This window comes from Yoonia sp. MH D7 (assembly GCF_054439475.1).
Genome location: NZ_JBTJCF010000001.1, coordinates 3,078,616 through 3,193,958, shown reverse-complemented (window position 1 = coordinate 3,193,958; position 115,343 = coordinate 3,078,616). Strand labels below are relative to the sequence as shown.

Here is a 115,343-nt window from a genome sequence, read left to right as displayed (position 1 = left end):
TTACATCGATAACGTGCTTGGCCTTGAAGTCGCCACCATGAACGAGATCATCGCGATCCTGCGCCGCACTTATTGCGGCACTTTTGCGCTGCAATATATGCATATTTCCAACCCCGAAGAAGCGGCCTGGCTGAAAGAACGCATCGAGGGTTACGGCAAGGAAATCACCTTTACCCAAAACGGGCGCAAGGCGATCCTGAACAGTCTCGTGCAGGCCGAAGGCTACGAGAAATTCCTGCATGTGAAATACATGGGCACCAAGCGGTTCGGCCTTGATGGCGGCGAGTCGCTGATCCCTGCGATGGAGCAAATTATCAAACGCGGCGGCCAGCTGGGCGTCGAGGATATTGTGATCGGTATGCCACACCGTGGCCGCCTGTCGGTGCTCGCCAACGTCATGCAGAAACCCTACCGCGCGATTTTCAACGAATTCCAAGGCGGATCGTTCAAACCCGAAGATGTCGACGGCTCTGGCGATGTGAAATACCACCTTGGCGCGTCCAGTGACCGCCAGTTTGACGACAACACGGTTCACCTTTCGCTGACCGCCAACCCGTCCCACCTCGAGGCAGTGAACCCCGTTGTCTTGGGCAAAGTGCGCGCGAAACAGGATCAAAAAGGCGATACTGACCGCACTAAGGTTCTGGCGATCCTGCTGCACGGCGACGCGGCCTTTGCAGGTCAAGGCGTTGTCGCCGAAGGCTTTGGCCTCTCGGGTTTGAAAGGTCACCGCACCGGCGGGACCATGCATATCGTCGTGAATAACCAGATCGGCTTTACCACCGCGCCGCATTTCTCGCGCTCTAGCCCCTATCCGACCGACATCGCCTTGATGGTCGAAGCACCGATTTTCCATGTGAACGGCGACGACCCCGAAGCGGTGGTTCATGCCGCCCGCGTCGCGACAGAATTCCGCCAGAAATTCCACAAAGATGTGGTTCTGGACATCATCTGTTATCGCCGCTTTGGACATAACGAGGGCGACGAGCCCATGTTCACCAATCCGGTCATGTATAAAAAGATCAAAAAACAAAAGACCACTCTGACGCTTTATACCGAGCGATTGATCAAGGACGGCCTTATTCCAGAGGGCGAAATCGAAGACATGAAAACTGCGTTTCAGGCTCACCTGAACGAAGAATTCGAAGCTGGCAAAGACTATAAACCGAACAAGGCCGACTGGCTTGACGGGAAATGGTCGCATCTGGACCGCCGGAACGAAAAGAAATACCAGCGCGGCAAGACCGCAATTGCGCCCGAAACAATGGCGCAAATCGGCCGTGCGCTGACCACACCACCCGCTGATTTCCCGCTGCACAAAACCATCAGCCGCTTGATGGAAGCCAAGGCGCAGATGTTCGAAACCGGCGAAGGTTTTGACTGGGCCACCGGCGAAGCACTGGCGTTCGGATCGCTACAGACCGAAGGCTACGGCGTGCGTTTATCGGGTCAGGATTGCACACGCGGTACGTTCAGCCACCGCCATTCGGCCTTCATTAACCAAGATAACGAAGACCGCTATTACCCGCTGAACCATATCCGCGAGGGTCAGGCGCAGTATGAAGTCATCGATTCGATGCTGTCAGAATATGCTGTTCTAGGGTTCGAATACGGCTATTCGCTGGCCGAGCCTAACGCATTGACCCTGTGGGAAGCCCAGTTTGGCGATTTTGCCAACGGCGCGCAGATCATGTTTGACCAGTTCATCTCGTCTGGTGAAAGCAAATGGTTGCGCATGTCAGGCCTCGTTTGCCTGTTGCCACACGGTTATGAAGGCCAAGGCCCAGAGCATTCCTCTGCCCGTCTCGAGCGTTTTTTAACCATGTGCGGCGGCGACAACTGGATCGTGGCAAACTGCACCACACCGGCCAACTACTTCCACATTCTGCGCCGCCAGTTGCACCGCAGCTACCGCAAGCCGCTGATCATGATGACGCCAAAATCGCTGCTTCGGCACAAGCTGGCGGTTTCAAAAACCGAAGAGTTCACCACAGGTTCCTCGTTCCACCGCGTGTTGTGGGACGATGCACAGCACGGCAACTCCGACACAAAACTCGCGCCTGACGACAAAATCAAACGCGTCGTCATGTGTTCGGGCAAAGTCTACTTCGACCTACTGGAAGAGCGTGACGCGCGCGGCATCGATGACGTCTACATCCTGCGCTATGAACAATTCTACCCGTTCCCCGCGCAATCGGCCGTGAAAGAACTCGAACGGTTCAAGAACGCCGAAATGGTCTGGTGTCAGGAAGAACCCAAAAACCAAGGCGCTTGGTCGTTCATGGAACCAAACATCGAATGGGTTCTGACACGTATCAAAGCCAAAAACACACGGCCCGTCTATGCAGGACGCGCGGCATCTGCCTCGCCTGCAACAGGTCTTGCCAGCAAACATAAAGCCGAACAAGCAGCCCTCGTGAATGATGCGCTGACAGTCGAAGGATCAAAATAATGAGCACTGAAGTCCGCGTCCCAACCCTGGGCGAGAGCGTTTCCGAGGCTACTGTAGCCACATGGTTCAAAAAGCCCGGCGATGCTGTTGCTGTTGATGAAATGCTTTGCGAGCTGGAAACCGATAAGGTCACCGTCGAAGTGCCGTCCCCCGTGGCTGGCACCCTTTCCGAAATCGTTGCTGCCGAGGGTGAAACCGTTGGCGTTGACGCACTTTTGGCGCAAATCTCGGAAGGCGGCGCCGCTGCGGTGAAAGCATCCGCACCTGCCAAAACAGTGACCGACCCCGGCAAAGTGAACGAAACGCCTGCCGCTGGTCCCGATCCGGTGAAACCGCGCGGTGACATCGAGGATGCCCCATCCGCCAAAAAACTGATGGCAGAGAATAACCTGTCGGACGTTACAGGCACTGGCAAAGATGGCCGCGTGATGAAAGAAGATGTGCTCAGCGCGCTGAAATCCCCTGCGCCTGCCGCATCCGGTTCTTCAAATAAACCCGCCGCCTCTGATGATCCCCGTGAAGAGCGCGTCAAGATGACCCGCCTGCGCCAGACCATCGCCAAGCGTCTGAAAGACAGCCAGAACACCGCCGCCATGCTCACCACCTACAACGAGGTCGACATGACCGAGGTGATGGACCTGCGCAACGAATACAAAGATCTGTTCTTCAAGAAACATGGCGTGAAACTCGGCTTTATGTCATTCTTTACCAAGGCCTGTATCCACGCCCTGAAAGAAATTCCCGAAGTGAACGCCGAAATCGACGGCACAGATGTGGTTTACAAAAACTACGTCAACATGGGCATCGCGGCTGGCACGCCAACAGGCCTCGTGGTGCCAGTGTTGAACGACGCCGACCAAATGTCTTTCGCCGAAATCGAAAAAGCGATCGGCGTAATGGGCGCAAAAGCACGTGATGGCAAACTGTCGATGGACGACATGTCAGGCGGCACATTCACCATCTCCAACGGTGGCGTCTACGGCTCGCTGATGTCCTCGCCCATCCTGAACCCGCCACAATCCGGCATCCTCGGCATGCACAAAATCCAGGACCGCCCAATGGCGATCAACGGCCAAGTGGTGATCCGCCCGATGATGTACCTCGCCCTGTCCTACGATCACCGGATCGTCGACGGCAAAGGCGCAGTCACCTTCCTCGTGCGCGTCAAAGAAGCCCTCGAAGACCCACGTCGTCTGTTGATGGATTTGTAGGACCAAAACTATGACTAAAGCGCAACCCTCCGAAGAATTGAAAAGTTCGCATCACCACGCTGGTGATAGAAGGGTTGCGCTAAGCATACATTTGTTCGGCACCGGCTTTGCTTAACAGCTAAAAGGGCGTAGAATTGAGGACATATGTATTGGGGCCGATGTCCAGATACATATGGAACGGAAAAAATGATCCACAACCCGTAGGGTGCGCGTCCATGCGCACCGATTTTCATGCGCACCACTGAAAGCGAAACATGACCCCCGAACTCACCGCCCTCACCCTCGCCGCCCTCCTGCAATGCATTCAATTCGCCCTCATGGCGGTGCCTGCGAACATGGAACTTGGCACCGGCAAAACGGCATCTCCACGCGATCTTGACCGTATGGGCAAACCGATGATCGAACTGCTCTCGGTCAAAACCGCCCGCCTTGCCCGCGCGATGGACAATCATTTCGAGGCGTTGATCCTGTTTGGCATCGCGATCACCGTGATCTCGCTGACTGACAAAACCAACGGTATTACCACTGCCTGCGCTTACACCTATCTTGGCGCGCGCGTCCTCTACATCCCCGCCTATTATTTCGGCTGGACCCCTTGGCGGTCCGCGATCTGGTTTGTCGGGTTTCTCTCAACACTGCTTATTCTGATCACTGCGCTTTTGTAGAAATGCAATACGCAAAGAAGACGCATTAAAGACGTAAAAAATACGCCCAAAGGAGACACATATGTCCAGCTACGACGTCATCATCATCGGTGCAGGCCCCGGCGGCTATGTGTCCGCAATCCGCTGCGCCCAACTGGGTCTGAAAACCGCAATCGTCGAAGGCCGCGACACCCTTGGCGGCACCTGCCTGAACATCGGCTGCATCCCGTCCAAGGCACTGTTGCACGCGACCGAAATGCTGCACGAGGCGGAACATAATTTCGCCGAGATGGGCCTGAAAGGTAAGGCACCTTCTGTCGACTGGAAACAGATGCTTGCTTATAAGGATAACGTCGTTGGCCAGAACACCGGCGGCGTCGAATTCTTGATGAAAAAGAACAAGATAGACTGGCTGAAAGGCTGGGGTTCGATCCCTGCGGCAGGTCAGGTCAAGGTCGGCGATGACGTGCATGAGGCAAAGCATATCATCGTAGCCACAGGGTCCGAGCCTGCGTCATTAAAGGGCGTCGCGGTGGACGAGAAAACCGTTGTGACCTCGACTGGCGCGCTTGAACTTGGCAAAATCCCCAAGTCCATGGTTGTGATCGGCGCAGGCGTCATCGGGCTCGAATTGGGGTCGGTCTATGCCCGTCTTGGATCCGAAGTCACAGTGATTGAATACCTTGATGCAATTACGCCGGGCATGGACAAGGACATCGTGCGCGCGCTTAAGAAAACTTTGCAAAAACAAGGTCTTAAATTCATCCTTGGTGCCGCCGTGCAAGGCGCAGAGGTCAAGAATAGCAAGGCTACAGTCACATATAAACTGCGCAAGGACGAGAGCGAGCACACGCTGCAAGCCGATACCGTGCTGGTCGCCACAGGCCGCAAACCATATACAAAGGGTCTCGGTCTAGAAGAGTTGGGCGTCGAGATTTCCGAGCGCGGCCAGATCAAAACCGACGATCATTACCGCACGAATGTCGCGGGTATCTATGCGATCGGCGACGCAATTGACGGCCCGATGCTAGCGCACAAAGCCGAGGACGAAGGCATGGCAGTCGCCGAAGGCATTGCGGGCCAGCACCCGCATGTGAACTACGGCGTGATCCCCGGCGTGATCTATACGCACCCCGAGGTCAGTATGGTTGGCAAGACCGAAGACGCGCTCAAGGAAGAAGGTCGTGCCTATAAGGTCGGCAAATTCCCGTTTATGGGCAACGCGCGGGCCAAAGCAAACTTTATGGGTGACGGCTTTGTCAAATTGCTTGTGGATGCGGAAACTGACCGGATTCTGGGCGCGCATATCATTGGCCCGATGGCGGGTGATCTGATCCACGAAATCTGCGTTGGCATGGAGTTTGGTGCCGCAGCAGAAGACATCGCCCGCACCTGCCACGCGCACCCGACCTATTCGGAGGCTGTGCGCGAAGCCGCGCTTGCTTGCGGCGACGGTGCCATTCACGCGTGACGCCAGAAGCCACAATATTGCTGGTGAACGCCATCTTTTTGGCGTTTGCCTACCTTTGGGTTTACCCGAACCTGACGCCGATCACGATCGCCCGTGCCATGCGCTACGACCTGATTATTAGTGCCGCCTGCCTCACAGTGGCCGGGCTATTATTTTGGGGAACAGGCACGCCGTTTCGCATGGTGTTTTTCAACAGTAATTGGGCGGTATTTTCAATCGTCACATTGCTGATCATGGAAACACCGCTGTTTTTCTGGTTCGCCAAAAAACACGATCTTACCCTTTAAGCATCCGCAAGCCTTGGGTCGCGTCCATGCGCACGGCCAATCGCAACCCCGGATCATCGCCGGCTTTCAGGGCAGCAAGGATAAGCCGGTGGTGGTGTGGTGGTTCAGTCCGGTTCAACCGCCCGTAAAGTGCGCACATCGTCGGCCCCAGCTGCAGCCAGACGGTTTCGGTCATGGCCAGCATTGCAGGGGCTTGGGCGCGCAGATACAGCGTGCGATGGAATTCGAGGTTCATGCGGATATAGCCGGACGGATCGTGACGCGTCACCATCTGACTGACCGCGTTGTTGATGGTTTCCAGCCGCTCGATCAACGCGAAATGTGCACGCGGCAGGGCGCGGGTAGCCAGTTCAGGTTCAAGAAGTGCGCGTAGGGTTGCCAGTTCTTCAATCCGCTCGTTGGACAGTTCGGGTGTCGAAACCCGCCCCGACGAGGATAAAAATAACGCGCCTTCGGCCACCAGACGCCGCACTGCTTCGCGAGCAGGGGTCATCGAGACGCCAAAGTCCTTGCCGATCCCGCGCAGGGTCAGTGCTTGGCCCGGTCCCATTTCGCCGTGCATAATACGGGTGCGCAATGTGCGATATACCCGCTCGTGGGCGGCGGCAGACGGGTCGAGAGGGCGTGCCTGAATCATCATGCGCCCTTTGTGATCACAAGCGTGCGGCGGGTCAATCGCCGAAATCGACGCGGTGCAAGCTATCACCATTTTGCCGTAGCCAGTCGCGGTGCATTTGGTAGTCAGGATGGATTCCAGCTACCACAGTCCAGAAGGCGTCGGAGTGGTTCATCTCGACCAGATGTGCGGCTTCGTGGGCGGCAACGTAGTGGAGGATTTCGGGCGGCGCCATGATCAGCCGCCACGAATACATCAGTACACCTGCCGACGAGCAGGAACCCCACCGCGACCGCGTATCGCGGATGCTGAGGCGGCTGTAAGACCGGCCCAGAAGCGCCGCGTAATGGTCGGATGCCGCGGCCAATTCGTCCCGCGCCCGCAGTTTCAGAAACGCGCGCGCCTTTGTTGCCGCTGTTGCTGCGTCGGCGACATGTAAGGTACCGTCGCGCAAGACTGTCCGCTTGACCTGCCCCGCCTCCACAGGCAATGCGTCGCCTTGGAACGGTACGGTGCCTCCTGCGCGCACAACCGCCACGGGCGCCAGTTTTACAAGGTTCTGTCGCAGCCAGATTTCGCGGCTTTGCAGGAATGCGATGCCGTCGCGCAGCGCACTGCGTTTGGGAATCGTCAATGTCACCCGCCCGTCAAGCCGCGATACCCGCAGCGAGAGGCGCTTTGCCTGTGCTGATTTGCGGATCGCCACGTCAATTGGGGGGTTGCCATCTAGCCTATGAACACTCATATCCCGCTTTCTTATTGAACAAACGCCAAAGCCTTTGACACGCTGCACTTCATATGGCACGAGGCCTTGATGCGCCACAAGCGCGACCAGATTTTGAAAGGGTAACATATGCCTAACGAAGAATGGGGCACGAAGCGCCTTTGCCCGGAAACCGGCAAACGCTTTTATGACCTGAATGCGACCCCTGTGATCAGCCCTTATACCGGCAAGGAAGTGGCAATCGACACCTCCAAGACCCGCACGATGGTTGCTGACGCAGAAGATGCGCAAACAACCAAGATGAAAGTCGACGACGACGAGGACGATCTGGTGCTCGACGACGAAGAAGACGACGATGATGCGGACCTCGCCGATGACGTTCTGGACGACGATGATGATGATACTGTCAGCCTCGAAGAACTGGCCGATGTACCGACAAGCGACGACGACTAAACTTTCTATTCGTTGGGCGAGATTATCTCTTGATCTCGCCCGACTAGCTGCATAGACAGCACCCAATGATGGGGCCTTAGCTCAGCTGGGAGAGCGCCTGCATGGCATGCAGGAGGTCAGCGGTTCGATCCCGCTAGGCTCCACCATCACCCTTAATAACAATGCCTTGATAGGCTGTGAAACACGGTGCGCCGCACTAGGGTCACACAGTTATGCGCAATCCAACCTATCTAGTTCTATCTCGGCACGGGGTCTTTTACTTCCGTTGGCCTCTCCCGGCCTCTCGACATCCTGAGAATCGCCGCTCAGAAGTCAGGCTCTCCCTTCGCACCCGGCGACCATCTGTTGCGTTGATGTTAGCACGGGCGATGGCGGTGGGCGGATTATTGCATCTAGATATACAGGTAGGCCACAGACCATGCGCTATGGCGAATGCGTCGACACGTCCTTGAACATTTTCAAACGCGGCTTGGTGCACTCCGAGAACAGATCTCTGCATACGGGCCGCTAGATGATCGCGCCCATTGCGACCTGAGAGCAACAAGAAGCATCGCTGATGAGGCCACCGCATATTTTCTAGGCTCGGCGAGCAAGAGGCCCTCTTGGCGTCATTCCTGAAAGACCGAGGGACCACCCAGAACCTTACCGCCACCATTAAAATACAATCAGTCGCAGAGGTCAAAAGCGGCTTCAAGGCGTACCTCGACAGTGCGCTTGAACTGGTTGGACGTTGCGCAGATACGAAAAGCATAAGCCAAAGCCCCAGGAGCGTTTGTTTGCCGTCAGGCGTTCAAGCTAATCCGCGATCTCTTTGTTCTCATCGCTCAGCATGGGGCTGTGCCGATAACAGGTCTCATTGATCTCAAACGCACGACATGCCAGCGCAATGCTGAGCCCGTGTTGTGCGACCGAAGTTAAGGCCATATCTCGCCGTCGAGATGGCCTTAACGCTTTTTCCCAAGCGCCTCCTTCAGCAAACATCTCCTCAGATATTTTGTCGAGAAAATTCGACTTTTGAACACCTTTAACTTTAGGGGGATTACAGGTGGAACTGCTCGATACTCATCTCGCTCAGAAAAAACGTTGATGATGAATGGCCTGATCGCGCAACTTTGCTTTAAAACCCGCTCTACCTCCGGCGGTCAGCGCAAAGTGTTCAAGTTTTTCCCCACAACCAACCGCCGGATCACCGTCGTGCCCGATTAAACGGATCTTGGCGCAATCCCCTGCATAAAGCCGCGCATCCGGATGAAAGATCTGAGCGTCGGCAGGTGCGCAGGCCTAAAATGTCACTGTCCCAATCCACCATCGTCATAACTTGAGTGGTTTGGATGTTGACGTGATCAAGCCTGTGCACCTGTATTTCAGAAGCCTTCCAGAACGATTTTGCCCTTGGCTTTACCGCTTTCAATCAGCGCATGGGCGCGTTTGAGGTTCTCGGCGTTGATCGTCCCGAAGCTTTCGGTCGCGGTGGAGCGGATTTTGCCTGCATCAATCAGGCTCGCAACAGTATCAAGGATTTCGCCCTGACGCGCGATGTCGTTGGTGGTGAACAACGACCGCGTAAACATCAGCTCCCAATGGATCGAAACGGCCTTGCCTTTGAACGGCATGATGTCGAACGCTTTGGGGTCGTCGATCAAGCCAAACCGCCCCTGCGGCGCGATGAATTCGGCAATCTGCTGCACATAAGTGTCGGAATAGTTGGTGGAAAATACAAACGCAGGCGCGCCGATGTTCAGGTCGGCAATCTGTTTCGCCAACGGTTTAGAGTGATCCACAACATGATGCGCGCCAAGTTCTTTGACCCATGCTTCGGTTTCAGGACGCGACGCCGTGGCGATGATCGTCAGGTCAGTCTGTTCGCGCAGAAGCTGGATCGCGATAGAGCCAACGCCACCCGCACCGCCAATGATCACGATGGCATTTGCCGCACCCGGCACTGGGTCTGTTACTTTTAAACGGTCAAAAATCATTTCCTGAGCCGTCAAAGTGGTTAAAGGCAGGGCCGCAGCGGCAGAAGCGTCGATAGACTTCGGCGCGTGGCCCACGATGCGTGCATCAACGAGGTGATATTCGGCATTCGCGCCAGAGCGGTTGATAGCGCCCGCATACCAGACCTTATCGCCAGTCTTGAACTGGTTGACCTTGTCGCCAACTTCCACAACCTCACCCACGGCGTCCCACCCGAGGATCACGGGCGTTTCGCCTTCTGCGGGGCGGTTTTGGCGCACCTTTGTATCGACAGGGTTGACCGACACGGCAGCAACCTTGACCAAAATATCGTGGCCGGTAGCAGTCGGTTTATCGACCTCAAGGTCGATCAGGGCGTCGGCGCGATCGATGGCGCCGTTTGTGGTGTATCCGATGGCTTTCATGTTCGTTCTCCGAATTGAAATATGTTGCGAGACCCCGCCAAAGATGTCCCGCATTAAAGTCTGGGTTTAACCCGGTGATTACTTTCGAAAGGTAGCGGTCACTCGATGTGAGACATCTCGCTCAGAGTGAATTCAGCAACAGCGCCGTCGGTCGCGGCCATGTAAGCCGCAAGATGCGGCGCATTCATATGTGTCTGCCACAGGTCACGGCTCTCCCAGTTCTCGAAGAATGTGAAATGCGCGGGATTTTCGTTATCCTGATGCAGGTCATAATTGATGCAGCCTTCTTCAGAACGTGTGATCGGAACCAGCTTTAGCAGCTCCGCTTTAACCAGTTCGATTTTGTCAGCGTTGGCGTGAATGTTCGCGATGATCGTAAGCTTGGACATTGGTGTTTTCCTTTGGATGTCTGTTTTTCTAACAATCATATACAGCGCAGGAATAAGCGGATAAACAAGCTTCATTCAAAATGATAATCCGGAAAATCCGTGCAATGCTGATCGACAATATTCGCTTGTTCCTAACCATCACCGAGAAAGGTAGCCTTGTCGCTGCGGGGCGAGAGGTCGGGCTTTCTGCCACAACAGTTTCGGAACGTTTGGCCGCGCTTGAGGCGCATTATGGCGTGGTCCTGTTCAACCGCACGACGCGGTCTTTAAGCCTGACAGATGAGGGCCGTACTCTGCTGAGTGGGGCCAAGATTGTGTTGGGAGAGATCGAAGACCTTGATGCGCGGATCCGGCACGGAGCAGAGACCCTATCCGGCCCGATCAGGATCAGCGCGCCAATTGATATTGGCCGCAGCATCGTGTCGCACGTGATATCTTCGTTCACAGCAGACCACCCAGAAATTTCGATCGAGTTGTTGTTGTCTGACGGCTATGTCGATCTCGTCGGTCAGGGGTTCGATCTGGCCTTGCGTTTTGGTGCCGTCACCGACAGCACACTGCGCGCACGCAGCCTTGGTCATTTTCGCAGGATCGTTTGCGCGGCACCGTCCTATATCGCGTCCAACGGCGCACCGCTGGTCCCCGCAGATCTGATACGGCATAATTGCCTGATCATGCGGTTCGGCACCACTTTAGACAATGTCTGGCGGTTTGAAGCTGGCAACAAACCGCAATCCGTGACCGTTCGCGGCAACAAAATTGTCAATGACGGCTCTCTGGTACGGCAATGGGCATTGGAGGGGCACGGAATTATTCTGAAATCAGAACTTGATGTCGCGCCGGATCTGCAGGCTGGAAGACTTGTCGCTTTGTTAGAAGGTTTTGCAGCACAGCCCAATCCTCTCCAGATGATGTTCCCGCCTGGTCGGGCACAACCACGGCGTGTGCGTGCATTCGCTGAGGCCCTGAGCGTAACAATGGCAGCGAAACAAGTGGGATAACAGATCAGCGCCTCCTTGCGACATGTACTGGAACCGCGTCGTTACAGGTAACGTCCGGCTAGAGCCGTCTTCACCGCGTTTCTGCGTCCCGCCGACGGCTGCTTTAACCACGGCATTATCAATTAAACGTTCACAGCACCCTTTTGAACAAGTAGGCAAATGGTGATTTGGTATACGCAACGCCACGCCCCGACTTCTTCAGGCTGTCACGGGTGATCGTTTGCGGTTTTTTCGGCACCATGTAGCTGTCGACATTTTGATCGATAACTCTGTAGCGACCGTTTGCGCATGTGACGACCGCCACCAACCTGAACCGTGGATCGAGTGCCGCAAGCGCCGCATCACCATGGCTTGAGTTGACCAGCAGATGCCCCCCGATGCGCAGAAAATGGCCGCAGGGCTCTGATATAAACCCCGCATAGAGCGAGATCAAAAGTTCAAAGCTTTCCGGCTCTAAATCCAACGCCCTATAGTCGCCATGCGCGAACGCGACCCGCCCGTTCACATTGCCGCCATGGTCGCAAATGATTTGTCGAACACCTTCGGTATCGGCAAAAAACGCCGCTGCCCGCTTGTCTACGTCCGCATAGTTCACATCGTCATAAACGAAGGACGGCGCAATATCGACATAGCTGCCCGCATAGAGCACACGATGCGCAGGCACGGCCACGCTCACCGCTTGAAACAGCCGCCAGCGGTCGCCCTTATGCTGATCCTGCTTTTCCCAAAGTTTCTTTGTCTTGTCCTTCATTTTGGTTCCTCCGGTAGCGCGGTCCAACGTTCCATCGCGACCTCATGGGCCATCATCTCTACGCAGAAACCACCCTCTGAGACCGCCGCCGCGATTCCCGCAAAGCCCATGCGTGCGTCACCGACAACGTAGAGCCCCGGGATATTGGTCGTGCCCGACGCACTGGCAAGCTCGGACATTCCCCAATCGTTTTCGTCGTTCGCGATAACTCCCAGATGCTCGGCAAAATCGGTCGCAGGCGACGAAAATTCCTCGATGATGAACCCACTTTGCCGCGCAATCTCACGCCCGTCTTCCAATACGACATGGGTGAGCGTGCCGCCTTTCGACCGCAAGGTCGCAACCTTACCTTCTTCGACCAGCACGCCTTTGGCCTGCAACTCTGCCTTCACCTTAGCGTCCAGCGGATTGCTGTTGGTGAACACGATCATATCGTGCGACCAGATCCGCATCATCGGCACAAAATGTTCGATCGCGCTATGGCCGAAAATGGCCAACGCCTCGTCGGCATGCTCGTATCCATCGCAGAACGGGCATGGGTAGACCGATTTGCCGTAGACGTCCTCGATGCCGGGTAAATCCAACTGGTCGAGGTGGTCCCGATGCCCCGTCGCAATCAACATGCGGGTCGCGGTCATCGTTGCACCCTGCGCTGTCGTCGCCGAAAACCCGTCGGCCAAACGCGCGACGTCAGAAACGCTATCGGCAATGTAATTGACGGTTGGATATTTGCGCAGCTGTTCCTTGGCCACCGCCAAAAGCTCGCTGGGGTGGGCACCGTCGCGGGTCAAAAACCCGTGCGAGGCTGTGGTCACAAAGTTGCGGGGGCTTTCGGCGTTGATGAACGCAGTTTTCATACGTGTTCGCCCAGCGATCAAAGCAGCGGATTGTCCGGCAGGACCACCACCGATGATAATAAGGTCGTACTGTTGGTTTGACATATTATGCCCAATTCAAGCTGATGGTTTCGTTGACCTCAACATAGGCCCGTAGGCGCCGTTGCTTGAGAGCGTGGATTTCGGTATTATCGGCTGATCTTATGATATTCGAGATTTGCGCATGACAGACCTTCAGCACACCGAACCACCACATCCCTCCTGCTATGTGATTCACGAGACGGGCGTCAGCACGCAGCCGGCACCTGTCGCCGTTCTCGCCGAACATGGGTTGGTGTTTACCCGTGCGGGTTGGTTCACGATGGAGCAGAAATACGAAACGCTGTCCTTGGCGGGTAGCGTGACGATTGTTCCGGCCGGTGTGCCGCACCGGCCATTGGCAGGCGAAGATCTTGATTATTGGCTTCTGGGATTCTCTGCAGGTGGCTTCGGGCTCGACGAGACACAGGCGGTCATGCGGCCTTTCGCAGAAGTGCGCCTTGGAGCGTCCCCCGTCGTCCATTTGAATGATGTAGCACAGACGCGTTTGCAGCTCTGGTTCGAAACCTTGGCGTGCGAGGCAGAAGGGCAAACCGAGCTTACTGCAGAAGTGCAACGCAGCCTGATTACCCTAATCCTGTCAGAGGTGTCACGAGCGATGCCAAAAGCCGATGAGGATACGCAACGCTCACCGCTCGTTGCTACCGCATTGCGCTACATTCAACGACATAGCTTTTCGCCCATTTCCCTCAGTGATGTGGCGTCCGCAGTTGGCCGAACCGCGCCTCATGTTGCGACTGTCGTCAAGGCCGAGACTAGCTTTACCGTCGGCACATGGATCACTTCCGCCCGCGTCGCCAAGGCAGCGCAGCTCTTGCAGCACACCGATATGCCTGTCGATCAAATAGCCCCACACATCGGATGGCAGGACACGACACATTTCATCCGCCAATTTCGGAAAGCCTACGGAGTGACCCCCGCAGCTTGGCGTAAGAATCAACGAAAGCGGGTGTAGCCGCTGGTGCGGAATTCTTCTTTGCAGACATCGGCGCAGTTGCAGAAAGACCTTACTTAGAGGTGGTCGCGGATTTTCGGACCAGTTGTTAAGGTGGATCGCATGACGAAAGAAGTGATCCCAAATGACAAAACGAAAGAACCATTCGCCCGATTTCAAAGCCAAGGTTGCGCTTGAAGCAATCCGCGAGGAGATGTCGATGGCGGAACTGTCCAAAAAATATGGCGTTCATCCGACCCAGATAGGGACTTGGAAACGGGCGGCGATAGAGAATATGGCGACGGCATTTACGCGCAAAGGTTCAGCGCCCGATGGGGTAAGTGCCGTTGACGTCGACAAGCTGCATTCCAAGATAGGTCAGCTTGTTGTGGAGCGAGATTTTTTGGCGGATGCCTCGCAGCAGTTGCTCGGGATGCGAGGCAAAAAATGGTGAGCCGAGATCATAAGTTAAGCATGCGTAAACAGTGCGAACTATTGCAGTTGTCGCGTTCGCGGCTTTACTACCAGCCCGTCGGCGAGAGCGCTGAGAACCTGCGGTTCATGGAAATCATCGACAAACAGTTCCTGGAAACGCCTTGGTATGGATCGCGTCAGATGGCCCGGTACATGAAGCGCAACAATCACCAATGTGGCCGCCACCGGATCCGGCGCTTGATGCGGCTTATGCGTCTGGTTCCGATCTATCAGGAGCCCAACACAAGTAAAAAGCATCCGCATCACAAGATCTGGCCTTACTTGCTGAGGAATGCGGCAATTGACCGCCCAAATCAGGTTTGGTGCGCAGATATTACCTACATACCGATGCGACGCGGCTTCCTGTATCTCGTGGCGATCATGGATTGGCACAGCCGCAAAGTGCTTTCGTGGCGGCTGTCCAACAGTATGGATGCAGACTTTTGCGTCGAGGCTTTGAAAGAGGCGCTCGCCAAGCACGGCACGCCGGAAATCTTCAACACCGATCAGGGCAGCCAATTTACCAGCGGCGCTTGGATCGACGTGCTGGTCGACGCAGACATCAAGATCAGCATGGACGGAAAAGGCGCATGGCGCGACAATCGCATGATCGAAAGGCTCTGGCGATCGTTGAAGTATGAATGCGTCTATTTGAATGCCTTTGAGACAGGCTCGGAAATGCGGGCTGGGATCGGCAAATGGCTGACGTATTACAACTCTGAGCGCCCGCATTCAACTCACGGCATATTGACCCCAGATGAGGCCTATGTCAGCAAAACAGAACCAATGAGATTAGCAGCCTAAATAAAACCCAGATCCACCTTAACAAGGATGTAAACTGGTCTAAAATCTAGGACCACCTCTCTTTGCCCGCTCAGTAAGTATTGGGATTGCCTGCGTCTTAGGTCTGGTTCGTGTCATGTGCAGGATACTGCGCAGACACGAACGTCAGTCTTCACGAATTCGCAGGACCACTGCTCAAGTGATTTGTCCGCGATAGCAGCACACACAGTGACTTCGCAGCAGTGACAGCCTCGGGACCACGTAGTGGCCAACTTTGCATCAATCCCTCCATAATGACGGATATTTCGTCTTCCTGTCCCTGCAAATCCGAAACAATAGCGGCGCGGTCGGCCATTTCGGCTTTGTGACGACCCAGCAACGCGCGCAACCTTTCATCCTGCGGTGCAGAGGCAACTGCTGCGTGGAATAGACAGCCGTGGGTCGTTTCCGTCTTCATCCACTGCTCAACTCTATCAACGATGCCGTCCAAAGAGATAGCGACCGGATGCGACGTTTCAGGGAAGACAAGTGCTATGTAGCGGCGGTGCCGATATTCCAGCGCCCGCAGAATCATATCCTGACGCGAAGGGACATACTTGTAGAGCGTGCGAAGGCTAACCCCCGACGCTTTGCGCAAGGTCTCGATGTTAGGCTCGGTAAAGCCATGGGTCGCGAAAGCCTGTTCTAACCCGGCATCAATCTGGTTTTGCAAATCGTTCATTCTTGACTCTGTAGAGTGACCCCTCTACCTCGGCAAGTAGAGTTATCATTCTACCTTAGGAAAAACTATGTCATTACCTACCAAAATGAGCGGCGTCGTGTTGACCGGGCACGGCGGTCCCGAAATGCTGGAGTGGCGTGACGACTTGCCTGTCCCGACGCCCGGCCCGCTGGATGTGTTGATCAGGGTCAGTGCCGCCGGGGTGAACAATACCGACATTAACACTCGGACCGCTTGGTATTCGAAACGCGAGGCCAATGCGGACGACGCAAGCTGGTCAGGGGAACCACTATCGTTCCCCCGCATTCAGGGCGCTGACGTTTGCGGACGTATCGTAGCCGTTGGAGACCAAATCGACCCAGAGCGCATCGGTGAACGTGTATTGATTGAACCGTGTATCCGTGAAGCTGATGGAAAGGTTTTGGAGACACCTTGGTATTTTGGGTCGGAATGCGATGGTGGCTTTGCCGAATTTGCACGGGTCGCTGCGCGGCATGCCTATCCGATCAAAAGCGATCTCAGCGATGTCGAATTGGCGTCGTTCCCCTGTTCTTATTCTACCGCCGAAAACATGCTGACACGTGCCGGCGTAAAGGCGGGTGAAACCGTGCTGGTGACAGGGGCCTCTGGTGGGGTCGGATCGGCAACTGTGCAACTTGCGGCGGCACGCGGTGCGAAGGTCATTGCTATTACGAGTGCGGAAAAGGCCGAAAAGTTGATAGCCCTTGGCGCAAGCGAAACGCTTGGCCGAAAAGATGATTATCTGGCCACTCTCGGTGGAAAACAGATCGATGTCGTCATTGATCTGGTCGCAGGTCCGCAGTGGCCCGCGCTGCTCGACGTCATGCGTCCTGGCGGCCGCTATGCCGTTGCTGGTGCGATAGGCGGACCTATTGTCGAGTTGGACGTGCGCACGCTTTACCTCAAAGATCTCAGCTTCTTTGGCTGCACGGTGTTGGGGCCAGAGGTATTTGGAAACCTTATTACGCGGATCGAACGCGGCGAAATCGCACCACTGGTAGCTGAGACCTATCCACTTCGGGAGATTAGCACTGCTCAGGACGCCTTTGCCAAGAAAGAGCACATTGGAAAGATCGTTCTGAGCTTGAGTTGATATAGCTTCAGAGTCGGAAAGCGACCTTTGGCAGCGGATCGCTAATGGTTGGTTTGTCCGCGTAGCGGTCATCGGCGTGCGACGCGAACGTCTGCTTCTAGCTCGGTTGATCAATGCTGCACTGTCTAACAATGTCCGTTTGGTCAAATTGTGGTTTTCTCATCTCTAGTTGTCTGCAACAAGGTGCGGGAGTTGTTTACACTGCGCCTCATGTTGATGTCATTCAACACTCCGGCCAATATAGATGAGATGGTGATATGCCTATTTTTCCAAATTTGACTGACGCAGAAGGTATCCCAGATGCTGCTATGGGAGAAGTCGAACGGATATTGCGAACAGGTGATCTGTTTCGGTACGGTTCTGATCATTCACCTGTTGCGTTGCTAGAGGCCGAGTTCGCACGGGCGCTTGGAAGCAAGTTCGCGCTGGCCGTTTCTTCCTGTTCAGCAGCACTATTTCTTTCGCTCAAATCTCTAAGGCTACCACGCGATTCCAAAGTCTTAATTCCAGCATTCACTTTTGCAGCCGTTCCGTCTGCAGTGGTACATGCGGAGTGCATTCCATTGCTTTGCGAATGTGATAGTGACTATCGGATCGACCTTGAAGACTTTGAAAACAAGCTTCCGGAAGTCGACGCAGTCATCATTAGCCATATGCGCGGCCATACATCTGACATGGATGCTATCATGAGGTTGTGTGATGCTTCCAATACTCCTGTAATCGAAGATGCAGCCCACAGTCTTGGGACAACCTGGAACGGTCGAAATATCGGAACAATTGGGAAAGTCGGGTGTTTTAGCTTTCAATCTTATAAGTTGCTGAACGCAGGCGAAGGGGGAATCTTGATCACTGACGACGAGGACCTTATCGCGCAGGCCGTCATCATGTCGGGTGCCTATGAGCACAACTGGCAAAAGCATCCGGTCCTAAGTGCGTCATTTGCAAAGTGGCAAAATAAATTACCGTTGTATAATCTACGATTGAACACACTTTCTGCCGCTCTTATCCGACCTCAACTGGATGCTTTGCCAGATCGGGTGAAAAATGGGCGTCGCAATCACGATCATGTTGCGGAAATTCTTGGAACGTGCCCGTGGATAGAGGTGCCAAACTCCTTGCCACCTGAGCAAAGAGCGCCAGATTCCATTCAGTTTAATCTACTTAAAATGACGGGTTTGCAGGTTGATAAATTCATTGCCCAAGCCGCGAATTTGGGTTTGAAGGCTCAAGTTTTTGGGCGCTCTATTGATAATGCTCGGGCGTTTTGGAATTGGAATTTTTTGAGCAGTAATCCCGACCAACCTAAAACGCGTGCCATGCTCAATCGTGCTTGTGACGTGCGCCTTCCTTCCCGCCTCAACCTTGAAGAATGTGATGTGGTGGCGCAAACAATCCTTGATGCAATAGGCTCGACCATGGACGCTTAATCGCGTCTAAGGCTGGGCGATCGGGGACGCGCTTGTAGTCAGGCGCATCTCTAGCGACCTTGACGCAGCTGCAACGAATGCACACTTCGTCCGCGGAACGGTAGCTAAGGGCCTCAAGTGACCGACAACATGAAGGTATGACTTAAGGGGATTTGGCCGCAACTTTACTGCAACCTGCCGTTAACTTGATCACGATTCACAGGTGTTAATGCGTCCACACACCACGACGGTTGGTGGCGAAGTTCTCGCCGTAACCACCCGCGCGGATATTCGGTTTGCGCTCTTTTGGTTCTTGCACAGACACCTCAATCCCTTTGTTTTTGGCATAATCCAAGGCCGCTTGCTTTGTCTCGAATGTTATTCGCACTTGGGTTTGGGTATCGTCGCTGGATGTCCAACCCATAAGCGGATCAACCGAGCGCGCGGCCTCTGCGACATGCTCTAAAACCCAATGATGTGTTTTCGCCGTGCCTGACGACATTGCAGTTCTCGCTGGTTTATAGATTCGTGCGCGCATGATGATCTCCGATTTGTTACCGCCCTTATCGGCAAATCTGTCGCACAGCGCAAGATGGGGATAAATTCCCCCTATGCTGCAGTGCAGCATTCCGCTATAGCTGCAACACCTGCTTTCCTGAAAGGAATAGCCATGACCGCTGAACAAATGATAATCCTGCAAACCTCGTTCACCACTTTAATGATGGATACCCACGCCGTGATGTCCCTGCGCATGATGGGTATGGTCGGCTTGATCGCAACCGACGCTGACGAAAACACACGCATGATGCACGAAAAAGCCCCTGCCTTCACTGCCGCCATGAACGCGCTGACCAATGCGGCCCTCTGCGGCTACCGGCCTGATCAGATCATCGCGGCAGGCATGGAACCCCTTCAGCGCGAAGTCAGTAATAACCGCGCGCGTCTGACTAAATAACTCACTTCGACGATTTGCGGACTGCGAGGGGCTGCATAACAGGTGTAATTTTTACTCCACCGCCGCGCGGGCGGTCGTCAGCTTCACCCAACGACATGATCACGATACCGGTCTGCACACTGGCAAAGACGATGCCGTTTAGCATGAAAAATATGCCCGCCATAATCATGCCGCCTTCGACAGATGTTACCAAATGGCCGATATTGGCCACATTGGCATAAAGCACAAATCCGGTGAACACCGCCGATATCGCAAAGCCGATCAAACTATGAAAGATATAAAGCCGCACAATACGCGGCAGTTTTGCCAAGAAACGTGGGGACTTGCGAAACGGATTGGTGCGTAAATCTGCCATCATCTGTCTCCAAACTGCCGGCAGTTATGGCGCGGCAACGGTTGATCATTGCGCTGATCTAACGCGCAATGACCTTTATTTCAATTAGACAGAATGTCCCGACGGCTTAAAACGCCCATTCCCCCTTGCGAAACACCGGCGTCACCGAGCCGTCTTTGCCAATGCCATCAATGTCGGTATCCGCCGCGCCAATCATCCAATCAACATGGATCAACGAACCATTGCCGCCCTTCTGCTTCAACTCCTCCGGCGACAACTCACTGCCGCCCTCAATCGTATCGGCATAACATTGGCCTAGTGCGATATGGCACGACGCATTCTCGTCAAACAGCGTGTTGTAAAACAGCACACCCGACTGCGAAATCGGACTGGAGTGGGGCACCAATGCCACCTCGCCAATGCGGCACGCCCCTTCATCCGTCGCCAACAATGCGCGCAACACATCTTGACCTTTGCTGGCGGTGGCCTCAACAATCTTGCCCGCCTCAAAGCGCACAACAATTTCCTCGATCACCGACCCCTGATGCGCCAAGGGTTTTGTCGCGGACACCGTGCCATCCACTTTATAGGCATGCGGACAGGTGAAAACTTCCTCGGTCGGAATATTCGGCTGACAGACAATCCCGTTCAACGCAGGCGACGCCCCGCCTTTCCAAATATGCCCCTCGGCTAAACCAAGCCGCAAATCCGTGCCAGCGCCCGTATACTGCAATGCATCAAACCCTTGATCATTCAACCACTTCACCCGCTTTTTCAACTCGGCGGTATGCTCGGCCCAGTTCTTCACAGGATCATCGCCACCAATGCGTGACGCTTCATAAATCGCATCCATTAAGCGCCCTTGCGCCTCTTCCACGGGCACATCTGGAAACACCTTGGCGGCCCAACCCGCACCGGGATATGCCACAATATTCCAATTCACCTCAAAGCCAACAATCGGCCCCATCGCAGGTTTGGCCGCAATGGACGTGGCCTTACCCACACGGGCAACCTTGGCAGGGTCCATATCCGCCAACAGCATCGGATCATCGCCGGTAATCGCCATACGCGCGGCACCCGATTTGAATGCTTGCGCCATGCCCTCAAACATCCAGCCGGCTGCAACATCAAAACTGGCATCCGCGCCATGCTCGTAGCGGGCCTTGGTGATCTCGCCGTCGCTGAAAATCGGGGTCACCAAAGATGCGCCCGCTTTATAAGCATGCACCACGATAAGGCGAACCAGCGGCAAGGCTTCCAACGGCGCGGTAATCACCAACTCCTGCCCCTGCGCCAAATTCACACCGGTGCGCACAGCGACTTGCGCCAAGCGGTCTAATTTTACGGGATCAATTGTCATGAGTCAGGCTCCTATTCATATGTGAATGGACCCTACTTTATGGATGGCGAACGTCAACCACACGAATTACCGCAAGGTGAACCAAATCACCTAAGTGATTGATTTTAAGCCCAGCGAGGCGCTGACAACAATCAAAGATGCGGGTATGAGTGCGTGATGCGGTCGATGCGCGTATGGCGACGGGCCAGATCGTGGATTTACTGCTTGGTGAGCTGTCGCTTGCGTCGATTTTTTCTTTCGGCCACGGGTCTTGCGATCTTCTTTGGATGATGTGGTTGATTAACAGGGCGCACGGGGAATCCACCATGATGGGCGTCTATACAGGCTATTTCGTGCAAGCGTTGTGATAGAAAAGTTGGTGATCCGCCGCTTGTATTACCGGCCATTGGAAACCTTATTGGCGACTTCGTCACAAAGAGATCGGTAGCCTGTTTGACTTGTTATCCACCCTGAGGAGAACAGCCTTGAGCACGCTTCTGGAAATGTCTGGTTTCAGCGCTCCCTAATGATGCGGTGATGATTTAGACTGGTGGCTCGAACCCGCCAATAATTGCCAGCAGAACAATCACCTCTGCCGCGCCTTTGCCGCCGCGCAGGCTGGTGAACACAAACGGTTTGCCACCACGCATTCGTTTCGCATCGCGATCCATCACATCGAGTGACGCGCCGACATATGGCGCCAGATCTGTTTTATTGATTACCAGAATATCTGATTTTGTAATCGCAGGCCCACCCTTACGCGGGATTTCTTCACCAGCGGCCACGTCAATCACATAGATGGTCACATCGGCCAGTTCGGGACTAAAGGTTGCCGATAAATTATCGCCGCCGCTTTCGATCAGAACAATTTCAAGGTCATCGTGTCGTTTGCGCATTTCCGCAATGGCAGCCAGATTGATCGAAGCATCCTCGCGGATTGCGGTATGGGGACAACCGCCGGTTTCAACGCCAATGACGCGGCCTTGAGGTAGGATTTGCATGCGCATCAGGGCCTCGGCGTCTTCTTGGGTGTAAATGTCATTAGTGATGACACCAATCGACAGGTGCGGGTGCAAGATGCGGGCAAGTGCAGCGGTCAGTGTCGTTTTACCGGCGCCCACAGGACCGCCTATGCCAATGCGTAAAGGTCCGTGTTTTGACAACATTTTTCTAGCTCCGAAATACGCGTGAATATTGGGTTTCGTGTTGCATAGCCGCAATGTCCGACAGCCATGCTGCGCTGTGCAAATCATCCAAGGTGGCGCCACTTAAATGTGCGGCGATGTCGACGCATTGCGGTTTTAGGGCGGCTTGGGTTTTCTGACCGTCGACTTGGCCCAAAGGAACCAAACGCATGGCGGCTGCAGTCAAGTTGCTGACAGTTGCTTGCAGATACATCGCCGTCGTCAGTTCCGCGCATAAATGCAGTGTGGCTGCAGCCCGGCCCACGGCGACAGGATAACAAAGCTGCCCCAGTTCGTGGCCCCAAACCGAACGTACTGTGTCACAAAATGCAGCCCCTTGCAGGTCAGTTTCCATAAGCCGCTCTGAAGATGCAGCGAATGCGCGGGCACTGGCATCAATCAGCGGATCATTTGACCCGTAGGCGGCATTCAGTAAAACCGCATCTGAACGCGCGCCGCCATAATCCATCAGGTCTTGCAACCACTCCTGCAAACTGGTCGCGTCGTGAATTGCCCCGCCATTGGTCGCGGCTTCCAATCCATGCGAATAGGCGAATGCCCCCACAGGAAAACTGGCCGACAAAAGCTGTGACAGGGTTAAGGTGTCAATGGTCATCTGCAGTATGGCCGTGATCGTGGCTATGCGTGCGGCCGTGGCCGTAAGCGCCACCTTCGGGTGTAAATGGTTCAAACACATCGGTCACAGTGGCGCCAAGGTGTTCCAGCATATGGCCGATGACGGGATCGGCTTGGATGACCAAACGGTTTGTTTCAATCTGACAAGGCGTATGGCGATTGCCGACATGCCAAGCCAGTTTCACCAAGTCGCCAGTGATTTGCAGTAGAGTTTCCCGGGCGGCGATGACCTCGATCAGGCGACCATCGGCAAGCTCGAACGCATCACCGTGGTCAAGCGACGTTGTGTGTTCCAGATCAACCAATAGCTTGGCCCCTTGCGCGGTCTCAATGACCTTTCGCCGCAAAAAACGATCTTCATATGTCAGGATACAACGTTCGAACGCGCTGGACCATGTGCCGGCTTTACGGATTGTTTGTGTATTAAAATCAGTCATCAGAATAAGAAATACCTTTGGGCCATAGGCAGTTCCGTGGCGGGTTCACAGGTCAGCAACTCTCCGTCGGCACGTACCTCATAAGTTTCGGGGTTCACCTCCATATTGGGGGTTGCGGTATTGTGGATCAGGTCCGATTTGCCGATGTTGCGGGTGTTTTCAACCGCCACGGTTTTCTTGGCCAATCCCAATTTTTCTCCAATCCCATTCGCCTGTGCCGCGGCAGAGACAAAGCAAACGGCAGAATGTTCAACCGACCGCCCAAATGCTCCGAACATGGGTCGCGAATACACGGGTTGCGGTGTCGGAATAGAGGCATTGGGGTCGCCCATCTGCGCACAGACGATTGTGCCTGCCATAAGGACCATTTCCGGTTTTACGCCGAAAAATGCAGGTTTCCAGAGCACCACATCGGCACGCTTGCCCTCGGTGATGCTCCCGATCTCACGGCTGATCCCATGGGCAATAGCGGGATTGATGGTGTATTTCGCAATATATCTGCGAACACGGAAGTTGTCGTTTTCACCTGTTTCTTCCGGCAGGCGACCACGCTGCTTTTTCATCTTATCGGCGGTTTGCCATGTGCGGATCAACACCTCGCCCACGCGTCCCATGGCTTGGCTGTCAGATGCGATAATCGAAAACGCGCCCATGTCATGTAGGATATCCTCAGCGGCGATGGTCTCGCGCCGAATACGGCTTTCGGCAAATGCCACATCCTCGGGGATGGATTTGTCGAGGTGATGACAGACCATCAGCATATCCAAATGCTCTTCCAGCGTATTGACCGTATACGGCCGCGTCGGGTTCGTTGACGATGGCAGCACATGCTCTTCACCACAAATTTTGATGATGTCGGGGGCGTGGCCTCCACCTGCTCCTTCGGTGTGAAACGCGTGAACGGTGCGCCCCTTCATCGCGGCCAATGTGGTTTCGACAAAGCCGGATTCATTCAAGGTATCTGTATGGATCATCACCTGCACATCCATGTCGTCAGCAACAGACAGACAGCAGTCAATCGCCGCAGGTGTGGTGCCCCAATCCTCGTGCAATTTCAGCGCACATGCGCCGCCTTTGACCATCTCAATCAAAGCGTCAGGCTGGCTGGCGTTACCTTTGCCCGCAAACGCGAGGTTCATAGGGAAGGCATCTGCAGCCTGCAACATCCGTCCGATATGCCATGGACCGGGGGTGCATGTGGTTGCCAGCGTACCGTGCGCCGGGCCAGTACCACCGCCCAACATCGTGGTTACGCCAGAGTGTAATGCGTCCTCGAGCTGTTGCGGACAAATAAAGTGGATGTGGCTGTCAAAGCCACCGGCAGTCAGTATGCGCCCTTCGCCAGCGATCACTTCGGTGCCGGGGCCGACGATGATGTCGACGCCTGGCTGGGTATCAGGATTACCCGCCTTACCGATCTTGTGGATTCGTCCACCGCGTAGGCCGACATCGGCTTTGTAGATGCCCGAATGGTCTACTATCAGCGCATTGGTGATGACGGTATCAACCGCCCCTTGGGCGCGGGTCGCTTGGGATTGGCCCATTCCGTCCCGAATGACCTTGCCGCCACCGAACTTAACCTCTTCACCGTAGGTCATGCCGTCGCCACCATTTGCGCGCTCGGCTGTCAGGTCTCGCTCGACCTCGATAATCAACTCGGTGTCAGCAAGACGGATCCGATCACCCACGGTGGGACCAAACATGGCAGCGTAATCTGCGCGACTTATTGATGTGGCCATCAGAGGTCTCCCATTACTTTGTTGTTAAACCCAAAGATGCGGCGGGCGCCTGATATCTCGATCAAATTGATCTCTCGGCGTTGACCGGGTTCAAAACGCACGGCTGTGCCAGGCGCGATATCAAGCCGACGCCCATAGGCAGCATTGCGGTCAAAATCCAAGGCCGCGTTGCATTCCGCAAAATGGTAATGGCTGCCGACCTGCACAGGGCGGTCGCCGGTATTGGCCACCATAAGGGCGATGGCCTCGCGGCCTTCATTCAGGATCAAATCGCCATCTGCGGGGAATATTTCGCCGGGGATCATGGTGTTCTCCTATCTGATCGGGTTGTGGACAGTGACAAGTTTGGTGCCATCGGGGAATGTGGCCTCGACCTGCACGTCGTGGATCATCTCGGGCACGCCACTCATGCATTGATCGCGCGTGATCACATGTCCGCCGGCCTCCATCATATCTGCGACAGACCGGCCATCGCGTGCCCCTTCGACGACGGCATCTGTGATCAGTGCAATCGCCTCTGGATAATTTAGCTTCACGCCGCGTGACAACCGCTTGCGCGCAACTTCTGCGGCCATGGCAATCAGCAGTTTGTCTTTTTCACGTGGCGTTAATTGCATGGGTTAAAGTCTCCAGTTTTTGGGAACGGCATTGTTGCTTAGCAATTTCAGGATCGAGAAAATCGTTGTGCGAAGCGCGTAGCTGTCGGAGGCTAAGATGCGCACAACAAGGACCGTTTCTGACAAAAGGCTGGCACCCGCGTGAGGCGGTAGTAAGGCGCGCACCGGCTCAAGTAGGCGCTTGGCCGCAGGATCAGCCAGCACAATGCTGGCCACGGCAGTTGCAGCGTTTGCCACGGCAGGACGCCCAAGTTGTTTTGCAATATCGCCATTTAGAATAATTCGGTCGAGATATATTGGCCGCCCACCAGACGTAATCGACACACGGTCGTCTAATCCGCCAGACCGCAGGGTTTCGCCCGATGCCGATCGCCCGAAAACCAGTGGCTCAACCATCAGAAACTTGGCGCTGGCGTGCAGGTCAACTTCAAGGTGACGCTGTAATCGTGATCCTTCAAAGAGAATCGTTTCTTGAGGCAACCAATATAGTTGTGCGTTTGCTTCGGCGCGAAGTTTAGTTTGCATGACACCTGCAGCCGTGCCGGAGGCTCGATAAATGCGTTCGGCTGCTTGGGTTGTGACGCTGACTTGGGCGTCCTCGTGGGCAGCAACGGTTATCGAAAATTGATCGCCGCCAGTCACACCACCTGCTGTGTTGACGATCACCGCGTCAACATTTCCATTAATGGAGCGCGGAAAGATAGCACGATACGACCCTTGCTGTCGCAGGTTCTTGAGGCGCGTGATATCGCCGGATGCGCGTTGCGCGCTGATGTTCAATTCCCCAACTGCACGTTGAAGCGCGGGCGACGAGGAAATAGTTGCGTATGCGGTCACGACGGCCTCTTTGCGGCTAGACAAAGAATTTGTGATTAGCTTTTTCAGGGGAAGCAAGCGATGGACTAGGATAAGGTTCGGAAAGCTGATCTTTTGCCCGCATGCTGAAATTTTACACAAAGCAGCATGAAAAAAAGGCGTCGAATGAATTTCCTTTTTATGATGACGCACCTGAAATCTGAATTTGAATACGAGATGAGCTCTATGGATTTGGTCCCGTAGGCCACCAAAACACGGGTTGCGGATTTTTAATATGGGAAGTCCTCAAGCCATTATCATGGATATGGAATGCCCTCCACAGAAGTGGTCCCCCAATTGGGATATGATTATCTCTTTTTTAGGAGGACTAATCGTTGGAATAAAAACGAGAGAAGCCTGCGGAAATCGTGCTAAATGCGGCAGGTCGGCGTAACGGTCCAAGCTTAATACAGATGGCGCAAAAGAGTATGTCGGCCTGAGGCGTGATCAACTGAAACGGCTGAAGGCACTCGAGATTGAAAATCAACGCCTCAAGAGCATTGAATGACCAATTACACCCTTGCGCGAGCCATAGCGCCCGCGCTGATTGATAACGCTTTGGTCGGGCAATGGTCCGGTCAACTGACTAAAGCCAAAGTGAATCAGCTTATTTCGACCGCATCCCCTTAGGGCGCAATAGGCGAGAAATTGTCCAAGCAAGCAAGATAATGCCACAAACGTATAAGCGCTTTATTGTTCGTATACACTAGCAATTGTTTGGACTATTAAGCAAAACACTAAATGTGGGTTTTTGGACGCTGATCTCGGCCGCCATATTTTTGTCCGAAAGAACAGATATTTACGAGATATAAACACGTTTCTGTGAAGAAAAAGGTGCTGATTAAGGGATGAAGCTAATGACGATGCAGACGATGAGAAATTTTATGGTAGCAAGTGGCCTGACAGTTCTTGTCGGCGGTGCCGCAATTGGTGATCAGATCGGCACAGTTAGCCGTGGAAACACGTCGAGCGAGGCTTTGACGTCAGTAGCTTATATTAACGATGGTCAAGAACGGCGCTTTAACGCGTATCTGACGGGCTATAGCTATTGGGATAACACCCCTCCAGGTTCGGCCGCGATCGCACGGCCAGTCATTCACCGACGCGCGGGCGGCACCGGAACCTACAATGATCCGATCACGATTGCTGTCGGTCACTCGATCGTCGGCGGCAGGCAGACCCTTGATTTCCCTGAAGCCACTGTCTTTTACATCGGTTCCATTCAGAAATACGCGATTGTCGAGGACGTTTGTGGCGATGGCGCGACGCCCCAAAATGGCCCCTGCCACAGCGGTCGCAATGGCCTACCTTGGCTCGATATCTATGTCGGGGGGGCGAGTACGGGCCCTGAAGTTGCCAACGAATGTATGCGGCGGATCACGGCAGTTCATTCGTTTATCATCAATCCACGTCGCGGATATCCCGTGGTGGCCGGAGAGCTTGCAAACAACTGCCAGATCTTGAACAGCTAATCATATCCTGTCTCAGGTCCCGCGGGCCAATTTGACTGTACCCATCCTCTCTAGGCTTCCCCATTTGGCCAATCGACCGGTGAGTGCGCGCAGGACAGACCGGTACACGGTGAAGTAAAGCAGTTGGCGATAAAAGACCCGCTGGAACGGAAGAACCCAAAGTTGCGCATAGGATTCCGAACCGCTGTCGCGCCGTTCTAGCCAGACGGCGGTCGCCGCCAAAAGGACATCCATCAGTGGCAGTATGACGTAACCCGCCAGCAGTACGTATGAGGCATTCTGGTCCAGTGGCGGTCTTCCCGCTAGGTATTCGCTCACCGCAACGACGACAGTCGTGATCAGGACGAAGTCGGCCAATGGCGCAAATAGGGCGAATAGAACACCAAATATCTGAAGATCGACCAGCGACACCAATCCTATGACCCGCTGCTCGGCGATGGAGCCACGGTGTTTCCAAGCCATCTGCATCATACCCAAGGTCCAGCGAAGACGTTGTTTGAGGAATGGCACGAGCGTAGCCGGCGCCTCTGTGACCGAAATTGCATCCTCAACAAAACAGACTTTGTACCCCTGCCGCTGGATCGAGACCGTAAGATCGGCGTCTTCTGCGAGAGTGTCACCCGAGTAACCTCCGGCGTCCATGACCGCTGCGACACGCCAGGCCCCGATTGCACCCGGGACGACAAGCATTCCGTTGATCTTGTCGAATGCACGGCGTTCCAAGTTTTGGGCCGTGATATATTCAAGGCCTTGTAGTCGTGTCAGAAGATTGAGCCGGTTCCCGACCTTCACGTTGCCGGCGACGGCACCCACTTTTGGATTACCGAAGGGGGCTACAAGTTTTCTGACGGCATCTTTGTGAAGGACCGTATCCGCGTCGATCGCCACGACAATGTCCGTAGACACAAGCCTGTAGGCAGCGTTGAGAGCCTGCCATTTCCCGCCATTTGCCTGACTGTGCACTTGGACCCGACGACGGTTGTTGCGGAACGCTTTCCTGATCACTTTTACCGTGTCGTCAGTCGACCCGTCGTTCACAACCAGGACTCGCAGTTTCGTGTAATCGGACGCAAGTATTGTTCGGATAGATTCCTCGATGACGGTCGCCTCGTTATAGGCCGCAATAACAACCGTCACCCAAGGTTCGTAGTCCGTTGCCCGAGCGACAGCGCGACGCCGAGACAGAGCAAGTATCAGAATTGTGGCAGAGCGCAAAAGGCCCAATAGGACTGTCATCCAGAAAATAAAAATAAATGTGTTTGTAGCCGTCACCGCAAAACTGAATGAGAAACCGTCCAGCCTTGCCGTAAAACTATCATCTAACGGCATGAGATCGGCGAAATCGAGACCGAGTAGATCCGGTGCAGAGACAAACTCGAACCCTTCGGCCCGCATCTCATCAATCATGCGGCCCAAGGCCTCGACAGTGGCGCTTCGATCACCCCCGCTGTCATGCAGCATAACCACGGTGCCTCCTTCGTAAGCGCCTTGGCGGACATGCTCTACAATCTCGTCGGCAGAGATGTTGGTCCAGTCAAAAGTCACCATGTCGCTACCCATTTCAACGTAACCCAAAGCGGTAGCAACGCGAACAGGTTGGACGTCGTGTGCCGTGGACGGACCACCACTGCCTCCAAAGGGCGTCCGGTATAGTACCATGCGGTGCCCCGTCACACCGGCAACAATCCGTTGCAGACTGTTCAGTTCGAGGTTCACGCGATTGACCGACACTTCTTCCAAACGCGGATGAGAGAAAGAATGTGAGCCAACGATATGGCCATCTTGCACAATCCGCTGGAGCACGTCCGGTGACTTCGCCACATTTTGTCCAACGACAAAGAAAGTGGCCTCGACCCCTCTGTCTTGCAAAATATCAAGGATCTGTTCGGTGAAAACCGGGTCTGGCCCATCGTCGAAGGTCAGCGCGATCTTGTTCCCTTGAGATTGGCCAAAACGCTCGACTAGGATCGGTCTGGGCAGGACGGCGTAGTCCTGAGTATGGATCAGGCCGTCCCCGATATCATCTGAAAAACTGCGCCGGCCTGCGATGGCTTCGGATGACAGTTCGTAAAACGCCCCTTTGCCAAAATAACGAACATCACTGGCGACCGAAACGGTTCCAAGTCTATCCGTTACGGCTGCATAGGTTTCGCCTTGCAGGGCCAGAACGTCCCAGACCCCGGGGTCTTCGCGTCCGACAGTCCAGACCGCGACACCAGCAAGGCCAAACTTTTCGAGCTCCCGCATTTGATTGTGGAACGATGCGGCATCTAGAAACCAGCTGACGTGCCGGTCTTGCTCGCTGGTGATATAGGTCGCCTGACTGTTGAGATCGATATCGAAATAATGAAGCCGGCCGTCGTTCAAGGCCGTCTGGTTGACGATAGTCGTGTAATCAGTCCAAGTAGGTTCGTCATTCCCGCTTTCCCAATCATACCCTCCGGTCCCGAGAGCAAAAACGAGTTTGTCAGCAGGGACCTTACTCGTGACGAAGGCGGCAGATTCAACGAACCATTGTTGTGGAGCTATTGGTGCGGGACGGGAACCTGCGAAAGGCTCACGTATCATCGTGACAATCACCCGATCAGACGCGGCGACAAGTTCAGCGTTCATCCAGAATTCGCTATCAAAGCTCATTGTTGAACAGGTTTTTTTCCGCACGCGGCCAAGCGCATCCGAGAGCCGTTGGATCACGTCAACGGCAAGGTCGATCGTACTGGCCGGAAAACCACTTGTATCAAGGCAAATCCCGTCAAGATCGTTCGAAACTGCAATTCCAATCAACTCATCCACGAGAGCTTGACGCATATCGGCCGACCCAACAAGCAATTGCACTTCTTCCGCGTTAATCCCCAGCGGGAGGGAGACGCTGGGCATCAGGGCGAAATCATTTCGGTTCGCCCCGATAAGGGCATTAATCCGGTCGTCAAATTGGAAATCGACATCCATCACGCCGTTTTCGGAGGCGGAGACTTCATACCAAGCGGGCACAAGCACATCGACTTGCGCGCAATGCGCCGCGAGCGAAACATATGACCATATCGGTGAGTTCGGCAAAAACGCGTATGTATCCCGCATTCCCTGCGTGAACGCATCTTGCCGCCCGCGTAAACCTTGGCAGTCAGGCACTGCAACTTGTCGGGGAATTGGAATAGAGCTTGGGTAGCTCTCGTCATTCAAGATATTTTCAAGATCCAACGCGGCGGTGTTGGGCTCAAAAAGAGATTCAAAAGGTTGTTCGGTCGGCGACGGGACAACAAAATCGACGGGCTCCAAGTTGAAAACATGCAGCCCCAGGGTGACCACCCACAAAAGAACGGTGACAACCGTAGCCCCAGCAAGAAGCTTGATGCGACGTGATCTTGACCGCGTCGGATCTGAAAAAACAGGTAGTTGGCTTGCGACCGCATCACGTTTTAGGTCGCGGCAATTGCGATGCCCGAACATTGAATCCCCCCCTCCCGAAAGAAGTCAGCAATGGCCCGAAAATTCTCTACAAAATCATAGATCGAGATATTGCTTCACTCGTAAAAATTTAACAGCAGATATATCAAAGTGCCATTCTCCAGCATTAAGAATGGTGTCTTGTTGGACGACTTCTGGGGTGCTATTTTTTTGATAAATTTCAATTCCCCCAAAAATAACAGACCATATCTTGGCCGAGTTTGCTAGTCTCAGGCCAAAAGTACAGCACACTGAAGACATTATTGGGTGGTTTGCTCTGTAAATAACGGGACTGGGGAAAAGATGAAAACAACGCGGCGCAACCTACTGGTTAATCTGGGAATTCAAGTTACCGCTATGATTGCAATCCCGTCATCGATTCTTGCCGAATCTCCGTTCAAGTCATTCCAATTGGTGCTCTCCGACGTCACCGCAGCAACACCACCGGATGGGCTACTGGCTGTTCTTGCACCATTCGTGAAAGCTCGGGTTCCCATCAGTTGCATCGTTTCCGCGAAAACCGGCGCGGACGCGTTTCATCCTGATAGTGCTCTCGCGGGGTTCTTACGCCGGATGATCACCGACTATCCGGCTCAGATCGAGGTTATTCTCGAGGTGCCCGATCTGACGGATCAACCACATTATTTCCAAGGCCGGCTGGCGACGCAGGCGCGCCAGGATTTGGAAGACGGGCTTTTGGACGCACATTCGGACCATCAACTTGCACGGTCGATACTGACTTTGGCAAACTACGGCGACACGATTGAGTTTGATCCCCGTGGTGTTCGAGCAGCCGGTTTCCGAACCGTTCTGAGCCTCCCGCGGTCAGGGGCAGAACTAGTGGACAGCCGTTGGCTCGACGGCACTCTGCACCTGTTTGGCGGCATGCACTTCGGTCTGACCGAGCCCTTTGAGACAATCCAACAGGCTTTGACCGCGAGCGTTCGCGATGACCCGCGGTCGTTGCTCATCCTTTCTGTTGCCGGTCTTGCGCCAGAAAATATGTCTGTGGATGTCGTGCGCATGACCCAAATTGCGTCACTGATCTCTGAACTTTCGAGGGCCGGACAGATTGTCCCGACGACCCCAACAGATTTCCATTCCCGTTTGTCAACGAAGGCAAATACAGTGATTGGTCTGCGATTGGACGTGCCGGGCAAGCCGGATGATCCAGTGAGTGAAACCGCACTTGAACTCGTTCGGTGGCTTCGCGCGCGGGACATTTCGTTCACTGTCGCCGGGCCTGATGCCGATCTCTGGATTGAGGATGGCACAGACGTTTGCCAGACCGAGGTGCAAGGTCTGGACGAGCGTCAAAGCCGCTGTCGTATGTTTGGTGATGTTAATTTTGACCCGCCAAGCATGGCTTCGCTGCCGCCACGAGTTGCGATGACCACAACGCCGATCATAGACCCGATCGCTGGCGTGGATAAAAACGCAACCCTTCACCCCCCAAGGGTCGCTTTTGTTGATGATAGAAAATCTGCCAGGCAGTCCGTTTCTGACATCAAAGCACTTCAGGACACGGTTCTGGTCCTTGATCAAAGCTCGCACAGTTCGGTGGCACAAAGAACGAAAGCGACTGCTATCATCCGGATGCTCAACGAGCGAAGCGGGTTTGAAGTGACTGACGTGGCGTCGCTAGCCGATCGGATCCAGACTCCGGATTCAATACAGCTGATTTACCATCAAACCAAAGAGGTGATGCACCGCGAACGCATAGCACTTGCCGCAAATGAACGATTGGATCACGACCTCCTCCGAAGTGATGCTGAACTTGCGTGGCGGTATTTCCAGAATCTCAAAAACGCGGAAACAGGTCTGATACCCTCGACGGCCTTTCTTGTTGGTGGAAAAACCACGCTTTATAATTATACGACGATGTGGGATGTCGGGAGCCAGATCTTCGGCATGATCGCGGCGGTCGAGCTTGGCCTTATGACACAGGCCGAACTCAATGGCTGGGCCGAACGCTTGATCGGAGGTCTGTCGACTGTCGTGTTACAAGGATTGCGGCTCCCAAGTTCGATTGTTCACGTGGACCTGAAAGAGATTCCCGATCAGTCCTTCACAACTTGCGACGTCGGGCGGCTGCTCAATGCCTTTCATCGTCTCAGAGCCTTTTCGCCAGCATTGAAAGACGTCATTGAAAGCAAAGTCGCTGGCTGGGATCTTCAAGAGACCATCCACGACGGACGGATGCAAGATGTCACGAAGAATCGTACGATGGATCGCTTCATATCCCATTGCACCGATTACGCGGCGCGGGGCTATGCCGCTTTTGGCGTAACGGCCGATAGCCCCTATGCGAAGCTAGTCGGTCCGAGCGACGCCGATGCTTTGATCGCCTTGCTCTACGGTGCGTCCGACATTGGAAGTATTGGTGCCGAACCTTTGCTCCTAGATGGCATCGAGCTTGGGTTCTCTCAGACGACGCAATACCTTGCCGATATGTTGTTTGCCGCTCAGGTTGAAGACAATCGAAAGACAGGAAACATGCGCTGTGTTTCTGAATGTCCTTTGGATCGGGCGCCGTGGTTCACCTATCAAGGATACAGCATTAATAACTTCGCAGAGCCATGGAACGTTCAGGTCCGTCCCGTCGACGAAAAGTACACTCAGCCCGCATTCCTGAAATCGATCGAGGTCGTCAGCGTCAAGGCGGCCTATCTCTGGGCGACGACGCACCCTCACAGCTATTCCAGTACTTTGGTCGACTACGTTCGCGCACGCGCCCGGATCGAAGGCTTTGGCTTTTCGCCGGGGATATATACGGCAACCGGCCTTGCTATGGTCGACTATTCCGATCTGAATACCAACGGCGTCATACTTGAGGCCGCGGCCGCCATTTTGAATGGCTGAGGTAGCGTAGCGTTAAAACGTTCTGCTGGGGTTCGTATGCCAGCGTCTTTCTTGATCGTTCGTTGAGCTGTATTGCGATGGCAATTACCTTTGCTTGACTATGTATCAACAAATCTAAGCCCTTTGGATCGCACAGAAAAGGCGGCGATGAGATCGCCCTCCCAGCGCCCCGGCACCGCGCGATCCTCAACATCTGCGGGCCTTTCTCTGATAGAAACCGCGTCGTTAATTTTGTCCAAACCGCCGCGCTTCAAGGCCGCGTGACGCAAGCGCCGGATAGAGGGGGTCGCACGGTGTTGTTTGGGTCCCCGTTGCGGTGAACGTCACGACTGATGAAGACCCACGATCAAACACGCGTCCGATCGAACTCATCGGTGCTTCGCACTACCAGCGATACAAGATCACCGCTTTCTGATTATATTTGAAAAATACTCGTTTCCGGTAGGCGATAATTTACGCTCCATCTCGCTCAAAGTTTAAAGCGTTGCGCCGGCCCGTCAAAAACGCCGAACGAAGCTGCCCTTCGTAGCAAAACCTTGAAAGACTGCGTCAGAACAGGATTGCACTAACTGACGCTCGCGCCGATGAGTCTGCATAAGTGGTGTATTAGAATAAGTGTTCTCGGCTCATCGTGATTACTGGGACGTGTAAAATGAGACAGGACTTGGTTTCGGTACATGTTGAACTACGTTAAAACGACACGTAGTTTTACTGTAACCACAACCCTACTATATCGGAGTAGTTAATCATGAAAAACAGCCATTTTATTTCAATAGCAAGCCTTTCCGCCCTTCTGGCGACCGCTGCTACTGCCGACGTTACTGTTTCTTCCAAAATCGACACAGAGGGCGGCTTGCTGGGCAATATCATCGCTCTGGCACTGGAAAACGCAGACCTACCAGTCGAGCGTCGCTTGCAGCTTGGCGGCACGCAGATTGTGCGCGAAGCACTGCTGACCAACCAGATCGATATTTACCCCGAATATACCGGCAATGCGGCGTTTTTCTTTAACGAAGCAGACAGTGACGTTTGGAAAGATCCCGCCGCCGCTCACGCGCGCGCAGCGGAGTTGGATAGTGAGCAGAACAACGTCACATGGCTTGATCCCGCGCCCGCGAACAACACGTGGGCGATCGCGGTGACTGGTGAAGTTGCTGCGGAGAATGACTTAGTGACGATGTCTGACTTTGGCGCTTGGGTTGCGGGTGGCGGCGACGTCAAACTTGCGGCCTCGACAGAGTTTGTTTCTTCTCCCGCGGTCCTGCCTGCAATGCAGGACACTTACGGGTTTAGTCTGACGTCCGATCAAACGGTAATCCTGTCCGGTGGCGATACGGCTGCAACGATCCAAGCTGCCGCACGCGGCACATCGGGCGTCAACGCAGCCATGGTATACGGCACTGACGGGGGTGTCGGGGCGACTGGACTTGTGGTGATGGAAGACGACAAAGGTGTGCAGCCGGTTTATGAGCCCGCTCCAATCGTGCGGGCTGAGGTTTTGGCAGAGTATCCTTCCATACCGGAAATTCTGAATCCGATCTTTGCAGGTCTTGATATGCAGACGCTGCAGCAGTTGAACGGTCGTATCCAAGTCGGCGGAGAACCTGCTGAAGACGTGGCGCGCCAATACCTTACTGAAACGGGTGTTCTGGATTGATCGCGTAAAGCCTGGAGCATGACAGGTATACGCACACACCTATCACCGCCCGGGTTACTTTTTGCCATTCTGGGGCTGGCCGCATTGCTGGCCCCTTTTATGACACTTGCAGCCAATCGCATTGTTGCGGGTGATGGTATTGTTACGTGGCGCATTGCTGGTCCTGAAATCACCGCTCCCGGTGTGGCGGCGGTGGTCATCGGTTTGGGTATGGGTCTTGCCGCAGGGTGGACACGTCTCCGTTTGCTAGGGGCTGTTCTTGGATTAACGGGTCTGATCTGGTTGCTCTCTCAGAGTGCACCCGTCCTTCTGTCGCAAGCCGGAGAATATGCACGTGTTTCACCGGCGGTGGGCTTTTGGTGCCTGCTGGTCATTTTCATGCTGCTGATGGCTGATGCGTTGGCCGCTATGAAACCGGGGCCGTACACGCGCGGTATATTATTGATCGCGGTTCTTGTTGCATTGGTCCTCATCCTTCGCTCAGACCTTCTATCCGACTTGTCAGTCCTTCAGGAATTTTCCAGCCGTCGTGACGCATTCTTTACGGAATTCTTGCGGCATCTGGGGCTTGCTTTCGGGTCACTCGTAGCGGCAGCGGTGATCGGTTTTCCGCTTGGCATCCTGTGCCATCGCCGCGCGGTACTACGGGGTGCAACCCTGCCAGTGCTCAGTTTCTTGCAGACCATTCCATCGCTTGCCATGTTCGGGCTGATGATCCCAATCCTTGGATGGGTCGGAAATAACGTACCGGGCGCGCAAGCAATCGGCATCGCGGGAATCGGATTTGCTCCTGCATTTCTTGCCCTGTTACTGTATTCGCTGCTGCCCGTCGTTGGGAACACGGTTGCCGGCCTCGCCTCTACGCCGCCCGCCGCGCTGGAGGCCGCCTGCGGCATGGGAATGACGCCGGGCCAGCGTCTATTGCGCATTGAGTTGCCTCTTGGTCTGCCGATTATCCTGACCGGTCTGCGCATCGTGCTTGTCCAGAACATCGGCCTTGCCGTCATTGCCGGGCTAATTGGTGGTGGCGGCTTTGGGACTTTCGTCTTTCAGGGGCTGAACCAGACCGCGACTGATCTGATCCTGTTGGGCGCATTACCCACAGTTGTGCTGGCCCTAACGGCAGCGATATTGATGGATATTCTGGTCGAACTCACCCGTCAAACACCCGAGGAGGCAGTATGATCGAGATAGACCACATCACCAAAACCTATGGCACAGTAAATGCGGTCGATGCCGTGTCCATGACTGTGGAAACCGGATCAATCACCGTGATTGTTGGCACCTCGGGGTCTGGCAAAACTACGTTACTGCGGATGATAAACCGCCTTGAAGAACCGACCTCAGGCGAAGTTCGGATCAACGGCACATCCACCTTATCGGTAAAACCGCACCTTCTGCGACGGCGCATCGGCTACGCCATTCAGGGCCACGGACTGTTCCCGCACCATACGGTCGCTCGCAATATCGGCGCTGTTCCCGAACTTCTGAAATGGCCCCGCGACAAGATCAATGCCCGCGTCGATGAATTGCTTGCGCTGTTTTCAATGGACCCCTCAGAATTCCGCGACCGCTTTCCAGCCGAACTGTCCGGCGGACAACAACAACGTGTCGGCGTGGCGCGAGCACTGGCATCGCGTCCTGATCTGTTGCTGATGGATGAACCTTTTGGCGCATTGGACCCGATCATCCGGACCCGTGCGCAAGAAGACCTGCGACACATCCAGCGCAAGTTGGGATCTACGATCATGTTGGTGACCCATGACATGGAAGAAGCCATCAGTCTGGCGGACCACGTGGCAGTGATGGACGGTGGAAAACTGGTCCAATATGCGCCCCCAGCCGAAATCATCGCCCGACCCGCGACAGATTTCGTGGCAAATATGGTCGGAGATGTCGAGCGGCCCCTGCGGCTTTTGTCATTGATCTCAGTGTCCGAAATCATCGAGGCAGGTGAAGCAGATGGCGAAGGCCTGCCAGAAACCGCAAGCTTACGCGACGCCCTCTCAGCCTGTCTATGGACAGGGCGCGATGCATTGCCCGCCACAAGAGAGGGCGTAGTTGTAGGGCGTGTGACACTCAAAGCCATTCGCGCACGCGCCGGGGCACACATATGAAAATCGGCCTGATCCTTCGCCCTGTGCTAATCGCGCTTCTGTTGGCATTGGTGCTGCGACCCGAATGGTTTATTTCGATATTCACGCCCTTTGCACCCGAGGGTGGTCCGGTGATCTATGAGCGGGCATCGATGTTGTCCTTGTCCCTCAGCCACCTTGGAATTGTGGCACTTGCCTCCGCTGCGGCGACGGTTGTTGCTGTGACGCTCGCCATTCTCGTGACGCGTCCGGCTGGCGCTGCATTTCGACCGTTGTCGCGCACGATCACCAATATGGGTCAGACTTTCCCGCCCGTCGCCGTTCTGGCGCTTGCTGTCCCTGCTTTGGGCTTCGGTGCCGGACCGACGTTGGTGGCGCTTTTTCTGTATGGCTTACTGCCGATCTTCGAAAACGCAGTCACTGCGCTGACCAATCTACCCCGCACCACAATGGAAGCCGCACGCGGTATTGGTCTTAGCCGCTGGCAACGCCTTTTGCGCGTCGAACTGCCGCTGGCATTGCCAGTGACCCTGACCGGCATCCGGCTCTCCATCGTCATCGCCTTGGGCACGGCGACGATAGGCTCTACTGTCGCGGCCCGAACACTAGGAGAGGTTATCATAGCCGGTCTCTTAACCAACAACACCGCGTACGTATTACAGGGCGGATTGATCGTCGGGCTCTTTGCGGTGTTGATCTATGATGCACTCGTACAACTTGAACTTTACCTGACCGGCCGCATGGGTGGTTGAGGCAACGGTGTTTTATATCGCGTCGTTAAATCACTGCTCCAAGTATGGTTGATCTGAAATACTATGGTTCTTAGCGCATGTCTGTTGGCTATTCTTTCTTAAATGGTAGCGACCTGACGACCAACAGAAACCTAATCTTCTTTGAAAGAGAAATTCCGATTTTTCATTGTGTAAACCACATAACCCCCCCCAAATGGTGTGATACAAACTTGATTTCATACGCTGTGCGTTGTGGCGTGATTTTTTGAGCGGCCTCCTGTGTGAATTCATCAATGATATTCAGTGTGCGAAAGACGTGCCCGCCATACATTCGATCTTGGATAAAATCATAAGACCAAACAGGGTTTCTACGCTCTGGCCGCAGTCGGACACACAAGCCATCGTTTAGCCAGAGCCTACCTTTCTTGGGTTGCTGTTGCGGGACTTTCAGCCCTTCACGCCGCCAGATTCGTTCTATGCGCTTATAGTTTACATGCCAGCCACTGTTGTTCGGCAACCCGGCGATCATACGATAGCCACGACAATGGTAAAAACCGAAGCTTCATGTTCGCCCAAAGCGCAGCCGATCTCGCTGAGCGACTCTCCGTTATTCCAACGGGTCCAGAGTTCCAACTTCTGTTCGGCGGATATTCGTGGAAGGGCAAAGAAAACGGCAGTGCTGGACAAGAGCCAACCATGTCCAAAAGACAAGATGAACCGCAATTTCCGAGCGCCTGCGCCAAACATGCTTTGGGTGAGCGATTTCACTTACGTCTCGACCACTGCCCGGCAGCACATGCATAGCATGTGTGAGAGGGGGCAGTGCTTCGTGTCTGTCGCCTTCATCATGATGTCTTCGCGGACAAAATCGTGGGCTGGCGCGCCTCCAGTTCGCCCAAAACGGATTTTGTTATCGATGCGCTGGAACAAGCACTGCATGATCGCCGCCCCGTTCACTACGGTGGCCTCATTCATCACTCCGACTGCGGCGGGCAATATCTGTCCATTCGCGATACTGAGAGGCTGGCCCTCGCGGGCATCGAACCCCCTGTTGGCAGCGTCGGTGACTATTATGATAACGACGCCTCGGCCGAATCCATAAACGGCCTCTACAAAGCCGAGGTCATCCACCCGCTGGGTCCATAGAAAACCATGGCATCGGTCGCGTGGGAAACTCTCAAATGGGTCGATTGGTTTAACAACCGTCGCCTACTTGAGCCCGTCGGATACATCCCGCCAGCAAAAGCAGAAGAGAGGTACTATGCACAATTCAATGCGTTAGATATGGTCGCGTGAGACGAAGTAATCTGCCTCCGGCAAACGAGGAGCGGTTCATAGTGCCGACGACCCGCATTCGCGATCTACGCCATACCCATGCGTCAATGGCAGTCTCCGGCGGCATGCCTATTCAAATGGCTGGACCGCTCCTAGGCCATACTCAATTACAAACAGCCATGCGCTATGCCCACCTTGATAACGGACCTGTATTAGAAGCGGCGCAGCAAAACGCGGCACAGCTTAGCGGGTTGATATCGCCAGCAAAGGCTGGGTCGGGCGCGTGTTTGCGGGTGGTCTGCTAGCTTTTGAAGCATAATTCGGCAAATAACACATGCCCGTAGCGCGAATTTAAATGTACCTTAGTTTACTGTTTTGATTTGAGAATGCGTGTATACGAAACGCGCAAACAGATAAGGTGAGTATCATGAGCTTTACTTTCGACGGTTTAGTTAAGGACGTCCGCACAGCGGCTGGAGAGCCGGACCGAAGCCGAGCCGTAAGGGCAGTGCTTCAACAATACGTTTCAGACCCAGCCCCAATCATTGATGCGACACCCAGTGGCGGTGATGATGAAATTATGCTGTTTGAGGACGAAAACCTATCCATATGGTGGTGTCGATTTCAACCTCACATAACGATGCCACCTCATGAACATAAATTGGAAGTTCATATAGCAACCTACTCAGGTGGTGAAAAAAACATACTTTTCAAACGTGAATCCGGGAAGCTACGGCATGACAAAACTCATGTCGTTCAAACGGGTGAAGTCTTCACCTTGGACGAGGATGGTTTGCATGCGGTTGTTGGCAACGGTGACAAACCTTCACTATCGCTTCACGTTTATATGGGCCCCCTCTCAAAGCTCAAACGTGATCTTTTCGATTGGGCAACGGGCGAGCCATTAACGTTCACCATGGAGAATTTCGATAGGATGAAACGCCCTTCTTCTAGCTTACCGACTTACTAAGAGCAGCCGATCTCGGCGCGCTATACTTTATGTAACATTACATAGCGCGAATTGGACCTGTCGCGCTTTCGTGCCGCCCCAAGTGCTCGTTTAAGCCACCTTGCGTTCGAAGGCGACCGGGCTTTTCCAACCCAATGCTGAGTGGCGGCGTCGCGGATTGTAGAAGCCATTGATGTATTCGAAGATGGCATCTCAGCCTTTCTGCGGGTTTCCCATGTATCGCGCCAGATCAATTCCGCTTTGATGGTTTTGAAGGACGTCTCAACAGCCGCATTGAAGCTCCTATATTCGTCAAGTTGCGATTTGATCTGTTTTCGATACACAGAGCTGGCTGTAGATTTCGCGGACGATGTAGCGTTTCAGGCATCGAATTATCTCGCTTTTGCTCTTCCCGTCTTTCGTGCGTTTCTTGACATATGCAAGTGTCGGTTGGTGGCTTCGCATTCTAACGATAGCAACACGATAGAGTGCTGCGTTGGCCTGTCGATTGCCGCCTCTGTTTAACCGGAAGCGGTGTGTTTTGCCGCTGGAAGCTGGGATTGGGCAAACACCGCAGAGCTTTGCCAATGCTGCTTCCGAACGGATGCGCGTTGGGTCGTCGCCAACGAGGATTAGCATCTCTGCGATTGTCAGTGTTGCTATCCCATGAGATGCCATCAGGTCTGGTGCGCGTTCGGTGACAAGGCGTTCCAGTTCCTTGTCGTGGGCAATAATTTCTTCATGCAGCCACAGCCACCGGCGCGCCAATGCCCGCATGGCGGCTTTTGCTGAGGCCAATGGCGTGTCGATATCGCCAGGCCGAAAGGCCGCAATATGCCGGATCAACGCGACTTTCCCTCGAATTGGATCCAGTGTTTCCCGAAGATCAGCAGGTGCATTAATGATCAACGTCTTCAGCGTTACCATCGCCTGTGAGCGTGATTTAACGCCAGTATCGCGTGCAATCTTCAAATGTCTGATCATTTCGGATGACCCTGTTTGTGTCTTGGGTCGCGCTGTTGCCTGCCCAGAAAGAACGGATCGTGCAGCGCCCTCTGCGTCCAAACTGTCTGTTTTACCTTGCGTGTATCGCAGCTGTCGGTTTGGTCGTGTGACCTCAATGACATTGTGGCCTTGAGCCAACAAAGACCGGGATAGGCCCGCACCATACGAACCAGTCCCTTCGATTCCGAATGCTAGAACGTCCCCAAAAGACTGTGACCAGCGTTCCAGATCCAAATACCCTTTGGGATTGGTGGGTATAGATAATGCGGCCAAACGGGTGCCTTGCGTATCGATTGCGACGGCAACATGTGTTGCTTTGTGTGTGTCGATGCCAATAATGATTGGATGTGTAGTCTTCATGATGCCCTCATTGCTAAGAATGCCCAGGCACCGATCCGAGGGGACAGGACTGTGATGGTACGCTGACCGTCAGGCTCCTATAAAGTCACATCTCGCCCGTTGCCGGGGCGACTTGACGGTCGACACGTCAACGCAATGACACGCAGTCAATCGTAGCATGGGTCAGGCCATCAAGCCGCAATACCATACTCACATCATAGCAATTTCCTTTGCCGCTCATTGACGCCTTGAACCCGTGGTGGGGTAATCCCCCCGAAAATTAGTGGTGTTCAAAAGTAGAATTTTCTCGGCAAGATATCTGAGGAGATTTACGATGAAGAACGGACGATACAGCGACGCGCAGATCATGGCGACCCTGAAGCAAGCAGAGGGCGGTGTGCCGGTTTCTGAATTATGCCACGAACATGGCATGAGCAGCGCCAGTTTTTACAAATGGCGCGCGAAGTTTGGCGGTATGGACGCGTCGATGATTTCTGAGATGAAGGATATGGCCGAGGAGAACCGCCGTCTGAAGCGTATGTACGCGGAGATGAGCATGCAGAACAATTTACTGAAGGAGGCGCTTGGAAAAAAGCGCTGAGGCCGTCTCAAAGGCGAGAGATGGCCATGAAGGCAGTCGCGCGGGGTGGTGTCAGTATCGCGTTGGCGTGCCGTGCGTTCGAGATTAGCGAGACTTGCTATCTTTACAGCCCTGCATTTGAGTGACGAGAACAAAGAGATCGCGGATTGGCTTGAACGCTTGACGGCCAACAAGCGGAACTGGGGCTTCGGCCTGTGCTTTTTGTACCTGCGCAACGTCCAGGGCTATGGGTGGAACCGCAAGCGCGTCTATCGGATCTACTGCGAGCTGGAACTGAACCTGCGGATCAAACCTAAGAAACGTTTGAAGCGAGACAACCCAGAACCACTGGCCGTGCCTGAGCAGCCAAATGAAATATGGTCCATGGACTTCATGGCGGATCAGCTTGCGGACGGTCGGTCGATCAGGACGTTGAACGTGCTGGACGACTTTAATCGCGAGGGATTGTGTATCGAGGTCGACTTCTCGCTGCCTGCTGAGAGGGTTGTCAGAAGCTTGAACCAGATCATTGAATGGCGCGGTCAGCCGCAGACAATTTGTGTAGATAATGGCCCGGAATATGTCAGTGGCAAATTGATGGAATGGGCTGAAAAGCGCAATGTTCGGCTGGAATACATCCAGCCCGGCAAGCCCCGGCAGAACGCCTATATCGTAAGCGGTGCAAAGACCCCATGTTTCAGTAAAATAAGGGTTATGCGATAACTGACATGTTCATCATGAGGAGATGTTTGTGTCAGACGAAGAGCAGAATGCAGACCATATGGTCTGGGGAATCCCCGTCCCGCGCCATGCAAGTGGTCGGTATCGGTGGCCGGATGCGATCAAGGCTAAAGCTGTGGAACGCATCCTTGCTGGAGATAAGGGCGTCGCCATCGCAATGGAGATCGGCGCCAACCAATCTCTGGTGGCAAAATGGGTTTCTGATCACAAGAGGAGCATGGGGACCACCGAAGGCCCAGGCAGCTTCGTCGAAGTCATCGCGCTGGATGGCGTCGGGCCGGAACCTATGTCAGGACCAAGCGCCGCATCCTGCGAAATTCATCTCGGTGATGTCCGGCTGAGCGTTCATCCTGGATATCCGACATCACAGTTAGCCGAGCTCCTGCGCGCAGTGAGGGCAGCGCAATGATTACCCCTTCTGGAAACTTCAGGGTCTTTCTGGCTGCCGAGCCGGTCGATTTCCGCAAGGGGATGGATGGTCTTGCCGGATACGTCGCCGCGCATTTTGATCTCGATCCCTTTGACGGTGCTATTTATGTATTCCGGTCTCGCCGGGCCGACCGTCTCAAGATGATTGTCTGGGATGGCACAGGGCTCGTGCTCATCATGAAGCGCTTGAACGGCAAGCGGTTTGTCTGGCCAAAACCGCAGTCTGGCCCTGTCATCCTCACCAAGATGCAACTCGATGCTCTTTTCGAGGGTATCGACTGGCGGAATATTAGGTCTTCAAAAACACGCAAACCCTCAATCATCTAAACGCTGACGGCTCCGTTGGCACGGTTCCGTTCCAGACCCAGCATCGCTATGCCCTAAGAGATTATCATCATGACCAATTTTCACCTAATCCACGCGCGCTTTCCCGACCCAGCTTTTTCGAAAGATTAGGTCGCAATGCGACTTACCGCTCACAAACGCAACCTCATTGCGGCTAATAGGGAATGGCAGCATCCGTTGAAGGAGGACGGCACATTTGACGAACAGAACTGGCAGGATCTGCTGGACGACATCCGCCTATCCTGGCGCGACCAGAAGAAGATCGAGCGTAGGGCGCAGATCATTAGTGAACGCCACGAGGCAGCGTCCGGCTTATCACACTTGAAAACAGACGATTCCAATAAACTCGAATTGCTCCGGCATGGCGTCCGGTTGGCTCGGGTTGAGTCCGAGCATCATGCCGATGAATTTGCGGCGCACTACATGCCGACTTTCCTTGGATGGGGCCAGCTACGGAAACAGTCTGGCACGCGATGCGTCGTTCTGTCCGGGCCGGCGATCCCGGGCTTCGCATGCCGCCCATCCTTCTCGACGGCCCGCCAGGTATCGGTAAGAGCGCGTGGGCGCGCTCGCTCGGCAACTTAATCAATGCACCGACGATGACATATGAGGCAACGAACGAGAACGCATCATTTGGCCTTGTTGGCAATCAACGTAGCTGGGGGAGTGCAAGACCAGGACGTCTGATCAATGCGATCCTAACTCACCGTATCGGTAACCCTGTGATCGTTGTTGACGAGCTGGAGAAGGCAGGGTGTGCGACGTCAAATAAAGGCCAGACATACAGCCTGACAGATGCATTGCTGCCGTTGCTGGAACCGCTCAGCGCGGCGAATTGGTCCTGCCCCTATTTCGAGGTGAAGTTCGATATGAGCTTTGTAATCTGGGTGATGACCTCAAACGACTACCAGCGCCTACCGGAGCCATTGCTCAGCCGGTGCCCACCGATCCGGTTACGCTCGCTATCCTTAGAAGAATTGATGACGTTCGCCCGACGGGAAGGAAGACGACAAGGTCTGGATACGCTGTCTATCGATGTTATTTTCGAAACCCTTCAAAGGAACACGCAACAAACGCGCATTAGCCTTCGAACAATCCTGAGAATGATCGAACTGGCCGAACGGCAACAAGCGGATGGTTTTAGGCTGCATTAAATGACTTTTTCGCAACCGTTACTGAATCGTAATACCTTTGCTGTCGAACTCATTTCCAATGTCGAATGCAGCTATGCCTCCCGCGCCTGCCGCTGCGCTCTTTTGAAAAAGTGCCGCGTAGCTTGCTCACGCGCTTCTTTGTCAGTCATGACAATGTTCCGCATCTCGTTGTCTTGCTGAAACATTTTCACCATGCTTTGGAAGAATGCCTGGGAGAACGCGTTGTAGACGACGTCCGCAGGGTTGTTTCTCACCATTTCTGTCATGTCGTCGTCCATTATGTCCCGCGTTACGCGTTCAAATCTCAGGAAGTCCTCACGTGAAAATCGGGTGCCGTGCCGCTCATTGAACGCGTCGATGATCTCAGATAGCGACTGCTCTTCTTCCTCAGTGTAGGCATTGGCACCAAACTCACTAATGGGTTTCAATTCTGCAGTCTCACCGGGGTTCAACGACGCACTGCCATCTTCGCCCTTTTGCAACTTAAAAGCAGACAGGTTCAGCATGTCGTCGGAAATAGTAATATCTGCAGGGACGTCACGGGACGGCAACAGACGCGTCAACCAGGATGTATAGGCGTAGAGTTTTTCCAACCAAGCATCATTGAGCGATACAACCTGCGCGGCGAACGCGTAAAACCGCTGGAAGCTCTTCAGAAGCTGCCGGAACTCTTCTTTCTGCGCCTCATCTTCATCAAGTTCGAAGCGGCCAACGGCAAGCCGAACGGTGCCCTCCAGCAAGAGCCGGTCCTGTGAAGTCAGGCCACCTTTGAAGAATTGATCGGCAAAACGCTCCACTTCGTCTTGGTGAACATATGTCGAGGAAGATATGCGCTGCTCAAGGTCATAAATTTGGTTCAGATCTGTTCGCTCTTCGAGTGCGGTGGTTTCAAAGAAGGGACCAAACGCTACTTTCACGTCTTCCATGCTGTTCTGGAAGTCGAGGACAAAAGTTGGTTTTTCTTTGCCGGAACAACGGTTCAGTCGGGCGAGAGTTTGAACCGCCTGCAGACCAGCGAGTTTCTTGTCTACATACATGGCAACAAGTTTCGGTTGGTCGAACCCTGTCTGGTATTTCTCCGCCACGACCAGCACCTGATATTCATCCGTGTCGAATTTTTTTGGCAGTTCTGTTTCAGCGAAGCCGTTGGCTGTTGCCTCCGTCCAGACGTGGCCATCCACCTCCAGATCCCCCGAGAACGCTACCAAGGCTTTCAGGCCTGTGTATCCCTTGCCTTCGATGTAGCCGTTCAACTGTTGCCAGTAGCGCAGGGCGTGCTCTCGGCTTTGGGTCACGATCATCGCCTTAGCCTGGCTGTTCAGCTTGCCTGCAACATGACGTCGGAAATGCTCGACGATCACCTCGACCTTCTGATCGATTGCCGTCGGATGCAAGGATGCATAGCGCGCAACACGAGATTGTGCCTTGCGACCTTTGAATGCCGGGTCATCCTCGATGGTTTTTTCGAGCTGATAATAAGCGCCATAGGTCGTGTAGTTCTTTAGCACGTCGACGATGAACTCTTCCTCAATCGCTTGGCGCATCGAATAGAGGTGGAAAGGGTGCGGCTTGCCATCGGTGCCGGTGCGCCCAAACCGTTCGAGCGTCACGTTGCGCGGGGTCGCCGTGAAGGCAAGGAAAGAGATGTTCCTTTGAGGTCCGCGGGCCTTCTGGAACGCCAGAACCATGTCCTCAATATCCTCGGAGCTGTTCGCATCGCGGGTCAACGCGTCGCTCATCGACTGCGCCGCCTTGCCGGATTGCGAGGAATGCGCCTCGTCTATGATTACGGCGAAGTTGCGCCCCGCCTGACCCGAGATCGTCGCCAGATGCTCGGTGCCAAACTTCTGGATCGTGGTGATGATGATCCGCGCACCTTTCAGGATCGCCTCCTTCAGGTCACGGGACGTGCCGTCGATCTTCTTCACCACCCCTTCGGTCTGAGCAAAGCCGCCGATGGTGTTCTGCAACTGCCGGTCAAGCACTAGGCGGTCGGTCACGATAATCGCGGTGTCAAACAGCGGCGTGTCGCCCTCGTCATGCAGGTTGATGATCTGGTGCGCGGTCCAAGCGATGGTGTTCGACTTGCCCGATCCGGCGCTGTGCTGGATCAGGTAGTTCTGCCCGGCACCGTTCGCGCGCGCATCCGCGAGCACCCTGCGCACGGCGTCAAACTGCTGGAACCGCGGGAAGATCAGCACTTCTTTGCCGCCCGCGCGCTCAAGATGGATGAACCGCCCGATTACGTCCAGCAGCACCTCGCGCGAGAACACCGCGCGCCCGTCGAGTAAATCCTTGTAGAGATAGGCGACCCTGTTTTCGCCCTCCACATCTGGGTTGCCCGCGCCGCCGTCGCGACCCCGGTTGAACGGCAGAAACCGTGTCTTGCCGTTCATCAGGCGGGTGGACATCGACACGTTGTCCTGGTCCAACGCAAAATGCACGATGGCCCCGCGTTTGAAAGTCAGCAATGGCTCGCCTGCGGGTGATCGGTCCTTGCGATACTGGTTTTCGGCATGTTTAACATTCTGCCCAGTCAGCAGGTTCTTCACCTCCAGCGTCGCCACAGGGATGCCGTTGACGAAGGTAACCAGATCAATTGCGTTCTTGTTTTTCGCGGAATAAAGCACTTGCCGCATCACAGAAAGGATGTTGGCCTCATAAAGGCGCGTTAGCTCGGGGTTCAGATTTGACGCAGGCTTGAAGTAGCACAGCGTGAAATTGATGTTCGGAACCAGCTTGATGCCCTGTCGCAGCACCACATGAGTCGGGTTTTCCTTCAGCGCTTTTTCTAAACGCTTGAGCACCTCCGCCTCGGCCTGTGCGCTGTAGTGGTCTTCCAACACCCGCCACGCCTCGGGCTGCGTGTCCTTGAGGAAGCCGAACAAAAGCTCGGTGTCGAGCGCGTGGGCCACGTCATACTGCGCCGGTTCGCGCTCGATGTAGCCTTGCTCAGAGGTCAAACAAGCGACGATATGTGCCTCGAAGACCTTCTCTTGATGTATGTCGGCGGTGGTGTGGGTATCAGCCATTTGATCCACCTTTCTTGAATTGTCTAAAATGAACTTGGAGCAGTTCCGGCGCAACTTGGTGGTCGATCTCTCGCCCATCCAATTTGCGGTAGGGGCTGACCTTCAGCGTTTCTGCTACGCGGATCTTGTTGGACTTCGGATCAATGCTCCAAAGCATCGCATCAAATAACGCGTGCAAGTCACGGCGCAGCATCATCCCGTTGTCTGGATGATCCCACTTCGGATCGCCTGTGTGCGGCATGACATGTGCTGCTTCCAATGTTTCCGGAACCGCACATTTCGAGACGGCACATCGCCCCTTGTATTGCTTCATCAAAGCATCACGGAACTGCACCTGACCAGGCCTCGCCTTTCGTGACGTCGTCTTTCTGTCCACCAGTCCGGCAAGCAGGTCGTCCTTGTGGTTCAGGACCTCAAGCTCCCACCCTTCGGCATGGCTAACGCGAACATCGTGTGGCAATTCGTCCGACATTTTTTGGACTACGGCTGTGAAGTCTGGGTAGTCATCGTCCTCTATCAGATACGCATTAAACCATCGGTCATCATTGATGTGGTCCAAGAGACGAGAACCCGTGTTACCAACAGCAGAGCTCGGCAGTAGGTTTCGAAGGCCAAATGGACGAGGCAGCCGTTCGACCTTTCGCAGTGTGACTGCAATACCCTCATTCTTTTCCACCTGAGCCCCCGCGATAGCCTTTGCCGTCAGCCCCCATCCACGTCCGAACTTATCATCTTCATGGGTCCATATCCAAAGCTCGTCACCCTCTTTGACGTCCGGGGCACTTTGTCTTGCTCCCTTTCTAGCCAGAGCAGGACCCGAAAGGGGCATAAAGATTTCACCACCTTCCCAGTCAGCGGACATAGTGGGGCGACAAATGCCATTCGGACAGTGAATTTCACCATTCACCTTTAACAGAAAGCGATTCTGAGTGTCTCCCGCGACCAAGCGGTCTAGAATCATCAGCGCATCTTGCTTTGTCTTTACGCCAAACCGGACAAGGTTGTGCCCGGGAAAGTCGTCGTAGTGCTTTAGATTATGGTTGGCACCCTTGCCGTCCTCGTCCTTCCACTCGACACCGTTCCAATTCTTCGTCGTTACTTTCACGTCCGAAGAAGGCTCGCCTGTCGCTTCAGTTTTGCGCATCCAGATATTTTGAAGGGTCTCCTTGTCAAATTCGATGCCAATTGGCGTTCCAGCCTTAGTTTTATAGACAGACAGATGGACTTTATCTGAATTGACCGACTTTGACGGCACCACCTCTACATCAGGATGTTGATCAAGGTAATTGCGTAGAAATTTCCTAAGCTCATCTATCTCAGACGTCATTCGCCCGGCCCTTCTCGATCGGCAAAGCTGCAATTTCTGGCGCGCAAGGAAACACGCTGTTGTTTGCGGAAAATAGGCGAGAACTCGTTAGTGTCGGCTCGGTCATAATTTCCCCACCTCTGTATGTATGTCCGCACTGGTGGTTGCGTTATCAAACTCGAAACGGACGGCACCCTGAGTGCTCCTGTCGCGTAGTTCGATCTTCTGTGTCTGGTAGTTGTATGAAAAAGCGTATCGCGTCCCCTGAAGGGTTACCCAGCATGTTCTCGCAAGATTGCCGTTCCGCTCGTAGACCTCGACCTTGTCGAGGTTGAGGTTCAGGCGTTTCCGAACTTCATCCGAAAGCGGTTGGATTACATGTCGAACGTTTCCGCCGTGATGGCGCGCTTCGCCGAGGACCTTAGCTATGAACGCGTCGATCTCCTGATCAGTGGTTAGCTTTCGTGCCATTATGCGCCCATCTCCTCTTGAATCGCGTCGAGGCGGCTGTCGAGGTTGTCGGTCATTCGCCCTCACATGCATTAAATGAATACTCTGCAACAAACACATCTGGTTGGCTGCTTTCTGAATTGGTTTGAAACATCGCATTTATTCTATCACGTTGTGCGATGGTCTCGACCCAAATGCCCAGAATACGGTCAGGAGGGATATGCCCTTTGACCAGTATTTCCGCTTGGGCATCGGTTGGAACGGAATCTGGTAGGCCGTCTCTCTGTCGTGTCGAGACATTGACCCACTTGCCATTCTCGGATTTGGGAACCGTCGCGTCCTCGAACATTCGTTCAAATGCATAAGCGGTGGAGAGATTTCGGCTGCTTCTCTTGATCCAGTTCGAAGAAGCATTGGCATCACAGAACAAGCAGAGATTTTCCCAAAGGACCGATGGGTGAACACCAAGGATCACGAAGTCATCCTTCGGATGATCCCTCAGCACCCTTCGAAGCATAGGCCCTTGATAGCGTGTGACGGACAGGCAGGTCGCGTCGGTATGCCCATCGTCGCGATAGGGGTCACTGCCAAAAGCCATAATGTCTTCCCGCTGTTCAAGCTCGTCGCGGGGCAGGAGACCGTGCGAAAAAATACTCGGCAAATTTTTTTCAAATGTGAAATGCAGGAGGTGCTCGATACCGCGATCAAACACAATTTCTCTAATGTGGTCAGGCCTCAACATGATCCGGAGCCCCTTTTAGCGAAAATTCTACGAGCGGAGGCAATCACGCGACCATTTCCTCTTGGATCGCGTCAAGGCGGCCATCGGGCGTGCCGGACTTGGCGTAGGTCGCCACGTCGATCTGCCCCGTGATAGGGGCGATGAACAGGGCGGATCGACCCTGATTGAGGCGGTCAATGGAGGCGACGATATGCGCTTCGAAAACTTTCCCCTGATGGATGTCAGCGGTGGTGTGGGTGGCGGATGTCATAAGTCGGTCACCTCAGTCTTTATCTTGGCAATGCCGTCTAACAGCGCCTTTTTGACTTGGAGTATCAGGCGAACCGTCGCGCATACATCGTTCGCGGCCTCTGGCGTCTCGGCATAGAAATTCGCGTGAGCAAGGCTGTTACGCAAATCCTCCGTTTTTCGGAATTTGTCTTTGAGCTCGCTCTTTGAACCATCAATGAGCCGTGCTTTCCGGATGATGGTAGCCTTGTCGCAAAACTGCGTGAGCGCTATGTCGCTGACATGGCTGTCTCCTTCATGTGCTCTAGCAATCAGTTTTTGCAGTTGGACTTGCCGGTCAGCACTCAGAAGCGTCTTCCACGCATCAACAGAGTCGGGCCACTCCGATTCGATCCGCTGACCCATCGCCATTTCCACTGCTGTGATGAGCGTGAATAAAGATGCCCGAACAGGGAGTTTCTGCAAATCGGAGATACTTATTAGACCAGATACCTTGTCGCCAGACACGACAAGGCGCGTGGGGCGCACGTCTGCCTGCACCACGAACTCATAGATGCTCGCATCTGCACCAATCACGAGGGCTTCGGAAAACGTCTCAAAGTCATCGCCTATTGGCCCATCACGTGCAGTTTTATCAAACCATTCATAGGCATGGAACAGGCCCATCAAACTATCGGACTCTCCGGCGACTGGCAGATAACTGAACCTGTCGGTATTGCGCTTCATTACATCTGTGATCATTTCGTCCCGTTGGCATGTCATCAGTTCATTTCGGGGAGCCATGATCATGCCGACCGTCAAACCGCGTTGGACGCGATCCAGCACATCAAGGTCAAGATCGACCGGAGCAGCCCAACGAGAACTCATGCGCCCATCTCCTCTTGTATCGCATCAAGGCGGCGGTCGGGGGTGCCGGATTGGGCGTAGGTTGTCACGTCGATCTGGCCTGTGACGGCGGCGGTAATCAGGGCGGAGCGGTATTCTTTGAGGCGGTCGATGGAGGCGTTGGTCTTCCGGTTGATCCGATCCAGCCTACCGAGGCGACGCCACAAAGTGTCCATCACGGCTTTCATCTCGTCCAGCGGTGGCAAGGCGATGGGGAAGCGGGCGAGGTTCGTTTTTGAGATGGATGCGAGGTTGGTGCTCTGGTTCGAGTGCAAATAAAAGAAGTCGCGGGCGTAACGCGCATTCGTCGCCATTGACACCCAGTCAGAATATCGGGTGTCGTAGAGGCGAACAGCGAAGACATGATTTTGGTGAACGCAGGCTTCGATCTCAGACTTCCATACCGCGCCGCGTCCAAGTTTATCATTGTCGCCGCCTTCGTTCATGAGAACGTCGCCGTATTTAAGTTGGTATCTTTTCTTCTCGACTTCAGTGACCGGAATTTCGGCAACGTCATTCAGATTCAGCCAGCCAGCCTGCACGTTTGCGACGCGCATATAGGGCGTTTGGGTTGTTTCGACGCTATCAGAAATTGTTCTTCCAAGCGTCAAGCCTCCGCGTATCTGAGCGAGGTGCTTCAGTCGCCAAACACGCCACGATGCAGGCACTCGAGGTAGGTATTGGGAATCTGTGGGAACCAGATTGGCATCGTCGTCAAGACTCACGGTGACAGCGGATGAGATGGCTGCGCTGCGTTGCTCTCCCAGCAACGCCACCAACCGTTGCTTTTTCTCGATCAGCAGCTCTATTCTTGCGGTCTCACGGTCCAGAAAATCGGCAATCTGGCGTTGGGCCGCGAGGTCGGGGCGGTAGATCCAGTCATTTGGGAAGTCTGCAAACTTTACGGACTGACGAACACCGCCGCCGAGTGAGTAGTAATGCTTCGCCAAATCGAGGGCGAGCAATGAGTAGAACCAGAACCGCGGATCGTTGTCGCACTGAACCTCAACCGCGTCATATGCAGACGTGATGATGCCACGCTGGGTCACCAGACCCTGACGTAAGCTGCGTTTGTCGTTCTGAAGGTCGGTCAACCGGAGAATAAGATTTCCCGACTCAACGATCTGATACCCCTCAAAATTCTCAGGGAGCAAGCCGCCGACAGTCTCAATGTCCTTCTGAATAATCCGCCCATAGCTCAGCGACAGCAGGTTCTTTTCTTTCATACCGGTGTTTTTGTGGCCGCGACGGACACGAAATACTTTATTAAGTTTATCCAACTGCCAGTTGTCTGGCTTTGCGGCCGCATGGACGCGTTCTTGAAGGGTAATAATCCGGCTCTTCATCGAGCGACCCTCCACGAAGGTCTGGTATCCCAACCGTCAGGGAACCCCATGCTGGCAGGGTCCGCCAGAGGGCACCCGTCGATCAAGGCAACAACGCGGCTTCGCCATTCATTTTCCGGCGCGATCATCAATAACAGGTAGTCAAGCATCGCCAGAGTGTTGTGCAGGTGACGTGGGTCGGCGCCCTTAACCGCCAGCGCCAGCTTTGCCGGGCTTTTCGGCGCAGCCATTGTGACCGTAAATCGCTTGTTCCACAGCCGCCCGTGGTGCGCACAGATGTTCCGGATATAGCTCATGTGATGGCAAAAGGACGTCAGAACCTTCTCATCCAGCCCGAACGGCTTGGCAATCGCGTTGCGATCCGATCGGCGTTTGAGGTTGAAAATCCATTTGGACAATTGCCCGAACGAGATCGTCTCTGCCGCCATCCAGATCGGAGGAAGGTTGGGCGATGTGTATGTGCCCCGGTAGTGTTCGGCAAAGGTTTCGCGGGAGCGTCTGAACTCGTCCGTTAGGGTCGTCACCGCTTTGGCGTGGCGATCATTCCGGTGATAGAGGCTTTGGTCAAGGTATCCATGCGGCCCATGCGCCATCGCCATGTAATGCGCCCATTGCGCGCGCAAGGCGACCTCGACCCGCTCAATGGCGTCCAGAACAAGGAGCCGCAGCTCCCTGTCGAAAATATAGAGCGTGAGAACATCCTCGAAGTTGGTGCCGTCTTGAAAAGCGTGCTGCCCATCTTCCTTGGCTGGAACCTCAAACGGCAGCCAATAGGCGCGAAGCCTGTAGTAGGAGATGAAGCGCAGATAATGCTGCGCGCGCGCATCGTCATCGACAACCATGCCACGGTTTTTCAAAAGCTTGATTTGGTCGGGGATCGATGTGGAGGGTTTTTCAAACTTCATACAGCGACACTCCGCTGATGAAGGGATACCCTAGAAACAAGTAACCCGCCGGGGTGCGCAGTGCGAAACCGAAGTTCCGTCCGAGGCGTGGCGGGTCTTGTTGAGACAACATATAGGGAGTGCCCCTTACCAAAGCAATAAGAAACCGAACGGACCAGCACAGCAATCACTCGACCACCTCCTGCAACAGCCCGGCAATCTCCGCTTCCAGCGCCTTTAGCTCGGCGTCGATCTCTTCGAGCGGGCGGGGCGGAACGTATTTGTAGAAGTAGCGGTTAAAGTTGATCTCATACCCGACACGGCCGACGCCGTCATCTTGAGCGTCGGTGTGGCTCTCATCGACCCAAGCGTCGGGCACGAAAGGCAGAACCTCACGCTTCACATAGTCCCGCCAATCCTCGGAGAGCGGCACCAACTCGTGATCGCGCAGGCTTGTATCCGCAATCGGACTTCCCTTCGTGTCGCGCTGAACTTCTCCGTTCTCGTCGGGCACTTCGGCGCAGGCGGTAATCAACTTGATCAATTTTGCGTCGTATTCGACGCCATCCACGTCCAAACAGAGTTTCAGCTTTTCGAGGAAGTGCTCCCGCTCATCAAAAACGGCGTCGTCGAACTTGTCGTAAAGCGTGTCCATCACACGGTTTTGAAAGCCAAGGTCGTATTTCTGGAATTGCTTGGTGACTTCCAGTGCCTGACGTAGCTCCGCGTTTCCCCTAAAGATCACTTTGCGGGGGCGCTCGACGCGGATTTCGCGATACCCGAAATCGGTTGTGTCGAATATCTTGGAGACGTCCGACCAATCGCTATCACCGTTCAGCATGTCGGCATAAATACGGGCGATCTCTTCGGTGGCCTCATCCGGGACTTCGCGGCGTTTGGAGCCCAGCGACTTGCGCATGGATTTCCAGAACCGCTCACCACTGGCGTCGATCAACTGCACCTTGCCGCGCCGGGCGGGCTCTTTGCGGTTGGTCAGCAACCAGACATAGGTCTGAATGCCTGTGTTGTAGAACAGGTCAGTCGGCAGCGCGATGATCGCTTCGACCCAATCATTCTCCAGTATCCAGCGGCGGATTTCACTTTCGCCCGACCCGGCACCGCCTGTGAAAAGGGGCGACCCATTCATAACGATGCCGATGCGCGAGCCCTGTTCGTCGTTGCGCATCTTGGAGATCATGTGCTGTAAGAACAGAAGCTGCCCATCAGAGATACGCGGCAGCCCTGCACCAAAGCGGCCGTCCTTGCCTTGCTCTGCTGCCTCATCCTTGATTGGATCAGCGTATTTTTTCCAGTCCACTCCATAGGGTGGGTTGGATAGCATGTAATGAAAGCTCTTGGACGCATGAGCGTCTTGGGTAAGGGTGTTTCCGTAAGCTATATTCTCAGGGTTGTGGCCGGTCACCAGCATATCGGATTTACAAATCGCGAAGGATTCAGGGTTCAGCTCCTGCCCGAACAACTCGACCCGGATACGATCATTCAGCGCCTTCATCTCCATCTCGGCGATCGCCAGCATCCCGCCCGTTCCTGCGGCGGGGTCATAGACTTGCCTAATGACACCAGATCCAGTCAACGCGTCTTTGTCGTTGATAAGCAAAAGCGAGACGATCAGGCGGATGACCTCGCGCGGGGTATAGTGTTCCCCAGCCGTTTCGTTCGAGATTTCAGAGAAGCGGCGGATGAGGTCTTCGAACAAGTAGCCCATCTCGAGGTTTGAAATGATGTCTGGGTGCAGATCAATCTGGCTGAATTTGTCAAACACCTGATAGAGCAAGCCCGCGTCATTCAGCCGTTTAAGTTGATCAGTGAACAAAAATTTGTCGAGAAAGATATCGCGGACGTTACCTGAAAATTTGGTGATATAGTCGAGCAGGTTCTTGTGAATATCCTTTGCTTCCTGCCCCTTCAGTGAGGCAAAAGTGAAGCGGGACAGGTTGTATATCCGAATATCTTGGCCGACAGCACCGGAAAGCAGCGTGTCACGCGCATCGTCGTCCATGTCATCGGGTAGCGAGGCCTCCATATCGATGACGGCTTGCTTGGACCCTTCGAGAATGCAATCCAGACGGCGCAGCACGACGAACGGCAAGATAACCTTGCCATACTCAGATTGTTTGAAATCGCCGCGTAGTAGTTCAGCAATGGACCAGACGAAGGATCCAAGTGATTTGATATCTGTGCTCATGAAGAATGATCGCCCATACCGTTTTGTTTTTTGGGGAAATTCCCTCTCACGCTTTGGTTGAACAGTAGCATGAGATTTTGCCAGCATCCAAGCAAGGAAATTGAGCCGTCTTTTTAGCCCATCAGAACAAGCCTATCAAACGTAGCGTTGAATTGCTCCAATGGGCTAATCCCTTGATACTGTCAGCGGCGATTTTTCTGTATTGCCGTAAATACCTTCTTAAGAGTCCATTTTAACTTTTTTTTAAAAAACCCTATGTCTGACCCGCTTTGGCAATTCGATACGAACACGGCGCAAAAAACCTGGATCTCTTTCCGGAGCAAACATTTCGGCAAAACTATACTCCAATTCCATTACCCATGCAGCGGCAACGTATGCGCGCAAACTGACCGACGGATCACCCTTCTCCATTTTTCCGACGATACGGCGGGACACGCACATTCGCTGCGCAAGTTCTATCTGTGTCAACCGTCTTACGCGTCGCGCGGAAGCGATATCCGAGCCAATTTCTTGAAGGATCAGCTGAAGATCTGCGGGGAAGCCGTTGGTTAAGCGTAGGTCGCGCATGTGTAACTCATTCATCCCATAAAGTCAGATAAAGGGTCTTATATGTTGCATATTGCCAAATTCCGGCAAAATCAAACATTGAATCTTGATTGTTTTCAATAGGTTGGGGTCCATTCGTCTAAAAATTTTTTCAAATATATTTTCTATTTACATTCAAGGTATTAGTCCGCATCGCGTTCCTGTTCTGCCAATTTTCAAAAACAATTGGTTTGAAACGGGTCAAGCATTTGTAGTATAAATATCCAATCAGGAAGCTTGCACAGCTTCGACCTGGGTAGATTGCCAAAGCGCGGTCTGCGGGTGGATATCAACATAGTGCTTAAAGCGGGATCGCCCTATACGGCGTTGGCAAGTGATCGGGAGCAATCCCGCGTAACAGAGCTCCCAACCCTCGAGCCCGGCTTGTGCAGCCACCGGCGTGAGGTCATCCGAAAAATTTATTCGGCGGGCTTTCGCTATGCTTCTTTCTATGTCGATATCAGACTCTTGCTTTACGCCAGGCGCTCCAGTCAAATTCTGGTCGTGGCGCACAGTTATTGCAAATCAGAAAAGTGATCGTCGATCAAACCCTCCGCCCGTTCAGGTGCAGGAGTTTTTAAGGGTGCTGCCATCGGGGGAATCACGTTGCATTCCACCAGCGACGCTCCGTCTGATTGAGATGCTAAATTTGGCAGTGCTCAGAATTGTTTATTCACGTGCAGTTTTTTCTGATGCGAAGAGCCATTCGACGACTCCAGTAGTGCAACCACCACTTGTGCCCCATTCGCCAAATGAAACGACATTTAGCGAACGGTCACGGCTCAGCCTTGAGGAAATTCCGAACCTTGGTGCGAAAATAAATCATGTAACATCTTGTTATCAATTAATAATAACAGAATCTACGCCTCGTTTCTGCGGTGTGGACATGATAGATATCATTCGCGAGTTGTTGGCTCACAGGACAATTATCGCAGCAAGGCCGCAACTTTTAAGAGGGAAAAATACGATGTAGATTTATCAGAGATAACGATCGCACCGGAACGTGAGACATTCCAGCGCGATCATTTTGAGGCAGACCGAAATCCACCAGCATCACTACTGGTCAGATAGCAGAACTTGCGAATTGCCGCAAGAGTTCTGCTTGGACGACGGCACTCCTCATTCCATCTGGCGCCCCCTTCGGGCGGACTGACAGAGCCAACCTGCAGGAACCGTAAATTCGGTTGTGCGGGAACGCCACTGCCATGTCCGACCTGCGGCAGGTGCCTCATCCGGACCACGTCGATGGTCCAGTGCGTGACGGTCTCGCCCGATGATGGGCGGGATCGATCTCTAATGAGGAACCAAATCAATGACGACCAAAAAACACGAGGCTTCGGTGCGCCCACCGCGATTGCCAGTTCCACCGTCAAAAGAGATGACCACGGATTGCTCTGTCAGCGTCGCCGATGATGTAACCGAGGGCGAACTCAGCCCCATCGCCATTCTGTGCGATGGGATATTTGCAGCTTTCAACGACGTTCCGGATTTTCCGACAGCAACGAAGACCGCTATCGGAGATCGGATCAGTGGTATCTTGGCCATGTTCTTGGAAACCGAAAGCGGCGTTCGGACTGCAAAGCAAAAGATTGATCGCCTTAAAGGTGAATTGCGCAGGACCAAAGAGCAGTTGGCCGTTCTCAGACAGGAACATTTCGATAAAAGTTCTGAGAAGGACAAGGGATCTTTTGATGACGAGGACCCTCGCTTTGCGCTTTTTGATGAGGAAGACGAGGCGAAAGAAGAATTGAAGGGAAAAAAGGCCAGAAAGCTTCCGGCCGATATTGAGACAATTATGACGCACCATTACCCCGAGAATATGACCTGCGGCTGCGGGCATGCTCTCAAATCAATAAAACGCGAAGAGCGCGTGGGAAGACTTCGGATCATTCCCGAACATGTGGTTCTGGTAAAGGACGTCTATCATACCTGCGCGTGTAATCGTGGCTTGTGCAAGGAGAATAAGCCAGTAGCCGCCAAAGCCCAAGGTTTCATCATGAAGAATCGTGGAATGGAGGCCGAATTTGCTGCGGAAGCTGCTTGTCAAAAGTTCTTCGAGCATATTCCATCATTTCGGATGGAACGCCGGCTGGCGAACGTCAATGTGAATTTGAGTCGCCAAACGATCGGTAGAAACATTGCTCATCTGTCAAAACATCTCGCCCCAGTAAGGGATGCACTTCAGGCGCACGTAAATGCTGGCTATGTTGCGCACATGGATGAGACGCCAATTTCGGTTTTGAATCCTGGCAAAGGCAAGTGCGACAACGGATACATTTGGGCAACATGCCGGGACGAGCATCGTTGGAATCCAGAAGCGCAGCCCGCAGTGGTATATCATTACGCGCATTCTCGTGCCGGTGCGGTAGCACAAAATCTTCTTCAGGGCGCATCCTTGCAGTTTCTGCAAACCGATGGCTACGCGGCATATAACTGTCTCTTCAAAAGCGATGGTCAGAATGACGGCCTTACATCGGTTCGGTGTTCGGCCCATGCACGCAGGAAGTTTTTCGAAATCTCGCTTGCCACCGCCAGCCCCTTGGCAAACCGCGCTGTGCAGATGTTCCGGAAGATGTATGCAGTAGAAAAAGTGGCCTATGGCAAGCTGCCCCACGAACGGGAGGCCTTGCGCCAAAAATACAGCCTTCCGATCGTCGACCAGCTTCATGCCGAATTGCTGAAAAATAGGGACAAAGCGCAAGGTGGTTTGAGGTTGGCGATCAATTATACATTGAACTCGTTCGACAGCCTCCGGCACTTCATTTTCGACGGAAAGCTCGAGATCGACAACAATCCGGTAGAACGCTGTATCCGCGGGATCGCCTTGACGAAAAAGAACTCTCTTTTCGCCGGGACCCATGAGGCGGCGGATGTCTGGGCCATCTACTATTCCCTGATCGAGAGCGCACGTCTGAAAGAGGTGGTCGCGGATTTTCGGACCAGTTGTTAAGGTGGATCGCATGACGAAAGAAGTGATCCCAAATGACAAAACGAAAGAACCATTCGCCCGATTTCAAAGCCAAGGTTGCGCTTGAAGCAATCCGCGAGGAGATGTCGATGGCGGAACTGTCCAAAAAATATGGCGTTCATCCGACCCAGATAGGGACTTGGAAACGGGCGGCGATAGAGAATATGGCGACGGCATTTACGCGCAAAGGTTCAGCGCCCGATGGGGTAAGTGCCGTTGACGTCGACAAGCTGCATTCCAAGATAGGTCAGCTTGTTGTGGAGCGAGATTTTTTGGCGGATGCCTCGCAGCAGTTGCTCGGGATGCGAGGCAAAAAATGGTGAGCCGAGATCATAAGTTAAGCATGCGTAAACAGTGCGAACTATTGCAGTTGTCGCGTTCGCGGCTTTACTACCAGCCCGTCGGCGAGAGCGCTGAGAACCTGCGGTTCATGGAAATCATCGACAAACAGTTCCTGGAAACGCCTTGGTATGGATCGCGTCAGATGGCCCGGTACATGAAGCGCAACAATCACCAATGTGGCCGCCACCGGATCCGGCGCTTGATGCGGCTTATGCGTCTGGTTCCGATCTATCAGGAGCCCAACACAAGTAAAAAGCATCCGCATCACAAGATCTGGCCTTACTTGCTGAGGAATGCGGCAATTGACCGCCCAAATCAGGTTTGGTGCGCAGATATTACCTACATACCGATGCGACGCGGCTTCCTGTATCTCGTGGCGATCATGGATTGGCACAGCCGCAAAGTGCTTTCGTGGCGGCTGTCCAACAGTATGGATGCAGACTTTTGCGTCGAGGCTTTGAAAGAGGCGCTCGCCAAGCACGGCACGCCGGAAATCTTCAACACCGATCAGGGCAGCCAATTTACCAGCGGCGCTTGGATCGACGTGCTGGTCGACGCAGACATCAAGATCAGCATGGACGGAAAAGGCGCATGGCGCGACAATCGCATGATCGAAAGGCTCTGGCGATCGTTGAAGTATGAATGCGTCTATTTGAATGCCTTTGAGACAGGCTCGGAAATGCGGGCTGGGATCGGCAAATGGCTGACGTATTACAACTCTGAGCGCCCGCATTCAACTCACGGCATATTGACCCCAGATGAGGCCTATGTCAGCAAAACAGAACCAATGAGATTAGCAGCCTAAATAAAACCCAGATCCACCTTAACAAGGATGTAAACTGGTCTAAAATCTAGGACCACCTCTGAACAAGGTCAACGCCCGCAGTTATATGAACTGGGTTGTGGGTGAAATCGAAAGCACACGCGGGGAGATTGATTACGGTCTGCTTATGCCGTGGCACTGTCCGAACGGTCACATCAAAGACTGACATTACGGGCTACAGCCGCACTCGGCTGGATCTGATTCAACTTCACTTGGCCGGGTTCCAGCACAGGGTCCCCGCCCAAAAGGCTTGTTCGCACTAAAACTGCGATGACATCGCTTCAGGCCATGAGAGTGGGTGTGAAGCGCCCAACTTTATCGATACCTGTCTCCCTCTGCCTCACAATGCTCGAGGACCTGATCCACCCATCGATCGAACCAGACCCAGTGACCGTAGTCGCCGATGCACCCATAGCCTTTGCCAATCGATTTTGCGCCTCGCTTCTTCCAAAGCAGTGTGTGGTCATGCATGCGAAATTCCGGGAATCCGGCAGCTTGAGCTTTTTCGACCACTTTGCCCGGCGGATATCGTTCCCTGTTCACCTCCTTGAAGATGATCTTCTCAATCTCACCAGCCACTTCACTGCCGGGGCTGATGATCTGGACCGCTGTATCCGCTGCTCCCGGTTTCTTGGCCGCCATCGGGACAAAGCCATATGTCATTCTGTAGGTCGGATCCTTCAGCTGCTCATCATTCAGGCCATGCTCGAACGCGTCAATCGCGGCTTCGATATGCTTGGGCAAGCCCGACGCCTGTTTGAGGACCGTTCGTTGTTCAGCACCGAAGGAGACAAACTGAAGCGCAAGGGGCAGACGCTTTTCAAGGCCATACTGGACGCCGAATTCTTTTTTCAGAAGCTCATTGAAATTAAGGGCGCAAGCCTGAAGTTTTGCCCCCAGAGCGTCATCAATCCTGTTTGTGGACCGGTGCTCGATTTCATGGCGGATCTCGATCAGGAATTGAAGGTTCTTCGCGGCGCCCCCTTTTACGGGACACCTGTCATGCTTGAGACAATGACCGGCCTCCCAGAATTTATCTGCCCCTTCTTTCGTCTTTTGACCTGGATACCGATAGTCGATCCCTTCTCGCCGGAACCATGCATGTAGGAGGTATGTCCAGGCGATGACTGCGGTCACGATGAACAGCTCAGCGCGGAAGGTAAGCCCCGCTGAATTGAAGGTCTGGACAGCTGCGATCATCGCTTCGCGACCTTTTATCAAGAGCTCGTCGCCTCGTATGCTCAAGCCGGTCTGGTGGTCTATATCGGGCCAGGTCGAGACGAATGCGTCCAAATCCTCCTCAGAGGCCTGCTTGATGGTCTTGTGCTTGGCCCCCGTGCGGATCTCGCTGATAAGGCGATGGTTGATCGACCTAGTTGGGCGAGTGAAATACGCAAGGATATCCTGATCGTTGGTGGCCGGGCCGCCGCGGTCGATCATGGCCTTTACGATCCCGACCTCCCACTTCTCCAGAGTATTGCCCCTGCGTCTCTTCGTTTTCTTCGCTTTGTCGACTTCACTGGGCATAGCGTAACTTTCAATGTTTGGGGAACATGAGCCATCACAAAGGAAGAGGGCATGCGACCATGCATTTCAGCAACCCGTTCACGTTATGCTGCGGTCTGTCCTATCTTCAATCGCAGGGATACAATGGCCGCAGCGGAATGAGATTTACAATACAAGTGAAGTTAACGAGCCCGATTGCCAGTCGAAATGAAAATAACGAATCAGATGGATTGCACCAAAAAAGGGGGCTTTTCCCAAATAGGGGTATTCTTGCAATACCACACAAACACGATTTTCACCGGCATATGCACCGCTTACCCTATATCGCGCGCTACAACCGCACGGTTCGGGGTGAGTGGTTGGGGCAATACATCTTTGAAACCATCGAGGAGGCGCAGGACCAAGCAACTGAATGGCTCTCGACTTACAACAACGAGCGACCCAACATGGGCATCGGCGGCATCACACTCGCAATGAAACTGAAAACAGCCGCATGAATTCTACGGCTGGACCCCATTAAAAATGGGGGATTACCTTGGGATGTTTATAACATACTATCGTGGGCCTTTTGAAAATGCTATGCGTCCAACAAAACGGAGTTCATGAAAGCGGACAAAATTGCATTATATAGCGTTTCCCAAAGGAGCACTGGAGCTTTCAAAGTGTCAACTCGTTGCTCAAGGTGGAGAAAGGCTTGTATTTCAGTCCGATTTTTATCCGGATTTGCTGTTTAAGGTTCAGAAAGAAACATCGCAGAGGAAGCTTAAAAAGTGGGACCTGAAAAGTGTGCTCTTACGCTGTATTCCAAGCTTTAAAAACTATATTGTTTTACGCGAAAATAAAGGTTTTGTGAATCTTTGCATGAATGGATCGCTTCCCATCGAAAGGATCCCAGTGTCACCCCTATACGGCTTCGTTGACTCTGACAAAGGTACGGCTCAAGTGGTCCGGAAGATTAGCGTTGATGGAAAGAACATTGGTCCCACACTAAGCGCTCTTTTAAAGGATGGGAAATTTGGAAACCAAGAATTTTCTGCTCTTAATCAGTTCGCCTCAGATTTGTTAATTTCAGGAATTCCAACAAATGATATGCATTCAAGTAACATAGTACTGGGAAAAGACGTAAGCGGAAAGCTAAAGTTTGTACTAGTTGATGGGATTGGAGACATTCATTTACTGCCGATGCGCACCTATTCGCAGGCTGCTAGAAAGGCACATCTTGTTAAGCGGTTTAAGAGGTTTAAGAGGTTTAAGAGGTTTAAGAGGTTAGGTGGTTCTCAGTTAAAGTTCAACACCAAGACTTTTTCTTTCATTCTTATGACGGATTGATCATAGAGTTAACGATGATGATAACAAACGCTCGCTTTTGGCACCGCCGCAAACTACTCCATTTACAGCTACCACAAACCTATGTTGTTGTTAAAGGTTTTTGACCCAGCTTTGGCGGTTATTTGTGTACCACGCGGCGTTCATCAGCTTCAGCGCCAAGCTCAAAAACCCGCCCCTTACCTTACTTTACATAAGGAAACCTAATCTTTCCCACTGCGCCTGCCCATCATTAGCAAAAACGTATCGCGCCGCTGGTTTGGAAAAACTGGTCAGCGACTTTGCCATTCCTCATTCACAGCGCGACGGACTGGGATGGCATCCCGTGGTAATCTGTGAGTCGTGGCCTAATTGACAATTTGAAACTGCGCCTATAAAATTGTGCCAACTTGCGGTGCGCAACATTGAGTGTTCGCTTTAATAACCTAACGTTGAGATATAGAACGCAAAAATCCACCTTGCAGTGGCGTGCAACGTGTTGATATTGCTGATTTCGGGAGGGGGATTAGGACTTTGGCGAACTTTCTTCAATGTTGTCAGTTAAGTTTTACGCTGGAACCTGCTCTGCGCTATCGTCACCTTTATCTTTGGCCTGAGCTTTCGCGGCTTCGCGTTCCGCTTCTTCCTTCTGCTCGCGCAGATCACCTTCAACGCGCTCGAAGACGCCCTCGGGCATAGTCGCGTGTTTTGCGATGCGGCGGCGATTGCCAGCCGTCGCGAGCATATTGATTTCATAATAGAAATCTTCAACGGCTTCAGCATCGTTTTCCGATAAGAATGCAATCCATTTTTCGATCGTATCGGCGATCGCCTTGCGCGCGGCTTGTTGCGTGGCTTCGTCCTTTCTGGACATGTTCGCGGCAACATTCGCGACCTTAAACATCGCAGCTTTCATTGCGGCGCTCATCGGCACTTCGTTGCGGTTTTTGCGTGTGGCTTTGACGGGTTTGCGTGGCATACGTTTGCTCATTTTGTAGTCCTTTGGTTTCGTGTTTTACGCCCAAGACGGGATTGTCTGGGCACCGTATAAAAAAGATAGAACCGCATTTTTTCATCTGGTAGCGCGCCACCAAAAAAAGTTGCCATCACTCGTCCCGGCCTCTGTTTTTGTTAGGTTTTTTGCGTGATCTTTCATGTGCAATATGACCAGCGGAGACCGTTTTCTTGAGACGTTGTGTCAAGCTCGACAACGTGCCGAGGTGCTCGGAAAACCCGCCCCCAAAAGCAGCGCCGATTTTGGTCAAGTGAGTGGTCACATCTTCGAGCGTCTTGAAGGCCAACTTGAAGTTATCACTGACCCTATCAAGCGCATCCTCTCGTGCCTTTTTGAACATCGCAGCCCATCCACCTCGGAAGGCCTTGGCAACGCGGGAGGCACCTTTGGGCGAGCGCCTTGCAAGTCGCTGCGCCCGCAAGAATGCCTCATCCTTCTCGCGTCCTTTCACAGGGGTAATCGTGGACTCCGCGTCTTCCGCAGCAGGATCAACCACGCCTTGCGCAATCGCTTCGGTGATTTCGATAATAGCGTCGGCCTCTGTAGATTTTTCTTCGACAGCAACTGAGCGGATATCAAGATTGCGTTCACGCTTTGCAAGCTCACGGTCCTTCTTGCGCCGCCATTCTCGCGTTTTGGTATGCATTCGTTTTGGCGGCGGCGTGTCGCCCTTAGCGACAGCTTGACGAAATGCCTCTTTGCGCTTTTCGCCACGATCAAGCCCGATCTCAGCGAACCATTCGCCTACGCTATCTTGGGCGTGCTCGTATTCTTTGATCACATCGAACTTCGATGGCTGCAACATCAGCCGTGTCGCAATGACCTTTTTCTCGCCGGTCTTTTTATCCATACGCGTCATCTCGACAAGCGCACGCGGCATAACCACAGCGTGGATGTGATAAGCATCTTCATCGAGGTCTGCGCGGGCGTGAATAACGTCATTGCCAAACTGCTTTTTCAACCACGCGATGGACAGGCGCTGAAAATCCGCGATCCTTTGGTTTTTATCGACGCCCTCATCGAGAACTGCTGCAGGGTCAGCATCGAACCATTCCTTGTTGGCTGTCAAAATCACTTCGCGCATCGGCCCGTGCCGCGTTGGCCGCCACGGATTGTGCGGACCCTCCGCCAAGCGCTGTTGGATATCTTTTTTGCGGTTCCGCTTTTCCAGCGCCTCCAACTCAGCCGCAAAGTTCTGCGCCTTGATCTCGGCAATCTCAGCCAAAGCTTCAGTTGCCCAATCCTCAGATCCAATCAGGCGACCGTTGGGCGCTGGCGGATACTTGAAGACATGACCAAGGTCGCCCCCAACCCGCTTGCGATGTTTCTCATACCCGGCAAGGTTTTCTGGGCCAATGCCCTCAAAGCGCAGGACAACTGGGTAACGTGTATCGAAGTGTAAACCATCCATTTTTCATCTCCTTGGTGGTGGAGGCGAGAAAATGGATACGCAAATTTTCAGACCATAATTTGAATGGTCGAAAGTTTCGGGTGAAAGAATTAGCTTCGGAGATCGTATGCTATTGGACCATCAATCTTTAGCTCGTTTGCCGGGTTCCGGACCTTCGCTGCGGGTGCGTGATCAATCGCTCCTACCGATGAAAGCTGAAGTTGAATGCCCCAGCCAGAAGCGGCAAAGATTGGTGGAAAGCGGATAGGGGTTCTATCTCGTTGATCGGTTAATGATTTATTCACCGTTGACTTGGTTCATTGACAACGGTCTTTTTCACTATCATCAAAATTGGATAGATCATTACTAAAAAGGGTGAGTCATGGTGTCTGATATAAGCAAAGAGCGTCAACTCCAGCACTGGCAGACCGCACTCAAATGTTATTGGAATATTGATGCGGACCTCAGCCGTCTTGATGGCGAGTATGACCTGAACTTCCTTGCGACCGATCAAAATGGTGGCGGTTATATCCTGAAAGTTATGCGTGCTGGCTGCGAGACTTGGTTGGTTGATATGCAGGTGAAAGCCTTTGAGCATATCTTACAGCGCCAGCCGCACCTCCCGTGCCCGAGGGTTATTTGTGCCTCGGACCAATCACTTTTGCTGACGTTAGATGACGAAGAAGGCATAGTGCGTCTTGTCTGGCTGCTCGAACGGCTACCGGGGCAATGCTATGCTAAAGTTTACCCCAAAAGTGTTGCGCTGATCCATGAGATTGGAACTGTTTTGGGTGGGTCTGCAGCCGCCTTGGCCGATTTTAAACATCCGGGATTGGACCGCGATTTCAAATGGGACTTGATTCGCGCTGATTGGATAAAGAGTGAGATGGGCTGCATCACTGCGCCTGCGCGCCATCAGATCATTGACGACATTTATCAGGACTTCACCGAGATCAAGGATGATCTGCTGGCTCTGCAAAGGCAAGCCGTTCACAACGACGCCAATGATTACAATATTCTAGTGACAGGTACATTAAGCGAAACGCGCCACGTGTCTGGTTTAATTGATCTGGGCGATATGTGTGCTGCTCCGCGCGTCTGTGATTTAGCAATCGCAGCGGCCTATATCGTGCTGGATCACGCGAACCCCGAGGCCGTGCTCGCGGCGCTGGTGGCGGGCTATCACGCGGCTTATCCGCTTACCTCGGCTGAGGTGGATCTGGTCTGGCCTCTTATGCGGGCGCGCCTCGCAGTAAGCATCGTGAACTCGACTTTGATGGCGGCTGAAGACCCCGATGATCCTTATGTAACAATCTCAGAAGCGCCCGCGTGGCGGTTCCTTGAGGGGACCGATTTTCACCGCGGCTTCATCAATGCGCGCTTGCGCGCGGCTTGTGGGTTGCCCGTCGTCGACGGTGCCGAGCGTGTTATGGCGTGGCTGGATGAGACACGGGGGGCTTTCGCGTCCTTGATGGGTAGGCCGATTGACGACTCGCCCATGGGATCACTTTCAGTTGAAGCCTCCACATGGCCTCAAAACCCGTTTCACCTGTCCGGTGAGGAAGCGGCCCGCGTGGGAGAAGAGTTTGAGGACCAAGGCCGGATCTGGCTCGGCTATTATCACGAACCGCGTTTGATTTACACCGAAGCTGCATTTCGAAAAGGGCCGTGGAAAGCCAGTGACAGACGTACAGTCCATTTGGCTGTGGACGTATTCACAACGGCCGGCACACCAATGTATGCGCCTCTTCGTGGCGAAGTATTCATCGCTGAATACCGCGACGGGCACCTCGACTACGGCGGGGTAATCATCTTGCGTCATGAAACCCCGCAAGGGGATCCGTTCTACTCACTCTATGGTCATCTTGATCCTGAGTTTCTCGACAGGGTGAAAGTCGGGCAAGTCATAGAAAAAGGCGAGGAGTTCTGCCGCCTTGGTGACCCGTCGATGAACGGCGGCTGGGCACCACATGTCCATTTTCAACTGGCGCTTAGCACCGAGGGGATTGAGGCCGACTGGCCCGGCGTTGGTGACCCCGACGAGATGTATTTGTGGCGTGCGCTTTGCCCTAACCCGGCGGCTCTATTAAACTTGCCAGATGAAAAAGTGGGGTATGTCCCCACAAATAAACAAGATGTTTTGAAGGGGCGAAAGGCGCATTTCGGTGGTAATCTGAGCCTGTCATATGATGATCCGCTTATGTTGATGCGCGGCTGGAAACACCACTTGTTTGACGAATGGGGTCGCCCCTATCTGGACGCCTACAACAATGTGCCGCATGTTGGCCACGCGCACCCGCGCATTCAGGCTGTCGCTGCCGATCAGTTAAAGCGCATGAACTCGAACACCCGCTACCTCCATCCTGCACAAACTGCATTTGCTGAGAAGGTTCTCTCCAAGCTCCCCGATCAATTTGAGGTTTGCTATTTCGTCAATTCGGGGTCTGAGGCCAACGAACTGGCCCTGCGGCTTGCGCGCGCAAACACTGGTGCCAAAGGCATGGTCACGCCCGATCATGGTTACCACGGCAACACTACCGGTGCGGTTTCGATATCAGCTTACAAGTTCAACAAACCAGGCGGCGTAGGCCAAGCGGACTGGGTTGAGCTTGTCGAAATTCCAGATGATTACCGTGGTTCCTATAGGCGAGATGACCCCAATCGTGCCCGAAAATTTGCCGATCAAGTGGATCTGGCTATCACGTCCCTGCGAAGCAAAGGACATGGTATCGCTGGTTTCATCGCAGAAACATTTCCGTCGGTCGGTGGTCAGATCATTCCGCCCAAGGGCTACTTGGCTGCCGTCTATGAGAAAATCCGCGCGGCAGGTGGCATCTGCATCGCGGATGAGGTTCAGACTGGGCTTGGTCGGCTCGGGGATCATTATTTCGGTTTCGAATATCAGGATGTGCTTCCCGATATCGTCGTCATGGGCAAGCCGATCGGCAACGGGCACCCGCTTGGGGTGCTGGCCACGACCAAAGAAATCGCCGAAAGATTTGACAACGGGATCGAGTTCTTTTCAACTTTTGGTGGCTCGACTTTGTCCTGCCGCATTGGGAGGGAAGTGCTTCAGATCGTGGATGACGAGTGCCTGCAGGACAACGCCAAGATCGTCGGCGGCCAGCTGTTTGATGGATTGAAAACTTTGCAGTCGAAACATAGCTGCATCGGTGACGTGCGGGGGATGGGGCTGTTTCTGGGGGTTGAAATGATCCGGCCTGATGGCAGTGAAGCCACTGAGATTTGCTCCTATGTCAAAAATCGCATGCGTGACCACCGCATTCTCATCGGCAGCGAAGGGCCGAAAGACAACATCCTTAAAATCCGCCCTCCGCTTACAATAGAAGCTGAGGACGCAGATATGATCATAAGTGTTCTCAACGATATTCTCGGTGAACTGACCTGATTTTCGACGTGCGCAATTTCCCGTAAAGGGTTCCATTGGTCGAACAGTGCGTTCCCACACTTAAGTGAAGGTCGGTTAAGGGCCGGAAGCGGGAGCCTTCACGAAGGGCGGAAACCGGTCATTCGCTGCGTTTACCCTCAAAAGGTTCACGTGTGTAAAAGTGGACGGCTCGAACATCGAAAAAATGATAGCCGATGATTCTCGGATTTGTATTCGCTCTGCTTGTGAGTTTTGGAACCACGAAAAGATGTCTAACAAGTAATGGCATCCAGTTTATCCGCACGTTTATCGTGCCTGTAAGTCGAACTAAAAGTAAGCCTATTGATTCAAACATTTGATATGTAGCAGCTACTTACTTCCCCACCGTTACACTCCACAACCCAACCTGATTTGAAGTCACAACCTTGAAAAAAGCTTACTTCATGTAGATCAGCAGATAGGTTGTCAATTCAGGCCATATAACGATGATGGCGAGGCCTATGAAGCTGGTAAACAAGAATGGCACCGCAGCAGTTGCGATTTTCTCTAAGGAAAGCTTGGACACATTCGCCGCAACGAAGAGATTGATCCCGACGGGTGGTGTAAACAGGCCGATTGCCAGATTTACCATCAAAAACACGCCAAACCAGACGGGATCCCAGCCTAATGCCCGCACAACAGGCAAGAAAATGGGCAATGTGATGAACATGATGGTCACCGCATCCATGAACATCCCAGCAATCAAAAGAATGATCGCCATAACCAGTAAAATGGTCCACTGAGAATCGCCCAGTGCAAGTAAGCCCTCGGAATACCGCCCGACGACGTCGTCAACGGTCACGACCCACCCAAACAGGCTCGCGAATGTTACGACCAACATCACCACCGCCGAGGATGCTGATGCGTCGCTTAGTGCGTCAAACAGCTTTGGAATTGTCAGACTGCGGTACACAAAAAAGCCTACGAATAACGCGTAGACAACGGCAACAACGGCCGCTTCAGTTGGTGTGAAAATACCTGAATAAATACCACCGAGGATCACAACGGGGGTCAATAAACCCCATATCGCGTCCTTAAAGCTGAGCCACAGGCGCATTGCATAGCCAAACTCGGCGAAAGGCATCGGCGCAAGTGTGGCGAGATTAGATGCTTTGGTATCGGCTCTTTGGCGGCTGACAAATGGCAGCGCCATAAGCATCAGCGCGCCCATAAGAGCTCCGGGCAAAATGGCGGCAATGAACAGATCACCAATGGAAACCTCGGCAATCACGCCATAGATCACCAATCCGATCGAAGGCGGAATAACGATTGATAATGCGGCACCTGTGCAAACCATCGCAGCGGCAAATGCTTTGGGATACCCATCCTCTTCCATGCCACGGATGATCATCGGCCCAATTGCGGCAACTGAAGCGGGGCCAGACCCCGATACAGCTCCCCAAAACAGGCTTACGACAACACCAACAAGCCCCATACCGCCAGGTAGGCTACCGATAGCGACACGGAAAAACCTGATCATGCGGTCAGCCATGCCAGCCGTGCCCATCAAGATACCTGCGAGAATGAAAAACGGGATGGCGAGCAGCGAGAATTTTGCGATCCCACTCGCCAGCAAATCGCCGACCAAATCCAAACCAAAGCCCATCATCCACATCGCATATAGCGCAGACAAACCTAACGAGAATGCGACCGGTACGCGGATCACGAGTAAGATGCCAAAGACCATCAGCATTTGGGTGCCAGTGTCGAAATCAAACATGGCTATCATCCTTTGCCGCAATCAATGCACCTTGCACCAAACGCAGCGCAATCAACGAAAAGCCTAACGGCAACGCAAGCGAGTAATACCATGATGGCACCTGCAATCCAGCTGAGACAATCCCACTACGGCGCTGGTTAGCGATCAATTCGACGCAATACCACGCCGACAACATCAAGAGCGCGACACCCAAGCCCACTGCGAGCCAGCGCACGACAGGTTGGAATTTCTTTGGCAACATATCCGTAAACAGCGTCACCGCGAGATGCTGCCCGCGCCGCGCAGCAATAGCCGCACCAAAAACCGTAAGCAGCAAGAAGCCGTTCAACAAAAGTTCCTGCGTGGCCGCAAAAGAATAATTAGAAAGGTAGCGAACGAGCACGTTCGCAAAACCAATGAACGTCATCAGCAAAAACACGACGGCACAGATGTATTCTTCTATCCGGTCAGCGATTTTCAGGATTTGGGTTCTCATAGCGGATACCTTTTTGCGTGGGTTTGTAAACTCGCTACGCAAGATGGTCCACACACTGTCTCAGTGAGGCAGCGCATCGCACACAATGGCGCGGTGCGCTGCCAGTTATTTAGTTTGCAGCGTCGATTGTTTCCTGAAACAGCCCTACCAGTTCCGGACCAACTTTCGCAGCCCAAACATCGAAGGGGGCTTGGGTCGCGTCACGGAAGACTTGCAGTTCTTCGGCGGAAGGTTCGTACACTTCCATGCCTTCAGCGCGCAAGGTATCCAAGCCAGCCGCCGTCCCATCACGTGTGGCTTCTACTTGGAAGCTCATCGCGTCGGTCGCAGCAGTCTGAACCTTGGCTTGCATGTCTGCATCCCAGCTATCCCAGAGCTCCTGACTTACGCCAAGAAAGATCGGGTCATAAGAGTAGTGCCAAGTCGTGATGTATTTTTGGACTTCGTACACACGCTGAGGAACGATAACAGCGCCGACGGGATTTTCTTGGCCGTCAACAACACCTTGCTGTAGTGCGCTGAATGTTTCGGCCCACTGCATCTGCTGTGGGTTCGCACCAAGCGCGGTCATGACATCAATATACATTGGGCCAGCGACGCGCATCTTCAGACCCTCAAGGTCTGCAGGCGTCTTAATTGGGTGAACATTGTTCGTCACTTCGCGGAAGCCGTTTTCGCCCCACGCCAAAACGACGATACCGTGCTCGGCCATGATTTCTTTCATGCGATCACCAGCGGCCCCTGACGTGGTCGCATCGACTTCCTCATAACTCGAGTAAAGATACGGCAACGAGAAAACAGCCATTTCAGGAACAATCGGCGTCACATTGATCGCGGATGTCACAACAAAATCCAGCGCGCCGCGGCCGACCATTTCGGCTTGTTTCATCTGGTCACCACCAGCAAGCTGCGCGTTGGGGAAAACCCGTACATTAAAATCGCCGTCTGTGGCTTCATCCAGCAATTCCGAGAACCGCTCAGCACCTTGGTGCCATGATGTTGTGTCGCTGGTGTTGTGCGACAAACGCAGCGTTTCGGCCGAAACCACTGATCCAAATGCAGTCGCCGCCGAAAGCGCCGCTACACAAAAAAGTTTTGCATTAAACATAACATCTCCTCCAAGATTCGTAAGCTCCCTCCGGAACCCTCCTCGCCTAAACGTCCATATTTTGGACGGTAGCGCAAGAATAAATTTATGGCCTTGCATTCGACCGAGACAAACTCTTTCAAGATTGAGCTCGATAAGGTAGAATTTCGTAAAGACTGATTTGCTGACTTGTGGATGCAAAGAATAATTGTAACAATAGTGTCCATAATGTGGATGTATATGGACGAATGACGTGACACGACTGGCAACCCTTGGCGAAAACGTCGGCGCGCAAAGCGTTGATCGCGCGTTAGCCCTGCTATCGCTAATCGGTCGTCACGCCACTAAAGGCGTTGGACTGACCACCATTGTGAACGAGACAGGGCTTAGCCGCCCGACTGCGCGGCGCATATTACTTGCGCTGATGCGTGCTCAAATGGCTGAACAGGACGCAATCAGTCGGCGGTATTTTTTGGGTGAGGAGGCCTATGTTCTTGGTGTCCTCGCTGCACAGCGCTTTGATCTCATGGAATTAACGCACAATAGCCTAACCGGTTTGGCGGCCCTGAGCGGTGATACTGTATTCTTGTCAGTGCGTCGCGCGTCGTATTCTGTTTGCCTACGAAAAGAAGAAGGCGCATTTCCGATCCGCACCCACGCACTTCAGGTCGGGCAACGCCACCCATTGGGCGTTGGTGCGGGATCCCTTGCGATGCTCGCTGCTTTGTCGCCAACTGAACGCGCCGACGCATTGACCGAAAACGAAACCGCGCTTGCAGAAAGCTTTCCGAACTGCTCCGCAGATATGCTTGACGAGCATATTCACCGAGCAATTGAGAGGGGGTATTCGTTAAATCCAGGACTTGTGCTGACCAATTCTTGGGCCATTGGTGCTGCGTTTCGCCTGCCTGGAGGTGCTGTCGCGGGTGCGATTAGCATTGCTGCGATTGATAGCAGAATGGATGCCGATCGGCAGGTCGCACTGGGCACTGCACTGACGATTGAGACCGCTAAAATTGAAGCACGGATAGCAACAAAATTTGCACTGCCGCGCGCGAAATAACTGCATCTAAGAGAGATGCAAAACTCGATCATAATATGACTTTTTCGAAAGGGCTTGGAAACATGAAAAAAGCGCAAATCGTTGGATGGGCACATAGCAAATTTGGTAAATCCGATGCCCCAAATACCGAAACCCTCATGGCCGAAGTTATCGCGCCCGCACTCGAGCATTCAGGGGTAGATGCATCTGATATTGACGGCATCTTTGTTGGCGTCATGAATAACGGCTTTTCCAAGCAAGATTTTCAAGGTGCCCTCGTGGGCATGGCAATGCCAGAACTGGGTCTGACCCCATCCGTGCGCATGGAAAACGCTTGCGCCACGGGATCTGCGGCACTTTATTCCGCGCTCGATTTCATCGAGTCAGGCCGCGGTAAAATCGCACTGGTCGTTGGCGCAGAAAAGATGACGGCAATGCCGACTGTCGAGATTGGCGATATTCTTTTGGGGGCCAGCTATCGTAGTGAAGAAGCTGATGTTGAGGGTGGTTTCGCAGGTCTTTTTGGTCAGATCGCGCAGCAATACTTTCAACGCCACGGTGACTGTTCTGATGCGTTGGCAATGATCGCATCCAAGAACCATGAAAACGGCGTCCACAACCCTTATGCACATATGCAAAAAGCTTTTTCCTTTGAGCAATGCAATACAGTCTCTGATCGCAACCCGTATGTTGCCCCGCCCCTGCGCCGTACCGATTGTTCACTGGTTTCGGATGGTGCTGCGGCGATGGTTGTCGCCTCGGCAGATGTCGCGGCTGACTTGAAACGCGCAATCGCTTTTCGGGCGCGTACCCATTGCAATGATGTCCTCGCATTGTCGCGGCGCGACGTGACGCAATTTGACGGCGCGCGCAGGGCTTGGGCGGGGTCTTTAGAGGCGGCGGGCCTCGGTGTTTACGATCTGGATTTAGTCGAAACCCATGACTGCTTCACCATTGCAGAGTTGTTGGAATACGAGGCAATGGGCCTTGCCGAGCCTGGAAAGGGCGCGAATGTGATCCGTGACGGTATTACGCGTCGCGATGGCCGCTTACCTGTGAATTTGTCAGGCGGACTGAAATCGAAGGGCCACCCCATCGGGGCGACTGGTGTTTCCATGCACGTGATGGCCGCCATGCAATTGGCCGACGAAGCCCCCGAGGGTGTGCAGGCAAAATCGCCGCAATTGGCAGGTGTGTTTAACATGGGCGGCGCCGCCGTCGCTAACTACATGTCGGTTCTGGAGCGCGTAAAATGAGCACCTGGTCGTCTACATTTCCGGATCCCAAGGGCGGCCTTGCCCCCGCGTCTACCCGTGTCTCAAACCTTGCCTTTCACCTGACCCGCAACGCCTTGCGCCTGGGGGATGAGCTTGCACTGGTCTGGGGTGATCAGCAGTGGACTTGGGCACAGATGGATGCGCGCGTTAATGCGCTGGCCTCTGGTATGAAAGATAAGTTCGGCGTCACCAAAGGCGACCGTATTTTGATCCAGTCCCAAAACTGTAACCAGATGTTTGAATCTATGCTTGCGTGTTTTCGGCTTGGCGCGGTTTGGGTGCCGGCCAACTTTCGGCAAACCCCCGAAGAGGTGTCATGGCTTGCGCAATCCTCGGGTGCTGTCGGCATGATTTGTGGCGCAGAGTTCCCTGAACATGCCGACGCTTGTGATACCCCCAATCGCAAATTCACGATCCTGATCGGTGATCCCGCACAGGACGACACGGACTTCGATACGCTCGTGACGACCCACATAGGGCAGACCGTGCCAAACGCACCTGTAAGTCGCGACGATCCTTGCTGGTTTTTCTTTACATCAGGCACAACGGGCCGCCCAAAAGCATCTGTTTTGACACATGGGCAAATGGCCTTTGTGTTGCTCAATCACCTGAACGATCTGATGCCCGGAACCACGCATACGTCGCGGTCGCTTTGCCTTGCCCCGCTTAGTCACGGCGCGGGTGTTCACCAGATGACACAAGTTGCGGCCGGTGCTGCAACAGTACTCTTTCCAACGGGCCGTTTTGATCCTGATGTCGCATGGAAACTTGTCGCGGATTACAAGATCGACAACATGTTCACCGTACCAACGATCGTAAAAATGCTCGTCGAACATGACAGTGTACAGCGATACGATATCTCGTCGTTAAAACATATGATCTACGCCGGTGCGCCGATGTATCGAGCAGATCAAAAATACGCGATTTCCGTTCTTGGCAAGGTATTGGTACAGTATTTCGGGCTTGGCGAAGTTACCGGAGCTATCACCGTTTTGCCGGTCGTCGAACACTTTGAAGACGATGCAGATATGAGGCTTGGCACCTGCGGGTATCCGCGCACGGGGATCGAAATTTCGATCCAAGATAATGCCGGAACCGAATTGCCAAACGGTCAACAAGGCGAAATTTGCGTAATTGGTCCAGCGGTATTCGCGGGCTACTACAACAACCCCGAAGCTAATGCCAAAGCCTTTCGCAATGGCTGGTTCCGCACCGGCGATCTGGGGTATCTGGATTCCGATGGATATCTTTTCATTACAGGTCGGGAATCCGACATGTATATTTCTGGCGGATCAAACATTTACCCCCGCGAAATCGAGGAGAAAATCTTAACCCATGACGCGATCAGCGAAACTGCTGTGTTGGGTGTGCCTGACCCGGTGTGGGGCGAAGTTGGGATTGCGGTTTGTGTGTTGCGCCCGGATGCGCAAGCCGCACCAGAAGCCCTTCTTGCGTGGTTAAAGCCCAAGATATCTAGTTACAAAATGCCCAAACAGTTCATCATTCTAGAAGAAATGCCCAAGTCAGCGTATGGTAAAATTACCAAAAAAATCATCAAAGAGACCTTGATAGAACGCGGGTTTCTTAGCGCTGATCGTGCGACATGAACGCCCCTATGGTTCACCCCGGCCCCGTGAGCCCGAAACGAGCAGAGGTTTTTGCGGTCGAAGCCTGTGATGTGGAAATTCACCTCGTGGCAGGACAACTGGTAGAGCAAGCTATTTGCGCGGCGATTTTTGATGCTGGGTATGACGGCGCGTGGGTCGATATGCGCGGACTTCACGCTGATCCTTTTCACTACGTCATGCCCGACAAATCCCCCGACGGCACCCGCGTCGCGTGGTATAGCGAGACCTATAATCCAGTGGGCGAGACCCGTGTTGATATGGGTGGCATGACAGTCGGGCATTTAGGCGCGGATAATTTCACGCACTGCCACGGGTTATGGACCGCAAACGAGGGCACCGCATTGGGTCATATGTTGGCTCCCATCTGCGCCGTGTCACGGCCTGTTAGGTTGAAGGCTGTGGCGTATAAAGGCGGGCGGTTTGATCGACTACCTGACGAAGAAACCCGATTTGACTTATTCCGTGCATGCCCTGCAAAAACCGCGCCGAAATCGCCCAACGCGATCATCTTATCGCTGCGCCCGAACGTGGATCTATGCACCACAATCGAGGATGCCGCCCGCGCGCACAGCATTTCAAACGGCACAATCTATGGGCTTGGGAGTATCAATGGCGCCTGCTTCAAGAACGCACCACCAATGCAAAGTGCTATCACTGAGTTCATTATCAGCGACGGGGTATTGGTGAACGGCAAAGCAGATATCACGCTTTCCGCCGTCGATATTTCCAAGGATATCTATAGTGGCACCGTGCAGCATGGCGGCGCACCGATCTCGATTACTGCCGAAATTTTGCTGCAAGGAAATTGACCGCATCACACATCAATACGACCCTGAAAAGTTCAACAATCGTCACGTGCAAGAATTTACTGATTAAAAGTTATGCTTACAATTGGACAGTTAGGGCAAAGCAAGGTGTAGCTTTTTAGCGCTGACAAACTGTCCATCAGTTCCGGCCTTATGTATCAAACGCACCAAGCGGGGTGTGAGGCATGATTAAGACCTTGGTCTTTCTGGGGCTGATCCAGGGCATCTTTTTAGGTAGCCCCGTTTTGGTCGCCCATTGGCACAACTTGATAGGCACGGACAGATACGCCCGTCCTAGTGTCGGTTTCAATGCCGCTGTAAGCGAATTCGGCGCAGTATTCGGACAGCCTGACTTTATCTTCAAAAATGTCGAAGTAACTCACGCTATTAAAAATATAGAGCTTTTGGGTTTTCGGCCTTTCAAGCAGCAGGGCCAATTCTTCGTCGCCAAGCATTATCGGAGTTCCGCCGACAGTTTGTTCGGGGCCAGCGGTCATGCCGTGCTTATCCTCAAGGTACTTGGGGCGCACAAATTTCGGGACATCATCATCGATTCCAACGATGTCTGACGTCAGCGCCTATGGGACCAAATAGCGTTATTTGATAAGAGAGTGTTTCTGGCTCATCGTCACCACTGAGGAGTGGAAGATGAGACAAACAACGACGAGCCCTGGCGAGAAGATCGTCAAAGACATCAAACGCGCCACGCGCAAGCATTACTCATCCGAAGAGAAGATCAGGATCGTTCTGGATGGTCTGCGTGGTGAAGACAGCATTGCAGAGCTGTGCCGCCGTGAGGGTATCTCTCAGGGCATTTACTACAAATGGTCCAAGGACTTCATGGAAGCCGGAAAGCGGCGCCTTGCGGGCGATACGGCACGTGCGGCGAACACTGACGAGGTGAAGGATCTGCGCCGTGAGGCCCATGATCTCAAGGAAGTTGTGGCGGAACAAACGCTCGAACTCCGTTTGCTTAAAAAAAGCATGCTGGGCGATGGGGGCAACCACGAATGAGATATCCTGCATCTGAGAAACTGGAGATCATCCGGCTGGTCGAGGAAAGCCACCTGTCAGCACGGCTCACGTTGGCAAAGCTGGGCATTCCCCGCACCACATTCTACCGTTGGTATGATCGATATTTGCGGCGTGGCGAAGTTGGACTGCAGGATCAATCGCCGAAGCCCAAACACGTCTGGAACCGCATTCCTGACGAGGTGCGGCGCAAGGTCGTGAAGTTGGCGCTGAAAGAAACCGAGTTGTCGCCACGTGAACTGGCCGTGACGTTCACGGATCGAGAAAGCTATTTCGTATCAGAGGCTTCGACGTATCGGATTTTGAAGGCGCACGATCTGATCACCAGCCCAGCGTTTATCGTTATAAAGGCGGCGAGCGAGTTCAAAGACAAAACCACGGGCATCAATCAGTTGTGGCAGACGGACTTCACATATCTGAAGATCATCGGATGGGGCTGGTTTTATCTCAGCACGATCCTCGATGACTACAGCCGATATATAATCTCGTGGAAACTTTGCACCAACATGAGAACCCAAGACGTGACGGACACATTGGACTTGGCTTTGGCAGCGTCGGGATGTGACCAAGTTCATGTCGTCCACAAACCTCGCCTGCTGAGTGATAACGGCTCCAGCTACGTCTCGGGGGAGCTGGCGGAATGGTTGAAAGACAAGGATATGAAGCACAGCCGTGGCGCGCCCTATCATCCTCAAACGCAGGGCAAGATCGAGCGGTGGCATCAGACCTTGAAGAACCGCATCCTGCTGGAAAACTACTTCCTACCCGGCGATCTTGAGGCTCAGATCGAAGCCTTCGTAGACCACTACAATCACCAGCGTTACCACGAGAGCCTGAACAACGTTACACCCGCCGACGTATACTTCGGACGCGACAAAGCCATTCTACAGCAACGGGAAAGGATCAAACGTAAGACGCTCGTGTCTGACGTCAGCGCCTATGGGACCAAATAGCGTTATTTGATAAGAGAGTGTTTCTGGCTCATCGTCACCACTGAGGAGTGGAAGATGAGACAAACAACGACGAGCCCTGGCGAGAAGATCGTCAAAGACATCAAACGCGCCACGCGCAAGCATTACTCATCCGAAGAGAAGATCAGGATCGTTCTGGATGGTCTGCGTGGTGAAGACAGCATTGCAGAGCTGTGCCGCCGTGAGGGTATCTCTCAGGGCATTTACTACAAATGGTCCAAGGACTTCATGGAAGCCGGAAAGCGGCGCCTTGCGGGCGATACGGCACGTGCGGCGAACACTGACGAGGTGAAGGATCTGCGCCGTGAGGCCCATGATCTCAAGGAAGTTGTGGCGGAACAAACGCTCGAACTCCGTTTGCTTAAAAAAAGCATGCTGGGCGATGGGGGCAACCACGAATGAGATATCCTGCATCTGAGAAACTGGAGATCATCCGGCTGGTCGAGGAAAGCCACCTGTCAGCACGGCTCACGTTGGCAAAGCTGGGCATTCCCCGCACCACATTCTACCGTTGGTATGATCGATATTTGCGGCGTGGCGAAGTTGGACTGCAGGATCAATCGCCGAAGCCCAAACACGTCTGGAACCGCATTCCTGACGAGGTGCGGCGCAAGGTCGTGAAGTTGGCGCTGAAAGAAACCGAGTTGTCGCCACGTGAACTGGCCGTGACGTTCACGGATCGAGAAAGCTATTTCGTATCAGAGGCTTCGACGTATCGGATTTTGAAGGCGCACGATCTGATCACCAGCCCAGCGTTTATCGTTATAAAGGCGGCGAGCGAGTTCAAAGACAAAACCACGGGCATCAATCAGTTGTGGCAGACGGACTTCACATATCTGAAGATCATCGGATGGGGCTGGTTTTATCTCAGCACGATCCTCGATGACTACAGCCGATATATAATCTCGTGGAAACTTTGCACCAACATGAGAACCCAAGACGTGACGGACACATTGGACTTGGCTTTGGCAGCGTCGGGATGTGACCAAGTTCATGTCGTCCACAAACCTCGCCTGCTGAGTGATAACGGCTCCAGCTACGTCTCGGGGGAGCTGGCGGAATGGTTGCAAGACAAGGATATGAAGCACAGCCGTGGCGCGCCCTATCATCCTCAAACGCAGGGCAAGATCGAGCGGTGGCATCAGACCTTGAAGAACCGCATCCTGCTGGAAAACTACTTCCTACCCGGCGATCTTGAGGCTCAGATCGAAGCCTTCGTAGACCACTACAATCACCAGCGTTACCACGAGAGCCTGAACAACGTTACACCCGCCGACGTATACTTCGGACGCGACAAAGCCATTCTACAGCAACGGGAAAGGATCAAACGTAAGACGCTCGAAACGCGACGCTTGCATCACAGACAACACGCCGCATAATGCAACCAACCAGATGAGCCGAACTCTCTCTTAGTCTAGGCCGCCTTTGGTGCCAAAAACCCTGACGACGGACACCTTGTTGGACGTGTGCAAAAGGCTGTGAGGAATTTAGGGGCGCTTCACAACTTACCCAAAGGTGACACGCTTGCCGACCTTGTTGGAAATGATCGCCGCTCGTTTGGTCATTTCTGCGAATTGCTCGTTGATCTGCAAATCGGCGTTGAAGATGCAATTTTACGCAAGCCGAAGCCCTATATTTTAGAAGATATCGGTGATGAACCCGATATTCGTTTTGATACCGATGAAGAACTTGCAGAAGATATGCTTGCTTATCGCAAGCGATCCGCAGAGCGGCGGATACCAAAGGACTATGCATTGCAACAGTTCCTGACGGCGTTCAAAGAATACTGGCAGCAAGCCTCACCGCACCCGTTTACAGAGGGGATGCACCATCGAGATCAGGGCCAAACCATCTCAAACGCTGTTGATGTTGTAGAGCTTGTATTGCGCCCCTTCGACGGTGACGTGACCCGACAACGGATTGTGACAGCACTCAGAAAATGACGTAACGCACGTGGCACTTTCTATTCTGCTTTACGTATCGCAGGAGTCAGGAGCGGTTTAGCGCCCCACTTTTGCGATCAGGTTTGTTGGCTTAAACGCATCAAAACATTCACAATAATCTTCATAAACCAACCATAATGGAGATTATTTAACATGGCTAAACTACAAACACCTCACCTGATGACGCCCGACGAAGTTGCGGCATATTTGGGTGTTTCAAAAGAAACGCTGAATGTTTGGCGCTGCACAAAGCGCTACAACCTGCCCTATGTCAAAACGGGGCGCTTGGTGCGCTACCGCCCTGAAGACGTAACGACTTTTGTGACGTCCCGCCTACAGGGGGATTTGTCATGAGCCGCAATTGGACACATATCAAATTTGCCGCTGTGAACGCCGTGTGCTTGCCGCGCTTGCCAAGTCTTGTCGCGCAATGGTTGCCAGAAGGTCGCTTGCTGGGGCATGATTGGGTCGCTTTGAACCCCACCCGCGCAGATCGTCACGCTGGCTCTTTCCGCATCAATGTGGAGAACGGGCTTTGGGCCGATTTTGCAACTGATGACCGTGGCGGCGATCCGATCAGCCTTTACGCATACCTCAACCGCCTGTCACAAGTTGCCGCTGCACGAGAGCTTGCAACATCATTGGGGGTTGCCGCATGACCAATAACTTTGCAACGCTCTCACACCCCAAAGCTGGCAAGCCTGACACCAGCTACATTTACCGCGATCAGGACGGCGAACCCGTCTTGATCGCCAATCGCTTTAACAAGCCGGACGGGGGCAAGTTCTTTGTGCCGTTTGATGTGATCCGCAATGAATGGAAAGCGCCGGAGACACGACCGCTCTACAATCTCGACAAGCTCTTGCAAGCCGATCCGGCGGAACCTGTTGTTTTGGTCGAAGGCGAGAAATGCGCCGACGCTTTAACGGCGCTTGGATACCTTGCCACGACGACCTACGGCGGCTGCAATGCGTTGCGTAAAGCGGACCTGTCTCCCCTATGTAAACGTAATGTAATGTTATGGCCTGATTTTGACGCGCCTAGCTTATCTTACGTAGAAAAAGCCGCGCTTACATTACATAGGGATTTTGAGGCGGTCCCAAAGGTCGTTCCAATCACTGAAACGCTCCTATGTAATGTAATGATAGATAGCGGGGGCAATTTACCCGCCCATTCCCCTATGTACTGTAAAGGCTGGGACGCGGCTGATGCGATTGCTGAGGGCTGGGGCAATGCATTCATTGATCGCCTGTTATCTTACGCTGCTCCGCTGGACGCGGCGAACACGAATACCGCACCAACCGACGCGAACAACACGGCGTCACCAGCGGCATCTGATTTAGCTGATATTGAGGTTTGGAAAACACCGGACGGTGAACCCTATGTAACGCTGCGCTTGGATGGCCATTTTGAGCACTGGCCAATTGCGTCACCGACATTCAAAAAATACCTGTCATTCCAGCACTACCAAGCCACGGAAAAGATGTTGTCGCAATCCGCGCTCGACGATCAGCGCCGGACCTACGAGGGCCAAGCGTTGTTTGGCAGTGACACGCATCCCGTATTCAACCGCATTGGGACTTTGGGCCGTACGCTTTACGTAGACCTCGGCTGCGACGATTGGAAAGCGATCGCGATCAACAGCGAGGGCTGGCAGGTCATTCATCACCCTCCTGCCCGTTTTACCCGCGCAAGATCAATGCAACCACTGCCACACCCTGCCATGAGCGGCGGCGATATCAATTTGTTGCGCCCGTTCCTGAACACCGCCAATGAAGCTGACTTTCAAATGCTGATCGCGTGGCTGATTGGCTGTTTCCATCCTAAAGGCCCGTATCCCATTTTGATCCTGAACGGCGAACAGGGCAGCGCCAAAAGCACAACGGCGCGTGTCCTACGTAATCTTATAGACCCTGCCAATCCAATTGCGCGGAGCGCGCCAAATTCGGAGCAAGATTTGGTCATTGCAGCAAAGCACAATCATGTGCTGGCCTTTGATAATCTCTCGACCATCAAACCAATGATGGCAGACGCCTTTTGCCGGATCGCAACGGGCGGCGGATTTGGAACACGCAAACTACACACGGACGCAGATGAAATGTTGTTCAGCGCCACGCGGCCTTGCTTGCTCAACGGCATTCCAGACTTGGCGGGGCGTCCTGATCTGGCAGATCGCGCCATCGTCGTCACCCTGCCCGTCATCGCGCCAACGGATCGCGCTTTTGAAGGCGAGTTCAACAAAGCCCTAGACGCTGCCATGCCGCGCATCTTGGCGGGTTTACTGGACGCGGTCTCAACGGCGCTGGCCAACCTTGCCTCTGTGCGACTCTCAGAGCGGCCTAGGATGGCCGACTTTGCCAAATGGGTATCTGCAGCCGAACCCGCCCTAGGGTGGACTCAGGGGGCGTTTCTGGAGGCTTACGCGGCAAACAGGGATTCCGGCGACCGTGCAACGGTTGAGGGCAACCCCGTTGGCTTGGCTATTCAAAAGCTGGTGCAAGACGATGTGCGCTGGTCCGGCACAATGACCGAGTTGAAAACCACCCTACGTAATCGTTACCCGCTACTCACCGATGATCCCTACAGCTTCCCCCGCCAAGAGAATAAACTCTCAGCAGCGATCCGCCGGATCATGCCACCCCTACGCCGCATGGGGGTCGAGATCAGCTTTGACCGTCGTGGCGCGTCTGGAGAGCGTATTCTCAGAATAGAAAGAGCGTAATTGATCGTCAGTATCGTCAGCAACCGTCAGCGCTGACGATACTGACGATACTGACGATAGAATCCCAGCCATTACTAGTTGTGGTGGCAACGTACCGCGCCCCATTTTGAGCAGTCGCGCACGAATGTCAGCATTTGCCAGATATTCGATTTTGCGTATCAAGGAAGGCTAAAACCCAGCTCCTGTATGAATTATTCAACCATCTCGATTAGTCGTGACATCCAATTTTCTATTTCTTCTATCGCACCACGTTCTGTGAACCGCTCATAGGTCATATGGGGGAACGCTGAAATCAAACGCGTCTTAGCCTTTGTATCTGAAGGAAGACCATCCAAACCGCTTTTCTCCTTCCACAATGTAGCAAACGCTCGTGGCACAGCTGGATTTTGCTCGTCAGGCATATCGACAACATCGCAGCCAAACCCGAAAGCATCGTGAATAGCTCCGGAATGGAGGTAGCATTCAATTTCGTGTTTTTCAGTAAGTAAAGCCCATGATCCATCGCTACGAGCGTTCACTTTATCTACAGAGGCTTTATACGCGGGCACATCTGCATCGTAAATATGTGCCTCGGGTAAGCCGAGCGCTCCAAGGTAATGATTGTTTACCCAGTGCTTAAGGCTACTTCCTCCAAGAACTACAAACGCAAAGCGTGGGTCACATGTTAGGTCTGGGAAGGCTTGGTTATTCAAATGAACAACACGGCTGATAGCCTTAAATGCCTCGACATCAGTGTAGCCCTCAACACAAATCAGAGCCCTTACACGGTTATCAGGCACAAGGCCAAGGACGCTAGCTACCTCACCAAAAACATCGGCCCCTGAATAAATCGCCGGAGTTTTCTCATTCTCGGTATTTTGAATAAATCGAATGCTGTCCGCTGGTAGTTCTGCGGCTAAACCGGGGCTATGGGTGGTCAATACAACTTGGCAACCCGGCATGGATGCAAGATCACGAAATGCACTAATAAGAACCCGCTGATTGTCAGGATGTTGAGATGTTTCAGGTTCTTCAATCGCATAAATGATGTTTGACTTAATTGAGGTTTTCATCCTGCGCTCAGCTTCAGCCTTAAAGAAGCTGACCAGTATCATTCGGCGAACACCACTCCCCCTCTTGTTTAATGGTATGCCGTTGTTGGTTTCCATCCCAAGTGAGAACAATCCCGCCCACTTTGAGTCTTGAGGTGGATTATACTTCGGACTTAACGATGCCGCGAGCTTAGGATCAATTTCTTTAAGTGCAGCGTGTGTGAGGGCTGCTATCTCTTCAGACTTTGCGCGTACGAGAGCTTCGATCTCTCGAATGTGGTCTGTAGCCTCTGCAATTGCCGCCTTGATAGCGCCTTTAAGCGGATTTTGAACTTCGGCGTCGCTCTCTTTACTCGCACGATCGCTTTGGAATAAAGCAAACATAGGAAGATAGCTATCAACCTTGTCCCAGACCCTTCGCCCGTCCTCTTTACTTTTGGATAGTTCCAATCTCTGGGGCACGCACTTAAGATCTGCCGATTTCCCCCAAATTGCTTTACGCATAGTCGGATTACCTTTGAGTACCGCGTCCGAATCCAGCTCCTTTATCTTTAACTGAAGTTCTTTTTCTTTCAGACTCAGGAGGTTTGAGAAACCTTCGGCCGACGGATGGTTACAAACTAAAAATACTTGTTCTGAAGGTTTTGCTTTTGAGCAATCAAAAACCTTTTCAATTTGGAGATTACCGTTCTCGGCCAACAGATACTCTTCTTCCAATGTAGTATCAGCACCCGCATCAAGGGTGATCTTCTCAGGGAAATCTGAAAACTCGCACAAAATGGAAACCGTTTGGTGAGCGGAGTCGACGCATGCATCTGAATTATCAATTTTTACGATATCATTATTAAAGAAAATTTCGAGTGCTTCGAGCAGCGTTGACTTCCCGATATCGTTTTTACCGATTAGCGTGGTTAGGTTTGAGAATTCAACTCGTGTTCTGTCCCTATAAGCACGGAAGTTTTCTATCTCGAGCGCAACTAACTTCATAATGGAACCTTGCTAACTAAATTGGGCGAAATGATATTTTTAATACGATCAGATTCTTGGGTACTGATTATTTATATTATCTAATCATCATTTTACCCAATCGCCAATGCTCGGCCTCCCCAAGGGGGGATACACTCTGCATCATTCTGCAAATTAATCGGTATGCGAAATAAGACAACCGTGACTTTTCCTCACCGAGGCCGCTGCGTTCCAAACGTAGCACCAGCGTAGCACCGTGTTTTTCTGGAACGCAAAAAGCCACCCGAAGGTGGCGTGTAACGTGTTGATTTTATTGTGGAATTATTGGTTGCGGGAGTAGGATTTGAACCTACGACCTTCAGGTTATGAGCCTGACGAGCTACCGGGCTGCTCCATCCCGCGACAGAGGTATTGTTTTCATCGTAGAGAGATACGTTTTGGCTTCTTATTAGGTGTGGCAATGACTTACTCTCCCACGCCTTAAGACGCAGTACCATCAGCGCAGCGGCACTTAACTGCCGAGTTCGGGATGGGATCGGGTGTTTTGCTCGCGCTATGATCACCACACCAAAAAAGAAGCCAACATCAGAGTGCCGCCCTCCCTTATGCAGGGGAGGACAACGTTGTTCAAGTCAAACACGCTTATGGTGTTGTGTGTGTATGTATCTTTGTTCTAGCAAAAGTAAGTCTTACTTTTACTGGATCAAATCAAGCCTATCGAGCCATTAGTACCAGTCAACTGAACGCCTTACAGCGCTTACATCTCTGGCCTATCGACGAGGTGGTCTACCTCGGCTCTCAGGGATACCTTGTTTTGAAGGGGGCTTCCCGCTTAGATGCCTTCAGCGGTTATCCTGTCCGATCATAGCTACTCTGCACTGCCGCTGGCGCGACAACAGATCCACCAGTGGATCGTTCACCCCGGTCCTCTCGTACTAGGGGCAACTCTTCTCAAGTATCCTACACCCACGGAAGATAGGGACCGAACTGTCTCACGACGTTCTAAACCCAGCTCACGTACCTCTTTAAACGGCGAACAGCCGTACCCTTGGGACCTGCTCCAGCCCCAGGATGAGATGAGCCGACATCGAGGTGCCAAACGGTGCCGTCGATATGGACTCTTGGGCACCATCAGCCTGTTATCCCCAGCGTACCTTTTATCCGTTGAGCGATGGCCCTTCCACTCGGGACCACCGGATCACTATGGCCGTCTTTCGACTCTGCTCGACTTGTCAGTCTCGCAGTCAGGCTGGCTTCTGCCATTGCACTCAACGAGCGATTTCCGACCGCTCTGAGCCAACCTTCGCGCGCCTCCGTTACAATTTAGGAGGCGACCGCCCCAGTCAAACTACCCACCACGCAGGGTCCCGGATCCGGATAACGGACCGCGGTTAGACATCAAACAGAATAAGGGTGGTATCTCAAGGGTGGCTCCACGGAAACTGGCGTTCCCGCTTCAAAGCCTACCACCTATCCTGCACATACTGTGTCTGATGCCAATGCGAAGCTATAGTAAAGGTGCATGGGGTCTTTCCGTCTAACCGCGGGTAACCGGCATCTTGACCGGTAATTCAATTTCGCTGAGTCCACATTTGAGACAGCGGGGAAGTCGTTACGCCATTCGTGCAGGTCGGAACTTACCCGACAAGGAATTTCGCTACCTTAGGACCGTTATAGTTACGGCCGCCGTTTACCTGGGCTTCAATTCGGAGCTTGCACTCCTCCTTTTAACCTTCAGGCACCGGGCAGGCGTCAGACCCTATACGTCGTCTTACGACTTCGCAGAGCCCTGTGTTTTTAGTAAACAGTCGCCACCCCCTGGTTTGTGCCCCCGGCAAACACTTGCGTATCTACCGGGCCTCCTTCTCGCGAACTTACGGAGGTATTTTGCCGAGTTCCTTAAATGTGGTTCTCTCAAGCGCCTTGGTATTCTCTACCTATCCACCTGTGTCGGTTTAGGGTACGATCTTATAGGAGGGCTATTTCCAGGAACCCCTTGGCAGCCCATTCAATCCAATAAGGATGAACTACTTCCGGGATCCGTCACCACTCCATGGCCCAGGAATATTAACCTGGTTCCCATCGACTACGCCTTTCGGCCTCGCCTTAGGGGTCGGCTCACCCTGCTCAGATTAGCTTTAAGCAGGAACCCTTGGATTTTCGGCGAGGGAGTCTCTCACTCCCTTTGTCGCTACTCATGTCATCATTCTCACTAGTGATCTCTCCACCGGATCCCTCACAGGCCGGCTTCACAGAAAGCTCCTTGCGTCCAACACCTTCCGAAGAAGGCTAAAGACGCATGGAACTATGTCACACTACGCTCTGCTACCATGCAATAAATTGCATCCTAGACTTCGGCTCATGGCTTGAGCCCCGTTACATCTTCGCCGCAGGACAACTTATTTAGACCAGTGAGCTGTTACGCTATCTTTAAAGGATGGCTGCTTCTAAGCCAACCTCCTGGTTGTTTTGGTCGTCCCACCTGCTTTCCCACTTAGCCATGAATTAGGGGCCTTAGTCGTAGGTCAGGGTTGTTTCCCTCTCCACAACGGACGTTAGCACCCGCTGTGTGTCTGCCGGATATTACTCCTCGGTATTCGGAGTTTGATTAGGATCAGTAAGGCTGTGGGCCCCCATTACCCATTCAGTGCTCTACCCCCGAGGGTATTCGTCCGACGCTCTACCTAAATAGATTTCGCAGAGAACCAGCTATCTCCGAGTTTGATTGGCCTTTCACCCCTAGGCACACCTCATCCCGACCTTTTTCAACAGGTGTGGGTTCGGACCTCCAGTAAGTGTTACCTTACCTTCATCCTGGACATGCCTAGATCACTCGGTTTCGGGTCTGATCCCACAAACTCATTCGCCCTATTAAGACTCGCTTTCGCTGCGCCTACACCTAACGGCTTAAGCTTGCTTGTGAGACCAAGTCGATGACCCATTATACAAAAGGTACGCTGTCAGGTCTCATGGACCCTCCAACTGTTTGTAGGCGTTCGGTTTCAGGAACTGTTTCACTCCCCTCGTCGGGGTGCTTTTCACCTTTCCCTCACGGTACTGGTTCGCTATCGGTCAGTAAGGAGTACTTAGCCTTCGAAGGTGGTCCTCCGATGTTCAGACAGAATTTCACGTGTTCCGCCCTACTTAATACGTCCAATCATGCTTCATATACGGGGCTGTCACCCACTATGGCTGTGCTTTCCAACACATTCTATTCACACTCATGGCTCGGCTGGTCCCCGTTCGCTCGCCGCTACTAGGGGAGTATCTATTGATTTCCTTTCCTCCGGGTACTTAGATGTTTCAGTTCCCCGGGTTTGCTTTTTTAACCCTATGTATTCAGGTTAAAAATACCTAGTTTACCAAGTTATTAAGTGCAGCGAGCTGCAATAATAACAAAGTATTAGGTGGGTTGCCCCATTCAGAAATCCATGGATCAAAGCTTATTCTCAGCTCCCCATGGCTTATCGCAGAGTATCACGTCTTTCATCGCCTCTTACTGCCAAGGCATCCACCAAACGCCCTTTTCGCGCTTGATTTGATCCAGAAAAAGTCAGACTTCTTCTGCGGGTCCTCCCTTTTGTACGTAAAAGGACCCATTAATCAAAAATGCATACATTGTATTGACGGCCACTGGTTCAGTATCCGTCAATATTCGAATGAGATTACTCTCATTCCGGTTAGTGTACTTGACTTGAACAAAATAGATTTTCAAAGGATCATTGGGGTCCATGCGGATCCCTCCCCAGATCTGGCTAACTCCTAACGCGGAGCGCCTCTATTCTGATGTTGTATCTCTCTTTACGATGTCACTTGATCCGAAGATCAAAACGTCCAATTGGACGGCAAAGCAGCGATGCTGCTTAACGGTCAAATTGTATGCTTTTTGTTTTTCTGTTCTACCTGAAGACGCGTTGTAGGGCTCTCGGTGATTGCGACGCATTCACCTGCCACCCGTCGCCGTTTGCAAACAAACGTCGTGGTGGGTCGAGGAGGACTTGAACCTCCGACCTCACGCTTATCAGGCGTGCGCTCTAACCACCTGAGCTACCGACCCAACTTGGTGGAGCGTATCGGGATCGAACCGATGACCCCCTGCTTGCAAAGCAGGTGCTCTCCCAGCTGAGCTAACGCCCCATTAGGTTATGTTCCATTTGGTGGGAACAAAGACTGAAGAGATATGAGGACGGCCTGGCTCTAGGTCACATCGAAGGAAAACGATGTGCCTGATTTGGTCTGCTTTGTTTGCAGACACTGCTAAGTGTTTCACGAGTAAGAACAAGTTCAAACTGCTAGAAACATCCTTAGAAAGGAGGTGATCCAGCCGCAGGTTCCCCTACGGCTACCTTGTTACGACTTCACCCCAGTTGCTGAGCCTACCGTGGTCCGCTGCCTCCTGCAAGCAGGTTAGCGCACGGCCGTCGGGTAGATCCAACTCCCATGGTGTGACGGGCGGTGTGTACAAGGCCCGGGAACGTATTCACCGCGTCATGCTGTTACGCGATTACTAGCGATTCCGACTTCATGGGGTCGAGTTGCAGACCCCAATCCGAACTGAGACATCTTTTAGGGATTAACCCATTGTTGATGCCATTGTAGCACGTGTGTAGCCCAACCCGTAAGGGCCATGAGGACTTGACGTCATCCACACCTTCCTCCCGCTTATCACGGGCAGTTTCTCTAGAGTGCCCAGCTTAACCTGCTGGCAACTAAAGATGTGGGTTGCGCTCGTTGCCGGACTTAACCGAACATCTCACGACACGAGCTGACGACAGCCATGCAGCACCTGTCACTTGGTCTCTTACGAGAAAACTAGATCTCTCTAGCGGTCCAAGGATGTCAAGGGTTGGTAAGGTTCTGCGCGTTGCTTCGAATTAAACCACATGCTCCACCGCTTGTGCGGGCCCCCGTCAATTCCTTTGAGTTTTAATCTTGCGACCGTACTCCCCAGGCGGAATGCTTAATCCGTTAGGTGTGTCACCGAGTTGCAAGCAACCCGACGACTGGCATTCATCGTTTACGGTGTGGACTACCAGGGTATCTAATCCTGTTTGCTCCCCACACTTTCGTACCTCAGCGTCAGTATCGAGCCAGTGAGCCGCCTTCGCCACTGGTGTTCCTCCAAATATCTACGAATTTCACCTCTACACTTGGAATTCCACTCACCTCTCTCGAACTCTAGACTAACAGTTTAGGAGGCAGTTCCAGGGTTGAGCCCTGGGATTTCACCCCCTACTTGCTAATCCGCCTACGTACGCTTTACGCCCAGTAATTCCGAACAACGCTAACCCCCTCCGTATTACCGCGGCTGCTGGCACGGAGTTAGCCGGGGTTTCTTTACCAGATACTGTCATTATCATCTCTGGCGAAAGAGCTTTACGATCCTAAGACCTTCGTCACTCACGCGGCATGGCTAGATCAGGCTTGCGCCCATTGTCTAAGATTCCCCACTGCTGCCTCCCGTAGGAGTCTGGGCCGTGTCTCAGTCCCAGTGTTGCTGATCATCCTCTCAAACCAGCTAAAGATCGTAGACTTGGTAGGCCATTACCCCACCAACTATCTAATCTTACGCGGGCTAATCCTTCTCCGATAAATCTTTCCCCCGAAGGGCGTATATGGTATTACCCCCAGTTTCCCGAGACTATTCCATAGAGAAGGGTATATTCCCACGCGTTACTAACCCGTCCGCCGCTCCTACCCGAAGGTAAGCGCTCGACTTGCATGTGTTAGGCCTGCCGCCAGCGTTCGTTCTGAGCCAGGATCAAACTCTCAAGTTGAAAGCAACTTACGTTGCTGTCCTTGACGTTCGAACCTCTGCACATCCACCACATGATCTTACTGAAATCACATGGCGTCTTAATTCTGTTTGATGTACTTTCAGTTAACAAAGTTAACCAAGAGCCATACAAACAGTGAAGCTGACACTACATCATCGGACCTAAATCCTAGTAGCGTTGATATACAGACGTCTGATCCATCGAACTGAACCAAACCGCCCACATATCTCTTCAGATATATCAATTTCAAAAAGCGTGGAGACAAAAACTAACAAGATGCGCTAATTACTCAGCGCGCCCCGCCAACAGTATCTCCAAATATCGTCTCGCGTCTCGCTAGCAGTTCAGTCCCAAAGCTTCCCGTTTCCAGTCCCGCTTCCGTTCCGTCCCGCCCGTCTGGCGCCCCGTGTCTGACTGTGTGTCTCTCCGGTAAGGGGGGTTCTAAGGTTAGTAATCATTACCCGCAACCCCTAAATTGATCTAATGTGAAGTTTTTAAGACAAACCCGTTTTTCCTCATGATTTAGCATAGTTAGGGCAGTTTCCGATCTACAACCTTAGGTCAAAACGCAACTCTTCTAGGTGTCGACCACACCCACACCACTACATCTAGACTTACCCACAGGACACCCTTGTGAGCCCTACAATGAATCACTGCGGTTCGCTCCGATTCCAGGACATTCGATACCCAAACAGCCCCGAATATCCCTGGCAAAAGCCACGCAATCGCGATTCTTCACGAACACGAATCTGAAATAGCACAAATTAGGAATCCTCCCCTCTAAAAGGCCCCCCCTCATCACCTGTCAGCTTCGGCACCTCAATAATCGACGGAATCACCAACACACACAGCTCGACAGAGTGCCCAAACACGATCCAAATTTTCTGTGTATATATATAGTATAGATCAGAGCCTCGAATTTTTGACAAAGCTCGCCTGACACACTCAACTGTACAGTAGTGCTGACTACCGCGCCGCCTAACACCGCCCGCATCACGCTCTGCACTAACTGCGAAGACATTTTCGTCTTTCGCGACTGTAGCGAGACCCACCGCATCCGCAATTTAAATGTCATAGAACTACGGCTCTACATCACAGATGCCCGCATTCCATACGACGCGTATAAGCCTACTGAAAACGTAACCCACCAAACCCGTCCTTGATGCGACGAAATCCTTGAACACATCGATCCTATTAATAAATGACGGGCCACATCATCCCTGACGCGGCCCGTTTAGTTGTCTCGCAGCGCTTAATGCACGACCGCCGCCTCGGGCTTTGGCCTATTAGACGCCGACACCCGATCACCTACAATCAACCCGTCAGGTCCGGCATCAACACACACCACAGCGCCGTCCATCACCTCACCAGCCAGAATCATCTCGGCCAACGGGTCTTGCACCGCACGCTGGATCACCCGCTTCAGCGGACGCGCGCCGAACACAGGGTCATAGCCTTCATCGGCAAGCCACTTCAGCGCGCCTTCAGACATATCAAGCGTGATCTCGCGACCCGCCAAACGCTTGTCCAATAGACCAAGCTGAATTGTCACAATCCCCGACATGTCTTCACGGGCCAAACGGTCAAAGATAACAGTCTCGTCCAATCGGTTCAGGAACTCAGGACGGAAATGCGCCCGCACCGCGTCCATGACATCCCGCTTGGCATCCGCGACATCGGCACCATCGGGCAAGTTGCTCAATGCCTGCGCACCCAAGTTCGACGTCAGAATAATCAACGTCTGCTTAAAGCTCACGGTGCGACCCTGACCATCAGTCAAAATGCCGTCATCCAAAACCTGCAACAGCACGTTGAACACATCAGGATGCGCCTTCTCGACTTCATCGAACAAGACAACCTGATACGGACGACGACGCACAGCTTCCGTCAAAACACCGCCCTCGTCATAACCGACATACCCCGGAGGCGCACCAATCAGACGCGACACCGCGTGCTTCTCCATGAACTCCGACATATCAATCCGCACCATCGCACTGTCATCATCAAACAGATACTCTGCCACAGCTTTGGTTAACTCGGTCTTACCGACACCCGTTGGCCCAAGGAACAAGAACGAGCCAAGCGGCCTATTCTCATCATTCAAACCCGCACGCGCACGGCGCACCGCATTCGACACAGCCTTGACCGCCGCACGTTGACCGATCACGCGCTTGCCCAACTCGTCTTCCATGCGCAGCAACTTATCGCGCTCGCCTTCCAACATCTTGGACGTGGGCACACCTGTCCAACGCTCGACAACCTGCGCAATCTGCTCAGGGCGCACCGCCTCTTCAACCATCAGATCCGACGCATTCTCTGCCTCGCCGACCTTGCGCTCCAATTCGGGGATCACACCATAGGACAATTCGCCAGCCTTGGCCAAATTGCCCTCGCGCTTTGCAATCTCCAATTCCGCACGTGCACGGTCCAACTTCTCTTTCAGCTCACGCGAACCTTCCAACTTGTCACGCTCGGCCTGCCACTTGGCGGTCATCTCGGCGGCCCGCTCCATCAAGTTCGCCAGTTCTTCTTCCAGCTTACCCAAACGGGTCTTGGATGCCGCATCATCCTCTTTCTTCAATGCTTCCGCTTCAATCTGCAACTGCAAGATATTGCGATCCAGCGCATCCAACTCCTCGGGCTTGCTGTCCACTTCCATCCGCAACCGCGACGCCGCTTCATCCATCAAATCGATGGCCTTATCGGGCAAAAACCGATCCGTGATATAACGGTGCGACAGCGTCGCCGCCGCCACCAAGGCGCTGTCGGAAATCCGCACACCGTGGTGCATCTCGTATTTGTCTTTAATACCACGCAGAATACTGATCGTGTCCGATACCGTCGGCTCCTCGACAACAATCGGCTGGAAACGACGGGCCAATGCCGCGTCCTTCTCAACATACTTGCGGTATTCATCCAACGTGGTCGCACCAATACAATGCAACTCTCCCCGCGCCAGCGCAGGTTTAATCAAGTTGGCGGCATCCATCGCACCATCTGCCTTACCCGCACCAACAAGCGTATGCATTTCGTCAATAAACAAAATGATCTCGCCAGCCGCATCCTCGATCTCTTTTAGAACCGCCTTCAAGCGCTCCTCAAACTCGCCACGATACTTGGCACCCGCAATCAAGGCACCCATATCCAGCGCCATCAGCTTTTTATTGCGTAGGCTCTCAGGCACATCACCATTGATAATGCGCAACGCCAAACCTTCGGCAATTGCTGTCTTACCAACACCCGGCTCACCAATCAGCACAGGGTTGTTCTTTGTGCGACGCGACAAAACCTGCATCGCACGACGAATTTCCTCGTCACGACCAATAATCGGGTCAATCTTGCCCTGCTCGGCAGCCTCGGTCAGATCACGCGCATACTTTGCCAAGGCATCATAGCCGTCCTCAGCACTCGCACTATCCGCTGTGCGACCTTTGCGAATATCATTGATCGCGGCGTTCAACCCTTGGGCCGTCACCTTACCACTATCCAACGCATCCTTCGCCTTGGACTTCACCATCGCCAGCGCCATCAACAGACGTTCAACAGGGACAAAACTGTCGCCCGCCTTCTGCGCCAACTGCTCCGCCTCAGCCATAACCTTGCCAGTCGCCGAATCCATATAGACCTGACCCGCATCTCCGCCGACCTTGGCAATCTTACCAACCGCCAAATCAATCGCCAAACGGACCGCAGGGGCGTCACCGCCGCCACGCGTAATCAGATTAGCAGCCAACCCTTGATCATCATCCATCAAAGCTTTTAGCAAATGCTCGGGCATCAATCGCTGATGGCTCTCGCGCATTGCAATCGTCTGGGCCGCTTGCACAAATCCACGCGACCGCTCTGTAAATTTATCTAAATTCATCTTGTCTCTCCTATAAAGCACCCGTTGATGGACATGCCCGCAGTGCGGCGCACACCCTTTTGGGCCTCACAATAAATATGGGTAGCACCCGCCACCCTTGCAAGATCCCCACCACACTCCGATTGCGGATTTTACGCTTTCACACCAGTTGCACCGCATGATTTCGCAGGCTAAACCGCTCAAAATCATAATGGAGAGCCAGATGTCTGATGACCGCCTGATCGTTGCCCTTGATGTGCCAAATGTTGTCGCCGGCATGGACCTTGCCAGCAAACTCGGCGACGCCGTCAGTTTCTACAAAATCGGGCTTGGCATGTTGACGGGCGGCGGCTTTGCCCTCGCCAATGAACTCAAAGGCGAGCACGGCAAGAAAATCTTCCTCGACATGAAGCTCTTCGACATTAGCGCGACCGTCGAAGCCGCGGTGCGCGGCATTTCCCAATTCGACATCGATATGCTCACCGTCCACGGCGACCCGCATGTCGTTGCAGCGGCACGCAACGGGGCCAAAGACTCCAACATGAAAATCCTCGCGGTGACAATCCTCACATCGCTGGACCGCAACGACCTCGACGGCTCACTGATCAAAGCAGGCGACATCACCGACCTCGTGCAAGAACGCGCCGGCCGCGCCTTTGACGCAGGGGCCGACGGCGTCATCGCCTCCCCTCAGGAAGCAGCGCTCATTCGCGCCCTCCCCGAAGCAGCCGGCAAACTCATCGTGACCCCCGGCGTGCGCCCTGTAGGCACCGCTCTGGGCGATCAAAAACGGGTCGCAACTCCTGCACAAGCGATCAAAGACGGGGCTGACCACCTCGTTGTGGGCCGCCCGATCTGGCAGGCCAAAGACCCGCGCGCCGCAGCCCTTGCCATCACCGCAGAGCTCGCGTCCGCATAGCAAAAAATTGCGGCCACCAGTCGCCGGATCAACCATTCAGAAACTTTTTTCCTTCATCAGCGTTAGTATAGTAACGCGATGAGGGGAAAGCCCATGTTTATCAACGATCTTCGCTACAACGCGCAGTCCGGCGTCTTTCAAGCCAGCGTTGAACTCCGCCGCGACGGACACCTGTTCCGTTACCCCTGCGAATTGCGCGGACCACAATCACTGGACGCCGCGACAATTGCTGCAGGTCTGGCAAAACACGCACTGCACATGTCTGATGCAGCGCGCGCCTGATCAATCGTTGATATCGCGGTCCCAAATTTTGACCGATCCGGTTTTCAACCCGAACACACGACGCATCCCCAGATAGGCCACCAACGACAGGATCGCGAACACCAATAACGTCAACGGCAATCCGCCAAGCGGCACATGCAGCACCTGCAACACACCAACTGCAAAAGCACCAATCGCAAACCCCAGAAAAATATATCCGGGCACCAGCACCTCAAGCGTGGCGAGCAACACAGCCCCCGACATCCAAACCCACCATTGGTCCCAAAGGATCATATCACTTGCCCCTCAACATCTTGAACGCATCCCCGAAAGCGTCCAGCGCATTTGCAGGCAAAACAATGGTCTGTGTGCCAGCCGACGACCCCAGTTTGTTCAGCGCCTCAACCTGCTTCAACGCCACCTGATACTGCGCCGCCTCCAAACCATTCTCGGCAATCGCCGCCGCGACAGCACGCGTCGCATAAGCTTCCGCATCGGCAGAAACGCGACGCCCCTTGGCCGCCTGCTCTGCGGCATACAACTCAGCATCCGCATTCAACTCGACCGCGCGCTTTGTGCCCTCGGCCTCCGTCACCTGCGCGCGACGCGCACGCTCCGCATTCAACTGCTGCAACATCGCATTGCGCGTCGCCTGATCCAGATTTACATCCAAAATCTCGGCGCGGGTCACTTCAATACCCCAATCATCCACCTGCTGCGCCACCTGATCACGCACAGCCTCAATCAAACGCGACCGGTTCGCCTGCACCTGATCCAGCTCCATCCGACCAATCTCCGAACGAACGATCCCCGCCACAGTTGTCGATATCGCCGCATCCACATCCCTGATCCGGTAAACCGTCTTTTCAGGCTCGATAATGCGATAAAACACCGAAGTTTCGACCTGAACCAACACGTTATCCGACGTGATCGCATCTTGTGACATCGCAGGCAACTGACGCTCCAACACCGAAACCTTGTGACGAACGCGGTCTAAAAACGGCACGATAAAGTTGATCCCTGGTCCCAAAACCGCCCGCAACCGCCCCAGCCGCTCGACAATAAACTTCTCGCTCTGCGGCACAATCCGCACACCGGCCATGATGCAAATGACAATAAACACCGCCAGCACCAAAAACAAAATACCTTGCCCGCCGCCGCTCATAAGAACCTGATCCAAAAACATATCTCCTGTTAAACCTGTTATCTAAATACCCAGATCAGCGCCGCTTTTCAACGCATCATACGCCAGCCAGTCGCGCACACGCTGCGGAAAAAACGGCACCACATCCGTCAAAGCAAAAAACGCTTCCAAATCGACCAACCGCCACCCCTGACCCTCATCACCAAACACAATCTCGCGCTCCGCCCCGACAGGCAAAACCGCCACAAAAAACCAGTTTCGCTCATACTTCCTGCGCCACACAAGCGACGCATCAGGCACCACCAGCCCGACTTCCTCCATCACCTCACGGCGCATCGTCTGCAAAGGCGTCTCGCCCGCCTCGCGCCCACCCCCCGGAAAATCCCATAGATTCGGGAACGGGATATGCGCAAAATCATCTCGCAAAGTAATTAACAATTCGCCACCAATAAACAGCGCCGCTTTCGCGCCTGTAAAATCATCATCCATGCCGCCACCTTAACCGTTGTAGCCACCCCTCGCGCCCCTTATCTTCACCCCCATGCCGATACTCTGCAAAGATTGCTTAACCACGTTTGAAAGTGGAACCCGCTGCCCGTCATGCCGCAGCCCACGCAAGATATCGCACCCCGAACTTTTCACGCTCACCATCGCACACATGGACTGCGACGCCTTCTATGCCAGCGTCGAAAAACGCGACAACCCTGCACTCGCGGACAAACCCCTCATCATCGGCGGCGGCCATCGCGGCGTGGTCTCAACCGCCTGCTATGTGGCACGGATCAAAGGCGTGAAATCCGCGATGCCAATGTTCCAAGCCCTCAAACTCTGCCCCGAAGCAGTGGTCGTAAAACCACGCATGGACGCCTACGTCGAAGCATCCCGCGCCATCCGCGCCATGATGGACGAACTCACGCCAATCGTCGAACCCCTCTCGCTGGACGAGGCTTTCATGGACCTCACAGGCACGCAAAAACTCCACGGCGCACCACCCGCCGTGATGCTGGCAAAACTCATCAAACGCATGAAGTCCGAACTTAGTCTCACCGGCTCCATCGGCCTCTCCCACAACAAATTCCTCGCCAAAGTGGCCTCCGATCTCGACAAGCCCCGCGGCTTCTCGGTCATCGGCAAGGCGGAAACGACCGAATTCCTGCGCCCCAAACCCGTCCGGCTGATCTGGGGCATCGGCCCCGTCGCCCAAGACAGCATGTCAGCCGCAGGCATCCGCACATTCGACGACCTGCTGCGCTGGGACCGGCGCGATTTACATGATCGTTTTGGTGCTACAGGCGAACGGCTCTACGCGCTGGCACGCGGCGAAGATGGACGTAAAATCTCTGCCAACGCCCCCGTGAAAGGCATCTCGAACGAGACCACTTTCAACACCGACACCAGCGACCCCGACATCCTCGACGGCCATATCTGGCGCCTGTCCGAGAAAATATCCGACCGCGCAAAAGCCCGCGACATGGCAGGCCGCGTCGTCACCCTCAAACTCAAAACCGCCACCTTCAAATCCCTGACCCGCCGCCAATCCCTGCACCACCCCACCCAACTCGCCGACACCATCTACCGCACCGCCCGCAGCCTGTTTGACCAAGCAGGCGACAAAGGGCCATTCCGCCTCATTGGCGTCGGTATTAGCGATCTAGGCAGCGCCGAAAACGCCGACCGCACCCACGACCTATTAGACCCTAACGCAGGGAAAAGAGCCCAAGCCGAAGCCGCTGCCGACAAAATCCGTGCCAAATTCGGCAAAGACGCCATCATCAAAGGACGCGCGCTGCGCTGAAGGAAACCCATGAGCCTGATCAACATCCAAAACCTATCCGTCACCCTTGGCGATCCCCTCTTCTTCGACCTGACACTCACCCTCTCAAAAGGTGATAGATTGGGCCTCGTCGCCGCCAATGGACGCGGCAAAACCACACTCCTGTCCTGCATCGCCAACACCTTCGAGCCAACAAGTGGCGACATTACCCGCGCACGCGGCCTGCGTGTGGCCCTCGTCGCGCAATACGTCCCAGAGACCGACCTCTCCCTCACGCTCTACGACAAAGTGCTCTCAGCCCTGCCCCCCGAACAAGTCGACTTTGAGGGCTGGCGGGTCGATGTCGTCCTCGACGAACTTGCCGTGCCCTATGACCTTCAACAGACTCTATTACGGGAACTTTCAGGCGGCTGGCAACGCACCGCCATGCTCGCCGCCGCTTGGATTACCCAGCCCGACGTGCTGCTGCTGGATGAGCCGACAAACCACCTCGATCTGCATAGAATTGCCTTATTAGAGTCTTGGTTAGGCAACCTGCCACGTGATGTCGCCGTCATTATGACCAGCCACGACCGCGCCTTTCTCGACGCCACCACCAACCGCACCCTATTCCTGCGTGAAACCAGCAGCCGCGATTTCGCCACCCCCTTCAGCCACGCGCGCCTCGCCCTCGACGAGGCAGATGCCGCCGATGAACGCCGCTTTGCCAACGACCTGAACAAGGCCAGCCAGCTGCGCAAACAAGCCGCCAAACTCAAAAACATCGGCATCAACTCTGGCTCTGATTTGCTGATTACCAAAACCAAACAACTCAACGAACGCGCCGCCAAGATCGAGTCTGCCGCCAAACCCGCGCACCGCGAAAAAGGCGCAGGCGAAATCAAACTCGGCAACTCCGGCACCCACGCAAAAGCCCTGCTCACCTTTGACGACATCGCGGTCAACACGCCCGACAACCGCTGGCTCTACAACACCGGCCCCAAATGGATCACCCCCGGCGACCGCATCGTCCTGCTCGGCGCAAACGGCACTGGCAAAACCCAACTGGTCGAAATGGTGCACCGCGCCCTGACCCTACAAGACAGCCCCGTGAAATGCGCGCCTTCCGTCAGCCTGGGCTACTCTGACCAACACCTCAGCCAACTCACCCCCACCGATACCCCGATGCAAACCATCGACAGCTTCGGACTGGGCGATCAAAAAGCACGCGGCCTCCTCGCCGCCGCAGGCGTCACAATCCAAATGCAAGACACCCCCTTGGGCAAACTTTCAGGCGGCCAGAAAGCGCGGCTCGCGATGCTGCTCCTGCGCTTACAACACCCGAACTTCTACCTGCTTGATGAGCCGACAAACCACCTCGACATCGAAGGGCAAGAAGCACTGGAAGAAGAACTGACACGCCATGACGCCGCCTGCCTACTGGTCAGCCACGACCGCAGCTTTGTCCGCAATGTCGGCAATCGTTTCTGGTGGATCGACAGACGGCGACTGGTCGAAGTCGAGGACCCCGAACACTTCTTTGCAGCACAGATGGGTTAAAACCCATCCTACTGCGCAGCCAACACCGCCCCGGTATCACGGCCAATCTCGGCAATCTGCGCCATCACCCCCGACAACACCTTACGCAAAGGCTCAAAGTTATCGTTCACCTGCAATGTCGCCTCATCCATATAAAGCCCGCGATCGATTTCAATCTGCACAGCGTGCTGGCTGCGCGACGGACGGCCATAATGCTGCACAATATACGCCCCGGCAAACGGCATATTGCGGGCCACCCTTAGCCCAGCCGACGCAAACGCCGCCTCAATACGCTCCACAACACCACCCGACGCCGCCGCTCCAAACCGATCCCCCAATACAATATCAGGTCGACCTCCCGCAACACTCACATTCTCCAACGCCTCATGCGGCATCGAATGACAATCGATCAGGATCGACTGGCCAAAGGCGCGATGATTCTCATCAACCAACGTCTGCAACGCATCATGATACGGTCGCCAATACCGCGTGATCCGGTATTGCGCCTCCGCCAGCGAAATTTTCCCGTGATAAATCTGGCGTCCGCCCGCCACAACGCGCGGCACGACACCCAACCCGCTTGCAACCCTCGAATTCTGTGACACGCGACGCACACCTTCAATCAGCCCCGAATCCATTTCCTCAGGACCACGGTTCAAATCCAGATAAGCGCGCGGCGCCGTCGCACATAACAAAGGCGCACCAAACTTCGGCGCATCCGCATATAAAACATCCACAAACGCATCCTCGGACGACCTGATCTCCATATCGTCCAACACAGATCCCTGCAAAAATGACAGCTTATAATCGCGGCCACTATGCGGCGACGCAAATATCACACTGGTGGTGCGTGCATCGGGCATCATCAACTGATATGGGGCTTCAAGCATAGTGGCTCCTTTGCCAAATATCTTAACCTGATAAATCTGTTTTTCAAAAGCCCTTGATCCCCCCCGCGAACCCTTTTATAGACCGCACGACTGACGCGGCTCACCCCGCGTCCTATTTTGTTATAGGGCGCAGGATTGACACCAAAGCAGACAAAGGATGATTAGCTCAGCGGTAGAGCACTTCGTTGACATCGAAGGGGTCACTGGTTCGATCCCAGTATCGTCCACCAGAATTCACCGGCACACACCCGTGTGTCGTTAATGCAACCAAGGCGCAATCGCAGCGCCGCGAAAAAAGAAGGAATGAACTCATGAAAGTTCGTAACTCCCTCCGCTCGCTCAAGCAGCGTCACCGCGATTGCCGCATCGTGCGCCGTAAGGGCCGCGTCTATGTAATCAACAAGACGCAGCGTCGGTTCAAAGCTCGTCAGGGCTAAACCACCGCAATGCATTGATCTAGAATTGGTCGTATCCGTCACCGGATGCGGCCTTTTTTATTGGGGAAATCCTATTATCTCACTGGCAATGGCCCCCTCCTTGGGTCTAGGTTTATGCAAACATCGTGGTCCAAGGAGTTTCCCCATGAAACGTACATTACTGACATCAACAGCACTCGCCTTTGCGTTCGCAGCCCCGCTCGCAGCGCAGGATATTTGTAGCGGCGTCACAGGCGGACAATGGATCGGCGGCAACGAAGACGCGTCCGACATCTCCACATCCGACGCTTACCGCGAACAAATGGCGCTGGTGCTTGGCGGCAATAGCTACGTCTCGCTCTTCAAACTCTCCGAGGCCACCGATGTCCGGATCGAGGCCGCAGGTCGCGGCGCAGGTGATCCGCTTATCGATATTTTTGACGCGGCTGGCAGCATCATCACCTCTGACGATGATTCGGGTGGTGGCGGAGCCGCGCGCTCCGAAATTTCGCTCGAAGCAGGCAACTATTGCATGAGCATGAAAAGCTATGACGACGCGCCAATGACCGCCTTTGTGCGGATCGGACGCAACGAACACGAGGCCCTCACCGAAGGCGCAATCAGCGGCGGCAATGAACCCACCGGCAGCTGCGCCGAAGCAACTCCTTTTGGCGCACTTGGCACCACCAATTCCGCATCGGTAAACGAGACAGGTTTCTGGTCCTTCACCCTGCCCGAACCAACCGCGATTTCGATCACCGCCAATAACGCTGCGGCCGATCCGATTATCACGCTGTTCGATAACGATGATAACACGATTGCCGAAAACGACGACGCCGACGGGCTGAACTCGCGGATCGACCAATCCAGCCCACTTGCCGCAGGTGACTACTGCCTGAACGTGCGGTCATATGGTGACGATTCGCTGCCGATTGACGTGACAATCTCGGTCTATGACCCCGCCGCTGCTACCGCCTCGCTTTACGCTCAGGGCGAAGCCTCACCACCACTCGACGGCACTGTTGAAATCAACGCATTGGGATTGCTGCCAAACCGGATGCGCCACGATGCACAGGTTAGCAACAACACAACATGGTTTAGCTTTGACGTGGATAAAACCGGCCTGCTCCTGATCGAAGCCATCGCAGCAGGCGACAACGGCGATCCTTGGCTGATCCTCTATGACGATCTGGGCCGCGAAATTCAGCGTAATGACGACAATGACGGGCTTAACAGCCAGATCACCGCGCGTGTGAACCCCGGCTCTTACATCGCAGGCGTCAAACAAGTCAGCAGCAGCAACGAAAGCATGATCCGCCTGATCTTTGAACGCTACGTGCCTGCGGAATAACGCCGCTTTGACAAAAACACCCCGCCCCCTCGATCATCGACGGGGCGGGGTAATCTGCGTCTAAAAGAATAACTGCGCGTTATTCACCAACAAGATGCGGATCACTTCCAGACCCAGCAGCGCCGCAATCGGCGACAGATCAATACCGCCCAAATTCGGCAGCACACGGCGCAACGGGCCATAGATCGGCTCCAAAATCCGCTGCAATGTATACCAGATCTGCCCGACCAGCGGCTGACGCACATTCAACACATCAAAGCTGATCAACCAACTCATGATAAAATGAGCAAAAATTAGCGTGCGGGCAATACTCAAAACAAGCATCAGGATTTCGAAAATAGATTGCATTAGTTACGACTTTCATAAGGTTTTACTGCAAGTAAAGGCAGAACAGCTTCTGAACAAGGGGGCGGTTGCCGCGAGGTCACAAGTTGACGCTTAGGTAAACATCACTAACTATGCCAGATAACCATTGAAAGCACCCCCACACATGTATCCCTTCGGCCGCCTGATCAAAGATATGATTCTCGCCCGCAACGCACCCGCCTTGCCGATCCTCGGGCTACATGTGTCGTATCACCGGTGCTGGCCGCAAGACATCGACGGCTTCATGGAAATGAACAACGGACGTATCCTGACGATCCTCGACCTGGGGCGTACCGTCTTGGCCAAACGCACAGGGCTTCTGACAATCCTGCGCGCAAACCGTTGGGGGTTAACCATGGCCGGCACATCCGTGCGCTACCGTAAACGGATCAGACCTTTTGTGCGCTTCAAAATGCTCAGCCGCGCCATCGGCTGGGATCACCGGTTTTTCTACATCGACCAATCCATCTGGATCAACGGCGAATGCGCGGCCCAAGCCCTCTACCGCTCGGCAGTCACCGACAAAAACGGCATCGTCACACCCGATCGCGTGCTGGAACAGATCAACGTCAACACTCCCTCGCCGGACCTGCCCGCGTGGGTCACCAACTGGGTCGACGCCGACGCCACACGCCCTTGGCCGCCCGAATTACCCGCCACCTAAACCACCCCTTGCATGAACTCCCTGTTGCGGTGTCTTATCCGGTTAATAAAAACACAGGGCGGGGCGCATGGCGATCACACAAAAGAAACGAATCTGGGGCTGGATGGCCTTCGATTGGGCGACTCAACCGTTCTACACCCTAGGCCTCACATTCGTCTTTGGCCCCTATTTCGCCGCCGTCGCCGCACAACACTACCTCGGCACCGGCCTGTCCGAAGCCGCCGCGGATGCCCAAGCCCAATCCATCTGGGGCATCGGACAATCCATCGCCGGGGTGCTGATCGCGCTCTCCGCTCCCGTCCTTGGTGCATTCGCCGACACATCGGGGCGCAAAATCCCATGGCTTATCTTCTTCTCGATCATCTACGTGGTCGCCACCTCAATGCTCTGGGGGCTGACCCCCGACGGCACATCCCTCATCTTCATGCTCGTCATTTTCTACGTCGGCTTCTTTGCCGCAGAAAGCGCGCTTAACTTTTCCAACGCCATCCTGCCATCGCTTGGCACCACCGAACAAGTCGGGCGCATTTCCGGCTCTGGCGCGGCATTCGGCTATTGGGGCGGGGTCGTCGCACTCTTCATCATGCTGTTATTCCTCGCGGAAAACGACGCAGGCGTGACGCTGCTTGGCAACGCACCACTCTTCGGCCTCGACCCTGAACTGCGCGAAGGCACCCGCTCCGTCGGCCCCTTTATTGCCATCTGGTTCGCCGTCTTCATGATCCCGTTCTTCCTGTGGGTGCGCGACACCCCGACAACCAAGGACGCAACTCCGGCCATAGGCACCGTCCTCACAAACCTCTGGGCCACATTGAAATCTGTGTTCAAACGCAAAAGCCTGTTCAACTTTCTAGTAGGCTCGATGGTCTACCGCGACGCTCTCAACGCTCTGTATGCATTCGGCGGGGTCTACGCCGCACTCGTGCTCGACTGGCAAACCATCCAGATTGGTGTGTTCGGCATCATCGCCGCCATCGCAGCGGCCATCGCCACATGGATCGGTGGGTTATGCGACCAAAAACACGGTCCGAAACCCGTGATTGTCACCTCGATCCTCGCCCTGATTATCGTCTGCATACTCATCGTGGGCATGTCGCGCGAGCATCTGTTCTTTATGACACTGCCAGCAGGCTCATCCCTTCCCGACACCATCTTCTACATCTGCGGCGCAACCATCGGCGGTGCAGGCGGTGCGCTCTATTCCGCTTCACGCTCCATGATGGTGCGCCATACTCACCCCGACCGCCCGACCGAAGCCTTTGGCCTTTTCGCCCTCACCGGCAAAGCCACAGCATTCCTCGCGCCCTTACTGATCACAATTTTCACCCTCGCCACCGGCAACACACAACTCGGCTTCCTGCCCGTGATCTTTCTTTTCCTCATAGGGCTAGTCATGCTACGGTGGGTAAACAAAGACGGAGATCGCGCAGAATGGTCCGCATAAGTATTGCAGCAGCCCTCATCGCCGCCCTCGCATCCTGCGGCGGCGACAACACCCCCGACACTGCCAGCCAGTCAAATGTCAGCACACAAACCGTGACTGATACGCGGGTCGCCAAAGACGTGTTTGGGTATATCTCGACCGCCTCGTCGGGACGCGCGGAATCGATCGGCGAATATGCGCGCGGCTGTCAGGCGGGCGCTGTGCAACTGCCTGAAACCGGTCCGACATGGCAAGCTATGCGCCTGTCACGCAACCGAAACTGGGCACAACCCGTGACTGTCGGCTTCGTGCAAGACCTGTCACGCTTTGCTGCAACCCAGGCAGGCTGGAACGGTTTATACGTCGGCGACATGAGCCAGCCACGCGGCGGCCCAATGCTTACAGGACACGCCAGCCACCAATCGGGCCTCGACGCCGATATCTGGATGCTGCCCCCTAACCGCCTGAACCTGAACGCCTCTGAACGTGAAAATCTGTCGTCGATTTCGATGCGCCGCGCCTCTGGTGCCTTCACCAACAGCAGATGGACCCCGCAACACGAAGCAATCCTGAAAGCCGCTGCCTCTGATCCGCGCGTCGCCCGCATCTTTGTCTTTCCCGGTGCCAAGGTCGAAATGTGCAAAAACGCAACAGGCGACCGCAGCTGGCTGAACAAGATCAGGCCGTGGGCCGGACACCACTACCACTTCCATGTGCGGCTTAACTGCGCGCCGGGTGCTGCCGATTGCAAAAATCAGGCGCCACCCCCCGCAGGTGACGGTTGCGCAGACGCGCAGGCATGGGTGGACAACATCCTGAACCCGCCGCCCCCGCAACCCAGAGATCCGAACGCCGTACCAACCGCACCTCGCGGCCCCCTGACGCTGGCGCGCCTGCCCGCACAATGCATGGGCGTTATTGAAAAATAAAATGCGGATTGCCCTGATATTCATGATGCTCGCAGCCTGCGGGCATCACCTAACGGCTGCGCCCACACTGCTAAGTGCGACCACATGGACCGACCCCGATCCGTTTTTCGGCGGCTTCTCCGGCTTTGAAATCGCCGAAGACGGCCGCAGCTTTCACGCGCTTAGCGACCGTGGGGCAATGCTGGCAACAGCGACATTAACCCGCAAAGACGGGATCATCACCGCCATTTCCGCACCCGAAATGACGCGATTGCGCCGCCCGGACGGTAAACAAGGTGAGACATGGATCGACAGCGAGGGGCTCGCCATCGCCGCTGACGGGACCATCTTTGTCTCCAGCGAAGGACCGCAGCACAGCATTTTCCAATACAACAGCCGCGACGCTGCAAAGGCAATCGTACTGCCACAACACCCCGATTTCGCAAGCTTGCAAAGTAACAGTTCGCTTGAGGCGCTGGCAATCGGACCGGATGGCGCACTTTACACCCTGCCTGAACGCTCGGGCCGCGCCAACTACCCCTTCCCGATCTATCGCTACAAAGACGGCACATGGGATATCCCGTTTCACATCCCGCGGCGCGGTAATCACCTTGCCGTTGGCGCAGATATCGGCCCCGACAACCGGCTCTATATCCTTGAGCGGCATTTCACAGGCATCGGTTTCCAATCGCGTGTGCGACGGTTTAATCTGGACGGCACAGCCGAGAAAACCCTTCTCGACACCGCCAACGGCACCCATGACAACCTAGAAGCGATCGGCATCTGGCAAGACGCAACAGACCAGCTGCGTATGACACTTATTTCCGACGATAACTTCAAATTCTTCCAGCGCACCGAGATCGTCGAATACCTGATCAACGATTGACCGGCCACCTTTGGCAATGGTAGTGCGGCGCGTCTCCGACTGATCGGGGACCAAGTGCCGCACCCTTGTTAAAACGGATAATGTAATAAAATGACCAAACTTCTCCCCGGCGTGATCGCCATGGCCCTCGTTGTCGTCGCCTCCAACATCCTCGTTCAATTCCTGATCCTCGACGGATTACTGACATGGGGCGCGTTCACCTACCCGCTCGCCTTCCTCGTGACCGATATCATGAACCGCATCTACGGTGCGCAAGCAGCACGCCGCGTGGTCTACACCGGCCTGATCACAGGAATCACATGTTCGTTAGTCGGATCGCAGATCATGCTCGAATTCGGTCCCGCCGTAGCGCTACGGGTGGCCATCGGGTCGGCATGCGCCTTCCTCATCGCGCAACTTCTCGACATCGCCGTGTTCAACAGATTACGCGCAGGATCGTGGTGGAAAGCACCGCTCGTCTCGACATTCATCTCTTCAATTGTCGACACGATCATCTTTTTCACCATCGCATTCTCCAGCCTTTTCAACAGTGTAAACGCAACAGCAACAGAGCAGATCATCTGGGCACAAGACCCGGTGCCATTCCTGAATATAGGACCAATCGTCCCGCTGTGGGTCTCGCTCGCGGTTGCGGATTGGGGCGTGAAAATCACCATCGCACTGCTGGCCTTGATCCCGTTCCGGATCATCATCAGCAAGATCACCGCCCCCTCAAAAACGATTTGACATATACGCCAGATATGCGAACCTGATCAAAGTGAAACATTTGAAAGGAGGTGATCTAGTGCATCAGTGTGTATTGGAGAAGGCAGTCGGGACAACTTGGGGCAAGCAAACTTAGAGCAATCTTTAGGTTTATTTAACCCAAGGTGGAGTTCCTAACCGACTCACCTCCGTTATTCAGGAAAGGGCTATCCCAAACGGGGTAGCCCTTTTTTATTGCGGTTTTGCCTGTATGATTGGCCTCATGAAAATCACCGACCAAATCGAAATTGCTGACTGGGAAATGACCGAATCCTTCACCCGCGCCTCTGGTCCGGGTGGGCAGAACGTGAACAAAGTGTCCACGGCGGTCGAATTGCGGTTCGAGGCCGAGCGGTCGCCAAACTTGCCTGATCCTGTGAAGCGGCGGTTGAAGCGGTTAGCGGGGCGGCGGTGGACAAACGAGGGCGCGATTGTGCTGTTTGTGCAGGACACGCGGTCGCAGGCGCGCAACCGCGAGCTTGCCTTGGCGCGGTTGCATGATCTGGTTTTGGAAGCGACCAAAACCCCCAAACGACGGATTTCGACGCGACCCACATATGGATCGGTGAAACGGCGGTTGGCGGGGAAAAAAGAGCGCGGCGAGGTGAAGAAACTGCGCGGGAAAGTCGAAGACGACTGAAAACCTTATCCGCGGATAAGGCGTTCGGTGGTGTGACGGAATGTTAAGATATTGAGAACCGAGGATAAAATGACGCTAATTTATCGCATGACCCGCACTGGCGACCCTGAAATCAGCCGCCCTGCGCCTGAAAAAATCGTGTCCGGCGACCCCGTGTTCACCACATGGAACGTCGAGGACGTGGACGGGCTTTATGCAGGCATCTGGCAAAGTACGGCGGGCCGCTGGCGCATTTCCTATGACGAATGGGAATACTGCCACATCCTAGAGGGTGTGTCGGTGCTGCACGGATCAGACGGCAGCCGCCTTGAGGTCAAAGCCGGCGACAGCTTTGTCCTGCGCCCCGGATTTGTCGGGGAGTGGGAAGTGATTGAGACCACGGTGAAGGAGTACGTGATTAGGGTTTGAAGGGGGAAGGTTTCGAGGAGATCTATTTGCGTAAATTGCTCTTCAATAGCTAAGCTCGATTAATTCGGTCAAACCACAACCTCGACCTTCTCCTGCTCCCCAACCCCGAACACCCGCTTGTACCGTGCGATCTCGCTTGCGGGGCCCATGGATTTGTTGGGGTTGTCGCTGAGTTTTACGGTGGGGGCGCCGTTGGCCGAGATGGCTTTGCAGACCAAGCTGAATGGCGCGAGGGTGTCGTTTTCGGTGAGGCCCTTGAAGTCGTTGGTCAGCATCGTGCCCCAGCCGAATGAGACGCGGCAGCGGTCTTTGAATTGCGCTTGCAGGGTGACGATTTTGTCGACGTCTAGCCCGTCCGAGAAGATGACCAGTTTCTTGGTCGGGTCTTCGCCGCGCGATTTCCACCAGTTGATCGCCATTTCCGCCCCTGTTGCGGGGTCGCCGCTGTCGACGCGGATGCCTGTCCAGCTGGTCAGCCAATCGGGTGCGCCGTCGAGGAAGCCTTGTGTGCCGTAGGTGTCGGGCAGGATGATCCGCAGATTGCCCACGTGTTCGTCATGCCAGTCGGCCAGAACGTCGTAGGGGGATTGGCGCAATTCTTCGTCGGTTTTGGCCAAGGCGGCGTAGACCATGGGCAGCTCGTGGGCGTTTGTGCCGATGGCGGCAAGGTCGCGGTTTTTGGCGATGAGGCAGTTTGATGTGCCGACAAAGTTGTCGCCGAGTCCTTCGGACATGGCTTGCACGCACCAGTCCTGCCACAGGAAACTATGGCGGCGGCGTGTGCCAAAATCCGCGATGGCGAGATTTTCGACGCCGCGCAGTGTTTCGACTTTTTCCCAGACTTTGGTTTTTGCGCGGGCGTAGAGGACTTCCAGCTCGAAACGGCCCATTGTGCCGAGGACCGCGCGGCCGCGCAGTTCCATGAGGACCGCGAGGGCGGGGATTTCCCAAAGCATGACTTCGGGCCAAGAGCCTTCGAATGTCAGCTCGTATTGACCGTCGACTTTTTCGAGGTGGTAGGGTGGTAGCGTCAAGTTTTCGAACCAGTCCATGAATTCCGGCGTGAACATTTGGCGTTTGCCGTAAAATGTGTTGCCGCGCATCCACGTGCTTTCGCCGCGTGTCAGAGAGAGCGAGCGGATGTGGTCGAGTTGTTCGCGCAACTCGCCTTCGTCTACTAGATCGGCAAGGCGGATGTGTTTGGAACGGTTGATCAGGCTGAACGTGACTTGGGTGTCGGGTTTGTTACGAAACACCGATTGGCACATCAAGAGTTTGTAAAAGTCGGTGTCGATCAGCGACCGCACGATGGGGTCGATTTTCCATTTGTGGTTCCAAACGCGGGTGGCGATGTCGGTCATGTAGACGGTCCTTATGGTTGGGCAACTTAGACCAAGTGGAGGGGGGCAAAGGCAAGCCCCATTGCGGCATCGGGTCCACTTCGCGTTACAAAATTGACTTTCCACTCAACTTTTTCTTGCGAGGTCGAAAAAGGGGGGGCTAGGAAAAATAATAATTAGGTCACTATTTTGTTATCGGAGTCCGCGTATTGGAAATTTCACAAACATACATTGATCTTTTGCGCGCTGCGCACCTGTTGTTTTTTGCCGCGGGAATGGGGACCGCATTATACCTCGATTTCCTGTCGTTCTGGTCGATCCAGACCCAGAATAGCGACGCCGATATTCGCGACATAGAGCGCATTCACCTCTGGATTGCTGTGGCGTTTGCGGGGCTTTGGATCACCGGATTGTCGTTGATTTATGTACGCACCGGTTTTGAATTTTCAGCGTTTTCGCCCAAGTTGTGGGCGAAAGTTGCGGTGATGGTTGCGATGACGGTGAACTCGCTGGTTATTGCCGCATTTATTCTACCGATGATGCGCAAGACCTTGGGCAATCGCGTGATTGACCTGTCGTTGCCCAAGCTTATAGGGGCCACGCAGATCGCCTCGATTAGCGTGTTTTGCTGGACGTCAGGCCTTGTTCTGGGGTCGAGCGTTGTGTTCAAAGCCGCCCCATGGGACGTTCTGTTGCCGTTGCTCGCAGGCTGGTTCGTGATCGTATCGGTCGTTGGACAGATTGGGGTTTTGGCCAAGCGCCGGCGCTATTGCGCGGCGCTTGTCGCGTCATCTGCCTGATTATCCGTCTGCATCAAACCCGCTTAGTCGCGCTTTTTGGGCAACTTGGCCTTTTCGATATCGTGCAATTGCTTGCTGACCTCGGGTGACACGCCAAGTGCGGCCACGATGGCAAGAAGCAACTCGTCTTCTTCCTTGTGCTCGATACCGTCGGCGAACACCACTGACCACAGGGTGGATACTGCCGCTTCGCGATCTGCCAGACTGATTGCGTCGTGCAGGATCGCTACCAACTCGTCGGTGGCTGGCATTTCTTCTTCCAGCTTTTCACAACCTGCGCGCATTTTCGCAGCCTCTACAGGGTTGAGGTTGTAGAGTTTACCCAAAACGGCATCGATCCGCTCGACTTCTTCAAACAGGTAGGCGTGATCGACCTTGGCCGCCCGCACCATCAACGCGCCGAGTGCATTGCGCGCGTCCGCCTCTGGCAGTTTCGTCTCAAATTCTGCTTCGCCGCCAAAAAGCGCCAAGATGCGTGAAAACATAAGTCAGGATCCGTCTATAATATCGCGTTATGATAAAGGTATGCATTCATGCGCAAACGCGCAACAGGGTTAACCACTAGTCAGAATTTCAAGGAATGCGGGACCAAAGCGTTCGGTCTGCTTTTCACCGATCAGCCGCGCGATACCTGTCATGTCAGCGTTGCGCAGTTGCGCCACTTTGGACAATGTCGCGGCGTTCAGCGACATAGGTTTATCGGTACCTTCGGGGCCGCGCGCAAGGTCGGCTTGGGCGGCGAGCAGACGGTCATAAACGGCCCCCTCAGAGCGGCCAGCGAGTTTGCGGCGCATTGGATGCACGTCTTCGACCGCGCCTGCGATCACTTCGAGGAAGGCGCGTCCGTAGCTTTCGAGTTTTTTGGCGCCAACGCCGCTAATTCCTGCCATTTGATCGAGGTTCATCGGGCGCTTTTCAGCCATTTCGATCAGGGATTTATCGTTGAACACGATATAGGCGGGGCCGCCGAGTTGTTCGGCAAAGAACCGGCGTTTGGCCTTTAGAGCTGACAGCAGTGGCGCGTCGTCTTCGCTCACCATCTGGCGAATTTGCGGGCTGAATCCTTTGGCGGCTTTGATGCTGTCACGGCGCAGTTCGATTTTGGCTTCGCCACGCAAAATGGGGCGGGCGTGTTCGGTCATACGCAGTGCGCCGTGGCGTTCGCGGTCGGGGCGCATCAGATCGTGGCCCATCATTTGCCGGAAAATCGCCTGCCATTGGCGTTTATCGTAGTCTTTGCCGACGCCGTAGGTTGGCAGGCTGTCGTGGCCGCGCTGTGCGATTTTGTCGGTTTTAGCACCAAGCAGAATGTCGATCAGATGGCCCGCGCCAAAGTATTCATCGGTACGCAGAGCGGCGGAAAGCGCCATGCGCACGGCGGTTGTGCCGTCGAAAATATCGGCTGGTTTATCGCAGAGGTCGCAGTTGCCGCAGGGGGCTGGGTCTTCGCCAAAGTAGCGCAAAAGGTTCACGCGCCGACAGTGTAATGCCTCGGCCAAACCAAGAAGGGCGTTGAGCCGCCCATGATCTGCGGCGCGCCGTTCGGGTGGGGCGAGCCCTTCATCGATTTGTTGGCGCCGATAGCGAATGTCGTCGGGACCGAAAAGTGTGAGGGTTTCAGCGGGCGCACCATCGCGCCCTGCCCGCCCGATTTCCTGATAATAGCTTTCGATCGATTTGGGCAGGTCGGCATGGGCGACCCAGCGGATATCGGGTTTGTCGATGCCCATCCCAAAGGCAACGGTTGCGCAAACGATTAACCCGTCTTCCTGCTGGAAGCGGCGCTCGACAATGCGGCGGTCGTCTGCGTCCATGCCGCCATGATAAAAACAAGCGGTGTGTCCCGCGTCGTTCAACGCCCTTGCAAGGGTTTCGGTTTTGGCGCGGGTGCCGGTGTAGACGATCCCTGACTGGCCTTTGCGTGCGCTGGCGAAGTTCAGGATTTGGGTGCGGGGGCCATCTTTGACTTCAAAAGCCAGATGGATATTCGGCCGATCAAAGCCGCGCAGGAACGTCGAAGGCTCGGCACCGTCGAACAGTTTTTGCACGATCTCGGCGCGGGTTTCGGCGTCGGCGGTGGCGGTGAAGGCAGCAAGAGGCACGTTCAACAGGCGGCGCAACTCGCCGATTTTCAGATAGTCAGGGCGGAAATCGTGCCCCCATTGGCTAACGCAATGCGCCTCGTCGACGGCAATCATGCCAACGCCAGCG

General features: G+C 54.0%; 101 protein-coding genes, 5 tRNA genes, 3 rRNA genes and 7 pseudogenes (2 of these 116 only partly in view). 61 read left to right on the top strand and 55 right to left on the bottom strand.

The window, feature by feature from the left end:
* The 5 genes from ACXLHR_RS15895 to ACXLHR_RS15875 form a co-directional block, all read left to right on the top strand.
* A protein-coding gene (locus ACXLHR_RS15895; RefSeq protein ID WP_458792344.1) for a 2-oxoglutarate dehydrogenase E1 component crosses the window boundary here: on the top strand, positions 1 to 2,452 show its 3' portion. Its footprint begins 509 nt before the window's first position; the window shows 2,452 of its 2,961 coding nt (coding positions 510-2,961); the start codon falls outside the window, past its left edge; the stop codon is at positions 2,450 to 2,452.
* The gene (gene odhB, locus ACXLHR_RS15890; protein WP_458792343.1) at positions 2,452 to 3,663 is read left to right on the top strand and encodes a 2-oxoglutarate dehydrogenase complex dihydrolipoyllysine-residue succinyltransferase; all 1,212 of its coding nucleotides are present in this window, start codon (positions 2,452 to 2,454) and stop codon (positions 3,661 to 3,663) included. Before ACXLHR_RS15895 ends, odhB begins: the two co-directional genes overlap by 1 nt.
* 254 nt (positions 3,664 to 3,917) lie before the next feature.
* The gene (locus ACXLHR_RS15885; RefSeq protein ID WP_458792342.1) at positions 3,918 to 4,328 is read left to right on the top strand and encodes an MAPEG family protein; all 411 of its coding nucleotides are present in this window, start codon (positions 3,918 to 3,920) and stop codon (positions 4,326 to 4,328) included.
* Between the two features lie 61 nt (positions 4,329 to 4,389).
* Positions 4,390 to 5,778 (top strand): dihydrolipoyl dehydrogenase, encoded by a 1,389-nt coding sequence (lpdA, locus tag ACXLHR_RS15880; RefSeq protein ID WP_458792341.1) that lies wholly within the window; start codon positions 4,390 to 4,392, stop codon positions 5,776 to 5,778.
* A complete protein-coding gene (locus tag ACXLHR_RS15875; RefSeq protein ID WP_458792340.1) occupies positions 5,775 to 6,065 on the top strand; it encodes a hypothetical protein in 291 nt (96 codons plus the stop codon). The genes lpdA and ACXLHR_RS15875 overlap by 4 nt, the downstream gene beginning before the upstream one ends.
* Here ACXLHR_RS15875 and ACXLHR_RS15870 read toward each other — a convergent pair.
* The gene (locus ACXLHR_RS15870) at positions 6,055 to 6,705 is read right to left on the bottom strand and encodes a GntR family transcriptional regulator (protein WP_458792567.1); all 651 of its coding nucleotides are present in this window, start codon (positions 6,703 to 6,705) and stop codon (positions 6,055 to 6,057) included. The genes ACXLHR_RS15875 and ACXLHR_RS15870 overlap by 11 nt on opposite strands.
* A gap of 31 nt (positions 6,706 to 6,736) precedes the next feature.
* Positions 6,737 to 7,426: a M48 family metallopeptidase gene (locus tag ACXLHR_RS15865; protein ID WP_458792339.1), complete on the bottom strand. Its 690-nt coding sequence runs from the start codon at positions 7,424 to 7,426 to the stop codon at positions 6,737 to 6,739.
* A 108-nt stretch (positions 7,427 to 7,534) separates the two neighbouring features.
* On the opposite strand from ACXLHR_RS15865, the gene ACXLHR_RS15860 reads away from it, so the two are divergent.
* The 3 genes from ACXLHR_RS15860 to ACXLHR_RS15850 all read left to right on the top strand — a co-directional run bounded on the left by ACXLHR_RS15860 (position 7,535) and on the right by ACXLHR_RS15850 (position 8,310).
* On the top strand, positions 7,535 to 7,858 hold the full coding sequence (locus tag ACXLHR_RS15860; protein WP_458792338.1) for a TIGR02300 family protein: 324 nt from the start codon (positions 7,535 to 7,537) through the stop codon (positions 7,856 to 7,858).
* A 70-nt stretch (positions 7,859 to 7,928) separates the two neighbouring features.
* A tRNA-Ala gene (locus tag ACXLHR_RS15855) sits at positions 7,929 to 8,004 on the top strand.
* Positions 8,005 to 8,070: 66 nt separating this feature from the next.
* Positions 8,071 to 8,310, top strand: coding sequence for a DUF6538 domain-containing protein (locus tag ACXLHR_RS15850; RefSeq protein ID WP_458792337.1), 240 nt, complete (start codon positions 8,071 to 8,073; stop codon positions 8,308 to 8,310).
* A 271-nt stretch (positions 8,311 to 8,581) separates the two neighbouring features.
* Here ACXLHR_RS15850 and ACXLHR_RS15845 read toward each other — a convergent pair.
* From ACXLHR_RS15845 to ACXLHR_RS15835, 3 genes and pseudogenes are all read right to left on the bottom strand, one after another.
* Positions 8,582 to 8,838 (bottom strand): annotated as a pseudogene (locus ACXLHR_RS15845) (IS3 family transposase); the annotation flags it as partial.
* Between the two features lie 384 nt (positions 8,839 to 9,222).
* On the bottom strand, positions 9,223 to 10,236 hold the full coding sequence (locus tag ACXLHR_RS15840) for a zinc-binding alcohol dehydrogenase family protein (protein ID WP_458792336.1): 1,014 nt from the start codon (positions 10,234 to 10,236) through the stop codon (positions 9,223 to 9,225).
* 98 nt (positions 10,237 to 10,334) lie between these two features.
* Entirely contained in the window at positions 10,335 to 10,625 is a 291-nt protein-coding gene (locus ACXLHR_RS15835; RefSeq protein WP_458792335.1) for a putative quinol monooxygenase, read from the bottom strand.
* Between the two features lie 80 nt (positions 10,626 to 10,705).
* Between ACXLHR_RS15835 and ACXLHR_RS15830 the strand changes: the two genes are divergently transcribed.
* Entirely contained in the window at positions 10,706 to 11,626 is a 921-nt protein-coding gene (locus ACXLHR_RS15830; protein WP_458792334.1) for a LysR family transcriptional regulator, read from the top strand.
* A 130-nt stretch (positions 11,627 to 11,756) separates the two neighbouring features.
* Here ACXLHR_RS15830 and ACXLHR_RS15825 read toward each other — a convergent pair whose 3' ends face one another.
* Both ACXLHR_RS15825 and ACXLHR_RS15820 read right to left on the bottom strand, forming a co-directional pair.
* Complete coding sequence (locus ACXLHR_RS15825) at positions 11,757 to 12,377, bottom strand: hypothetical protein (protein WP_458792333.1); 621 nt, start codon at positions 12,375 to 12,377, stop codon at positions 11,757 to 11,759.
* Positions 12,374 to 13,318 (bottom strand): NAD(P)/FAD-dependent oxidoreductase, encoded by a 945-nt coding sequence (locus ACXLHR_RS15820; RefSeq protein WP_458792332.1) that lies wholly within the window; start codon positions 13,316 to 13,318, stop codon positions 12,374 to 12,376. The genes ACXLHR_RS15825 and ACXLHR_RS15820 overlap by 4 nt, the downstream gene beginning before the upstream one ends.
* Before the next feature lie 118 nt (positions 13,319 to 13,436).
* Between ACXLHR_RS15820 and ACXLHR_RS15815 the strand changes: the two genes are divergently transcribed.
* Together ACXLHR_RS15815 and ACXLHR_RS15810 are read left to right on the top strand one after the other, a co-directional pair.
* Positions 13,437 to 14,267 (top strand): helix-turn-helix domain-containing protein, encoded by an 831-nt coding sequence (locus tag ACXLHR_RS15815; RefSeq protein WP_458792331.1) that lies wholly within the window; start codon positions 13,437 to 13,439, stop codon positions 14,265 to 14,267.
* A gap of 124 nt (positions 14,268 to 14,391) precedes the next feature.
* Positions 14,392 to 15,524, top strand: a protein-coding gene (locus ACXLHR_RS15810; RefSeq protein ID WP_458789667.1) for an IS3 family transposase whose coding sequence is annotated in 2 segments (ribosomal slippage) — positions 14,392 to 14,671 and positions 14,671 to 15,524 — 1,134 coding nt in all. Because the reading frame shifts where the segments join, the coding sequence is not laid out codon by codon here.
* 151 nt (positions 15,525 to 15,675) lie between these two features.
* Here ACXLHR_RS15810 and ACXLHR_RS15805 read toward each other — a convergent pair.
* Positions 15,676 to 16,224: a TetR/AcrR family transcriptional regulator gene (locus tag ACXLHR_RS15805; protein WP_458792330.1), complete on the bottom strand. Its 549-nt coding sequence runs from the start codon at positions 16,222 to 16,224 to the stop codon at positions 15,676 to 15,678.
* Between the two features lie 67 nt (positions 16,225 to 16,291).
* Between ACXLHR_RS15805 and ACXLHR_RS15800 the strand changes: the two genes are divergently transcribed.
* Together ACXLHR_RS15800 and ACXLHR_RS15795 are read left to right on the top strand one after the other, a co-directional pair.
* Positions 16,292 to 17,338, top strand: coding sequence for an alcohol dehydrogenase family protein (locus ACXLHR_RS15800; RefSeq protein ID WP_458792329.1), 1,047 nt, complete (start codon positions 16,292 to 16,294; stop codon positions 17,336 to 17,338).
* Between the two features lie 257 nt (positions 17,339 to 17,595).
* Complete coding sequence (locus tag ACXLHR_RS15795; protein ID WP_458792328.1) at positions 17,596 to 18,765, top strand: DegT/DnrJ/EryC1/StrS family aminotransferase; 1,170 nt, start codon at positions 17,596 to 17,598, stop codon at positions 18,763 to 18,765.
* Positions 18,766 to 18,970: 205 nt separating this feature from the next.
* Here the strand turns inward: ACXLHR_RS15795 and ACXLHR_RS15790 are convergent, their stop codons facing one another.
* Entirely contained in the window at positions 18,971 to 19,282 is a 312-nt protein-coding gene (locus tag ACXLHR_RS15790) for an ETC complex I subunit (RefSeq protein ID WP_458792327.1), read from the bottom strand.
* A gap of 132 nt (positions 19,283 to 19,414) precedes the next feature.
* Between ACXLHR_RS15790 and ACXLHR_RS15785 the strand changes: the two genes are divergently transcribed.
* Positions 19,415 to 19,699, top strand: coding sequence for an antifreeze protein (locus tag ACXLHR_RS15785; protein ID WP_458792326.1), 285 nt, complete (start codon positions 19,415 to 19,417; stop codon positions 19,697 to 19,699).
* 1 nt (position 19,700) lies between these two features.
* Here the strand turns inward: ACXLHR_RS15785 and ACXLHR_RS15780 are convergent, their stop codons facing one another.
* The gene (locus tag ACXLHR_RS15780; RefSeq protein ID WP_458792325.1) at positions 19,701 to 20,054 is read right to left on the bottom strand and encodes a hypothetical protein; all 354 of its coding nucleotides are present in this window, start codon (positions 20,052 to 20,054) and stop codon (positions 19,701 to 19,703) included.
* A 106-nt stretch (positions 20,055 to 20,160) separates the two neighbouring features.
* A complete protein-coding gene (locus tag ACXLHR_RS15775; protein ID WP_458792324.1) occupies positions 20,161 to 21,393 on the bottom strand; it encodes an aminopeptidase in 1,233 nt (410 codons plus the stop codon).
* A gap of 149 nt (positions 21,394 to 21,542) precedes the next feature.
* Between ACXLHR_RS15775 and ACXLHR_RS15770 the strand changes: the two genes are divergently transcribed.
* Positions 21,543 to 21,740 carry a hypothetical protein gene (locus tag ACXLHR_RS15770; RefSeq protein WP_458792323.1) on the top strand — a complete coding sequence of 66 codons (198 nt, stop codon included), beginning with the start codon at positions 21,543 to 21,545 and terminating at the stop codon, positions 21,738 to 21,740.
* 174 nt (positions 21,741 to 21,914) lie between these two features.
* Here ACXLHR_RS15770 and ureG read toward each other — a convergent pair whose 3' ends face one another.
* From ureG to ACXLHR_RS15735, 7 genes are read right to left on the bottom strand one after another with little or no spacing between them, the layout of a single operon-like run.
* The gene (gene ureG, locus ACXLHR_RS15765) at positions 21,915 to 22,538 is read right to left on the bottom strand and encodes an urease accessory protein UreG (RefSeq protein WP_458792322.1); all 624 of its coding nucleotides are present in this window, start codon (positions 22,536 to 22,538) and stop codon (positions 21,915 to 21,917) included.
* Between the two features lie 4 nt (positions 22,539 to 22,542).
* Positions 22,543 to 23,172 carry an urease accessory protein UreF gene (locus tag ACXLHR_RS15760; protein ID WP_458792321.1) on the bottom strand — a complete coding sequence of 210 codons (630 nt, stop codon included), beginning with the start codon at positions 23,170 to 23,172 and terminating at the stop codon, positions 22,543 to 22,545.
* Positions 23,162 to 23,629 (bottom strand): urease accessory protein UreE, encoded by a 468-nt coding sequence (locus ACXLHR_RS15755; RefSeq protein ID WP_458792320.1) that lies wholly within the window; start codon positions 23,627 to 23,629, stop codon positions 23,162 to 23,164. The genes ACXLHR_RS15760 and ACXLHR_RS15755 overlap by 11 nt, the downstream gene beginning before the upstream one ends.
* Positions 23,629 to 25,368 (bottom strand): urease subunit alpha, encoded by a 1,740-nt coding sequence (gene ureC / locus ACXLHR_RS15750; RefSeq protein ID WP_458792319.1) that lies wholly within the window; start codon positions 25,366 to 25,368, stop codon positions 23,629 to 23,631. Before ureC ends, ACXLHR_RS15755 begins: the two co-directional genes overlap by 1 nt.
* Positions 25,368 to 25,673 carry an urease subunit beta gene (locus ACXLHR_RS15745; RefSeq protein ID WP_458792318.1) on the bottom strand — a complete coding sequence of 102 codons (306 nt, stop codon included), beginning with the start codon at positions 25,671 to 25,673 and terminating at the stop codon, positions 25,368 to 25,370. The genes ureC and ACXLHR_RS15745 overlap by 1 nt, the downstream gene beginning before the upstream one ends.
* Positions 25,674 to 25,682: 9 nt before the next feature.
* A complete protein-coding gene (locus ACXLHR_RS15740) occupies positions 25,683 to 25,985 on the bottom strand; it encodes an urease subunit gamma (protein WP_458792317.1) in 303 nt (100 codons plus the stop codon).
* A 3-nt stretch (positions 25,986 to 25,988) separates the two neighbouring features.
* Entirely contained in the window at positions 25,989 to 26,822 is an 834-nt protein-coding gene (locus tag ACXLHR_RS15735; protein ID WP_458792316.1) for an urease accessory protein UreD, read from the bottom strand.
* A gap of 522 nt (positions 26,823 to 27,344) precedes the next feature.
* Between ACXLHR_RS15735 and ACXLHR_RS15730 the strand changes: the two genes are divergently transcribed.
* On the top strand, positions 27,345 to 27,470 hold the full coding sequence (locus ACXLHR_RS15730; protein ID WP_458792315.1) for a hypothetical protein: 126 nt from the start codon (positions 27,345 to 27,347) through the stop codon (positions 27,468 to 27,470).
* Between the two features lie 227 nt (positions 27,471 to 27,697).
* Complete coding sequence (locus ACXLHR_RS15725; protein ID WP_458792314.1) at positions 27,698 to 28,312, top strand: hypothetical protein; 615 nt, start codon at positions 27,698 to 27,700, stop codon at positions 28,310 to 28,312.
* Between the two features lie 12 nt (positions 28,313 to 28,324).
* Here the strand turns inward: ACXLHR_RS15725 and ACXLHR_RS15720 are convergent, their stop codons facing one another.
* On the bottom strand, positions 28,325 to 31,390 hold the full coding sequence (locus ACXLHR_RS15720; RefSeq protein ID WP_458792313.1) for a glycosyltransferase: 3,066 nt from the start codon (positions 31,388 to 31,390) through the stop codon (positions 28,325 to 28,327).
* Positions 31,391 to 32,596: 1,206 nt separating this feature from the next.
* Here ACXLHR_RS15720 and ACXLHR_RS15715 point away from each other — a divergent pair.
* The gene (locus ACXLHR_RS15715) at positions 32,597 to 34,618 is read left to right on the top strand and encodes a DUF3131 domain-containing protein (RefSeq protein ID WP_458792312.1); all 2,022 of its coding nucleotides are present in this window, start codon (positions 32,597 to 32,599) and stop codon (positions 34,616 to 34,618) included.
* Here ACXLHR_RS15715 and ACXLHR_RS15710 read toward each other — a convergent pair.
* Positions 34,555 to 34,851: pseudogene (locus tag ACXLHR_RS15710) on the bottom strand (hypothetical protein); the annotation flags it as partial. The gene ACXLHR_RS15715 and the pseudogene ACXLHR_RS15710 sit on opposite strands and share 64 nt — an antisense overlap.
* 515 nt (positions 34,852 to 35,366) lie before the next feature.
* Here ACXLHR_RS15710 and osmF point away from each other — a divergent pair.
* The 4 genes from osmF to ACXLHR_RS15690 are packed head-to-tail and all read left to right on the top strand — an operon-like array spanning position 35,367 to position 39,123.
* The gene (gene osmF, locus ACXLHR_RS15705) at positions 35,367 to 36,275 is read left to right on the top strand and encodes a glycine betaine ABC transporter substrate-binding protein OsmF (RefSeq protein ID WP_458792311.1); all 909 of its coding nucleotides are present in this window, start codon (positions 35,367 to 35,369) and stop codon (positions 36,273 to 36,275) included.
* Between the two features lie 18 nt (positions 36,276 to 36,293).
* On the top strand, positions 36,294 to 37,460 hold the full coding sequence (locus ACXLHR_RS15700) for an ABC transporter permease (RefSeq protein ID WP_458792310.1): 1,167 nt from the start codon (positions 36,294 to 36,296) through the stop codon (positions 37,458 to 37,460).
* A complete protein-coding gene (locus ACXLHR_RS15695) occupies positions 37,457 to 38,392 on the top strand; it encodes an ABC transporter ATP-binding protein (RefSeq protein ID WP_458792309.1) in 936 nt (311 codons plus the stop codon). Before ACXLHR_RS15700 ends, ACXLHR_RS15695 begins: the two co-directional genes overlap by 4 nt.
* On the top strand, positions 38,389 to 39,123 hold the full coding sequence (locus ACXLHR_RS15690) for an ABC transporter permease (RefSeq protein WP_458792308.1): 735 nt from the start codon (positions 38,389 to 38,391) through the stop codon (positions 39,121 to 39,123). The genes ACXLHR_RS15695 and ACXLHR_RS15690 overlap by 4 nt, the downstream gene beginning before the upstream one ends.
* A gap of 253 nt (positions 39,124 to 39,376) precedes the next feature.
* Here ACXLHR_RS15690 and ACXLHR_RS15685 read toward each other — a convergent pair.
* Positions 39,377 to 39,640 (bottom strand): annotated as a pseudogene (locus ACXLHR_RS15685) (IS3 family transposase); the annotation flags it as partial.
* Positions 39,641 to 39,751: 111 nt separating this feature from the next.
* Here ACXLHR_RS15685 and ACXLHR_RS15680 point away from each other — a divergent pair.
* From ACXLHR_RS15680 to ACXLHR_RS15670, 3 genes and pseudogenes are all read left to right on the top strand, one after another.
* Positions 39,752 to 40,398 (top strand): annotated as a pseudogene (locus ACXLHR_RS15680) (DDE-type integrase/transposase/recombinase); the annotation flags it as partial.
* Positions 40,399 to 40,439: 41 nt separating this feature from the next.
* A complete protein-coding gene (locus tag ACXLHR_RS15675) occupies positions 40,440 to 40,682 on the top strand; it encodes a tyrosine-type recombinase/integrase (protein ID WP_458792307.1) in 243 nt (80 codons plus the stop codon).
* Positions 40,683 to 40,804: 122 nt separating this feature from the next.
* Positions 40,805 to 41,347, top strand: coding sequence for a hypothetical protein (locus ACXLHR_RS15670; RefSeq protein ID WP_458792306.1), 543 nt, complete (start codon positions 40,805 to 40,807; stop codon positions 41,345 to 41,347).
* A 90-nt stretch (positions 41,348 to 41,437) separates the two neighbouring features.
* On the opposite strand, the pseudogene ACXLHR_RS15665 reads toward ACXLHR_RS15670, so the two are convergent.
* Both ACXLHR_RS15665 and ACXLHR_RS15660 read right to left on the bottom strand, forming a co-directional pair.
* A pseudogene (locus tag ACXLHR_RS15665) lies at positions 41,438 to 41,622 on the bottom strand (IS3 family transposase); the annotation flags it as partial.
* A gap of 16 nt (positions 41,623 to 41,638) precedes the next feature.
* Positions 41,639 to 42,691 carry an IS110 family RNA-guided transposase gene (locus ACXLHR_RS15660; protein ID WP_458792305.1) on the bottom strand — a complete coding sequence of 351 codons (1,053 nt, stop codon included), beginning with the start codon at positions 42,689 to 42,691 and terminating at the stop codon, positions 41,639 to 41,641.
* A gap of 313 nt (positions 42,692 to 43,004) precedes the next feature.
* On the opposite strand from ACXLHR_RS15660, the pseudogene ACXLHR_RS15655 reads away from it, so the two are divergent.
* The 5 genes and pseudogenes from ACXLHR_RS15655 to ACXLHR_RS15635 form a co-directional block, all read left to right on the top strand.
* Positions 43,005 to 43,922: pseudogene (locus tag ACXLHR_RS15655) on the top strand (IS3 family transposase); the annotation flags it as partial.
* A gap of 79 nt (positions 43,923 to 44,001) precedes the next feature.
* Positions 44,002 to 44,400, top strand: coding sequence for a transposase (locus tag ACXLHR_RS15650; protein WP_458792304.1), 399 nt, complete (start codon positions 44,002 to 44,004; stop codon positions 44,398 to 44,400).
* Positions 44,397 to 44,747 (top strand): IS66 family insertion sequence element accessory protein TnpB, encoded by a 351-nt coding sequence (tnpB, locus tag ACXLHR_RS15645; protein ID WP_458792303.1) that lies wholly within the window; start codon positions 44,397 to 44,399, stop codon positions 44,745 to 44,747. Before ACXLHR_RS15650 ends, tnpB begins: the two co-directional genes overlap by 4 nt.
* A 135-nt stretch (positions 44,748 to 44,882) precedes the next feature.
* The gene (locus tag ACXLHR_RS15640; RefSeq protein WP_458792573.1) at positions 44,883 to 45,350 is read left to right on the top strand and encodes a hypothetical protein; all 468 of its coding nucleotides are present in this window, start codon (positions 44,883 to 44,885) and stop codon (positions 45,348 to 45,350) included.
* Complete coding sequence (locus ACXLHR_RS15635) at positions 45,239 to 45,919, top strand: AAA family ATPase (protein ID WP_458792302.1); 681 nt, start codon at positions 45,239 to 45,241, stop codon at positions 45,917 to 45,919. The genes ACXLHR_RS15640 and ACXLHR_RS15635 overlap by 112 nt, the downstream gene beginning before the upstream one ends.
* Positions 45,920 to 45,990: 71 nt before the next feature.
* On the opposite strand, the gene ACXLHR_RS15630 is transcribed toward ACXLHR_RS15635, so the two are convergent.
* From ACXLHR_RS15630 to ACXLHR_RS15585, 10 genes are all read right to left on the bottom strand, one after another.
* The gene (locus tag ACXLHR_RS15630) at positions 45,991 to 48,951 is read right to left on the bottom strand and encodes a type I restriction endonuclease subunit R (protein WP_458792301.1); all 2,961 of its coding nucleotides are present in this window, start codon (positions 48,949 to 48,951) and stop codon (positions 45,991 to 45,993) included.
* On the bottom strand, positions 48,944 to 50,278 hold the full coding sequence (locus tag ACXLHR_RS15625; RefSeq protein ID WP_458792300.1) for an HNH endonuclease: 1,335 nt from the start codon (positions 50,276 to 50,278) through the stop codon (positions 48,944 to 48,946). Before ACXLHR_RS15625 ends, ACXLHR_RS15630 begins: the two co-directional genes overlap by 8 nt.
* Positions 50,279 to 50,380: 102 nt before the next feature.
* A complete protein-coding gene (locus ACXLHR_RS15620; protein WP_458792299.1) occupies positions 50,381 to 50,728 on the bottom strand; it encodes a hypothetical protein in 348 nt (115 codons plus the stop codon).
* Positions 50,729 to 50,780: 52 nt separating this feature from the next.
* A complete protein-coding gene (locus ACXLHR_RS15615; RefSeq protein WP_458792298.1) occupies positions 50,781 to 51,449 on the bottom strand; it encodes a DarT ssDNA thymidine ADP-ribosyltransferase family protein in 669 nt (222 codons plus the stop codon).
* A 43-nt stretch (positions 51,450 to 51,492) separates the two neighbouring features.
* Positions 51,493 to 51,699 (bottom strand): hypothetical protein, encoded by a 207-nt coding sequence (locus ACXLHR_RS15610; RefSeq protein ID WP_458792297.1) that lies wholly within the window; start codon positions 51,697 to 51,699, stop codon positions 51,493 to 51,495.
* On the bottom strand, positions 51,696 to 52,544 hold the full coding sequence (locus tag ACXLHR_RS15605) for a hypothetical protein (protein ID WP_458792296.1): 849 nt from the start codon (positions 52,542 to 52,544) through the stop codon (positions 51,696 to 51,698). The genes ACXLHR_RS15610 and ACXLHR_RS15605 overlap by 4 nt, the downstream gene beginning before the upstream one ends.
* Positions 52,541 to 53,908 (bottom strand): restriction endonuclease subunit S, encoded by a 1,368-nt coding sequence (locus tag ACXLHR_RS15600; RefSeq protein ID WP_458792295.1) that lies wholly within the window; start codon positions 53,906 to 53,908, stop codon positions 52,541 to 52,543. The genes ACXLHR_RS15605 and ACXLHR_RS15600 overlap by 4 nt, the downstream gene beginning before the upstream one ends.
* Positions 53,905 to 54,813 carry an Abi family protein gene (locus ACXLHR_RS15595; RefSeq protein ID WP_458792294.1) on the bottom strand — a complete coding sequence of 303 codons (909 nt, stop codon included), beginning with the start codon at positions 54,811 to 54,813 and terminating at the stop codon, positions 53,905 to 53,907. The genes ACXLHR_RS15600 and ACXLHR_RS15595 overlap by 4 nt, the downstream gene beginning before the upstream one ends.
* Before the next feature lie 166 nt (positions 54,814 to 54,979).
* The gene (locus tag ACXLHR_RS15590) at positions 54,980 to 56,998 is read right to left on the bottom strand and encodes a type I restriction-modification system subunit M (protein WP_458792293.1); all 2,019 of its coding nucleotides are present in this window, start codon (positions 56,996 to 56,998) and stop codon (positions 54,980 to 54,982) included.
* Positions 56,999 to 57,241: 243 nt separating this feature from the next.
* Complete coding sequence (locus ACXLHR_RS15585; RefSeq protein ID WP_458792292.1) at positions 57,242 to 57,565, bottom strand: helix-turn-helix domain-containing protein; 324 nt, start codon at positions 57,563 to 57,565, stop codon at positions 57,242 to 57,244.
* A 1,330-nt stretch (positions 57,566 to 58,895) separates the two neighbouring features.
* On the opposite strand from ACXLHR_RS15585, the gene tnpC reads away from it, so the two are divergent.
* Together tnpC and ACXLHR_RS15575 are read left to right on the top strand one after the other, a co-directional pair.
* A complete protein-coding gene (tnpC, locus tag ACXLHR_RS15580) occupies positions 58,896 to 60,533 on the top strand; it encodes an IS66 family transposase (protein ID WP_458792291.1) in 1,638 nt (545 codons plus the stop codon).
* Positions 60,534 to 60,565: 32 nt separating this feature from the next.
* Positions 60,566 to 61,698 (top strand): IS3 family transposase gene (locus ACXLHR_RS15575; protein WP_458789667.1). Its coding sequence is split into 2 segments (ribosomal slippage): positions 60,566 to 60,845 and positions 60,845 to 61,698, totalling 1,134 coding nucleotides; the frame shifts between segments, so codons are not numbered across the junction.
* A 333-nt stretch (positions 61,699 to 62,031) separates the two neighbouring features.
* Here ACXLHR_RS15575 and ACXLHR_RS15570 read toward each other — a convergent pair.
* The gene (locus ACXLHR_RS15570) at positions 62,032 to 63,243 is read right to left on the bottom strand and encodes a DUF3644 domain-containing protein (RefSeq protein WP_458792290.1); all 1,212 of its coding nucleotides are present in this window, start codon (positions 63,241 to 63,243) and stop codon (positions 62,032 to 62,034) included.
* 299 nt (positions 63,244 to 63,542) lie between these two features.
* Here ACXLHR_RS15570 and ACXLHR_RS15565 point away from each other — a divergent pair.
* Positions 63,543 to 63,719 (top strand): annotated as a pseudogene (locus ACXLHR_RS15565) (integrase core domain-containing protein); the annotation flags it as partial.
* 121 nt (positions 63,720 to 63,840) lie between these two features.
* Complete coding sequence (locus tag ACXLHR_RS15560) at positions 63,841 to 64,551, top strand: YrbL family protein (RefSeq protein WP_458792289.1); 711 nt, start codon at positions 63,841 to 63,843, stop codon at positions 64,549 to 64,551.
* A 544-nt stretch (positions 64,552 to 65,095) separates the two neighbouring features.
* Here ACXLHR_RS15560 and ACXLHR_RS15555 read toward each other — a convergent pair.
* The gene (locus ACXLHR_RS15555; protein WP_458792288.1) at positions 65,096 to 65,518 is read right to left on the bottom strand and encodes a hypothetical protein; all 423 of its coding nucleotides are present in this window, start codon (positions 65,516 to 65,518) and stop codon (positions 65,096 to 65,098) included.
* Between the two features lie 115 nt (positions 65,519 to 65,633).
* Entirely contained in the window at positions 65,634 to 66,953 is a 1,320-nt protein-coding gene (locus tag ACXLHR_RS15550; RefSeq protein WP_458792287.1) for a plasmid recombination protein, read from the bottom strand.
* A gap of 361 nt (positions 66,954 to 67,314) precedes the next feature.
* On the opposite strand from ACXLHR_RS15550, the gene ACXLHR_RS15545 reads away from it, so the two are divergent.
* The gene (locus ACXLHR_RS15545) at positions 67,315 to 70,341 is read left to right on the top strand and encodes an aminotransferase class III-fold pyridoxal phosphate-dependent enzyme (RefSeq protein WP_458792286.1); all 3,027 of its coding nucleotides are present in this window, start codon (positions 67,315 to 67,317) and stop codon (positions 70,339 to 70,341) included.
* A 415-nt stretch (positions 70,342 to 70,756) separates the two neighbouring features.
* Here ACXLHR_RS15545 and ACXLHR_RS15540 read toward each other — a convergent pair whose 3' ends face one another.
* The 3 genes from ACXLHR_RS15540 to ACXLHR_RS15530 form a co-directional block, all read right to left on the bottom strand.
* Positions 70,757 to 72,079, bottom strand: a complete 1,323-nt coding sequence (locus ACXLHR_RS15540; RefSeq protein WP_458792285.1) for a TRAP transporter large permease — start codon at positions 72,077 to 72,079, stop codon at positions 70,757 to 70,759.
* Positions 72,072 to 72,554, bottom strand: a complete 483-nt coding sequence (locus ACXLHR_RS15535) for a TRAP transporter small permease (protein ID WP_458792284.1) — start codon at positions 72,552 to 72,554, stop codon at positions 72,072 to 72,074. Before ACXLHR_RS15535 ends, ACXLHR_RS15540 begins: the two co-directional genes overlap by 8 nt.
* A 109-nt stretch (positions 72,555 to 72,663) precedes the next feature.
* Entirely contained in the window at positions 72,664 to 73,662 is a 999-nt protein-coding gene (locus ACXLHR_RS15530) for a DctP family TRAP transporter solute-binding subunit (RefSeq protein WP_458792283.1), read from the bottom strand.
* 232 nt (positions 73,663 to 73,894) lie between these two features.
* Between ACXLHR_RS15530 and ACXLHR_RS15525 the strand changes: the two genes are divergently transcribed.
* From ACXLHR_RS15525 to ACXLHR_RS15475, 11 genes are all read left to right on the top strand, one after another.
* Positions 73,895 to 74,704 (top strand): IclR family transcriptional regulator, encoded by an 810-nt coding sequence (locus ACXLHR_RS15525; RefSeq protein WP_458792282.1) that lies wholly within the window; start codon positions 73,895 to 73,897, stop codon positions 74,702 to 74,704.
* Positions 74,705 to 74,766: 62 nt separating this feature from the next.
* Positions 74,767 to 75,939 carry an acetyl-CoA acetyltransferase gene (locus tag ACXLHR_RS15520; protein ID WP_458792281.1) on the top strand — a complete coding sequence of 391 codons (1,173 nt, stop codon included), beginning with the start codon at positions 74,767 to 74,769 and terminating at the stop codon, positions 75,937 to 75,939.
* On the top strand, positions 75,936 to 77,567 hold the full coding sequence (locus ACXLHR_RS15515; RefSeq protein ID WP_458792280.1) for an acyl-CoA synthetase: 1,632 nt from the start codon (positions 75,936 to 75,938) through the stop codon (positions 77,565 to 77,567). Before ACXLHR_RS15520 ends, ACXLHR_RS15515 begins: the two co-directional genes overlap by 4 nt.
* 26 nt (positions 77,568 to 77,593) lie before the next feature.
* Complete coding sequence (locus tag ACXLHR_RS15510; protein WP_458792279.1) at positions 77,594 to 78,397, top strand: hypothetical protein; 804 nt, start codon at positions 77,594 to 77,596, stop codon at positions 78,395 to 78,397.
* A 182-nt stretch (positions 78,398 to 78,579) separates the two neighbouring features.
* Complete coding sequence (locus ACXLHR_RS15505) at positions 78,580 to 78,963, top strand: hypothetical protein (protein WP_458792278.1); 384 nt, start codon at positions 78,580 to 78,582, stop codon at positions 78,961 to 78,963.
* Between the two features lie 79 nt (positions 78,964 to 79,042).
* Positions 79,043 to 80,379 (top strand): IS3 family transposase gene (locus tag ACXLHR_RS15500; RefSeq protein WP_458792277.1). Its coding sequence is split into 2 segments (ribosomal slippage): positions 79,043 to 79,370 and positions 79,370 to 80,379, totalling 1,338 coding nucleotides; the frame shifts between segments, so codons are not numbered across the junction.
* Between the two features lie 54 nt (positions 80,380 to 80,433).
* Positions 80,434 to 81,776, top strand: a protein-coding gene (locus tag ACXLHR_RS15495; protein ID WP_458790682.1) for an IS3 family transposase whose coding sequence is annotated in 2 segments (ribosomal slippage) — positions 80,434 to 80,761 and positions 80,761 to 81,776 — 1,344 coding nt in all. Because the reading frame shifts where the segments join, the coding sequence is not laid out codon by codon here.
* A gap of 99 nt (positions 81,777 to 81,875) precedes the next feature.
* Positions 81,876 to 82,340 carry a hypothetical protein gene (locus ACXLHR_RS15490; RefSeq protein WP_458792276.1) on the top strand — a complete coding sequence of 155 codons (465 nt, stop codon included), beginning with the start codon at positions 81,876 to 81,878 and terminating at the stop codon, positions 82,338 to 82,340.
* Between the two features lie 153 nt (positions 82,341 to 82,493).
* Positions 82,494 to 82,694 (top strand): helix-turn-helix domain-containing protein, encoded by a 201-nt coding sequence (locus ACXLHR_RS15485; RefSeq protein ID WP_458789590.1) that lies wholly within the window; start codon positions 82,494 to 82,496, stop codon positions 82,692 to 82,694.
* Positions 82,691 to 82,999, top strand: coding sequence for a hypothetical protein (locus ACXLHR_RS15480; RefSeq protein WP_458792275.1), 309 nt, complete (start codon positions 82,691 to 82,693; stop codon positions 82,997 to 82,999). The genes ACXLHR_RS15485 and ACXLHR_RS15480 overlap by 4 nt, the downstream gene beginning before the upstream one ends.
* Positions 82,996 to 85,062, top strand: coding sequence for a hypothetical protein (locus ACXLHR_RS15475; RefSeq protein WP_458792274.1), 2,067 nt, complete (start codon positions 82,996 to 82,998; stop codon positions 85,060 to 85,062). The genes ACXLHR_RS15480 and ACXLHR_RS15475 overlap by 4 nt, the downstream gene beginning before the upstream one ends.
* Positions 85,063 to 85,253: 191 nt before the next feature.
* On the opposite strand, the gene ACXLHR_RS15470 is transcribed toward ACXLHR_RS15475, so the two are convergent.
* The 8 genes from ACXLHR_RS15470 to clpB all read right to left on the bottom strand — a co-directional run bounded on the left by ACXLHR_RS15470 (position 85,254) and on the right by clpB (position 96,701).
* Positions 85,254 to 87,080 (bottom strand): ATP-binding protein, encoded by a 1,827-nt coding sequence (locus tag ACXLHR_RS15470; RefSeq protein ID WP_458792273.1) that lies wholly within the window; start codon positions 87,078 to 87,080, stop codon positions 85,254 to 85,256.
* Between the two features lie 304 nt (positions 87,081 to 87,384).
* Positions 87,385 to 87,461, bottom strand: a tRNA-Met gene (locus tag ACXLHR_RS15465).
* 50 nt (positions 87,462 to 87,511) lie between these two features.
* A 5S ribosomal RNA gene (rrf, locus tag ACXLHR_RS15460) occupies positions 87,512 to 87,626 on the bottom strand.
* A gap of 137 nt (positions 87,627 to 87,763) precedes the next feature.
* Positions 87,764 to 90,598 (bottom strand): 23S ribosomal RNA (locus tag ACXLHR_RS15455).
* A gap of 441 nt (positions 90,599 to 91,039) precedes the next feature.
* Positions 91,040 to 91,116: transfer RNA gene (locus tag ACXLHR_RS15450), tRNA-Ile, on the bottom strand.
* Positions 91,117 to 91,120: 4 nt separating this feature from the next.
* Positions 91,121 to 91,196, bottom strand: a tRNA-Ala gene (locus ACXLHR_RS15445).
* Between the two features lie 171 nt (positions 91,197 to 91,367).
* Positions 91,368 to 92,836: ribosomal RNA gene (locus ACXLHR_RS15440) — 16S ribosomal RNA — on the bottom strand.
* The 16S, 23S and 5S rRNA genes sit together here with 3 tRNA genes alongside, the layout of an rRNA operon.
* A gap of 1,252 nt (positions 92,837 to 94,088) precedes the next feature.
* The gene (gene clpB, locus ACXLHR_RS15435; RefSeq protein ID WP_458792272.1) at positions 94,089 to 96,701 is read right to left on the bottom strand and encodes an ATP-dependent chaperone ClpB; all 2,613 of its coding nucleotides are present in this window, start codon (positions 96,699 to 96,701) and stop codon (positions 94,089 to 94,091) included.
* A 202-nt stretch (positions 96,702 to 96,903) separates the two neighbouring features.
* Between clpB and pyrF the strand changes: the two genes are divergently transcribed.
* Together pyrF and ACXLHR_RS15425 are read left to right on the top strand one after the other, a co-directional pair.
* Complete coding sequence (gene pyrF / locus ACXLHR_RS15430) at positions 96,904 to 97,599, top strand: orotidine-5'-phosphate decarboxylase (protein WP_458792271.1); 696 nt, start codon at positions 96,904 to 96,906, stop codon at positions 97,597 to 97,599.
* A gap of 93 nt (positions 97,600 to 97,692) precedes the next feature.
* The gene (locus tag ACXLHR_RS15425) at positions 97,693 to 97,881 is read left to right on the top strand and encodes an orotidine 5'-phosphate decarboxylase (RefSeq protein WP_458792270.1); all 189 of its coding nucleotides are present in this window, start codon (positions 97,693 to 97,695) and stop codon (positions 97,879 to 97,881) included.
* Here the strand turns inward: ACXLHR_RS15425 and ACXLHR_RS15420 are convergent, their stop codons facing one another.
* From ACXLHR_RS15420 to ACXLHR_RS15410, 3 genes are read right to left on the bottom strand one after another with little or no spacing between them, the layout of a single operon-like run.
* Positions 97,882 to 98,154 (bottom strand): NfeD family protein, encoded by a 273-nt coding sequence (locus ACXLHR_RS15420; protein ID WP_458792269.1) that lies wholly within the window; start codon positions 98,152 to 98,154, stop codon positions 97,882 to 97,884.
* A gap of 1 nt (position 98,155) precedes the next feature.
* Positions 98,156 to 99,046, bottom strand: a complete 891-nt coding sequence (locus ACXLHR_RS15415) for an SPFH domain-containing protein (protein ID WP_458792268.1) — start codon at positions 99,044 to 99,046, stop codon at positions 98,156 to 98,158.
* 21 nt (positions 99,047 to 99,067) lie between these two features.
* Entirely contained in the window at positions 99,068 to 99,493 is a 426-nt protein-coding gene (locus ACXLHR_RS15410; RefSeq protein ID WP_458792267.1) for an NUDIX domain-containing protein, read from the bottom strand.
* A 52-nt stretch (positions 99,494 to 99,545) separates the two neighbouring features.
* On the opposite strand from ACXLHR_RS15410, the gene ACXLHR_RS15405 reads away from it, so the two are divergent.
* Both ACXLHR_RS15405 and ACXLHR_RS15400 read left to right on the top strand, forming a co-directional pair.
* Positions 99,546 to 100,799, top strand: a complete 1,254-nt coding sequence (locus ACXLHR_RS15405) for a DNA polymerase IV (RefSeq protein ID WP_458792266.1) — start codon at positions 99,546 to 99,548, stop codon at positions 100,797 to 100,799.
* Positions 100,800 to 100,808: 9 nt separating this feature from the next.
* Entirely contained in the window at positions 100,809 to 102,317 is a 1,509-nt protein-coding gene (locus ACXLHR_RS15400; protein ID WP_458792265.1) for an ABC-F family ATP-binding cassette domain-containing protein, read from the top strand.
* Between the two features lie 8 nt (positions 102,318 to 102,325).
* On the opposite strand, the gene ACXLHR_RS15395 is transcribed toward ACXLHR_RS15400, so the two are convergent.
* The gene (locus tag ACXLHR_RS15395) at positions 102,326 to 103,186 is read right to left on the bottom strand and encodes an N-formylglutamate amidohydrolase (protein WP_458792264.1); all 861 of its coding nucleotides are present in this window, start codon (positions 103,184 to 103,186) and stop codon (positions 102,326 to 102,328) included.
* 155 nt (positions 103,187 to 103,341) lie between these two features.
* On the opposite strand from ACXLHR_RS15395, the gene ACXLHR_RS15390 reads away from it, so the two are divergent.
* From ACXLHR_RS15390 to ACXLHR_RS15380, 3 genes are all read left to right on the top strand, one after another.
* Positions 103,342 to 103,416: transfer RNA gene (locus ACXLHR_RS15390), tRNA-Val, on the top strand.
* A gap of 81 nt (positions 103,417 to 103,497) precedes the next feature.
* Entirely contained in the window at positions 103,498 to 103,623 is a 126-nt protein-coding gene (ykgO, locus tag ACXLHR_RS15385; RefSeq protein WP_008231708.1) for a type B 50S ribosomal protein L36, read from the top strand.
* A 145-nt stretch (positions 103,624 to 103,768) separates the two neighbouring features.
* Positions 103,769 to 104,953 (top strand): DVUA0089 family protein, encoded by a 1,185-nt coding sequence (locus ACXLHR_RS15380; protein WP_458792263.1) that lies wholly within the window; start codon positions 103,769 to 103,771, stop codon positions 104,951 to 104,953.
* A 60-nt stretch (positions 104,954 to 105,013) separates the two neighbouring features.
* On the opposite strand, the gene ACXLHR_RS15375 is transcribed toward ACXLHR_RS15380, so the two are convergent.
* Positions 105,014 to 105,301: a YggT family protein gene (locus ACXLHR_RS15375; RefSeq protein ID WP_458792262.1), complete on the bottom strand. Its 288-nt coding sequence runs from the start codon at positions 105,299 to 105,301 to the stop codon at positions 105,014 to 105,016.
* 142 nt (positions 105,302 to 105,443) lie between these two features.
* Here ACXLHR_RS15375 and ACXLHR_RS15370 point away from each other — a divergent pair, with 142 nt between their 5' ends.
* The 7 genes from ACXLHR_RS15370 to ACXLHR_RS15340 all read left to right on the top strand — a co-directional run bounded on the left by ACXLHR_RS15370 (position 105,444) and on the right by ACXLHR_RS15340 (position 110,992).
* The gene (locus ACXLHR_RS15370; RefSeq protein ID WP_458792261.1) at positions 105,444 to 105,983 is read left to right on the top strand and encodes an acyl-CoA thioesterase; all 540 of its coding nucleotides are present in this window, start codon (positions 105,444 to 105,446) and stop codon (positions 105,981 to 105,983) included.
* Between the two features lie 67 nt (positions 105,984 to 106,050).
* Complete coding sequence (locus ACXLHR_RS15365; protein ID WP_458792260.1) at positions 106,051 to 107,427, top strand: MFS transporter; 1,377 nt, start codon at positions 106,051 to 106,053, stop codon at positions 107,425 to 107,427.
* Positions 107,415 to 108,335 (top strand): penicillin-insensitive murein endopeptidase, encoded by a 921-nt coding sequence (mepA, locus tag ACXLHR_RS15360; protein ID WP_458792259.1) that lies wholly within the window; start codon positions 107,415 to 107,417, stop codon positions 108,333 to 108,335. Before ACXLHR_RS15365 ends, mepA begins: the two co-directional genes overlap by 13 nt.
* 1 nt (position 108,336) lies before the next feature.
* Positions 108,337 to 109,200, top strand: coding sequence for an esterase-like activity of phytase family protein (locus ACXLHR_RS15355; RefSeq protein ID WP_458792258.1), 864 nt, complete (start codon positions 108,337 to 108,339; stop codon positions 109,198 to 109,200).
* A gap of 90 nt (positions 109,201 to 109,290) precedes the next feature.
* The gene (locus ACXLHR_RS15350; protein ID WP_458792257.1) at positions 109,291 to 109,926 is read left to right on the top strand and encodes a queuosine precursor transporter; all 636 of its coding nucleotides are present in this window, start codon (positions 109,291 to 109,293) and stop codon (positions 109,924 to 109,926) included.
* A 241-nt stretch (positions 109,927 to 110,167) separates the two neighbouring features.
* Positions 110,168 to 110,584: an alternative ribosome rescue aminoacyl-tRNA hydrolase ArfB gene (gene arfB / locus ACXLHR_RS15345; RefSeq protein ID WP_458792256.1), complete on the top strand. Its 417-nt coding sequence runs from the start codon at positions 110,168 to 110,170 to the stop codon at positions 110,582 to 110,584.
* A 69-nt stretch (positions 110,585 to 110,653) separates the two neighbouring features.
* Complete coding sequence (locus ACXLHR_RS15340; RefSeq protein ID WP_458792255.1) at positions 110,654 to 110,992, top strand: cupin domain-containing protein; 339 nt, start codon at positions 110,654 to 110,656, stop codon at positions 110,990 to 110,992.
* 68 nt (positions 110,993 to 111,060) lie between these two features.
* On the opposite strand, the gene pncB is transcribed toward ACXLHR_RS15340, so the two are convergent.
* Complete coding sequence (gene pncB, locus ACXLHR_RS15335; protein WP_458792254.1) at positions 111,061 to 112,353, bottom strand: nicotinate phosphoribosyltransferase; 1,293 nt, start codon at positions 112,351 to 112,353, stop codon at positions 111,061 to 111,063.
* A gap of 188 nt (positions 112,354 to 112,541) precedes the next feature.
* Between pncB and ACXLHR_RS15330 the strand changes: the two genes are divergently transcribed.
* Positions 112,542 to 113,132 carry a hypothetical protein gene (locus ACXLHR_RS15330; protein ID WP_458792253.1) on the top strand — a complete coding sequence of 197 codons (591 nt, stop codon included), beginning with the start codon at positions 112,542 to 112,544 and terminating at the stop codon, positions 113,130 to 113,132.
* 23 nt (positions 113,133 to 113,155) lie between these two features.
* Here ACXLHR_RS15330 and ACXLHR_RS15325 read toward each other — a convergent pair whose 3' ends face one another.
* Entirely contained in the window at positions 113,156 to 113,617 is a 462-nt protein-coding gene (locus ACXLHR_RS15325; protein WP_458792252.1) for a tellurite resistance TerB family protein, read from the bottom strand.
* 69 nt (positions 113,618 to 113,686) lie between these two features.
* A protein-coding gene (gene recQ, locus ACXLHR_RS15320) for a DNA helicase RecQ (protein WP_458792251.1) crosses the window boundary here: on the bottom strand, positions 113,687 to 115,343 show its 3' portion. It continues 380 nt past the right edge of the window; only the last 1,657 of its 2,037 coding nucleotides appear in the window; the start codon falls outside the window, past its right edge; it ends in the stop codon at positions 113,687 to 113,689.

Coding starts and splice junctions, on each gene's coding strand:
- ureG (WP_458792322.1), bottom strand. CDS start 22,538: ATGTTGTCAAAACACGGACCTTTACGCATTGGCATAGGCGGTCCTGTG.
- ACXLHR_RS15700 (WP_458792310.1), top strand. CDS start 36,294: ATGACAGGTATACGCACACACCTATCACCGCCCGGGTTACTTTTTGCC.
- ACXLHR_RS15410 (WP_458792267.1), bottom strand. CDS start 99,493: ATGGATGATGATTTTACAGGCGCGAAAGCGGCGCTGTTTATTGGTGGC.
- ACXLHR_RS15380 (WP_458792263.1), top strand. CDS start 103,769: ATGAAACGTACATTACTGACATCAACAGCACTCGCCTTTGCGTTCGCA.
- ACXLHR_RS15690 (WP_458792308.1), top strand. CDS start 38,389: ATGAAAATCGGCCTGATCCTTCGCCCTGTGCTAATCGCGCTTCTGTTG.
- ACXLHR_RS15865 (WP_458792339.1), bottom strand. CDS start 7,426: ATGAGTGTTCATAGGCTAGATGGCAACCCCCCAATTGACGTGGCGATC.
- arfB (WP_458792256.1), top strand. CDS start 110,168: ATGAAAATCACCGACCAAATCGAAATTGCTGACTGGGAAATGACCGAA.
- ureC (WP_458792319.1), bottom strand. CDS start 25,368: ATGGCCACATCAATAAGTCGCGCAGATTACGCTGCCATGTTTGGTCCC.
- ACXLHR_RS15745 (WP_458792318.1), bottom strand. CDS start 25,673: ATGATCCCCGGCGAAATATTCCCCGCAGATGGCGATTTGATCCTGAAT.
- ACXLHR_RS15870 (WP_458792567.1), bottom strand. CDS start 6,705: ATGATGATTCAGGCACGCCCTCTCGACCCGTCTGCCGCCGCCCACGAG.
- pncB (WP_458792254.1), bottom strand. CDS start 112,353: ATGACCGACATCGCCACCCGCGTTTGGAACCACAAATGGAAAATCGAC.
- clpB (WP_458792272.1), bottom strand. CDS start 96,701: ATGAATTTAGATAAATTTACAGAGCGGTCGCGTGGATTTGTGCAAGCG.
- ACXLHR_RS15790 (WP_458792327.1), bottom strand. CDS start 19,282: ATGCGCGCACGAATCTATAAACCAGCGAGAACTGCAATGTCGTCAGGC.
- ACXLHR_RS15350 (WP_458792257.1), top strand. CDS start 109,291: ATGACCAAACTTCTCCCCGGCGTGATCGCCATGGCCCTCGTTGTCGTC.
- ACXLHR_RS15620 (WP_458792299.1), bottom strand. CDS start 50,728: ATGGCACGAAAGCTAACCACTGATCAGGAGATCGACGCGTTCATAGCT.
- ACXLHR_RS15370 (WP_458792261.1), top strand. CDS start 105,444: ATGTATCCCTTCGGCCGCCTGATCAAAGATATGATTCTCGCCCGCAAC.
- pyrF (WP_458792271.1), top strand. CDS start 96,904: ATGTCTGATGACCGCCTGATCGTTGCCCTTGATGTGCCAAATGTTGTC.
- ACXLHR_RS15730 (WP_458792315.1), top strand. CDS start 27,345: ATGACCAATTACACCCTTGCGCGAGCCATAGCGCCCGCGCTGATTGAT.
- ACXLHR_RS15740 (WP_458792317.1), bottom strand. CDS start 25,985: ATGCAATTAACGCCACGTGAAAAAGACAAACTGCTGATTGCCATGGCC.
- ACXLHR_RS15515 (WP_458792280.1), top strand. CDS start 75,936: ATGAGCACCTGGTCGTCTACATTTCCGGATCCCAAGGGCGGCCTTGCC.
- ACXLHR_RS15530 (WP_458792283.1), bottom strand. CDS start 73,662: ATGTTTAATGCAAAACTTTTTTGTGTAGCGGCGCTTTCGGCGGCGACT.
- ACXLHR_RS15475 (WP_458792274.1), top strand. CDS start 82,996: ATGACCAATAACTTTGCAACGCTCTCACACCCCAAAGCTGGCAAGCCT.
- mepA (WP_458792259.1), top strand. CDS start 107,415: ATGGTCCGCATAAGTATTGCAGCAGCCCTCATCGCCGCCCTCGCATCC.
- ACXLHR_RS15775 (WP_458792324.1), bottom strand. CDS start 21,393: ATGACAATTGATCCCGTAAAATTAGACCGCTTGGCGCAAGTCGCTGTG.
- ACXLHR_RS15825 (WP_458792333.1), bottom strand. CDS start 12,377: ATGAAGGACAAGACAAAGAAACTTTGGGAAAAGCAGGATCAGCATAAG.
- ACXLHR_RS15630 (WP_458792301.1), bottom strand. CDS start 48,951: ATGGCTGATACCCACACCACCGCCGACATACATCAAGAGAAGGTCTTC.
- ACXLHR_RS15695 (WP_458792309.1), top strand. CDS start 37,457: ATGATCGAGATAGACCACATCACCAAAACCTATGGCACAGTAAATGCG.
- ACXLHR_RS15600 (WP_458792295.1), bottom strand. CDS start 53,908: ATGAAGAGCCGGATTATTACCCTTCAAGAACGCGTCCATGCGGCCGCA.
- ACXLHR_RS15785 (WP_458792326.1), top strand. CDS start 19,415: ATGACCGCTGAACAAATGATAATCCTGCAAACCTCGTTCACCACTTTA.
- ACXLHR_RS15725 (WP_458792314.1), top strand. CDS start 27,698: ATGACGATGCAGACGATGAGAAATTTTATGGTAGCAAGTGGCCTGACA.
- ACXLHR_RS15400 (WP_458792265.1), top strand. CDS start 100,809: ATGAGCCTGATCAACATCCAAAACCTATCCGTCACCCTTGGCGATCCC.
- ACXLHR_RS15800 (WP_458792329.1), top strand. CDS start 16,292: ATGTCATTACCTACCAAAATGAGCGGCGTCGTGTTGACCGGGCACGGC.
- ACXLHR_RS15805 (WP_458792330.1), bottom strand. CDS start 16,224: ATGAACGATTTGCAAAACCAGATTGATGCCGGGTTAGAACAGGCTTTC.
- odhB (WP_458792343.1), top strand. CDS start 2,452: ATGAGCACTGAAGTCCGCGTCCCAACCCTGGGCGAGAGCGTTTCCGAG.
- tnpB (WP_458792303.1), top strand. CDS start 44,397: ATGATTACCCCTTCTGGAAACTTCAGGGTCTTTCTGGCTGCCGAGCCG.
- ACXLHR_RS15545 (WP_458792286.1), top strand. CDS start 67,315: ATGGTGTCTGATATAAGCAAAGAGCGTCAACTCCAGCACTGGCAGACC.
- ACXLHR_RS15405 (WP_458792266.1), top strand. CDS start 99,546: ATGCCGATACTCTGCAAAGATTGCTTAACCACGTTTGAAAGTGGAACC.
- osmF (WP_458792311.1), top strand. CDS start 35,367: ATGAAAAACAGCCATTTTATTTCAATAGCAAGCCTTTCCGCCCTTCTG.
- ACXLHR_RS15885 (WP_458792342.1), top strand. CDS start 3,918: ATGACCCCCGAACTCACCGCCCTCACCCTCGCCGCCCTCCTGCAATGC.
- ACXLHR_RS15480 (WP_458792275.1), top strand. CDS start 82,691: ATGAGCCGCAATTGGACACATATCAAATTTGCCGCTGTGAACGCCGTG.
- ACXLHR_RS15850 (WP_458792337.1), top strand. CDS start 8,071: ATGCGCAATCCAACCTATCTAGTTCTATCTCGGCACGGGGTCTTTTAC.
- ACXLHR_RS15470 (WP_458792273.1), bottom strand. CDS start 87,080: ATGAAGTTAGTTGCGCTCGAGATAGAAAACTTCCGTGCTTATAGGGAC.
- ACXLHR_RS15795 (WP_458792328.1), top strand. CDS start 17,596: ATGCCTATTTTTCCAAATTTGACTGACGCAGAAGGTATCCCAGATGCT.
- ACXLHR_RS15605 (WP_458792296.1), bottom strand. CDS start 52,544: ATGAGTTCTCGTTGGGCTGCTCCGGTCGATCTTGACCTTGATGTGCTG.
- ACXLHR_RS15395 (WP_458792264.1), bottom strand. CDS start 103,186: ATGCTTGAAGCCCCATATCAGTTGATGATGCCCGATGCACGCACCACC.
- ACXLHR_RS15635 (WP_458792302.1), top strand. CDS start 45,239: ATGCGTCGTTCTGTCCGGGCCGGCGATCCCGGGCTTCGCATGCCGCCC.
- ACXLHR_RS15610 (WP_458792297.1), bottom strand. CDS start 51,699: ATGACATCCGCCACCCACACCACCGCTGACATCCATCAGGGGAAAGTT.
- ACXLHR_RS15660 (WP_458792305.1), bottom strand. CDS start 42,691: ATGAAGACTACACATCCAATCATTATTGGCATCGACACACACAAAGCA.
- ACXLHR_RS15755 (WP_458792320.1), bottom strand. CDS start 23,629: ATGACTGATTTTAATACACAAACAATCCGTAAAGCCGGCACATGGTCC.
- ACXLHR_RS15550 (WP_458792287.1), bottom strand. CDS start 66,953: ATGGATGGTTTACACTTCGATACACGTTACCCAGTTGTCCTGCGCTTT.
- ACXLHR_RS15720 (WP_458792313.1), bottom strand. CDS start 31,390: ATGCGGGATACATACGCGTTTTTGCCGAACTCACCGATATGGTCATAT.
- ACXLHR_RS15420 (WP_458792269.1), bottom strand. CDS start 98,154: ATGATCCTTTGGGACCAATGGTGGGTTTGGATGTCGGGGGCTGTGTTG.
- ACXLHR_RS15485 (WP_458789590.1), top strand. CDS start 82,494: ATGGCTAAACTACAAACACCTCACCTGATGACGCCCGACGAAGTTGCG.
- ACXLHR_RS15640 (WP_458792573.1), top strand. CDS start 44,883: ATGCGACTTACCGCTCACAAACGCAACCTCATTGCGGCTAATAGGGAA.
- ACXLHR_RS15835 (WP_458792335.1), bottom strand. CDS start 10,625: ATGTCCAAGCTTACGATCATCGCGAACATTCACGCCAACGCTGACAAA.
- ACXLHR_RS15340 (WP_458792255.1), top strand. CDS start 110,654: ATGACGCTAATTTATCGCATGACCCGCACTGGCGACCCTGAAATCAGC.
- ACXLHR_RS15760 (WP_458792321.1), bottom strand. CDS start 23,172: ATGACCATTGACACCTTAACCCTGTCACAGCTTTTGTCGGCCAGTTTT.
- ACXLHR_RS15615 (WP_458792298.1), bottom strand. CDS start 51,449: ATGTTGAGGCCTGACCACATTAGAGAAATTGTGTTTGATCGCGGTATC.
- ACXLHR_RS15540 (WP_458792285.1), bottom strand. CDS start 72,079: ATGTTTGATTTCGACACTGGCACCCAAATGCTGATGGTCTTTGGCATC.
- ACXLHR_RS15830 (WP_458792334.1), top strand. CDS start 10,706: ATGATAATCCGGAAAATCCGTGCAATGCTGATCGACAATATTCGCTTG.
- ACXLHR_RS15860 (WP_458792338.1), top strand. CDS start 7,535: ATGCCTAACGAAGAATGGGGCACGAAGCGCCTTTGCCCGGAAACCGGC.
- ACXLHR_RS15820 (WP_458792332.1), bottom strand. CDS start 13,318: ATGTCAAACCAACAGTACGACCTTATTATCATCGGTGGTGGTCCTGCC.
- ACXLHR_RS15570 (WP_458792290.1), bottom strand. CDS start 63,243: ATGCCCAGTGAAGTCGACAAAGCGAAGAAAACGAAGAGACGCAGGGGC.
- ACXLHR_RS15520 (WP_458792281.1), top strand. CDS start 74,767: ATGAAAAAAGCGCAAATCGTTGGATGGGCACATAGCAAATTTGGTAAA.
- ACXLHR_RS15670 (WP_458792306.1), top strand. CDS start 40,805: ATGAGCTTTACTTTCGACGGTTTAGTTAAGGACGTCCGCACAGCGGCT.
- ACXLHR_RS15585 (WP_458792292.1), bottom strand. CDS start 57,565: ATGCGCGACCTACGCTTAACCAACGGCTTCCCCGCAGATCTTCAGCTG.
- ACXLHR_RS15780 (WP_458792325.1), bottom strand. CDS start 20,054: ATGGCAGATTTACGCACCAATCCGTTTCGCAAGTCCCCACGTTTCTTG.
- ACXLHR_RS15535 (WP_458792284.1), bottom strand. CDS start 72,554: ATGAGAACCCAAATCCTGAAAATCGCTGACCGGATAGAAGAATACATC.
- ACXLHR_RS15355 (WP_458792258.1), top strand. CDS start 108,337: ATGCGGATTGCCCTGATATTCATGATGCTCGCAGCCTGCGGGCATCAC.
- ACXLHR_RS15590 (WP_458792293.1), bottom strand. CDS start 56,998: ATGAGCACAGATATCAAATCACTTGGATCCTTCGTCTGGTCCATTGCT.
- ykgO (WP_008231708.1), top strand. CDS start 103,498: ATGAAAGTTCGTAACTCCCTCCGCTCGCTCAAGCAGCGTCACCGCGAT.
- ACXLHR_RS15840 (WP_458792336.1), bottom strand. CDS start 10,236: ATGAAAGCCATCGGATACACCACAAACGGCGCCATCGATCGCGCCGAC.
- lpdA (WP_458792341.1), top strand. CDS start 4,390: ATGTCCAGCTACGACGTCATCATCATCGGTGCAGGCCCCGGCGGCTAT.
- ACXLHR_RS15365 (WP_458792260.1), top strand. CDS start 106,051: ATGGCGATCACACAAAAGAAACGAATCTGGGGCTGGATGGCCTTCGAT.
- ACXLHR_RS15595 (WP_458792294.1), bottom strand. CDS start 54,813: ATGAAGTTTGAAAAACCCTCCACATCGATCCCCGACCAAATCAAGCTT.
- ACXLHR_RS15375 (WP_458792262.1), bottom strand. CDS start 105,301: ATGCAATCTATTTTCGAAATCCTGATGCTTGTTTTGAGTATTGCCCGC.
- ACXLHR_RS15555 (WP_458792288.1), bottom strand. CDS start 65,518: ATGAGCAAACGTATGCCACGCAAACCCGTCAAAGCCACACGCAAAAAC.
- ACXLHR_RS15815 (WP_458792331.1), top strand. CDS start 13,437: ATGACAGACCTTCAGCACACCGAACCACCACATCCCTCCTGCTATGTG.
- ACXLHR_RS15415 (WP_458792268.1), bottom strand. CDS start 99,046: ATGTTTTTGGATCAGGTTCTTATGAGCGGCGGCGGGCAAGGTATTTTG.
- ACXLHR_RS15505 (WP_458792278.1), top strand. CDS start 78,580: ATGATTAAGACCTTGGTCTTTCTGGGGCTGATCCAGGGCATCTTTTTA.
- ACXLHR_RS15325 (WP_458792252.1), bottom strand. CDS start 113,617: ATGTTTTCACGCATCTTGGCGCTTTTTGGCGGCGAAGCAGAATTTGAG.
- ACXLHR_RS15425 (WP_458792270.1), top strand. CDS start 97,693: ATGTTTATCAACGATCTTCGCTACAACGCGCAGTCCGGCGTCTTTCAA.
- ACXLHR_RS15625 (WP_458792300.1), bottom strand. CDS start 50,278: ATGACGTCTGAGATAGATGAGCTTAGGAAATTTCTACGCAATTACCTT.
- tnpC (WP_458792291.1), top strand. CDS start 58,896: ATGACGACCAAAAAACACGAGGCTTCGGTGCGCCCACCGCGATTGCCA.